At 66.3% G+C, this 113,975-nt stretch carries 98 protein-coding genes and 1 pseudogene (1 of these 99 running past the window's edge); 62 read left to right on the forward strand and 37 right to left on the reverse strand.

Going from position 1 to position 113,975, the window contains the following annotated elements:
* The first annotated feature begins 135 nt into the window (after positions 1–135).
* On the forward strand, positions 136–1,614 hold the full coding sequence (locus V9L20_RS20815; RefSeq protein WP_337298128.1) for an NAD-dependent succinate-semialdehyde dehydrogenase: 1,479 nt from the start codon (positions 136–138) through the stop codon (positions 1,612–1,614).
* A 67-nt stretch (positions 1,615–1,681) separates the two neighbouring features.
* Here the strand turns inward: V9L20_RS20815 and V9L20_RS20820 are convergent, their stop codons facing one another.
* Complete coding sequence (locus V9L20_RS20820) at positions 1,682–2,455, reverse strand: M48 family metalloprotease (RefSeq protein WP_258504248.1); 774 nt, start codon at positions 2,453–2,455, stop codon at positions 1,682–1,684.
* Between the two features lie 233 nt (positions 2,456–2,688).
* Between V9L20_RS20820 and V9L20_RS20825 the strand changes: the two genes are divergently transcribed.
* From V9L20_RS20825 to V9L20_RS20850, 6 genes are all read left to right on the forward strand, one after another.
* A complete protein-coding gene (locus V9L20_RS20825) occupies positions 2,689–3,102 on the forward strand; it encodes a hypothetical protein (protein WP_337298041.1) in 414 nt (137 codons plus the stop codon).
* Positions 3,103–3,244: 142 nt separating this feature from the next.
* Positions 3,245–3,589 (forward strand): hypothetical protein, encoded by a 345-nt coding sequence (locus tag V9L20_RS20830; protein ID WP_337298042.1) that lies wholly within the window; start codon positions 3,245–3,247, stop codon positions 3,587–3,589.
* Complete coding sequence (locus V9L20_RS20835) at positions 3,586–5,010, forward strand: TolC family protein (RefSeq protein ID WP_337298043.1); 1,425 nt, start codon at positions 3,586–3,588, stop codon at positions 5,008–5,010. Before V9L20_RS20830 ends, V9L20_RS20835 begins: the two co-directional genes overlap by 4 nt.
* Before the next feature lie 30 nt (positions 5,011–5,040).
* Positions 5,041–6,465, forward strand: coding sequence for a multicopper oxidase family protein (locus V9L20_RS20840; RefSeq protein WP_337298044.1), 1,425 nt, complete (start codon positions 5,041–5,043; stop codon positions 6,463–6,465).
* Positions 6,466–6,485: 20 nt separating this feature from the next.
* Positions 6,486–6,977 (forward strand): cupredoxin domain-containing protein, encoded by a 492-nt coding sequence (locus V9L20_RS20845; RefSeq protein WP_337298045.1) that lies wholly within the window; start codon positions 6,486–6,488, stop codon positions 6,975–6,977.
* 20 nt (positions 6,978–6,997) lie between these two features.
* Complete coding sequence (locus V9L20_RS20850) at positions 6,998–7,291, forward strand: copper-binding protein (protein WP_337298046.1); 294 nt, start codon at positions 6,998–7,000, stop codon at positions 7,289–7,291.
* An 8-nt stretch (positions 7,292–7,299) separates the two neighbouring features.
* Here the strand turns inward: V9L20_RS20850 and V9L20_RS20855 are convergent, their stop codons facing one another.
* On the reverse strand, positions 7,300–7,527 hold the full coding sequence (locus V9L20_RS20855) for a four-helix bundle copper-binding protein (RefSeq protein ID WP_443098614.1): 228 nt from the start codon (positions 7,525–7,527) through the stop codon (positions 7,300–7,302).
* 371 nt (positions 7,528–7,898) lie between these two features.
* Between V9L20_RS20855 and V9L20_RS20860 the strand changes: the two genes are divergently transcribed.
* Positions 7,899–8,765: an alpha/beta fold hydrolase gene (locus V9L20_RS20860; protein ID WP_337298048.1), complete on the forward strand. Its 867-nt coding sequence runs from the start codon at positions 7,899–7,901 to the stop codon at positions 8,763–8,765.
* A 4-nt stretch (positions 8,766–8,769) separates the two neighbouring features.
* Here the strand turns inward: V9L20_RS20860 and V9L20_RS20865 are convergent, their stop codons facing one another.
* The gene (locus V9L20_RS20865) at positions 8,770–9,327 is read right to left on the reverse strand and encodes a DUF4142 domain-containing protein (RefSeq protein ID WP_337298049.1); all 558 of its coding nucleotides are present in this window, start codon (positions 9,325–9,327) and stop codon (positions 8,770–8,772) included.
* A gap of 299 nt (positions 9,328–9,626) precedes the next feature.
* Here V9L20_RS20865 and V9L20_RS20870 point away from each other — a divergent pair, with 299 nt between their 5' ends.
* Positions 9,627–9,899: a hypothetical protein gene (locus V9L20_RS20870; RefSeq protein ID WP_337298050.1), complete on the forward strand. Its 273-nt coding sequence runs from the start codon at positions 9,627–9,629 to the stop codon at positions 9,897–9,899.
* Positions 9,896–10,621, forward strand: coding sequence for an alpha/beta hydrolase family protein (locus V9L20_RS20875; protein WP_337298051.1), 726 nt, complete (start codon positions 9,896–9,898; stop codon positions 10,619–10,621). The genes V9L20_RS20870 and V9L20_RS20875 overlap by 4 nt, the downstream gene beginning before the upstream one ends.
* A 3-nt stretch (positions 10,622–10,624) precedes the next feature.
* Here the strand turns inward: V9L20_RS20875 and V9L20_RS20880 are convergent, their stop codons facing one another.
* Positions 10,625–10,831 (reverse strand): hypothetical protein, encoded by a 207-nt coding sequence (locus tag V9L20_RS20880; RefSeq protein WP_337298052.1) that lies wholly within the window; start codon positions 10,829–10,831, stop codon positions 10,625–10,627.
* Positions 10,832–11,065: 234 nt separating this feature from the next.
* Here V9L20_RS20880 and V9L20_RS20885 point away from each other — a divergent pair, with 234 nt between their 5' ends.
* From V9L20_RS20885 to V9L20_RS20900, 4 genes are all read left to right on the forward strand, one after another.
* Positions 11,066–11,983, forward strand: a complete 918-nt coding sequence (locus tag V9L20_RS20885; protein ID WP_258504264.1) for a manganese catalase family protein — start codon at positions 11,066–11,068, stop codon at positions 11,981–11,983.
* A gap of 38 nt (positions 11,984–12,021) precedes the next feature.
* Positions 12,022–12,948, forward strand: coding sequence for an NAD(P)/FAD-dependent oxidoreductase (locus tag V9L20_RS20890; protein ID WP_337298053.1), 927 nt, complete (start codon positions 12,022–12,024; stop codon positions 12,946–12,948).
* A 99-nt stretch (positions 12,949–13,047) separates the two neighbouring features.
* Positions 13,048–14,229, forward strand: a complete 1,182-nt coding sequence (locus V9L20_RS20895) for a zinc-dependent alcohol dehydrogenase (RefSeq protein WP_337298054.1) — start codon at positions 13,048–13,050, stop codon at positions 14,227–14,229.
* Between the two features lie 17 nt (positions 14,230–14,246).
* Positions 14,247–14,768: a hypothetical protein gene (locus V9L20_RS20900; RefSeq protein ID WP_258504267.1), complete on the forward strand. Its 522-nt coding sequence runs from the start codon at positions 14,247–14,249 to the stop codon at positions 14,766–14,768.
* Between the two features lie 20 nt (positions 14,769–14,788).
* Here the strand turns inward: V9L20_RS20900 and V9L20_RS20905 are convergent, their stop codons facing one another.
* Both V9L20_RS20905 and V9L20_RS20910 read right to left on the reverse strand, forming a co-directional pair.
* Positions 14,789–16,672, reverse strand: coding sequence for an ABC transporter ATP-binding protein (locus tag V9L20_RS20905; RefSeq protein ID WP_337298055.1), 1,884 nt, complete (start codon positions 16,670–16,672; stop codon positions 14,789–14,791).
* Positions 16,561–20,436: an FAD-dependent oxidoreductase gene (locus tag V9L20_RS20910; protein ID WP_337298056.1), complete on the reverse strand. Its 3,876-nt coding sequence runs from the start codon at positions 20,434–20,436 to the stop codon at positions 16,561–16,563. The genes V9L20_RS20905 and V9L20_RS20910 overlap by 112 nt, the downstream gene beginning before the upstream one ends.
* Before the next feature lie 224 nt (positions 20,437–20,660).
* Here V9L20_RS20910 and V9L20_RS20915 point away from each other — a divergent pair, with 224 nt between their 5' ends.
* The 8 genes from V9L20_RS20915 to V9L20_RS20950 all read left to right on the forward strand — a co-directional run bounded on the left by V9L20_RS20915 (position 20,661) and on the right by V9L20_RS20950 (position 30,898).
* On the forward strand, positions 20,661–22,478 hold the full coding sequence (locus V9L20_RS20915; protein ID WP_337298057.1) for a RecQ family ATP-dependent DNA helicase: 1,818 nt from the start codon (positions 20,661–20,663) through the stop codon (positions 22,476–22,478).
* Between the two features lie 10 nt (positions 22,479–22,488).
* Positions 22,489–23,814, forward strand: a complete 1,326-nt coding sequence (locus V9L20_RS20920; RefSeq protein WP_337298058.1) for a lytic murein transglycosylase — start codon at positions 22,489–22,491, stop codon at positions 23,812–23,814.
* 130 nt (positions 23,815–23,944) lie between these two features.
* On the forward strand, positions 23,945–25,198 hold the full coding sequence (locus V9L20_RS20925; RefSeq protein ID WP_337298059.1) for a putative Na+/H+ antiporter: 1,254 nt from the start codon (positions 23,945–23,947) through the stop codon (positions 25,196–25,198).
* 75 nt (positions 25,199–25,273) lie between these two features.
* The gene (locus V9L20_RS20930; protein WP_443098615.1) at positions 25,274–26,917 is read left to right on the forward strand and encodes an alpha/beta fold hydrolase; all 1,644 of its coding nucleotides are present in this window, start codon (positions 25,274–25,276) and stop codon (positions 26,915–26,917) included.
* A 58-nt stretch (positions 26,918–26,975) separates the two neighbouring features.
* Positions 26,976–27,563 (forward strand): helix-turn-helix domain-containing protein, encoded by a 588-nt coding sequence (locus V9L20_RS20935; RefSeq protein WP_337298060.1) that lies wholly within the window; start codon positions 26,976–26,978, stop codon positions 27,561–27,563.
* A gap of 13 nt (positions 27,564–27,576) precedes the next feature.
* Positions 27,577–28,110 carry a GNAT family N-acetyltransferase gene (locus V9L20_RS20940; protein ID WP_337298061.1) on the forward strand — a complete coding sequence of 178 codons (534 nt, stop codon included), beginning with the start codon at positions 27,577–27,579 and terminating at the stop codon, positions 28,108–28,110.
* Positions 28,111–28,163: 53 nt separating this feature from the next.
* Complete coding sequence (locus V9L20_RS20945) at positions 28,164–29,834, forward strand: Mur ligase (protein WP_337298062.1); 1,671 nt, start codon at positions 28,164–28,166, stop codon at positions 29,832–29,834.
* On the forward strand, positions 29,831–30,898 hold the full coding sequence (locus V9L20_RS20950; protein ID WP_337298063.1) for an aldose epimerase family protein: 1,068 nt from the start codon (positions 29,831–29,833) through the stop codon (positions 30,896–30,898). The genes V9L20_RS20945 and V9L20_RS20950 overlap by 4 nt, the downstream gene beginning before the upstream one ends.
* A gap of 4 nt (positions 30,899–30,902) precedes the next feature.
* Here V9L20_RS20950 and V9L20_RS20955 read toward each other — a convergent pair whose 3' ends face one another.
* Complete coding sequence (locus tag V9L20_RS20955) at positions 30,903–31,853, reverse strand: SMP-30/gluconolactonase/LRE family protein (RefSeq protein ID WP_337298064.1); 951 nt, start codon at positions 31,851–31,853, stop codon at positions 30,903–30,905.
* A 107-nt stretch (positions 31,854–31,960) separates the two neighbouring features.
* Between V9L20_RS20955 and V9L20_RS20960 the strand changes: the two genes are divergently transcribed.
* On the forward strand, positions 31,961–32,767 hold the full coding sequence (locus tag V9L20_RS20960) for an SDR family NAD(P)-dependent oxidoreductase (protein ID WP_337298065.1): 807 nt from the start codon (positions 31,961–31,963) through the stop codon (positions 32,765–32,767).
* On the opposite strand, the gene V9L20_RS20965 is transcribed toward V9L20_RS20960, so the two are convergent.
* Entirely contained in the window at positions 32,768–33,727 is a 960-nt protein-coding gene (locus V9L20_RS20965; RefSeq protein WP_126745424.1) for a LysR family transcriptional regulator, read from the reverse strand.
* A 138-nt stretch (positions 33,728–33,865) separates the two neighbouring features.
* Here V9L20_RS20965 and V9L20_RS20970 point away from each other — a divergent pair, with 138 nt between their 5' ends.
* From V9L20_RS20970 to V9L20_RS21015, 10 genes are all read left to right on the forward strand, one after another.
* On the forward strand, positions 33,866–35,317 hold the full coding sequence (locus tag V9L20_RS20970; RefSeq protein ID WP_337298066.1) for an aldehyde dehydrogenase family protein: 1,452 nt from the start codon (positions 33,866–33,868) through the stop codon (positions 35,315–35,317).
* Between the two features lie 48 nt (positions 35,318–35,365).
* Complete coding sequence (locus V9L20_RS20975) at positions 35,366–36,331, forward strand: ABC transporter substrate-binding protein (RefSeq protein WP_337298067.1); 966 nt, start codon at positions 35,366–35,368, stop codon at positions 36,329–36,331.
* Positions 36,332–36,343: 12 nt separating this feature from the next.
* A complete protein-coding gene (gene chvE, locus V9L20_RS20980) occupies positions 36,344–37,414 on the forward strand; it encodes a multiple monosaccharide ABC transporter substrate-binding protein (protein WP_337298068.1) in 1,071 nt (356 codons plus the stop codon).
* An 8-nt stretch (positions 37,415–37,422) separates the two neighbouring features.
* Positions 37,423–38,979 carry a multiple monosaccharide ABC transporter ATP-binding protein gene (gene mmsA, locus V9L20_RS20985; protein WP_337298069.1) on the forward strand — a complete coding sequence of 519 codons (1,557 nt, stop codon included), beginning with the start codon at positions 37,423–37,425 and terminating at the stop codon, positions 38,977–38,979.
* A complete protein-coding gene (mmsB, locus tag V9L20_RS20990) occupies positions 38,966–40,180 on the forward strand; it encodes a multiple monosaccharide ABC transporter permease (RefSeq protein WP_337298070.1) in 1,215 nt (404 codons plus the stop codon). Before mmsA ends, mmsB begins: the two co-directional genes overlap by 14 nt.
* Positions 40,181–40,184: 4 nt before the next feature.
* Positions 40,185–41,705, forward strand: coding sequence for a sugar ABC transporter ATP-binding protein (locus V9L20_RS20995; protein ID WP_337298071.1), 1,521 nt, complete (start codon positions 40,185–40,187; stop codon positions 41,703–41,705).
* A 145-nt stretch (positions 41,706–41,850) separates the two neighbouring features.
* Positions 41,851–42,885, forward strand: a complete 1,035-nt coding sequence (locus V9L20_RS21000) for an ABC transporter permease (RefSeq protein ID WP_337298072.1) — start codon at positions 41,851–41,853, stop codon at positions 42,883–42,885.
* Positions 42,882–43,925, forward strand: a complete 1,044-nt coding sequence (gene yjfF / locus V9L20_RS21005; protein ID WP_337298073.1) for a galactofuranose ABC transporter, permease protein YjfF — start codon at positions 42,882–42,884, stop codon at positions 43,923–43,925. Before V9L20_RS21000 ends, yjfF begins: the two co-directional genes overlap by 4 nt.
* Positions 43,926–43,973: 48 nt before the next feature.
* Positions 43,974–45,725 (forward strand): IlvD/Edd family dehydratase, encoded by a 1,752-nt coding sequence (locus V9L20_RS21010; RefSeq protein ID WP_337298074.1) that lies wholly within the window; start codon positions 43,974–43,976, stop codon positions 45,723–45,725.
* A 6-nt stretch (positions 45,726–45,731) separates the two neighbouring features.
* The gene (locus V9L20_RS21015; protein ID WP_337298075.1) at positions 45,732–46,649 is read left to right on the forward strand and encodes a dihydrodipicolinate synthase family protein; all 918 of its coding nucleotides are present in this window, start codon (positions 45,732–45,734) and stop codon (positions 46,647–46,649) included.
* Positions 46,650–46,677: 28 nt separating this feature from the next.
* On the opposite strand, the gene V9L20_RS21020 is transcribed toward V9L20_RS21015, so the two are convergent.
* The 5 genes from V9L20_RS21020 to V9L20_RS21040 all read right to left on the reverse strand — a co-directional run bounded on the left by V9L20_RS21020 (position 46,678) and on the right by V9L20_RS21040 (position 53,096).
* Positions 46,678–46,935 (reverse strand): hypothetical protein, encoded by a 258-nt coding sequence (locus V9L20_RS21020; protein ID WP_337298076.1) that lies wholly within the window; start codon positions 46,933–46,935, stop codon positions 46,678–46,680.
* A 175-nt stretch (positions 46,936–47,110) separates the two neighbouring features.
* Complete coding sequence (locus tag V9L20_RS21025) at positions 47,111–47,635, reverse strand: hypothetical protein (RefSeq protein ID WP_337298077.1); 525 nt, start codon at positions 47,633–47,635, stop codon at positions 47,111–47,113.
* Between the two features lie 79 nt (positions 47,636–47,714).
* Positions 47,715–48,122: a hypothetical protein gene (locus V9L20_RS21030; protein WP_258504287.1), complete on the reverse strand. Its 408-nt coding sequence runs from the start codon at positions 48,120–48,122 to the stop codon at positions 47,715–47,717.
* A 149-nt stretch (positions 48,123–48,271) separates the two neighbouring features.
* A complete protein-coding gene (gene cphA, locus V9L20_RS21035) occupies positions 48,272–50,839 on the reverse strand; it encodes a cyanophycin synthetase (RefSeq protein ID WP_337298078.1) in 2,568 nt (855 codons plus the stop codon).
* A gap of 13 nt (positions 50,840–50,852) precedes the next feature.
* Positions 50,853–53,096: a cyanophycin synthetase gene (locus V9L20_RS21040; protein WP_337298079.1), complete on the reverse strand. Its 2,244-nt coding sequence runs from the start codon at positions 53,094–53,096 to the stop codon at positions 50,853–50,855.
* Between the two features lie 139 nt (positions 53,097–53,235).
* On the opposite strand from V9L20_RS21040, the gene V9L20_RS21045 reads away from it, so the two are divergent.
* From V9L20_RS21045 to queC, 3 genes are read left to right on the forward strand one after another with little or no spacing between them, the layout of a single operon-like run.
* On the forward strand, positions 53,236–55,515 hold the full coding sequence (locus V9L20_RS21045) for a cyanophycin metabolism-associated ABC transporter (protein WP_337298080.1): 2,280 nt from the start codon (positions 53,236–53,238) through the stop codon (positions 55,513–55,515).
* A complete protein-coding gene (locus V9L20_RS21050) occupies positions 55,515–55,991 on the forward strand; it encodes a cyanophycin metabolism-associated DUF1854 family protein (protein ID WP_337298081.1) in 477 nt (158 codons plus the stop codon). Before V9L20_RS21045 ends, V9L20_RS21050 begins: the two co-directional genes overlap by 1 nt.
* Positions 55,992–56,048: 57 nt before the next feature.
* Positions 56,049–56,753 carry a 7-cyano-7-deazaguanine synthase QueC gene (gene queC / locus V9L20_RS21055; RefSeq protein WP_337298082.1) on the forward strand — a complete coding sequence of 235 codons (705 nt, stop codon included), beginning with the start codon at positions 56,049–56,051 and terminating at the stop codon, positions 56,751–56,753.
* On the opposite strand, the gene V9L20_RS21060 is transcribed toward queC, so the two are convergent.
* Positions 56,750–58,555: an ABC transporter ATP-binding protein/permease gene (locus tag V9L20_RS21060; protein ID WP_337298083.1), complete on the reverse strand. Its 1,806-nt coding sequence runs from the start codon at positions 58,553–58,555 to the stop codon at positions 56,750–56,752. The genes queC and V9L20_RS21060 overlap by 4 nt on opposite strands.
* 105 nt (positions 58,556–58,660) lie before the next feature.
* The gene (locus tag V9L20_RS21065) at positions 58,661–59,221 is read right to left on the reverse strand and encodes a phosphonate degradation HD-domain oxygenase (protein ID WP_337298084.1); all 561 of its coding nucleotides are present in this window, start codon (positions 59,219–59,221) and stop codon (positions 58,661–58,663) included.
* A 228-nt stretch (positions 59,222–59,449) separates the two neighbouring features.
* On the opposite strand from V9L20_RS21065, the gene V9L20_RS21070 reads away from it, so the two are divergent.
* From V9L20_RS21070 to V9L20_RS21100, 7 genes are all read left to right on the forward strand, one after another.
* Entirely contained in the window at positions 59,450–60,484 is a 1,035-nt protein-coding gene (locus V9L20_RS21070; protein WP_337298085.1) for a putative 2-aminoethylphosphonate ABC transporter substrate-binding protein, read from the forward strand.
* Positions 60,485–60,527: 43 nt separating this feature from the next.
* Positions 60,528–61,601: an ABC transporter ATP-binding protein gene (locus tag V9L20_RS21075; protein WP_337298086.1), complete on the forward strand. Its 1,074-nt coding sequence runs from the start codon at positions 60,528–60,530 to the stop codon at positions 61,599–61,601.
* 326 nt (positions 61,602–61,927) lie between these two features.
* The gene (locus V9L20_RS21080; protein ID WP_337298087.1) at positions 61,928–63,643 is read left to right on the forward strand and encodes a putative 2-aminoethylphosphonate ABC transporter permease subunit; all 1,716 of its coding nucleotides are present in this window, start codon (positions 61,928–61,930) and stop codon (positions 63,641–63,643) included.
* The gene (locus tag V9L20_RS21085; RefSeq protein ID WP_337298088.1) at positions 63,643–64,794 is read left to right on the forward strand and encodes a TIGR03364 family FAD-dependent oxidoreductase; all 1,152 of its coding nucleotides are present in this window, start codon (positions 63,643–63,645) and stop codon (positions 64,792–64,794) included. Before V9L20_RS21080 ends, V9L20_RS21085 begins: the two co-directional genes overlap by 1 nt.
* Positions 64,795–64,804: 10 nt before the next feature.
* Positions 64,805–65,632, forward strand: a complete 828-nt coding sequence (gene phnX / locus V9L20_RS21090) for a phosphonoacetaldehyde hydrolase (RefSeq protein ID WP_337298089.1) — start codon at positions 64,805–64,807, stop codon at positions 65,630–65,632.
* Positions 65,633–65,706: 74 nt separating this feature from the next.
* Positions 65,707–65,841, forward strand: coding sequence for a hypothetical protein (locus V9L20_RS21095; protein WP_258504300.1), 135 nt, complete (start codon positions 65,707–65,709; stop codon positions 65,839–65,841).
* A gap of 102 nt (positions 65,842–65,943) precedes the next feature.
* On the forward strand, positions 65,944–67,197 hold the full coding sequence (locus V9L20_RS21100; RefSeq protein WP_337298090.1) for an MFS transporter: 1,254 nt from the start codon (positions 65,944–65,946) through the stop codon (positions 67,195–67,197).
* 35 nt (positions 67,198–67,232) lie between these two features.
* On the opposite strand, the gene V9L20_RS21105 is transcribed toward V9L20_RS21100, so the two are convergent.
* The 15 genes from V9L20_RS21105 to gspG all read right to left on the reverse strand — a co-directional run bounded on the left by V9L20_RS21105 (position 67,233) and on the right by gspG (position 83,725).
* Positions 67,233–69,476: a phosphocholine-specific phospholipase C gene (locus V9L20_RS21105; RefSeq protein WP_337298091.1), complete on the reverse strand. Its 2,244-nt coding sequence runs from the start codon at positions 69,474–69,476 to the stop codon at positions 67,233–67,235.
* 13 nt (positions 69,477–69,489) lie between these two features.
* Positions 69,490–71,694, reverse strand: coding sequence for a phosphocholine-specific phospholipase C (locus V9L20_RS21110; RefSeq protein WP_337298130.1), 2,205 nt, complete (start codon positions 71,692–71,694; stop codon positions 69,490–69,492).
* Positions 71,695–71,746: 52 nt separating this feature from the next.
* Positions 71,747–71,962: a hypothetical protein gene (locus V9L20_RS21115; RefSeq protein WP_337298092.1), complete on the reverse strand. Its 216-nt coding sequence runs from the start codon at positions 71,960–71,962 to the stop codon at positions 71,747–71,749.
* 197 nt (positions 71,963–72,159) lie between these two features.
* Complete coding sequence (locus V9L20_RS21120; protein ID WP_337298093.1) at positions 72,160–73,059, reverse strand: 5'-nucleotidase; 900 nt, start codon at positions 73,057–73,059, stop codon at positions 72,160–72,162.
* Positions 73,060–73,086: 27 nt separating this feature from the next.
* The gene (gspF, locus tag V9L20_RS21125; protein WP_337298094.1) at positions 73,087–74,322 is read right to left on the reverse strand and encodes a type II secretion system inner membrane protein GspF; all 1,236 of its coding nucleotides are present in this window, start codon (positions 74,320–74,322) and stop codon (positions 73,087–73,089) included.
* 23 nt (positions 74,323–74,345) lie between these two features.
* Complete coding sequence (locus tag V9L20_RS21130; protein ID WP_337298095.1) at positions 74,346–75,737, reverse strand: GspE/PulE family protein; 1,392 nt, start codon at positions 75,735–75,737, stop codon at positions 74,346–74,348.
* Positions 75,738–75,783: 46 nt separating this feature from the next.
* Positions 75,784–78,099, reverse strand: a complete 2,316-nt coding sequence (gene gspD / locus V9L20_RS21135) for a type II secretion system secretin GspD (protein ID WP_337298096.1) — start codon at positions 78,097–78,099, stop codon at positions 75,784–75,786.
* A 2-nt stretch (positions 78,100–78,101) separates the two neighbouring features.
* Entirely contained in the window at positions 78,102–78,902 is an 801-nt protein-coding gene (gene gspN / locus V9L20_RS21140) for a type II secretion system protein N (RefSeq protein WP_337298097.1), read from the reverse strand.
* A gap of 16 nt (positions 78,903–78,918) precedes the next feature.
* Positions 78,919–79,449: a type II secretion system protein GspM gene (gspM, locus tag V9L20_RS21145; protein WP_337298098.1), complete on the reverse strand. Its 531-nt coding sequence runs from the start codon at positions 79,447–79,449 to the stop codon at positions 78,919–78,921.
* Positions 79,446–80,657, reverse strand: a complete 1,212-nt coding sequence (gspL, locus tag V9L20_RS21150) for a type II secretion system protein GspL (protein WP_337298099.1) — start codon at positions 80,655–80,657, stop codon at positions 79,446–79,448. Before gspL ends, gspM begins: the two co-directional genes overlap by 4 nt.
* Before the next feature lie 136 nt (positions 80,658–80,793).
* The gene (gene gspK, locus V9L20_RS21155) at positions 80,794–81,795 is read right to left on the reverse strand and encodes a type II secretion system minor pseudopilin GspK (RefSeq protein ID WP_337298100.1); all 1,002 of its coding nucleotides are present in this window, start codon (positions 81,793–81,795) and stop codon (positions 80,794–80,796) included.
* The gene (locus V9L20_RS21160; protein ID WP_337298101.1) at positions 81,792–82,475 is read right to left on the reverse strand and encodes a PulJ/GspJ family protein; all 684 of its coding nucleotides are present in this window, start codon (positions 82,473–82,475) and stop codon (positions 81,792–81,794) included. The genes gspK and V9L20_RS21160 overlap by 4 nt, the downstream gene beginning before the upstream one ends.
* Positions 82,475–82,849 (reverse strand): type II secretion system minor pseudopilin GspI, encoded by a 375-nt coding sequence (gene gspI, locus V9L20_RS21165; protein ID WP_258504313.1) that lies wholly within the window; start codon positions 82,847–82,849, stop codon positions 82,475–82,477. The genes V9L20_RS21160 and gspI overlap by 1 nt, the downstream gene beginning before the upstream one ends.
* Positions 82,846–83,310, reverse strand: coding sequence for a GspH/FimT family pseudopilin (locus V9L20_RS21170; RefSeq protein WP_337298102.1), 465 nt, complete (start codon positions 83,308–83,310; stop codon positions 82,846–82,848). Before V9L20_RS21170 ends, gspI begins: the two co-directional genes overlap by 4 nt.
* Positions 83,285–83,725 (reverse strand): type II secretion system major pseudopilin GspG, encoded by a 441-nt coding sequence (gene gspG / locus V9L20_RS21175; protein ID WP_258504315.1) that lies wholly within the window; start codon positions 83,723–83,725, stop codon positions 83,285–83,287. The genes V9L20_RS21170 and gspG overlap by 26 nt, the downstream gene beginning before the upstream one ends.
* 49 nt (positions 83,726–83,774) lie before the next feature.
* On the opposite strand from gspG, the gene V9L20_RS21180 reads away from it, so the two are divergent.
* Positions 83,775–84,419: a type II secretion system protein N gene (locus tag V9L20_RS21180; RefSeq protein ID WP_337298103.1), complete on the forward strand. Its 645-nt coding sequence runs from the start codon at positions 83,775–83,777 to the stop codon at positions 84,417–84,419.
* Positions 84,420–84,431: 12 nt separating this feature from the next.
* Here V9L20_RS21180 and ilvA read toward each other — a convergent pair whose 3' ends face one another.
* Positions 84,432–86,045 (reverse strand): threonine ammonia-lyase, biosynthetic, encoded by a 1,614-nt coding sequence (gene ilvA, locus V9L20_RS21185; RefSeq protein WP_337298104.1) that lies wholly within the window; start codon positions 86,043–86,045, stop codon positions 84,432–84,434.
* A gap of 49 nt (positions 86,046–86,094) precedes the next feature.
* Here ilvA and V9L20_RS21190 point away from each other — a divergent pair, with 49 nt between their 5' ends.
* Entirely contained in the window at positions 86,095–87,225 is a 1,131-nt protein-coding gene (locus V9L20_RS21190) for a hypothetical protein (protein WP_337298105.1), read from the forward strand.
* Positions 87,226–87,320: 95 nt separating this feature from the next.
* Here the strand turns inward: V9L20_RS21190 and V9L20_RS21195 are convergent, their stop codons facing one another.
* On the reverse strand, positions 87,321–88,556 hold the full coding sequence (locus V9L20_RS21195; protein ID WP_337298131.1) for a porin: 1,236 nt from the start codon (positions 88,554–88,556) through the stop codon (positions 87,321–87,323).
* A gap of 266 nt (positions 88,557–88,822) precedes the next feature.
* On the opposite strand from V9L20_RS21195, the gene V9L20_RS21200 reads away from it, so the two are divergent.
* Entirely contained in the window at positions 88,823–89,272 is a 450-nt protein-coding gene (locus V9L20_RS21200) for an OsmC family protein (RefSeq protein WP_337298106.1), read from the forward strand.
* Between the two features lie 11 nt (positions 89,273–89,283).
* On the opposite strand, the gene coq7 is transcribed toward V9L20_RS21200, so the two are convergent.
* Positions 89,284–89,913 (reverse strand): 2-polyprenyl-3-methyl-6-methoxy-1,4-benzoquinone monooxygenase, encoded by a 630-nt coding sequence (gene coq7, locus V9L20_RS21205; protein ID WP_337298107.1) that lies wholly within the window; start codon positions 89,911–89,913, stop codon positions 89,284–89,286.
* A gap of 281 nt (positions 89,914–90,194) precedes the next feature.
* On the opposite strand from coq7, the gene V9L20_RS21210 reads away from it, so the two are divergent.
* The 8 genes and pseudogenes from V9L20_RS21210 to ygiD all read left to right on the forward strand — a co-directional run bounded on the left by V9L20_RS21210 (position 90,195) and on the right by ygiD (position 99,604).
* Complete coding sequence (locus tag V9L20_RS21210; RefSeq protein ID WP_337298108.1) at positions 90,195–91,457, forward strand: porin; 1,263 nt, start codon at positions 90,195–90,197, stop codon at positions 91,455–91,457.
* 189 nt (positions 91,458–91,646) lie between these two features.
* A complete protein-coding gene (locus V9L20_RS21215; protein ID WP_337298109.1) occupies positions 91,647–92,627 on the forward strand; it encodes an ABC transporter permease in 981 nt (326 codons plus the stop codon).
* A gap of 1 nt (position 92,628) precedes the next feature.
* Entirely contained in the window at positions 92,629–93,894 is a 1,266-nt protein-coding gene (locus tag V9L20_RS21220; RefSeq protein WP_337298110.1) for a M20 aminoacylase family protein, read from the forward strand.
* A gap of 34 nt (positions 93,895–93,928) precedes the next feature.
* The gene (locus V9L20_RS21225; RefSeq protein ID WP_258504322.1) at positions 93,929–95,512 is read left to right on the forward strand and encodes an ABC transporter substrate-binding protein; all 1,584 of its coding nucleotides are present in this window, start codon (positions 93,929–93,931) and stop codon (positions 95,510–95,512) included.
* A gap of 71 nt (positions 95,513–95,583) precedes the next feature.
* The gene (locus V9L20_RS21230) at positions 95,584–96,495 is read left to right on the forward strand and encodes an ABC transporter permease (RefSeq protein WP_258504323.1); all 912 of its coding nucleotides are present in this window, start codon (positions 95,584–95,586) and stop codon (positions 96,493–96,495) included.
* 22 nt (positions 96,496–96,517) lie between these two features.
* A complete protein-coding gene (locus V9L20_RS21235) occupies positions 96,518–97,588 on the forward strand; it encodes an ABC transporter ATP-binding protein (protein WP_337298111.1) in 1,071 nt (356 codons plus the stop codon).
* The gene (locus tag V9L20_RS21240; RefSeq protein ID WP_337298112.1) at positions 97,585–98,613 is read left to right on the forward strand and encodes an ABC transporter ATP-binding protein; all 1,029 of its coding nucleotides are present in this window, start codon (positions 97,585–97,587) and stop codon (positions 98,611–98,613) included. The genes V9L20_RS21235 and V9L20_RS21240 overlap by 4 nt, the downstream gene beginning before the upstream one ends.
* Positions 98,614–98,714: 101 nt before the next feature.
* Positions 98,715–99,604 (forward strand): annotated as a pseudogene (gene ygiD, locus V9L20_RS21245) (4,5-DOPA dioxygenase extradiol).
* 7 nt (positions 99,605–99,611) lie between these two features.
* Here ygiD and zwf read toward each other — a convergent pair.
* A complete protein-coding gene (zwf, locus tag V9L20_RS21250; protein WP_337298114.1) occupies positions 99,612–101,078 on the reverse strand; it encodes a glucose-6-phosphate dehydrogenase in 1,467 nt (488 codons plus the stop codon).
* 139 nt (positions 101,079–101,217) lie between these two features.
* Here zwf and V9L20_RS21255 point away from each other — a divergent pair, with 139 nt between their 5' ends.
* The 4 genes from V9L20_RS21255 to V9L20_RS21270 are packed head-to-tail and all read left to right on the forward strand — an operon-like array spanning position 101,218 to position 106,215.
* Complete coding sequence (locus tag V9L20_RS21255) at positions 101,218–102,231, forward strand: ABC transporter substrate-binding protein (RefSeq protein WP_337298115.1); 1,014 nt, start codon at positions 101,218–101,220, stop codon at positions 102,229–102,231.
* Complete coding sequence (locus tag V9L20_RS21260; RefSeq protein ID WP_337298116.1) at positions 102,232–104,493, forward strand: ABC transporter permease; 2,262 nt, start codon at positions 102,232–102,234, stop codon at positions 104,491–104,493. It begins immediately after the preceding gene.
* Between the two features lie 15 nt (positions 104,494–104,508).
* Positions 104,509–105,561, forward strand: a complete 1,053-nt coding sequence (locus V9L20_RS21265) for an ABC transporter ATP-binding protein (protein WP_337298117.1) — start codon at positions 104,509–104,511, stop codon at positions 105,559–105,561.
* Positions 105,562–105,573: 12 nt separating this feature from the next.
* Positions 105,574–106,215 carry an HAD family hydrolase gene (locus tag V9L20_RS21270; protein WP_258504329.1) on the forward strand — a complete coding sequence of 214 codons (642 nt, stop codon included), beginning with the start codon at positions 105,574–105,576 and terminating at the stop codon, positions 106,213–106,215.
* On the opposite strand, the gene V9L20_RS21275 is transcribed toward V9L20_RS21270, so the two are convergent.
* Positions 106,202–106,879: a lipocalin family protein gene (locus tag V9L20_RS21275; RefSeq protein ID WP_337298118.1), complete on the reverse strand. Its 678-nt coding sequence runs from the start codon at positions 106,877–106,879 to the stop codon at positions 106,202–106,204. The genes V9L20_RS21270 and V9L20_RS21275 overlap by 14 nt on opposite strands.
* Positions 106,880–107,120: 241 nt before the next feature.
* On the opposite strand from V9L20_RS21275, the gene tal reads away from it, so the two are divergent.
* Both tal and pgi read left to right on the forward strand, forming a co-directional pair.
* Entirely contained in the window at positions 107,121–108,080 is a 960-nt protein-coding gene (gene tal / locus V9L20_RS21280; RefSeq protein ID WP_281147336.1) for a transaldolase, read from the forward strand.
* 2 nt (positions 108,081–108,082) lie between these two features.
* Positions 108,083–109,639, forward strand: coding sequence for a glucose-6-phosphate isomerase (pgi, locus tag V9L20_RS21285; protein ID WP_337298119.1), 1,557 nt, complete (start codon positions 108,083–108,085; stop codon positions 109,637–109,639).
* A 307-nt stretch (positions 109,640–109,946) separates the two neighbouring features.
* On the opposite strand, the gene V9L20_RS21290 is transcribed toward pgi, so the two are convergent.
* Both V9L20_RS21290 and V9L20_RS21295 read right to left on the reverse strand, forming a co-directional pair.
* The gene (locus V9L20_RS21290; protein WP_337298120.1) at positions 109,947–111,008 is read right to left on the reverse strand and encodes a 4-hydroxythreonine-4-phosphate dehydrogenase PdxA; all 1,062 of its coding nucleotides are present in this window, start codon (positions 111,006–111,008) and stop codon (positions 109,947–109,949) included.
* A gap of 45 nt (positions 111,009–111,053) precedes the next feature.
* The gene (locus tag V9L20_RS21295; RefSeq protein WP_337298121.1) at positions 111,054–112,028 is read right to left on the reverse strand and encodes a Bug family tripartite tricarboxylate transporter substrate binding protein; all 975 of its coding nucleotides are present in this window, start codon (positions 112,026–112,028) and stop codon (positions 111,054–111,056) included.
* A gap of 92 nt (positions 112,029–112,120) precedes the next feature.
* Here V9L20_RS21295 and V9L20_RS21300 point away from each other — a divergent pair, with 92 nt between their 5' ends.
* Together V9L20_RS21300 and V9L20_RS21305 are read left to right on the forward strand one after the other, a co-directional pair.
* The gene (locus V9L20_RS21300) at positions 112,121–113,056 is read left to right on the forward strand and encodes a LysR family transcriptional regulator (protein WP_337298122.1); all 936 of its coding nucleotides are present in this window, start codon (positions 112,121–112,123) and stop codon (positions 113,054–113,056) included.
* 175 nt (positions 113,057–113,231) lie between these two features.
* On the forward strand, positions 113,232–113,975 hold the 5' portion of the coding sequence (locus V9L20_RS21305; protein WP_337298123.1) for an ABC transporter substrate-binding protein. 567 nt of this gene lie beyond the right edge of the window; the window shows 744 of its 1,311 coding nt (coding positions 1–744); the start codon lies at positions 113,232–113,234; its stop codon lies off the right edge, out of view.

Raw genomic sequence — 113,975 nt, forward strand, 5'->3', positions numbered from 1 at the left:
AAATAAAGGAGGAGGCCGCAGGCCGGGGGACATTCGCGGAGAAAGGTACCCCGTCGGCGGGTGCGCCGCCCTGAACAGCAGCGTCACCAAACAAGCCCCATCAACCAAACAGAATCGCAAACAAAACTCGAGACCATCGACATGAAAACATCTCCCCTTGCATTGCTGAACGACCCGACCCTCCTGAAGACAGATGCGCTGATCGCCGGCGAATGGATTCGGGGCAAGAGCCGCTTCGATGTGAACGACCCGGCCACCGGACAGAAGCTGGTCGATGTTGCCAATCTCATGCGGGCGGACGCTGCCCTGGCCATTGCCGCGGCCAACAAGGCGCTTGCTGCCTGGCGCGGCAAGACGGGCAAGGAGCGCAGCATCGTGCTGCGCAAGTGGTTCGACCTGCTGGTTGCCAATACCGAAGACCTGGGCCGCCTGATGACCGCGGAGCAAGGCAAACCCTTTGCCGAGGCCAAGGGGGAGGTGGCCTACGGCGCGAGTTTCATTGAATGGTTTGCGGAGGAGGCCAAGCGCGTCAACGGCGAGGTGCTGCCGCAGTTCGACAACAACCGGCGCTTGCTGGTCATGAAGCAGGCCATCGGCGTTTGCGCCGCCATCACGCCATGGAACTTTCCGCTGGCCATGATCACGCGCAAGGTGGCACCGGCGTTGGCCGCGGGCTGCACGGTCGTCATCAAGCCGGCGGAGCTCACGCCGCTTACTGCACTGGCCGCGGCCGAGCTGGCGGTGCGTGCGGGCATTCCGGCCGGCGTTCTCAATGTGCTTACGGCAGACAGCCAGAACAGCATTGCCATCGGCAAGGAGCTGTGCGAGAGCGATGTCGTGCGCCACCTGAGCTTCACCGGCTCCACCGAGGTCGGCCGCATCCTCATGAGCCAGTGTGCGCCCACGGTGAAGAAGCTCTCGCTCGAGCTTGGCGGCAATGCGCCCTTTTTGGTGTTCGACGATGCCGATGTCGACTCGGCGGTCGAGGGTGCCATGGCCAGCAAGTACCGCAATGCCGGCCAGACCTGCGTGTGCGCGAACCGGCTGTATGTGCAAGATGGCATCTACGACAGCTTCGTCGAGAAGTTTGCGACCAAGGTCAAGGCGCTGAAGGTGGGCAACGGCTTTGACGAGGGCGTGGTGCAGGGGCCGCTCATCGAGGATGCGGCCGTTGAAAAAGTGCAGCGACACGTCGACGACGCGATTGCCAAGGGCGGCAAGCTGCTGGCCGGCGGCCACAAGATCGAGGGGCAGTTCTTCGAGCCGACGGTCATTGCCGAGGCCACGCCGGACATGCTGTGTGCAAAGGAAGAAACCTTTGGCCCCTTTGCGCCGGTGTTTCGCTTCAAGACCGAGCAGGACGCCATCGATGCCGCCAACAACACCGAGTTCGGCTTGGCGAGCTACTTCTATACGCGCGACGTGGGCCGCATCTTCCGAGTGGCGGAGGCGCTGGAGTACGGCATGGTCGGCATCAATGCCGGCGTGATCGCCACGGAGCACGTGCCCTTCGGCGGCGTGAAGCAGTCAGGCCTTGGGCGCGAAGGTTCGCACCATGGCATGGACGACTACGTCGAGATCAAGTATCTCTGCCTGGGCGACATCCAGAAATAAGAGAGAGAAGTAGGCCCAGGCGACCGGCTACGCGCGCAGGCGGCGCGTGCCGGTCGGGAGGCCGGCCTTACTTGGCCTTGGTGTCCAGGCGCTTCTGCATTGCCGCAGCGCGCTCGCTCGACGGCGGGTGCGAGCTCAGGATCGAGCTGCCCGAACTGCCGCTGCTCAGCGCGGCGAGTTTCTGGAAGCTGCTCACCAGGCCCTTGCGCTCAAGCTTGCGTTCCGTCAGCAGGTCGAACGAGTAGTTGTCGGCCGCGCTCTCTTGCGTTTGGGAGAACTGGGCGTTGATGAACTTCTCGCCGAGGTCGCCCGCTTGCGATTGCGACAGCTGGCCCACGACACCACCGGCGGCGCTGGCAAGGCCGCGGACAGCCGAGGCTGCGTACGCGGTTTGCATGCGCGACTTGGAATGGCCCAGTGCCACGTGGCCGATTTCATGGCCGATGACGCCGCGCAGCTCGTCGTCGTTCATCAGGTCCATCAGCCCGCTGTACACGCGGATGCAGCCGTTGGCCATGGCCCAGGCGTTCACGTCCTTGGTGAGGTAGACCTTGTAGTTGGCCGTCTTGCCGTTCACGCTGGTGGGCATGGCGCGCACCACCTGGTTCAGCCGTGTGGTGTAGCGGCTGTTGGCGGGTGCGACTTCGTTCTTCTGGTCCATTGCGGCGCAAGACTGGTCGGACATCGTTGCAATGTCCGCGTCGGTCAGCGACATGGCCTTGTAGGCCGAGCCGCCGACTTGCGCGAGAGCGCCGGTGTCTGCGCCCTTCATGGCTCCACAGCCCGCGAGGGCGGCAGCCATGATGACGGAGACGGCGATCGGTAGTTTGAGATGGTGCATTGGAGCTCCCCTTCTTATGAATATTAAAAGTCAGTGCATCAAGCTGGCCGCGCTCCGGCACCCGACTTTGCATCGGTGCGCTGCGCGTCAGCGGGCGCCATCATAGGTGAGCAAAAGCGACTGGAGCCATTGCTTTTTAACTGCGTCGCTTCTTGTAATTCTTTCGTTGGACGGCTGTGGACTAATTCCCGCATCGGTCTTGTTGCTGTTCTCCCGGCCGATACAATTCCCGCATGTATCGGGTCCGCCTGTTCGTTCTTTGGGTCATGATGATCGCCGTGCCGTTCCAGGGGTACGCGGCGGTAGCCATGGCCTTTTGCACACCGGACCACGGCGGTAGCCATGCGGCTGCAACGGCCTCGGCCGAACACTCGCACGGCGGCAATGGGCATGCGGACCATCACGCCAAGGCCCAACAGCAGGACGAAGCCAAGCAATCCGCGGACGACAGCGCCGGCAACACCGCCAGCGCCGAGCCCGACGCAATGCACAAGTGCGGCACCTGCGGCGCATGCCACGGCACCGCCCTGATCAGCACGCCGCAATTCGCGGTACTCCACGGCCTGCCCCGCGCAGACCTGGTGGAGCCTCCCCTCGCGATGGCCACGCTCGAGCCTCGCGTTCTCGACAAACCTCCTCGCGCCTAACGCGTTCGTGTGGGTGCACGCGCGCCTGTGACCTGGTCACGGGCCGCAGCTGCCCTGCCGCGAACGCTCATGCATCGCTGCGCCGCGCCCATTTCCGGGCCGCATTGGCGCACTCCGTTCATGAACACGTTGCGAGGACTCCATGTTCCATCCATTGCCGGCCCGTTGGCTGGCTGTATTTCCCGCCATGGCGGCGTTGGCTGCCATGGCGCAGCCCGCGCCCGGCGCAGCGCCGGAAGCGGCGCCCGCCGCGCTGACCTACAGGTCCGCGCTCGAGGGCTACCGGCCTTTCACTGACGAAAAGCCCATTCCGTGGAAGGAGGCCAACGAGACCGTGCGCCAGCGCGGCGGTTGGCAGGCCTATGCCAAGGAGGCGGCGGGCGGCAATTCGGCAGGGGCCGAACAACCGGCCAAGGGCAAGACGGAAGACCCTGCCGCGCACCGGGGCCACACGATGCCTATGCCGCCCAAGGAGCAGCAGCCATGAAGCCCGCTCTTCGCCTGGGCGCCGCTGCATTCGCGGCCACGCTGCTGGCAGGCTGCGCCTCGGTCGGTATCGACGATGCGCTGCAGGACACGAACACCAGCGCCCGGCAGTTCACAGGCGGCAAGCTCGAACTCAGCCGCACGCAAGAGCAGCGGGACCGCCGTTTGGCGCTCACGCAGGAGCTGCTCTCCAAGCCGCTGTCGCAGACCGATGCGGTGCAGCTCGCTCTGGCCAACAGCCCCTCTGTGCAGGCCCTGGTCGCGCAGAGCTGGGGCGACATTGCCGCGGCCAACCAGTCGAGCCGGTTGCCGAATCCGGTCTTCACCTTCGAGCGCATGCGCCTGAACAGCGAACTCGAGCTTGGCCGGCTGCTGTCGTTCGGGCTGGTGGACCTCATCCTGCTGCCGCAGCGCCTGTCCATCTCGCGGAGCCAGGCCAGCCAGGCCAAGTTGCAGCTCACCGGCGCCGTGGTCGACCAGGTCACGCAGGTCAGGCAGGCCTGGGTTCGCGCCGTGGCGGCGCAGCAGACGCTGCACTATGCCGAACAGGTGAACCGCTCGGCCCAGGCCAGCGCGGAGCTTGCGCGCCGCATGCAGCAGATCGGCAACTTCAGCAAACTGCAGCGCGCGCGCCAGCAGGTCTTCTATGCCGATGCGACCACGCAGCTGGCTTCGGCGCAGCACGCCGCCACGGCCGCGCGCGAGGAACTGGTTCGCGCGCTGGGCCTCGACGATGCACAGGCCGCCAGGCTGGCCCTGCCGGAACGTTTGCCCGATTTGCCCAAGACGCCGCGCGAGGCGAAGGAAGTGGCCAGCACGGCGGCCGAGCAGCGTCTCGACGTGCAGCTCGCGCGTGCGCAGCTCGACGTGGCGGGCAAGTCGCAGGGCATCAACCTGCTGTCGACCTTCGTCGACGTGGAGGTGGGCGGCCGGCGCGACACGGTCTTCGACAACGCCGAGGGCACCCGGAGCACGCGGCGTGGCTTCGAGCTCGACATGCGGTTGCCGCTGTTCGACTGGGGCTCGGCCCGGCGCGATGCGCTGAACGCGCAGTCGCTGGCCGCGGCCAACCGCTATGACGCCACGGTGCGCGGCGCCTCGTCGCAATTGCGAGAGGGCTACTCGGCCTATCGCACGGCCTACGACATCGCGCGGCACTATCGCGACGAGATCGTTCCGCTGCGCCAGGCGATGGCCGACGAAAACGTGCTTCGCTACAACGGCATGCTGATCGGCGTGTTCGAACTGCTGGCAGAAGCGCGCGACCAGGTTGCCAGCGTGGCCAACGCCATCAACGCCCAGCAGCAGTTCTGGCTGGCCGACGCCGCCCTGGCGGCCTCGGTCATCGGAAAGCCCGTGGCCATGGGTGCCCCCGCAGCCGGTTCAGGCGGCGAGGCCGCCGCTGCAAGTGCCGCCCACTGAGCGCGCACGCTCATCAACCCATTGAACGACATGACCAACAGACGCAACTTTCTGGGTGGCGCGGGTGCCATCACCGGCGCCCTGGCCGCGGCGAGCGTGAGCAAGGTGGCAATGGCCGCCTTGCCGGAGCCCGTGACCCGCACCACGCCCGACACCATGCCGCCGCTCGCGCCTTCGAGCGGGCGGCCCTACAACCCCGTGGTCACGCTCAACGGCTGGACCCTGCCTTGGCGCATGAACAACGGCGTGAAGGAGTTCCATTTGGTGGCCGAGCCCGTGGTGCGCGAAATGGCGCCCGGCTTCAAGGCCAACCTGTGGGGCTACAACGGCCAATCGCCCGGCCCGACCATCGAGGTGGTCGAAGGCGACCGCGTGCGCATCTTCGTGACCAACAAGCTGCCCGAGCACACCAGTATGCATTGGCACGGGCAGCGCCTGCCTAACGGCATGGACGGCGTCTCCGGCCTGACGCAGCCGCCCATCCGTCCGGGCAAGACCTTTGTCTACGAGTTTGTCGCGCGGCGGCCCGGCACCTTCATGTACCACCCGCATGCGGACGAAATGACGCAGATGGCCATGGGCATGATGGGCTTCTGGGTGACGCACCCCAAGGCCGAGCATCCGCTGATCGAGAAGGTCGACCGCGACTTCGTCTTTTTGCTCAACGCCTACGACGTGGAGCCCGGCAGCGCCACGCCCAAGATCATGACGATGCTGGACTTCAACCTGTGGTCATGGAACAGCCGCATCTTTCCGGGCATCGACTCGCTCAACGTGAGGCTGAACGACAAGGTGCGCATCCGCATCGGCAACTTGACGATGACCAACCACCCGATGCACCTGCACGGGCACGAGTTTCTCGTCACCGGCACCGATGGCGGCCCCACCCCCAGGAGCACGCGCCAGTACGAGGTGACCACAGACGTGGCGGTCGGCCAGATGCGGCAGATCGAGTTCCTGGCCGACGAGGAGGGCGACTGGGCCTTTCATTGCCACAAGAGCCATCACACCATGAACGCGATGGGCCACGACGTGCCCACGATGATCGGCCTGGACCACAAGGACGTAGCCAGGCACATCACCAATCTTGTGCCCGACTACATGGTGATGGGCGAGCGCGGCATGGCCGACATGGCCGAGATGGAGATGCCGATTCCCGACAACACGGCGCCCATGATGACGGGCCAGGGCCCGTTTGGCTCCGTGGAGATGGGCGGCATGTTCAGCGTGGTGAAGGTGCGCAAGAACCAGAAGCCGGGCGACTACAGCAACCCCGGCTGGTTCAAGCACCCCAAGGGCACGGTGGCCTACGAGCTGGACGGCCCGCCGCCCGAGCCTGCGCGCCAGCGTGGCGCAGGCGCGGCCGCCATGCCCGCGCGGAACATGCCGGCCAGCAACATCGAAGTGCAGGTCCGCAAGCCGGGCAAGGCCAGTTCCGGCCATGCCGGGCATTGATTTTTATCGAAAGGAAAACCATGAAACACACGCTTCGCCATATCGTTCTCGCCGCCTTCTCCACGTTGGTGGCCGCAGGCGCCTCGGCCGCCGGCAACCACGCCGGCGGCCATGGGCACGACGCCGATGCCGCCATCGGCAAACCCGGCATTGCCGCCAAGGCCACGCGCACCGTCAACGTCGACATGACCGACTCGATGCGCTTCACGCCGGCCGACATCACTGTGAAGCAGGGCGAGACCGTGCGCTTTGTCGTCAAGAACTCCGGACAGCTGAAGCACGAGCTCGTGCTCGGAACCGAGCAGGAACTCAAGGAGCACTACGAAGCCATGAAGAAGAACCCCGAAATGGAGCATGCCGATCCGAACATGGTGACGCTGGCCGCGGGCAAGACCGGCGAGATCGTCTGGCAGTTCACCAAGGCCGGCAAGGTCGATTTCGGCTGCCTGCAGCCGGGCCACTACGACGCTGGAATGAAGGGCGCCGTGAAGGTTGCCAAGGCCGCCAGGTAAAAGAGGAAAGGAGAACCCAGATGCCGAACATTCGTATCGCACTCGCAGCCTTCGTTGCCGCGCTTTCATTCACTGGTGCAGCGGCCGCGGCGGAACTTGCCGACGGTGAGATCCGCAAGGTGGACAAGGACAACAAGAAAATCACCATCAAGCACGGCCCGCTGACGGACCTGGACATGCCCGGCATGACCATGGTTTTCGGCGTCAAGGAAGACGCCTTGCTCGACAAGGTGAAGACCGGCGAGAAGGTGCGCTTCCAGGCCGAGAAGATCGACGGCAAGTTCGTCGTGACCGCGATCGAACCCGCGCAGTGAACGGCGGTTCAACCGGCCATTGAGCGGCACGCTGCCGCGCACTCCCGGCATGCCTTGGCGCATGCCTGGCAGTGCCCGGCCTTGTGTTTGGCGCATTCTTCGCCGCAGGCCTGGCAGATGTCCGCGCACAGGGCGCAGATGGACTTGGCATGTTCGCTGCCGCGCGCCATCGCGGCGGCGGCAAACTGGCAGGCGGCCGCGCAGTCGATGTCCAGCGCGATGCACTTGGCCATCATGGCGACATCGCTTTCCTTCAGGCAAGAGGCCGCGCAGTGATTGCACGCCGTGGCGCAGCCGTTGCACGCTTCAATGCATGCGGCATAGGTTTCATGTGGCATTGCTGACTCCTTCGGGCGTTCCAGAAAATGCTCTTCCCCCGATCGGTTGCATGTGTAGGAAGACGGCCCACCGGCTCGTGAGGCGGCGGCGATGCATGCCGCCTCCGCGGCGTGCAACTGCTGGCGGCGCCGACGCTCTCACCGGCGGTTTTCCTACGCGGCGGACGCGTCCGCCGAAGAGCATCCCGCTGTGACTTCGGTTGTTTCTTTAACGCGGGAGCATTTCGCATGAGCACTCACCTACGCAGCGACGCCCCCACCATGTCGATGTGACGGGTGCCACGCAATTGATCCGCCATCAGCGCATTGCCGCGAACGGCATCGGCTTTCACCTGGCGACTTGCGGGCCGGAGGACGGGCCCGCGGTGGTCTTGCTGCACGGCTTTCCGGAGTTCTGGTACGGCTGGCGGCACCAGATGGAGCCGCTTGCCGCTGCCGGCCTGCGCGTGATCGTGCCGGACCAGCGCGGGTATGGCGAATCGGACAAGCCCGGCGGCATCCGCGCCTATGCTCTCGATACGCTGTCCGACGATGTGTGCGGCATATGCAGCCAGCTGGGGCACGAGCGCTTTGCGGTCGTGGGGCATGACTGGGGCGGCATCGTCGCATGGCATCTCGCCGCACGGGAGCCGGCGCGGCTGAGCCGCCTTGCGATCCTGAACGCGCCGCATCCGGCCACGTTGGCAAGCTATGCGCTCACCCATCCGCTGCAGGCCGTGCGCAGCGCCTACGTCGGGTTCTTCCAGATGCCGTGGCTGCCCGAGATGGCGCTGAGCGCCAACGACCATGCGCTGCTCGCACTGGCGCTCACCGGTCGAAGCCCGCCCGGTACCTTCGACGAGGCGGCGCTGGTCAGGTACCGCGAGGCGTGGTCGCGGGAGGGCGCACTCAGCGCCATGCTCAACTGGTACAGGGCAATGCCGCTCGCGCGGCCCGAGGGCCGGCGCATCGAGATTCCCGTGAAGGTTCTGTGGGGCGATGAAGATCCGGCGCTATCGAGCGGCCTGGCCGAAGCGGGCGCGGCATTCTGTGACACGTGCGAAGTGGTGCACCTGCCGCGCGCCACGCACTGGCTGCACCACGAGATGCCCGAAGAAGTGAATGCGTCGCTGGTTGCGTTCCTTGCCGAGACCTGAACGATCAGCGCATTGCTGAGCCGAGCGACAACGATTGGGCCGCGTCCAGATGCGAGCGCAGGGCTGGCAAGGTCTTGCTCGCCCAGGCCCGCAGCTCGGGGTCGCGAAGCTCGCGGCTTGCGCGCTCGAAGAGCGCAATGTCCCCCTGGTGGTCTTCGATGCCCACGATGCGGATGTACATGCGGTCGAACTCGCTGCCCGAGGCCGACGCCAGGCGGTCCAGCTTCGTGCGCTTGTCGCGCGGGAGCACGCCGGGCAACCGCATTCCACGGGCGCGCACCAGGTCCATGAGTTCGTTGTTGGCACGCGTGTGGTGGTCGACGAGCATCTGCGCATAGCTCCGCACCTGCGGGCTCGCGGCGCGGTACATGGCCAAGCGCGATGCCTGCACCTCGTAGCGTCCGTTGGCTGCCGCCGCGGTCACGAACTGGGGGTCTTGAAGGCTGCTCGCGCGGAAAGTGGCCGGTGCCGAGCCTGGGTCTGGCGGAGCCGTGCACCCGCCGGCGAGCGCGGCAAGGCAAACAAGCATCAGGGCACGCGGGTGCGTTTCGAGCGTATTCAATGGTTCTCCTTGCAGCCCGGCAATCGCGGGCCTTCGCCTCGGCGAGACGAGGCCAATCTAAGTCCTGCGCGCGGGCTGCCGTGTCGGACGCTACCTGCATCTGTAGCCTGCCAACAACTTGCGATCGCCGCATCGGTAAGTCTTTCCGGTGCCATTGCATCGAGAACCGGCGCCTCTTCATCAAGGCCGCAACTCATCAATTCCGGCGCGTGTAAAGTGACATCCCGTGAAATTTTTCACACGAAGTAAGCAGTGCCCGGAGCGGCATTGCGTTGGATCGGCAGAGCACAGGGGCAGCGATGGAGCTCATTCCGCAAGGGCGCTACTTTCACAAGGGATGGGAGATCGCCTTCTTCTCAGAAAAGGCGGCGAGCGGAGGCCAGAGCGCCGGCGTGGCCGAAGTGCGCAAGGAAGGCGAGCTTCGCTGTTCGCTGCTTTCCACAGGCATTTTCGAAAGCCGGAACAAGCTGTTCGAAAACCTCAAGGCACGCGGCATCCGGTGGATCGACGAGCACGAAGCCAGGGGAGACGTTGTCGCCTATTGGGAGGGATCGGAGGGACCCGGCTCATGAGCAAAGACCTTGGCTCGTTGCCGCCCGAAGTCTTGCAGAACCGCGTCGCGCAGAAGCCCGCGGTGCTTCTAGTGCCCGGATGGGACGACAGCAAGCACGAGCAGTACGACCGCATCAGCGCCGCGCTGGAAGAGCAGGGCTGGCTCATGCGCCGCGTCGAGTTTCCGGGGGACCGAAGCCAGGACGGCTCGCGCAATGAAATGAACCGCGACCAGCACCTGAAAGAACTCGTTGCGGCATACGACGGCCTGGTGGCGCAGCAGGTGGTCGAGGGAAGGGCCGTCGCATTCATCGGCTTCAGCTATGGCGGCTATCTTGGCGCGCTCCTGAGCGCTCAAAGGCCGCTGCAGTGGATGGCGCTGCGCTCACCCGCGCTGTACCGCGACGAGGACTGGTTCGTTCCCAAGGAAGAGCTGGACAAGGGCGAGCTCGACCACTACCGCCGCAGCGTTCGAGGCCCCGAAGACAACGCCGCGCTTGCCGCGTGCGAGGCCTTCTCCGGCGACGTCTTGCTGATCGAATCCGAAGACGACGAAACGGTGCCTCATCCGGTGGTCAAGAACTACAAGGCGTCGTTCAGGAATGCGAGGTCCTTCGACTACCGCCTTCTCGAAGGGGCGGACCATGAGCTGTCGAGCAAGGCGGCGCAGAGCCGGTTCATCGATGAGCTGTTGCGCTGGATGAACCAGGTCACCGGCGGCGCCGCCGCTGCGCTACCGTAAGCGTCAAGACTTCCGGCGCTTCAGGAAACCCGGCGCGTTCTCGCCCTTGCCGGGCTGCGCCTCGTCGTCGGCCATGTCTCTTGCCTCTTCCGGCGCGGTCGATTCATCCAGCTCGAGGTCGTTTGCGCGTACCTCGGCCTCGAGCGGCAGCTTGCCCGGCGTGAGAGGCGCGGATTCCGCCGGCGTGGCGGACGTTTGCTTCCGATTCATGACTGGTGCTCCTGCTGTTTCGGCAGCGCCCATCCTGCTGCAGTTCGCGCGGCGGCAGGTCGGACGGAAAGTGCACGTGGTGCAGGCGCCGTCCTGCGCAAGAGTGCAGCCGGAATCAACCTACAGCAGTGTGGCGCGCATGCCGAGTCCGAAGCGCATGGGAGTCTGCAACATGAAGAACGGTTCTCGTTCTTTTCCGTTCTTTCAATCCCGTTTGCCTAAGGAGCCCCACGCATGTTCTCTCACAACAAGCGACTGCAATACACCGTGCGCGTCAGCGAGACCAATCCAGGCCTTGCCAATCTCATGCTCGAACAGTTCGGCGGCCCGCAGGGCGAGCTCGCTGCCGCCTGCCGCTATTTCACGCAGGCCGTGGGCGAGGACGACCCGGGCCGCAAGGACATGCTGTTCGACATTGCCACTGAAGAGTTGAGCCACCTGGAAGTCATCGGCACCATCGTCGCCATGCTCAACAAGGGGGCCAAGGGCCGCCTCGCCGAAGGAGTGGATGCGGAGGCAGAGGCTTTCCGCAGCATCACAGGTGCGGGCAACGACAGCCACATCACACAGGTGCTCTATGGCGGCGGCCCTGCGCTGGTCAACTCGGCGGGCGTACCCTGGACAGCCGCCTACATCGACACCATTGGCGAGCCCACGGCTGACTTGCGCTCCAACATCGCGGCGGAGGCACGCGCCAAGATCGTGTACGAGCGGCTCATCAACCTGACGGACGATCCCGGCGTGAAGGAGGCGCTGGGCTTTTTGATGACGCGCGAGATCGCGCACCAGAAGTCGTTCGAGAAGGCGCTCTACGCAATCCAGCCCAACTTTCCGCCGGGCAAGCTGCCCGGCATGCCTGAGTTCACGAAGGTCTACTTCGACATGTCCAAGGGCGGCGAGGTGCGCGGGCCCTGGAACCAGGGCGAAAAATGGGAGTTCGTCAGCAAGCCCGAAGAGCAGATGGCGGTGGACGGCGGCTCCGGCGAACCGACCGTGCAGCTCACCGCCGAAGACCAGGCAGCGGTGGAAGCCATGGCCACTCGCACGGCTTCAGACCCGACCAGCAACCCGCCCACGGGCGCGGAGCTGGGCATGTCGGACGACGCCATCCTCGACGAGCTGGCAACCGAACTGGGCAAGCCGAAGGTCTGACCGCAAGGCCGCAGCCAGCGCGCAACGCGAGCTTCATCGTGCAGGCTCGGTCCGAACCCATCGCCGATACGGTCGTTGTCGGCGGTGGTCCGGCCGGGCTCATGGCGGCGATCTACCTGGCCCGCTTCCGCCGCTCGGTGGTGCTCGTCGATGCGGGCCAAAGCCGGGTCGAGAAGATTCCGCGCTCGCACAACTATCCCGGCTTTGCCGACGGAATCTCGGGTGCGAAGGTGCGCGACATGCTGCGTGCGCAGTTGCGCGGCTACCCGGTCCGCATCGTCGAAACCTTTGTCGAGCGGGCAGAGCGCACGCCGGACGGCTTTCGCCTGGCAACCCAGGAGGGACCCATCGCGGGCAGGCGGCTGCTGCTTGCCACCGGCGTGACGGACATTCCACCCGCCATGCCGCACGTGCGCGCCGCACTGGACGCCGGCGTGCTGCGCTATTGCCCGGTATGCGATGCCTACGAGGTGATCGGCAAGACCGTCGGCGTGTATGCCAACGGCCCGGCCGGCGTGGCGGAAGCGATCTACCTGCGTCACTTCAGCGCCGACATCACGCTGTTCATGGCGCAGGGCGGACCCGGCCTTGCTGCGGAAGAGCGGCGCCGCCTGGCTGATGCCGGCATCCGCTGGAACGATGCACCGGTCGAATCCATACGAAGGAACGGCGAACGCGTCGAGCTGACGCATGCAGGCACCCACACGCTGTGCGACACGCTCTACTGCGCGCTGGGCCTGACCGTGCACTCGCAGATTGCAGTGGCGCTTGGCGCATCGGTCGACGACACGGGGTACGTCCAGGTCGATGCCCACCATGCGACGACCGTGCCCGGCTTGTATGCGGCGGGCGATGTGTCCACCGGCCTCAACCAGATTGCTGTGGCCATGGGCGGCGCGGCCATTGCGGCTTCGGCCATTCACCGCGAACTCGGACCCGACTGGCCGGCGCGTGCCGGCACTTGACGCAATGTGGGCGCTGTCCGACGAGTCCTGTGGGTCTCAGCTTGCGCGGCGTACTCACTCGGCGCAGATGCTGGCGCCGTATTCAAGAAGGAGCAACCGATGCTGGCAATGAACTACCGCGGCCCCTACCGGATTCGCGCGGTGCACAAGCCCGAGCCCGAGATCGAACACCCCGGCGACGCCATCGTGCGGGTGACGCGCTCATGCATTTGCGGGTCCGATCTGCACCTGTACCACGGCCTGGTGCCCGACACGCGCATCGGCTCCACCTTCGGGCATGAGTTCACGGGCGTGGTCGAGGAGGTGGGCTCGGCGGTGCAGCACCTGAAGCCGGGCGACCACGTGCTGGTGCCTTTCAACATCTTCTGCGGCAGCTGCTACTTCTGCCAGAAGGAGCTCTACAGCAACTGCCATTCGACCAACCCGGAGGCCACAGCGGTGGGCGGCATCTTCGGCTACTCGCACACGGCGGGCGGCTACGACGGAGGGCAGGCCGAATACGTGCGCGTGCCCATGGCAGACGTGGGGCCCACGGTGATTCCGGCCGACATGGACCTGGACGATGCCGTGCTGCTGACCGACGCACTGCCCACCGGCTACCAGGCCGCCGAAATGGGCGACATTCGCGACGGCGACACGGTCGTGATCTTCGGCGCGGGGCCGGTCGGCATCTTCGCGGCCAAGTCGGCCTGGCTGCTGGGCGCGGGCCGCGTGATCGTGGTTGACCATGTCGACTACAGGCTGGAGTTCGTGCGCTCGTATGCGCAGTGCGAGGTGATCGACTTCAAGCAGGTGGGCGACATGGCAATCCACATCAAGAAGATGACCGACGGCCTTGGTGCCGATGTGTGCATCGACTGCGTGGGCTGCGAGGCGGCGGGCAACTTTGCGCAGACGCTGCTGGGCGTCAAGCTCAAGCTGCAGGGCGGTGCGGCCACGGTGCTGCACTGGTGCATCAATTCGGTTCGCAAGGGCGGAACCGTATCGATCGTCGGCGTCTACGGGCCCACCTTCAACGCGGTGCCCATCGGCAATGCGGTGAACAAGGGGCTCACGCTGCGCATGAACCAGGCCAGCGTGAAGCGGCATCTGCCGCGCCTTATCGAACACATCCAGGCTGGCCGGCTGGAGCCGCGCCGCGTGATCTCGCACCGCATCGACCTGCGCGACGTGGCCGACGCGTATCACATCTTCTCGAGCAAGCTCGACAACTGCATCAAGACCGTGCTGGTGCCGCCAGGCATGGTGCGGGAAACGACCACCGCCGCCGCGAGCCTTTGATTGACGGGAGCGCACCAATGAACATGCCAGATCCTTCGAACACCCGTTCGCCGTCGCCCAGCCATGCGCACATCATCGGCTGGGGTGCCGACCTCGACCCCGCCATGCGCCCGGCCTACCCCAAGGAGCGCACGCCGCCGCGGCTGCCACACCCGGTGGAGCCGCCGGAGCAGCAGCACTCGCATGCCGAGGTGCTTCACTCGACCGAGCGCCCCGGCATCACGCCCATCTTCGGGAGCACCTTGCCGCCTTCGGGCCTGAGCGGCCGCTTGCGGCGCGTGGCGTTCCGGCATTCGGAAAACGACCTCCGGCACTGGCTCATGCTGCTGCTGGCCGACCGGGTGCAGATGGGCGAGGGCCTGATCGAGGACATCTCGCGCGGGCACGTACCGAACGTGTATGCCGAGATGGGCGGCCGCGCCGAGCTCAGGCACAACCCGATGGGCGCCGCGCGCAAGGCCGCCATCGGCGTGGCGGTGCTGGCGCTCGTAGCCATGGCGTTCAAGGGGCGCAGGCGGACTCGCCGGCTGCGGGGCTAGGCGGCTGCTTCAGGAGGCAATCAGGGCGTTTCCTGCCCCTCGGCCTGCAGCCTCCAGAGTTCGGCGTACACGCCGCCGAGCGCGATGAGTTCGTCCGGCGTGCCGTCTTCGACGACGCTGCCATTGACCAGCACGATGATCCGGTCGAAGTTGGCCACGGTCGAGAGCCTGTGCGCCACGGCCACCACCGTGCGGCCGTGCATCAGCCGCCCCAGCGCCGCCTGTATTTCCGCTTCGGAGCGGCTGTCGAGCGCCGAGGTGGCCTCGTCCAGCAGCAGCACTGGCGCATTCTTCAGCATGGCCCGCGCAATGCTGATGCGCTGCCGCTGGCCGCCCGAAAGGCGCGCGCCGCGTTCACCCACGATGGTGTCGTAGCCGTGCGGCAGGGCGCGTATGAAGTCGTCGCACAAGGCATGGCGCGCGGCGGCCACCACCTGCGCATTGGTTGCATCGGGGTTTCCGTAGCGCAGGTTTTCCATCACGCTGCGGTGAAAGAGCGACACATCCTGCGGAACCACGCCGATCGCGTCGCGCAGGCTGTCTTGCCGCACCTGTGAAATGTCGACGCCGTCGACCATGATGCGGCCATAGGTCGGGTCCATGATGCGTCCGATCAGCCGGATGAAGGTCGACTTGCCTGCGCCCGAAGGCCCCACAACGCCGAGCCGCTGCCCCGCCGGAATGACCAGGTCCAGATGCTCGAAGACCGGCCGCTCGTCGTTGTAGGCAAAGCCCACGTCGTCGAAGACGATGGTGCCGGCGCGGGGCAGGAAGGGCGGCGCATGCGGCTTGTCCGAAACCTCGTGCGGCACCGTCACCACGTGCAGCATTTCGGCAATCACGCCGAAGTGCTGCGAAGCATCGACCAGCGACAGCGCAAGCTCCCGCGAGCCGTGCAGGATGCGAAAGGTCAGCGCACTGATCAGCACCACGTCGCCCGCCATGTTCTCGCCCGCGCGCCAGGCCTCCACGGCCCAGATCAGCATCGAGCCCGCCATGAGCCACATGCACACGTCGTGGAAGGCGCGAGCCTTCTCCAGAAAAAGCCAGCTGCGGCGCTGGGCCTGCGCCTCCAGGCCAAAGGCTTCGCGCAGCCGCCGGTACTCGCGCTGGCGCGCCGAAAACGCCATGACGGTGAAGATGTTGGAGACCACGTCCACCAACTCGCCGCCGACCTGCGACGCCTTTTCGGCAAAGGCCTGCTGCAGGGGCCGCACGCGGAGCCCGAAGAAATACATGAAGCCCGCCACCACCGCCACAAAGGCGATCAGCGTGAGCGCCATTCGGATGTCGATGGTGCACAGCACCACCACCGCGCCCAGAAAGTCGACGCAGGGGGGCAGGATCTTCCAGATGAGCGTGCCAAAAATGGCGCCGGTGGCGCCGGCCGTTACCGTGATGCGGTTGCCCAGCGAACCCGCGAGGTGGCGCGAGAAATATTCGAGTGAATGGCCCGAGAGATGGCGGAACAGGTCGAGCCGCACGTCCACGCCCGTGCGCACCACGGTCAGGCAGCCGAGCCAGCCGCTCAGCCGCCAGAAGGCGCTTTCGGCGCCGATCAGCACGATGAACAGGCCGAGCCATTGCCACACCGAGCGTGAGGTGCGGTCTTCGCTGGCCATCGTGTCGACGATCAGCTTCATGCCGTACTGCACGCCCACCGAGCATGCGGCGGCGGCAACGATCAGCGCGAGCAGCGCGCCGAAGGCCCCCCGCCGGCGCTGAACGTAGTGCCACAGGAAAGCAATGGGCCGGCCCGGCAGCGGGGAGGCGCCGGTTGTGGCCGCGGCGTTCAGGCTGCCACCGCCACGGCCGGTGGCGCCGGGTTGGCATTCAGGCCGAGCGCCGCTTCCGCCGCCTTGCGCCCGGCCACGAAGGCGTGGTCGGAGTTGTAGTACTCCCATTCGCTGTAGCGGCCCGCCAGCAGGATGTCGGCTTCGGCCAGCCAGTTGCGAATGGCTTGCACATGCGCCGCGCGCGCATGGTCGTACACCACGTAGGCACAAGGCATGTCGACTTCGTTCGCGGCAAGAAGCTGGTCGTCGGGCCGCAGCAGCCCCACGCGCACGCAGTCGTCGAAGCAGCGGCGCACCAGCGCGTCGCCCTCGGCCGGCAGCGGCTTCAGCGGCGAATAGGTGATCTCGCAGGTCAGGCCGAAACCGCCCGGCGCGTTGCAATGCGGGCTGGCGTTGCCCTGCACGAAGATGCGGTGGAACACCGTGTCCTCGGGGTAGTAGATCCAGTGCTTGTCGGTGATGTTCTCGCGCGCCACGCCCAGGTTGACGCAGCGCACCGACACATGGCGCAGGTGGCGGGCGGCCTCGCGCACGAACGCCGGCGCCTCCGCGCCGATGGCCTCCACCAGCCGGGGCAGCGGCATGGTGCTGATCAGCGTGTTGAACGACACGGTACGGCCGTTGTCGAAAGTCACCGTCTTGCGCGAGGGCGACACGGCGGTCACCCGTGTGCCAAGCGCCAACTCTCCTTCGAGCAGCGGCAGGAAGCCGTTCATCAGCGCCTGGAAGCCGCCGCGCAGCGGGTAGCCGAAGCGCGCGTTGGGGCCGACGGGCTTGCGCACGGGTTGCAACGCGCCCTCGATCATTTCTTCCAGGTCGGGCAGCGGCACGCGTCCGCCGAGCCAGGAGGTTTCCATCTCGCTGAGCGGCACGGCCCATAGCTTGCGGTTGTACGGAATGGCAAAGTGCTTGGCCACGCCTTCGCCCCAGACCTTGTAGATGAACTCCTCGAAGTTGCGAGGCGGTGTGGCGGGCGTTGCCGCATGCGGCATGGCTGGCGCAGGGCTCTCCAGCGCGGCGGGTGGCGCCGCCGCGCGCGAAGGGCCGGTGGGCGAAACGCGCAGCTCCGGCTTGCCGATGCTGCCGAAGCGTGCCTCGATGGCGCCGATCAGGCATTCCTTGAGCACCGGCGGCGGCAGGCCGTGCAGCGCCGACTGGAAGGGGTAGCGCGTATAGACCGACTTGCTGTAGATCCAGGCTTCGCGGTCTTGCCAGTGCACGTTGTCGCCGAGCAGGCGCTTGTACAAATCGAGAACGTACGGATCGTTGGAGAACATGATGTGCCCGGCGTAGTCGAAGGTGAAGCCCTTGTCTTCGACCGAGCGGCACCATCCGCCGACGGTTGCGTTCTGTTCGACCAGCAGGCTGCCGCGGCCCGCGTGCAGCGCGGCGGCCAGGCCCGTGGGGCCGGCGCCCAGGATCACGGTGGCATACGCATCGGCCATTCCGTCGGCCTGCTCGTTTGCGGCCGGCGCCAGCGTGATGGGCGCGATCGTGCTGCTGGTGCCGTGCTCCTGCGGGGGCGCTTGCCTCGTGCGCTTCTTTTCGTCTTCCTTCTCGATCAGCGACGCCATCTCGTCGGCGGTGCGGTCCCATGACGTAGACCGCACGATCGCCTCGCACGCGCTGGCCTGCCGTGCCTGCTCTTCAGGGCCGCGCGTGAGCACGGCTTCGCATGCTTCGACGAAGGCTGTGCTGCCATGGGCAATGGACACCACGCCTGCATAGGGGCCGACCACGTCGTGGATCGGCGTGCTGACCACCGGGCGGCCGGCCGCCATGTACTCGAGCGTCTTGGTGGGGCTGATGTAGCGCGTGGCCTCGTTCAGCGCAAAGGGCATCAGGCACACGTCCCAGCCGCCGATCAGCGCCGGCAGTTCGTCATACCCGCGCTGGCCCAGCCAGTGGATGTTGGGCCGCTGCGGCAGCGTGGCGGGGTCTATCTTCACCACCGGGCCGACGGCCACGATCTGCCAGTCGGCATGCGCGTCGGCCAGCGCGGCAAGAATGTCCAGGTCGATGCGCTCGTCGATCACGCCGCAATAGCCCAGCCGCGGGCGGCCGATGCCGGCCTGGGCCTCATGCCCCCGGTGGTCGCCAGGCGCGCGTGCGAAGTGGGCCGCGTCCACGCTGCTCGGAAAGCAATGCACGCGGGGGTGCCGCTCGCGCTTCGACTCGTACAGGCTCTGGCCTCCGGTAAACACCAAGTCGGCTGCCTGCAGCAGGGCGCTCTCGCGCTGCAAAAGCTGGCGCGGCGCGTGGCGAAATGCGGAGAGCTCGTCCATGCAGTCGTACACCACGCCGGCGGGGGACAGCCCAGCGGCCAGCGGCATGGCCATGGGCGTGTAGAACCACAGCCAGTAGTCATCGATGGCCGCTTCGCCCAGGTATTCGGCAAGCAGCTTCTGCAGCTGCGGAATGTGGTCGTCGTGAAAGCCCGGCGCACCGGCGGTGAGGTGCGGGCGCAGCACCACCACGCCTTCGCAGGGCGAGAGCATCTCGAGCACCGGCTGGGCTGCGCCCGGCATCGGCTCTTCGACGAACACCACGGGGAAGCGGTGCGCCAGCCGCGAGAGCAGCTGCTGCGGGCGCTGGTAGACGAAGTTCCAGCGCAGGTGGGAGAAGACGATCAGGTGGGTCATGGGCTTTCCTGGAGTTGAAGGCGATGAAGAAGGAGGTGCTTCGGTGCCGGCCAGCAGGGCCTGCCAGTGCTCCAGGCGGCGAGCCGACGGGCGGTGAAGGGTTCGCGCGCCCGTGCGTTCGTCCACGTCCCACAGGCCGCTACGGTGCCAGGCGCGGGCGTCTTCCCAGTCGGGGCGGTCGATGAGCGGGTACAGGCAGATGCCTTGCAGCGGTACTCCGGCCGTCTTGCAGCGCATGGCCAGCGAGCCCACTTCGTCGATCCACTGCGCGCGCCCATCGCCGACATGGCCGGTCTCGGCGATGAACACGGGGCGGCCGTAGCGCTCGCACACCTCGGCCACCATGGCCACGGGATCGCGGCGGCGCGCATCGCGCAGGTGCCAGTGGAGGCGCTCGTTGGTCGGGTGCTCCCACTGGTTGTTGTGGTAGTAGTTGAGGCCAAGAACATCCAGGTAGCGGGGTGCGCCGCCAAGGCCCGGTTCGAGCCGGCCGCAGAGCATGTCCCAGGCCTGGTATTGCGCGGCGGAAAGCGCGCGCACCTCCTCGGCCCATTCGGGCTGGTCGCCCGTGGGCACGATGTGGATGATGGGATCGGTGTGCACGATGCGCGCATCCGGGCAGGTGGCCCATAGCGCATCGCAGGCCTGCAGCGCGGCGCGCGCAAGATTGCACTTGAGCTCGTAGCCGCGTTCGGGCGAGTCGGCCTGGAACGGATGGATCAGCGGCGTGCTGCTGGCGGCCCAGCTCAGGAAGGAGATCTCGTTGACGGGCTGGAAGAAAAGCGGCTCGCCATCGCTGCTGTCTTTCAAGGCACGCGCAACCTGGTCGCAGAAGCCGGCAAGGCGCGCGGGAAAGTCGCGCGAAAACATGTCCACGCCGTCCGGCACTCCGTAGTGGTGAATCGTCCAGATGACCTGCAAGCCGAACTTGCGGGCGGCCTCTGCGGTGCGTGCGAGGCGTGCCATTTCAGCGCCGGGCCCTGCCGCGGCGCTTGCGCGCCAGCCGATGCTCTCGCGGATGGTGCGAATGCCGAAGCGCGCAAGCTGGGCGTAATCCTCTTCGAGCCGCTCCCAATGACCATTGCTGCGGTTCATCAGCACCTGCTCGCCGCGGCTGTTCACATGGTCGGCACCTTCGAAGCCTCCCATCCAGAACGAGCGGAACAGTGGCTTGGCGGAGGGCGGCTGCGGCTCGCTGCGTTCTTGCGAAGGCGGTACGGCTGTGTTCAAGGTGGCTCTCTTCGTGTCGAGTGAACGCCGAGCTGGCGCGGCTCCTGTGCAGGGCAACGGCCATGCCCGCGTGCGCGCGCATCGGCCCGGCCAGAGGACCAGCGCACGTCCGCAGCATTTGCGGCAATTTGTGCCGCCATGCAGTCAGCGCGCCGCGCCGACACGCCGCGTGGGCGCGCTCTCACAAGGAGGCTGCCGCGCGGCAGGCAGATTGGCGGCGGGCCATGCAACAGAGGAGAAGCAAACTGGAGAAGACCACGCAGCAAGAAAAATCTGAACGGCCCCGCGTCCGCAAGAAGCGGGCTGCGCCGACGACAGACGCCGGCGTAGACCGGGTGCTTCACGAAGTGTTCGGCCACGAGCGCCTGCGCCCCGGGCAGCGCAGCGTGATCGACAGGGTGGTCGCGGGCGAATCGACGCTCGCCGTCATGCCCACGGGCGCCGGCAAATCGCTCTGCTACCAGGTGCCCGCGGTTCTCGCGTCCGGGCAGACGGTGGTGGTCTCTCCCTTGATCGCGCTCATGAAAGACCAGTGCGAAAAGCTCAACGCCAAGGGCGTGCGCGCCGTGCAGCTGAACAGCCTGTGCGCCGCCGACGAGATCGATGCGGCGGAAGCAGCCATTGCCGACGGCTCCGCGCGCGTGATCTTCAGCACGCCGGAACGATTGGTGGACGCTGCCTTTCTGAAGCTGCTGCAGCAGCGGGCAACATCGTTGCTGGTCGTCGACGAGGCACATTGCATCTCGCAGTGGGGGCACGACTTTCGGCCCGCCTTCCTGGAGATAGGCGCGGCGGTGCGCGCCCTGCGCAAGCCGGTGGTGCTGGCGCTCACGGCCACCGCCAACGACGAGGTGGCCGAAGAGATCATGGAGAAGCTCGGCATCCCGCACGCGGGCCTGATCGACACCGGTGCCTACAGGCCCAACCTGCACTACACCGTCGAGCCGATGATGCGGGAGGAAGACAAGCTGCAGCGTGCGCTGGCGCTGGTTGCGGGCCTCGAAGGAAGCGGCATCGTCTACACCGCCACGGTGAAGGCGGCCGAGTCGCTTGCCGCCAGTCTTGCGGATGCGGGCGAGTCGGTGGGCCTGTACCACGGCAAGCAGCGCTCGGGCGAGCGGCACGCGGCGCAAGACGCGTTCATGGCCGGCAAGCTCCGCGTGATGGTGGCCACCAATGCATTCGGCATGGGCATCGACAAGCCCGACATCCGCTTTGTGCTGCACTACCAGATGCCGTCGAGCCTGGATGCCTACTACCAGGAGTCGGGTCGCGCCGGCCGCGATGGCGAGCGCGCGGATTGCGTGCTGCTCTATCTGCGGCGCGACAAGGCCGTGCAGCAGTTCTTTCTGGCCGGCTGGTTGCCCGAGGTGCCCGAACTGCGCGCGCTGCAGCAGGCCTTGTCGAGCCCGCCTCCCGCGGCCGAAGGTTGGACGGCGGCAGAGCTCCAGCAGCGCGCGCGCCTGCCGCGCGGCAAGCTTCGCGTGTTGCTGAGCCTGCTGCGGCAAGAGGGCCTGCTGAAGCGCAACAGCGAGGGCCTGCTGCGCTGGGCAAGAAAGCAGCCGCTCGAAGACGCCGAGCTCGACGCGCTGCTGAACGGCCACCGCGAAAAGCGCGAGCAGGAGCGCGAGGCGCTGGAGCGCATGACCTTCTATGCGACCACCGGCATGTGCCGATGGCAGGTGCTTCTTTCGGGATTGGGGAGCGACGAGCTCGCGCAGCGCTGTGGTGCCTGCGACAACTGCGTGCGCCTGGCCAGGCACGAGCGGGCGCAGGCCGCGCGAGATGCGCAGGCGGAACCAGTGGCCGAAGAAGAAGCCGGCGCCACTTCGCCGCGTGTCGCCTTTGCAAAAGGCGATTCGGTGCGCGTTCCGCGCTATGGCGTCGGGTCCGTGGCAAGTGCCGATGCGGTCTCCGTCACCATCGAATTTGCGGATGGCAGCCAGCGCTGCTTCCAGCCCCAGTTCGTGCGTCCGGTGCTTGCGCGGCGGGCGAGCCGGGCGGCGCAGCGTCTGGTAACAGGCCGTGCGAGCCAGCGGTGAGAATCGATGAATGCATCAAGCAAGCAATCTTTCCATTTCGCGCTTCAACAGGTTCGCACTCCTGGCCGCATCGGCGGCCGTTGCCGCATTGCTGGCCAGCTGCGCATCCGCTCCACCACCCGCTGCCGCAAAGCCGCCCGCATCGGCAACCGATGCCCGGCCCGCAACAGCACTTGCGACATCAGGAGCGGCTGGTGCGGAAGACCAAGCAGCCGAACAGCGGTTCGCAAAGTGGGTGGATGATTTCCGAGCCACCGCCCGCGCGGAAGGCATCAGCGACGCCACGCTGAAGAGCGCGTTCGATCAGGTCCAGTACTTGCCGCGCGTGATCGAACTCGATCGCGCCCAGCCCGAATTCACGCGCACCGTCTGGGAGTATCTGGACAACGCCGTTACGCCGCAACGCGTGGCAACGGGGCAGGACAAGCTCCTGCAGGTTCGCGCCGAGGCCGATGCAGCCGCTGCGCGCTACGGCGTGCCGCCCGCGGTGATCGTCGCCATCTGGGGCATGGAAAGCAACTACGGCGGCAACTACGGCAATACCCCGGTTGTCGACGCGTTGGCCACGCTCGGCTTCGAAGGGCGCCGCGAAGATTGGGCCAAACGCGAGTTGCTGGCGGCATTGAAGATTCTCGACAGCGGCGACATCGCGCGCGAGCGGATGATCGGTTCCTGGGCCGGCGCCATGGGCCAGACGCAGTTCCTGCCCTCCAACTTTCTGGCCTATGCGGTGGATGCCGACGGGGACGGGCGGCGCGACATCTGGGGCAGCATGCCCGATGTGGTGGCTTCCACGGCCAACTTTCTTTCGCGCTCCGGCTGGCAGGCCGGCGTGCCGTGGGGTGTTGAAGTGCGGCTGCCGCCAGGCTTCGACTACGGCCGCGCCGATACGTCGGTGCGCCAGTCGTCCGCGCAATGGGCGGGCGAGGGGCTGCGCGCGATCGACGACCAGCCGCTGCCGGAGTTTGCCGAGGCGACGGTGCTGCTGCCCGCGGGAGCACGCGGGCCGGCCTTCTTGATCGGGCCGAACTTTCGTGCCGTTCTGCGCTACAACAACTCGACCAACTACGCACTCGCGGTCGGCCTTCTTGCACAGCGCCTGGGCGGTGGGCCGGGCGTGCAGGCGCCATGGCCGCGTGATCTGCCGGCGCTCTCGCGCAGCCAGATGGTCGAGCTGCAAACTGCGCTCAACCAGCGCGGCTTTGCAACCGGCGCCGCGGACGGTGTGATGGGCCCCGCCACGCGCGAGGGGCTGCGCCGCTACCAGCGCAGCGTCGGCCTGCCGGCAGACGGCTATCCGAGCGCGGAGCTGCTGCAGCGCTTGCAACAGCGGTAGCCTGATCCGACGCGATTGACGGGCCGCGGAACATGCCCGTTAAACTGGCATCGGGTGCGAGGCTGCTTTCCATGGCGTCGCAGGTTCATGCGCAGGTCGGGCCGCCGCGCGGATCAGTCACGCCAGCTTCATGCAAGAACCCACCATCCAGTACATCGCCGCAGGCCTCTTTGCCGTCGCGCTCATCCATACCTTTGCCGCCAAGCAGTTCGAACGGCTGTCGCACCGCTTTCCCCGCCATGCGGGCCTGTTCCACCTGCTGGGCGAGGTGGAAGTCGTCTTCGGCTTCTGGGCCATCGTGCTCGTCATTGCCATGGCCCTGGTGGTGGGCGGTGGCCCGGCGCTCGGCTATGCGGAATCGCGCAACTACACCGAGCCGCTCTTCGTCTTCGTGGTGATGGTGGTGGCCGCTTCACGGCCCGTGCTGCGCACGGTGATGTCGGGTGTGAGCCTTGTCGCACGGGTGCTGCCGGTGCCCACGCCCATGGCATCGGCCTGGCTCGGCCTGGCGGCCGTGCCGCTGCTGGGCTCGCTCGTCACCGAGCCGGCGGCCATGACCATTGCGGCGTTGATGCTCGCACCGCAGATCTTCCGGCCGCAAGTGCCTGAGCCGGTGAAGTACCTGGCGCTGGGCGTGCTGTTCGTCAACATATCGATCGGCGGCACCCTCACGTCGTACGCCGCGCCGCCGGTGCTGATGGTCGCTTCGACATGGCAGTGGGACAGCGCGTTCATGCTCGCCACCTTCGGGTGGAAGGCCGCCGTTGCCGTGCTCGTCAACGCAACCGTGGCCACCTTCGTGCTGCGCAAGCACCTGAATGCTGCGCCGTCGGCGGCCGATGCCGAAACGCCCGTGCCGCCCGCTGTGGCCCTGGTGCATCTGGTGCTGCTCGCCGGCATTGTGCTGTTCGCCCATCATCCGGTGGCGTTTCTCGGGCTCTTCCTGATGTTCCTCGGGTACACGCAAGCGTACGAACGCCACCAGAGCCCGTTGATCATCAAGGAGGCGCTGCTCGTCGGTTTCTTTTTGGCCGGGCTGGTGGTGCTGGGCGGCATGCAGCAGTGGTGGCTGGAGCCGGTGGTTTCGAGCCTGCAGCCGCTGGCGCTGTTCTTCGGTGCGCTGGGACTCACGGCCATCACCGACAACGCGGCGCTCACCTACCTGGGCTCGCTGATTGCGAACATCTCGGACGAATCCAAGTACATGCTGGTCGCCGGTGCGGTGGCCGGCGGCGGCTTGACGGTGATTGCCAACGCGCCCAACCCGGCGGGCGTGGCGTTGCTCAAGCGTGGCTTCTCGGACGAAACTATCGGCGCCGGTGGCTTGCTGCTGGGTGCGCTCGGGCCGACGGTGGTAGCCGCTGCGGCGTTCATGCTGCTTTAGCGCAACGGCCGCCCGGCGCGTGAAGATCGGCAGCGGTGTGATCGCGCCGCGCACGCAGATGAAGGAGACAAGAGCATGTTCATGCGTTGTCGCACGGGCCTGGCCGCAGGCGCGGCGTTCATGGCCTTGGCAACTGCGGGCTGCGCCCACCAGGGCGGCGCCGCTTTCACGCACGCTCGCCCGGAGCCGCCGCCAACCGATTGCCGCGCCTGGGTGGGAGTCGACCGCAATCACGAGCTGCCCGGCTACCTGCTGCCGCAGCCCGGCGGCCATACTGTTTGCGTGCCGCTCGGCGTCAACGCGCATCAGCCTCCCGCGGGGTATGCAGGCGACTACTACGTCGACGAGTTCACCGACGCACGCCTGAAGGAGCGCTGGCGTGCTTGCAAGGCTGATGCCGCCTGCTTTGCGCGCATTGACGCACAGGTGCAGCGTTGGCTGCCACCGAACAAGGCGCGTTCGACCCGCTCGACCGGCACCGTCGATCCCTCGGGAAAGATCGATCCCGATGGCGCGGTGGACCTGCGGCAGATCCGCCGCCCGGCCTTCTTTGCGAAGGCGCCTTATGCGGAGGCCATTGCGCGGGCCGATGCCAGCACCTACATCGTCGAGTTCACCGTGCCGCGCGACACCTTCGAGCGCATCGACCTGAAGATGACCGACCCCGTCAAGCTGCGCGGCTGGTACATCGAAGGCCGCGGCGTCGATGACGGCAAGGGCGGCATCACGCGCGCGCTGGTGGTCATGGCGCCGGGCGGCGGCGGGCAGCTCACGGCGATTCAGCATCCCGACGAGAAGCCCTACCGCATCGATCCGGCCACGGGCAGGGCAGTGGACATCCGCTTTCCGAATGCCACCACCGAAACGATGGGGCAGCGCTGGTGGCGCGAGAACCTCGATGCGCTGAACCGCGCGGGCTTCGACGTGCTGGCTTACGACCGGCGCGGCGAGGGCATCTCGGGCGGGTTCAGCGACACGAACACGCTGGAGCAGGGCGAAGACGTCTTTCGCGTGCTGGCGCAGTTCGACACCGGCAATGGCCTGCGGCTTCTCACGCCGGACGGGCGCACGCTTGCGGGTGATGAGGCAGCAGGCAAGCTGCTGGGCGGCATGAGGTCGACCCGCATCCCCATTCTGCTGGGCGGTTATTCGCGCGGCTCCATGTCGACGGCCTGGGCGATGGCCAAGAACTTTTCAGGCGCATGCAGCTACGACCTGCCGGTGCCCGAATGCGCCCCGCCCAAGGGGCTCGCAAACATCAAGGGTGCGATTCTGCTGGCGTCTTTTGCGAGCGGCGCGGGGTATCTGCCGTCTTCGCCCGACCTGGCCGACCGCAACCTCTTTCTCGGCGCCATGGCGGCCGAGCATCACATCCTGTTCTATCCCAACTCGGCGCCGCTCGCGGGCATGCACAAGTGGCCGGCGGCCTTCTTCGGCAAGGGCTTGTGGGACCGTGCGGAAACGCTGGAGGGCACTGTTGCCGCGTATAACCGCATTCGCGGTGCGCGCGAAATCGTGGTGGCCCGCGCACCTCATTCGATCGAGACCTGGCCGGAGAGCGACAGGCAGTATCTGCGCGAGCGGATGGTCGCCTTTGCCAAGGTGGCGATTGCCGGCGGCACCGTGGTGCCGGGCGCCAAGCCGTGGTCGAACCTGAAAGAGCTGGTCGCGACCACGCCCGATTCGTGGGAGCCTTCGTCCAAGCCCAGGGGCCGCTGAGGCAACTCTCATCGCGTCTTGACTTTGTTTCCATCATGTTGGATATTCCTCCGACATCATGGAAATCGAATCATCCAGCCTGAATGAACGCATCGCGCAGCGCGTGCGAGACCTGCGCGCCGCGCGCGGCCTTTCGCTCGACGCGCTGGCTGTGCACTGCGGCGTGAGCCGCTCGATGATCTCGCTCATCGAGCGCGGCGAAAGCAGCCCGACGGCGGTGCTGCTCGAAAAATTGGCCACCGGCCTCGGTGTTCCGCTGGCCTCGTTGTTCGAGGCGCCCCAGCCCGAGGCCGGGCCGGTGTCGCGGCTGGACGACCAGCCGCAGTGGCGCGATCCGCATTCCGGCTATGTGCGCCGCAACGTGTCGCCCGCCGGCACCTCATCGCCCATCCACATCGTCGAGGTGCTGTTTCCGCCCAAGGCCCGCGTGGCCTACGAAACCGCCGCTCGGGAACCGCAGGTGCATCAGCAGGTGTGGATGCTCGAAGGAACCATCGAAGTCACGCTCGGCGACGAACGCCACCGGCTCGACGCGGGCGACTGCCTGGCGCTGGTGCTCGACCGCCCCATGAGCTACTACAACCCGACCCGCAAGATCGCGCGCTACGCCGTCGTGATCGCGACCCCGCCCTTTGCTTCAAGATGATCGTGGAGATGAGATGACAGATACGGCAACACTCGCGCCGAGCATTCGCGCTCTTACCAGCGTCAACGACGCGCACATCTGGCAGCTTGCCGATGTGCTTATCGACTGCGTGGAGGGCGGTGCATCCGTGAGCTTCATACTGCCGCTCTCGCGCGATCGCGCACTCGCCTTCTGGCAACGCGTGGGCGAAGGCGTGGCCCGCGGCGAGCGCGCGCTGCTGGTGGCCGAAGATGCGCAAGGCATCGTCGGAACCGTGCAGCTCGTGCTCGATCAACCTGAGAACCAGCCGCATCGCGCCGAGGTGTCGAAGATGCTCGTGCATCGGCGGGCCAGGCGCCAGGGCATCGGCGCGCTGCTGATGCAGGCCGCCGAGCAGCTTGCGCGCGAACACCGAAAGACCTTGCTCGTGCTCGACACCTCGAGCCCCGAGGCCGAGCGCCTTTATGCCCGCATGGGCTGGACGCGCGTCGGCGTGATTCCGGGCTATGCACTGCTGCCGGGCGGCGAGCCCTGCGACACCACTTATTTCTACCGGGCGTTGGGCTAGCGCGACTGGCTCGTTGCGCGGGGCACGAGCGGCCTGTCATCATTCGCGGCTGCATGACCCAAGAAACGACTCTCCCCACGGATCTGTTGAACCGCGCCAGGCAGGTCCTGGCGGCACCCGATGGCACCTTGCCGGGCGCCGCCGCCACGCCCGAGGCCGGTTGTGTCGTGTTCATCGCGATGGGCGACGGTGCGAGCCGCGCGCGCGTGACGGTGGGGCGCGGCGCCACCGCCGAAGAAGCCTGGCAAAGGGCCTGCGATGCGGCGCTTGCACTCATCGAGCGCATCGGCTTGCAGCCACGCCGCATGCGCGTGGAGCTTGCCGACCGGGTCGAGCCCCTGACCTGGGGTGAGCTGAAGGCCCGCCTGTCGCGCACCAAGCGCAACTACTTCAACCAGGGCGTGTCCTTCGATGCGGAATTCGAAGTGGCGCTGCTCGCACCGGAGATCAACGGCAGCGCCATCTTCTACAGCGGCACCGTGGAGCATGCGGAGCCCAACCCGGGCAACCTGCGCCTGCACGGACAGCGGCGCTTCGGAACCGACATCGGGTTTCCATCGGACGATGCTGCGCCGGTGTGGTGCTTCACCACCCGGGGCGCCTATGTGGATGCCGAGGGCGCATGGCCCCTCACGGCCAAAGGACAGGCGGCGGGCTATCGAACGCTGCCCGAGTGGAACGCCAGCCAGGTGCGCCGGCTCGTGGACAACGCGAGCGACTATCTCGCGGGGCAGGTCAAGCCGACGGGCGAGTTCCACTACGGCTGGTTCCCGTGCTTCGATCGCGCGATTCCGACCTACAACACCCTGCGCCATGCCAGCTCGACCTATGCACTGCTCGAGGCCTGGGAGCTGACCCGCAGCGATATGCAGAAGGCGGCCATCGACCGTTCGATGGCCTTCTTGAAGAACCGCCTCATCCGCCAGGTCGACCTGCCCGACGGCACCCGTGCCGCCTACCTGCTGGACGTCGGCGACGAGATCAAGCTCGGCGGCAACGCGGTGTGCCTGCTGGCCTTCGTCAAGTACACCGAACTCACCGGCGATGCGCAGTACCAGCCGCTGATGGAGCAGCTCGCGCTCGGCATCCAGGCCATGCAAGACCCGGCCAGCGGGCGTTTTGTTCACGTGCTCAACTACCCCGGGCTCGACGTGAAGGATGCGTTCCGAATCATCTACTACGACGGGGAGGCCGCCTTCGGCCTGATGCGGCTCTATGGACTCACGCGCGATCCGCGCTGGCTCGCCGTCGTCGAGAAAGCCTTCGAGCATTTCATTGCCGCGGAGCATTGGCGTGCGCACGACCACTGGCTGAGCTACTGCGTCAACGAGCTCACGCGCTACAGGCCCGAAACGCGCTACTACCAGTTCGGCCTGCAGAACGTGGCCGACTACCTGGACTTCGTTCTGCAGCGCATCACCACCTTTCCCACGCTGCTCGAACTGATGATGGCCGCGCGCGAAATGGTGGCGCGGCTCGATGCCGACCCCGCGCTGCGTCCGCTGCTCGAAGGGCTCGACCGCGACAAGTTCGACCGCGCGCTCGAGCATCGTGCGCGCTACCTGGCCAATGGCTATTTCTGGCCCGAGCTCGCCATGTTTTTCCGGAACCCCGACCGCGTGGCGGGTTCGTTCTTTATCAAGCACCACAGCTACCGCGTTCGCATCGACGACGTGGAGCACTATCTTTCGGGCCTTGTCGCCTACTGGAAGCACCGCCGATGAACAGCAGCATCACCTCGCGCGAGTTCGGCCGCATGCCCGACGGCCGTGCCGTGACCGAATACACCCTCGACAACGGCCGGGGCCTCAGCCTCAGCGCCATCAATCTCGGCGGCATCGTCACGGCGCTGCATGTGCCCGATCGCGAAGGGCAGAGCGGCAACATCGTGCTCGGCCTGCCCACGCTCGAGGACTACCTGAAGCCGCATCCGCACTTCGGCACCATCGTCGGCCGCTATGCCAACCGCATCGCGCGCGGTCGCTTCACGCTCGACGGCGTTGCGCATCAAGTCGCGGTGAACAACGGCGCCAACTCGCTGCATGGCGGGCACAAGGGCTTCGGCACGCGCTTCTGGCAAATTGAAGAAGTGCCTGCCGATGCCGCATTGGATGAAGTGGCCATCGAACTGCGCTACACCAGTGCGGATGGAGAAGAGGGCTTTCCGGGCGAGGTGCAGGTGAACGTGCGCTACGTGCTCGGCACCACCGACAACACATGGCGCATCGACTACCGCGCCTTGGCCGACCGGGCCACGGTGTTGAACCTGAGCCACCACGACTACTTCAACCTGGCGGGCGGCGGCGCCGTGCGGGACCACCGGCTGACCATTCCGGCGAGCCGCTTCTGCCCTGTGGATGCGGGCCTGATTCCGCTCGGCCTTGCGCCGGTCGACGGAACGCCCTTCGACTTTCGCATGCCCACACAGATCGGTGCGCGCATGGGCGAGCCGCACGAGCAGTTGCGCGTGGCGGGCGGCTACGACCACAACTGGGTGCTCGACCGCGAGCCGGCCGGCTCGGCGCTGGCGGCACGCCTCGAGCACGAGCCTTCAGGCCGTGTGATGGAGGTGCTGACGACCGAGCCGGCAGTGCAGTTCTATTCGGGCAACTTCCTCGACGGCAGCATTCGCGGCCGCGACGGGGAAAGCTTCAACCAGGGCGCGGGCCTGTGCCTGGAAACGCAGCACTACCCCGATTCGCCGAACCAGCCAAGCTTTCCTTCGACAGTGCTCCGGCCCGGAGAAACGTTCAGCAGCAGCACGCTGCACCGCTTCGGCGTTGCTTGAATAGCTAGCCGTTGACCGCAGCGGCGCCGAACTCCGCGGCCGGCAGGCCGGGGCTCCCGATGCGAACCGAGAACAGCGCGCCGGCCAGCGGCTCCGCTTCGAGCTGCTCGGCCGTGAGCCCGCTGCGCGCGGTGGTGATGTAGAGCGTGCACATGTCGTCGCCGCCAAAGGCGCAGTCCGTCACGTTGCTTGCGGGCAGCGCGATGCGGCACAGTTCGGCGCCGCTCACCGGGTCATGGCAACTCACGCAGTGCCCGCCCCAGCGCGCAATCCACAACCGGCCGGCCGCGTCGGTCGTCATGCCGTCGGGCAGGCCGTCGCCCTCGGCAAAGCGCAGCCACACCCGCTTGTTGCTCACCGTGCCGGCTTCGCTGTCGAAGTCATACGCATAGACGCAGCCTTCGACGGTGGCGTTGAAATACATCGTGCGTTCGTCGAGCGACCAGGTCGGCCCGTTGGTGACCGCAAAGCCGTCGTCGTGGCGCGTGCAGCGGCTGTCGGCGTCGAAGCGATAGAGCGCACCCGTCGGCGCCACGCAATCGAAGTCCATCGTGCCGCCCCAGAAGCGGCCCTTGCTGTCGCACTTGCCGTCGTTGAAGCGGTTGCCGGGCCGGTCGGTTTCGGGCTGGTGCAGGTAGCGCGGCGGCACATCGACTGCCGGGTCGAAGAAGGCGAAGCCGCGGCGCATGGTGACGATCAGCCCCGGCGCGCCCGCGCGCTCGGCCAGTGCGGTGATCTCTTCGTCGAACTGCCAGCTGTGGCGCGCGCCGATTTGCGGGTCGTAGCGGTACAGGCGGCATCCGAGGATGTCGATCCAGTAGAGCGCCCGTTCGCGCGGCGACCACAGCGTGCCCTCGCCGAGCGTGGCCTCCGCCGGCCACAGGCATTCGGGCTGGCCGAGGATGGTTGGCGCGCCGAGGGGTGCGGGCGTGGATGTGCTGCCGTTCTGGGTCATTTGTTTTTGTGCCTTCGTTGTCTCGGGTCCTTGACGCGGCGGATCGTATCAAGGCATATTGATAATAGAAATCAAAGTTTATGGCATTAACTGATATTGATTTTGCAATGTCACAGCCAAGCCCGGAGACACACACCTTGACGGATTCCCAGAAGTTATCGATTCACCCCAGCCTGAAGGGGCGCGCCGTGTTTGTCACGGGCGGCGGCAGCGGTATTGGCGCGGCCATTGTTGCCGCCTTTGCCGCGCAGGGCGCGCGCGTGGCGTTCATCGACATTGCCGAAGGCGCCAGTGCGGCGCTGGCGCAACGGATCGCCGACGAAGGCCATGCGGCGCCGTGGTGGCGCGCCTGCGACGTGCGCGACATCGGCGCCATGCAGAAGGCCATTGCCGATGCGGCCGCCGAACTGGGCGACTTTGCCGTGCTGGTCAACAACGTGGCAAGCGATGACCGCCACACGCTGGAATCGGTCACGCCCGACTACTACGACAACCGCATGGCCATCAACGAGCGGCCCGCGCTGTTCGCCATTCAGTCGGTGGTGCCGGGCATGCGGCGGCTGGGCTTCGGCTCGGTGGTCAACCTGGGCTCGACGGGCTGGCAGACCAAGGGCTCGGGCTACCCCTGCTATGCCATTGCCAAGTCGTCGGTCAACGGCCTCACGCGCGGCCTGGCGGTGGATCTGGGCAAGGACCGCATCCGCATCAACACCGTGTCGCCGGGCTGGGTGATGACGGAGCGGCAGGTTCAGCTGTGGCTGGACGACGAGGGCGAGCAGGCGCTCAAGCGCAACCAGTGCCTGCCCGACAAGCTCATGCCCGAGGACATCGCGCGCATGGTGCTGTTCCTCGCGTCGGACGACGCGAAGATGTGCACCGCGCAGGAGTTCACGGTGGACGCGGGCTGGACCTGATCAGTCCATTTCGAGCTTGCGGCCGTAGACGCTGAAGCTCGCGGTCTTCAGCGCCTTCATCATCACCTTGGCCGCGGGCGAGAGCAGCCGGTCGGTGCGCGTGATGATGCCGAAGGCGTCCATGTGGCAGGGCATGTCCAGCGGCAGCAGCGAAACGATGCCGTGCGCCGCGTAGTAGCGCGCCACGTCGCTGGCGAGCACGGCGACCATGTCGCTTTGCTGCAGCATGCGCGTGATGAAGAGCAGGGCCGAGCTCTCGATGATGTTGCCCGGCGGTGAAAGGCCTTCCTCCTGGAACATCAGCTCGAAGCGGTGGCGCAGCACGCTGCCCGCGGGCGGCACGATCCAGCCGGCGCCCACCACGTCGCGCAGCGTGAGGCTGCTCATGCCCAGCAGCGGATGGCCGGGGCGCACCAGTGCGCACACCGGCTCCTCGGCCAGCGCCTCGTAGCGCAGTTGCGACTTGTCGTGCTCGGCGAACAGCCGTGCCACCAGGATGTCGAGCTTGCCTTGCTCGAGCCGGTCGATCAGCACCGCGCTGGTCTCGATCTCGAGCGACACGCGCAGGTCGGGCTGTTCGCGCTTCACCATGGCCACCGCGGGCGGCATCAGCGTGAGGCCCGGCGCGGTGATGGCGCCCACGCCCACCTGGCCGAAGCGGCCCGCCTTGAGCGCGGTGAGCTCGTCGTGCGCCTGGTTCAGGCTGGCCAGCGCCACGCGGGCGTGGCGGATCATGGTTTCGCCGTACCAGGTGGGGCGCATGCCGCGCGGCAGCCGGTCGAACAGCGGCACCTCCAGCACGTCTTCCAGGTCTTTCAGCAGCTTGGAGGCCGCGGGCTGGGTCATGTTGAGCACCTGCGCCGCGCGGTGGATGTTGCCTTCCTCCGCCAGCGCCACCAGCAAAAGCAGCTGCCGCGTCTTGAGGCGGGCGCGGATGAACCAGTGGTTGTAGTTGGTCATTTGTTATTGAAACTTTGGGCTGCCGGGTTTTCCAGAATCCAGCGATTGATATGCATTTTGTCGAAAAAATGATTGGATTGATATCAATTCTGTTTCTAGACTCGCGGCACTTCAAGAAAACGAGAGGCAAGAAGCGCGGTGATCCACGGCGAGCTTCATCAGAGCGTGCGGCAGTACATCAATGGCCGCTGGGAAACCAGCGCGACCACGGGTGTGAGCGCCAATCCTTCGGACACCAGCGAAGTGGTGGCCGAATACGCGCGCGCCGATCGCCGGCAGGTCGAGTTCGCGATTCGCGCGGCTGCCGACGCCTTTCCGCACTGGAGCCACAGCACCCCGCAACGCAGGGCCGACGTGCTCGACCGCATCGGCACCGAACTCTTGGCGCGCCGGGACGAACTCGGTCTGCTGCTGGCGCGCGAGGTCGGCAAGACCTTGCCCGAAGCGGTGGCCGAAGCCACGCGCGCCGGCCAGACCTTCAAGTTCTTCGCGGGCGAGGCGATGCGCGGCGGCGGCGAAAACATGGCCTCGCTGCGCGCCGGCGTGCAGGTCGACGTCACGCGTGAGCCGGTGGGCGTGGCCGGGCTCATCACGCCGTGGAACTCGCCGCTGGCGGTGCCCGCCACCAAGATTGCGCCTGCGCTGGCGCATGGCAACAGCGTGGTGTTCAAGCCGGCCGAGCTGGTACCGGCCTGCGGCTGGACGCTGGCCGAAATCATCAGCCGCGCCGCATTGCCGGCGGGCGTTTTCAACCTGGTGATGGGCAGCGGTCGCGAGGCCGGGCAGGCGCTGGTCGACAGCCCGCTGGTCGATGCGGTGAGCTTCACCGGCTCGGCGCGCAACGGCGAGCGCATTCTCCAGGCCGCTGCCGCGCGGCGCGCCAAGGTGCAGCTCGAGATGGGCGGCAAGAACGCGCTCGTGGTGCTGGCCGATGCCGACATCGATCACGCGGTCGATTGCGCGGTGCAGGGCGCCTACTTCTCCAACGGACAGCGCTGCACGGCGTCGAGCCGGCTCATCGTCGAGGCCGCCGTGCACGACGTCTTCGTTGCGCGGCTGCACCAGCGGCTCAAGACGCTGAAGATCGGCCATGCGCTGGAGCGCGGCGTGGACATCGGGCCCCTGGTCGACGAAGAGCGGCTCGCGCGCAGCCTGGCCTGGGTCGAGATTGCTAAAGAAGAGGGCGCCGAGCATGTGTGGGGCGGCGCGCCGCTCAAGCGCGCCACGGCCGGCCACTACATGAGCCCGGCGCTCTTTCTGGCCAGGCCCGAGCACCGCATTGCGCGCGAGGAAATCTTCGGCCCGGTGGCCTGCGTGCTGCGCGCCGCCGACTACGACGAGGCGCTGGCGCTGTGCAACGACACGCCCTCGGGCCTCAGCGCGGGTATTTGCACCAACTCGCTCAAGCACGCGATGCATTTCAGGCGCCATGCCGAAGTGGGCATGACGATGGTCAATCTGCCGACCGCGGGGGTGGACTTCCACGTGCCCTTCGGCGGCCGCAAGGGGTCGGGCTACGGGCCGCGCGAACAAGGGCGCCACGCCGCGGAGTTCTACACGACGGTCAAGACCGGCTTCATGCGGGCCTGACCACCACGGACGGTTTTCAACAAGCACTTAGAAAGAAGGAGACAAGCCATGAAACTCAATCGCCGCACCCTCAATATCGCGCTCGCCGCAGCTTCGCTCGGCGGGCTTCTGCCTGCCACGGCACTGGCGCAGAAAAAAATCGTGCTGGGCTTCAGCCAGGTTGGTGCCGAGAGCGAATGGCGCACCGCCAATACCGAGTCGATCAAGTCTTCCGCCAAGGAAGCGGGCATCGAGCTCAAGTTCTCCGACGCGCAGCAGAAGCAGGAAAACCAGATCAAGGCGATCCGCTCGTTCATTGCCCAGAAGGTGGACGTCATCGCCTTCTCGCCGGTGGTCGAATCGGGCTGGGAAACGGTGCTGCGCGAAGCCAAGGCCGCGAAGATTCCGGTGGTGCTGACCGACCGCGCCGTGAACACCAAGGACGACTCGCTCTACGTCACCTTCATGGGCTCCGATTTCGTCGAGGAAGGCCGCAAGGCCGGCCGCTGGCTGGTCGAGAAAATGAAGGACCAGAAGGGCGAGGTGAACATCGTCGAGCTGCAGGGCACCGTGGGCTCGGCACCGGCCATCGACCGCAAGAAGGGTTTTGAAGAAATCATCAAGGCCGACCCGAAGTTCAAGATCGTGCGTTCGCAGACCGGCGACTTCACGCGCGCCAAGGGCAAGGAAGTGATGGAAGCCTTCCTGAAGGCCGAGGGCAAGAAGATCAACGTGCTGTACGCACACAACGACGACATGGCCATCGGCGCCATCCAGGCCATCGAGGAAGCAGGCCTGAAGCCGGCCAAGGACATCACGATCATCTCCATCGATGCCGTCAAGGGCGCCTTCGAAGCCATGATCGCCGGCAAGCTCAATGTGTCGGTCGAATGCAGCCCGCTGCTCGGCCCCCAGCTGATGAGCGCCGTGAAAGACATCAAGGCCGGCAAGGCGCTGCCCAAGCGCATCGTGACCGAAGAAGGCATCTTCCCCATGGAAGTGGCCGCGAAAGAGTTTCCCAATCGCAAGTACTGAGAGCCTATTCCCATGAAACGCAACTTCCTCAAGGCCTCGCTCGCAGGCATCGCGCTGGCCATGGCCGGCATCGCACCGCTCGCGCATGCGCAGGACAAGGGCCCGATCGCCATCTCGATGCCCACGAAGTCGTCAGCCCGCTGGATCGCCGACGGCGCCAACATGGTCAAGTACTTCAAGGAAAAGGGCTACAAGACCGACCTACAGTACGCCGACGACGACATTCCGAACCAGCTCGCGCAGATCGAGAACATGGTCACCAAGGGCTCGAAGGTGCTGGTGATTGCGGCCATCGACGGCTCCACGCTGTCCGACGTGCTGCAGAAAGCGGCCGACAAGGGCGTGAAGGTCATTGCGTACGACCGGCTCATCAAGGGCTCGAAGAACGTCGACTACTACGCCACCTTCGACAACTTCCAGGTCGGCGTACTGCAGGCGCAGTCGATCGAGGCGGCGCTCGGGCTGAAGAGCGGCAAGGGCCCGTTCAACATCGAGCTGTTCGGCGGCTCGCCGGACGACAACAACGCCTTCTTCTTCTACAACGGCGCCATGTCGGTGCTGGACCCGTACATCAAGAGCGGCAAGCTGGTGGTGCGCAGCAAGCAGATGGGCATGGAAAAGGTCGGCACGCTGCGCTGGGACGGCGCGGTGGCGCAGGCGCGCATGGACAACCTGCTGTCGGCCTATTACACCAAGGACCGTGTCGATGCGGTGCTGTCGCCGTACGACGGCTTGTCGATCGGCATTCTGTCGTCGCTCAAGGGCGTGGGCTACGGCTCGGCTTCGCAGCCGATGCCCGTCGTCTCCGGCCAGGACGCGGAGATTCCTTCGGTCAAGTCGATCCTGCGCAAGGAGCAGACCTCGACCGTGTTCAAGGACACGCGCGAACTGGCGAAGGTGACGGTGGCCATGGTCGACGCGATGCTCTCGGGCAAGACGCCTGAAGTGAACGACACCAAGACCTACAACAACGGCGTGAAGGTGGTGCCTTCTTACCTGCTCAAGCCCGTGAGCGTGGACGGGGGCAACTGGAAGCAGGTGCTGGTCGACAGCGGCTACTACAAGGAAAGCCAGGTCAAGTGAGAAGCGGCATGGAAGCAGACTCGCGCAGCATCCTCGAGATGCGCGGCATCACCAAGACGTTTCCCGGCGTGAAGGCGCTGAGCAATGTCAACCTGGCGGTGCGCGCGGGCGAGATCCATGCGGTGGTCGGCGAGAACGGCGCGGGCAAGTCGACGCTCATGAAGGTGCTGAGCGGCGTCTACCCGTGCGACTCGTACACCGGGGAGATCCACTTCGAGGGCGAGCTGCGCCGCTTCAAGAGCATTGCAGACAGCGAGAAGCTCGGCATCATCATCATTCACCAGGAGCTCGCGCTGGTGCCGCTGCTGTCCATTGCCGAGAACATCTTTCTCGGCAACGAAATTACGCGCGGCGGCGTGATCGACTGGTTTGCCGCCTACGGAAAGACGCGCGAGCTGCTTGCCAAGGTGGGCCTGAAAGAGCCGCCCACCACGCTGGTGACCGACCTGGGCGTGGGCAAGCAGCAGCTGGTCGAGATTGCCAAGGCCCTGGCCAAGGAAGTGAAGCTGCTGATTCTGGACGAGCCCACCGCCAGCCTCAACGAGAACGACAGCGAAGCCTTGCTGATGCTGCTGCTCGAGTTGAAGCGGCAGGGCATCGCGTCGATTCTCATCTCGCACAAGCTCAACGAGATTGCCAAGGTGGCCGACTCGATCACCGTGCTGCGCGACGGCGCCACGGTGGAAACAATGGATTGCCGCAACCAGCCGATCAGCGAGGACCGCATCATTCGCGGCATGGTCGGCCGCGACATGGCGCACCGCTATCCGCAGCGCCATCCGAAGATCGGCAACACCGTGTTCGAAGTGCGCGACTGGCGCGTGCACCACGCGCTGCATGCCGACCGCGAGCAGATCAAAGGTGTGAACCTGCATGTGCGCCAAGGCGAGATCGTCGGCATTGCGGGCCTCATGGGCGCGGGGCGCACAGAGCTCGCAATGAGCGTGTTCGGCAAGTCCTACGGCCAACGCATCAGCGGCACGGTGCTGATGCACGGCCAGCCGGTCGATGTGGGCACGGTGCGCAAGGCCATCGACCAGGGCATTGCCTATGTCACCGAAGACCGCAAGGGCCTGGGGCTGGTGCTGGAAGAAAACATCCAGAAGAACGTGAGCCTGGCCAACCTGGAAGCGGTGTCGAGTTCGATGGTGATCGACGACGCGCGCGAATTCAAGGTGGCCAGCGACTACCGCAAGGCCCTCAACATCCGCTCTTCGGGTGTGGAGCAGCTGGTGGTCAACCTGTCGGGCGGCAACCAGCAGAAGGTGGTGCTCAGCAAGTGGCTCTTTACCAAACCCGAACTTTTGATCCTCGACGAGCCCACGCGCGGCATCGACGTGGGCGCCAAATATGAGATCTACACCATCATCGACCAGCTCGCGAGCGAGGGCAAAGGCATTCTCATGATTTCTTCCGAACTGCCGGAGCTGCTAGGCATGTGCGACCGCATCTATGTGATGAACGAGGGCCGCTTCGTGGCCGAATTTACGGCGGCAGAGGCTTCGCAGGAACGCATCATGCACGCCATCGTGAGCGCCGGGAGTTCCGTCCATGTCGCAGCCTGAAGCCAACGCGGTGAACGCCGCCATCCCCGCGGCAGAGGCTGCCCCGAAGCTGCACGCCGGCTTCCTGAAGAACAACCTGCGCGAATACGGCATGCTGATCTCGCTGGTCGCGATCATGGTGCTGTTCCAGGTGCTGACCGACGGCACGCTGCTGCGGCCGCTGAACCTGACCAACCTGCTGCTGCAGAACAGCTACGTCGTGATCATGGCGCTGGGCATGCTGCTGGTGATCGTGGCGGGGCACATCGACTTGTCGGTGGGCTCGGTCTGCGGCTTCATCGGCGCGCTGGCGGCGGTGCTGATGGTCGAGTACGAATGGCACTTCGTCCCCACGGCCCTCATCAGCATTGCGGCGGGCGCGGTCATTGGCGCGGCGCAGGGCTGGTTCGTCGCATTCCGAAAGATCCCGTCGTTCATCGTCACGCTCGCGGGCATGCTGGTGTTCAAGGGGCTCACGCTGGCGTTGCTGGCGGGGCAGTCGGTCGGGCCGTTTCCGGTCGAGTTCCAGCGGCTGAGTTCGGGCTTCATTCCCGATCCGCTGGGTGGCGACACATTGCGCACCACCTCGCTGGTGGTCGGCGCGCTGACCGCCGCGGCGCTGGTGTTCTTCAAGCTGCGTGGGCGCGCCAAGCTCGCGGCGCACGGCATGGAAACGGAGCCGTACGTGTTCTTCCTTGTGAAGAACCTGTTTTTCGCGGCCATCATCCTGTTCTTCAGCTACCTGTTGTCGACCTACAAGGGCCTGCCCAATGTGCTGATCGTGATGGCGGTGCTGATCGTGGTGTACGACTTCGTCACCAACCGCACCACCATCGGCCGGCGCATCTACGCTCTGGGCGGCAACGAAAAGGCGGCGCGGCTGTCGGGCGTGAAGACGCAGCGCCTCGCGTTCCTGACCTTCGTGAACATGGGCGCGCTGGCCGCACTCGCGGGCCTGGTGTTCGCGGCGCGGCTCAACACGGCCACGCCCAAGGCCGGCCTGGGCTTCGAGCTCGACGTGATCGCGGCCTGCTTCATCGGTGGGGCCTCGGCCTCGGGCGGCGTGGGCCGCGTGATGGGCGCGGTGATCGGCGCGTTCATCATGGGCGTGATGAACAACGGCATGTCGATCCTGGGCATCGGCATCGACTACCAGCAGGTGATCAAGGGCCTGGTGCTGCTGGCCGCGGTGTTCATCGACGTCTACAACAAGAACAAGTAAGCGCATGACCGGCGGCGGCATTTCACCCGTGCTCGAACTGCGGGGCATCCACAAGCAGTTCGGGGACATTCCGGTGCTGCGCGACGTACAGCTGCGGCTCTATCCGGGCGAGATCCATGCGCTGATGGGGCAGAACGGCGCGGGCAAGTCGACGCTGATCAAGGTGCTGACAGGCGTGCTGCCTTCAAGCGCCGGGGAAATACGGCTGGACGGGCAAGCCATTCATCCCGCATCGCCGCTCGAAGCGCAGAAGCTGGGCATCAGCACGGTTTACCAGGAGGTCAACCTGTGCCCGAACCTCTCGGTGGCCGAGAACGTGTTTGCGGGCCGCTATCCGCGCTGCGGCGCGGCGCAGGGCTTTCGAATCGACTGGGCGGCCGTCAACCGGCGTGCCGCTGAACTGCTGGCGCGCATCGGGCTCGACATCGACGTGACCCGGCTGCTGTCGAGCTACTCGGTGGCGGTGCAGCAGCTGGTGGCCATTGCGCGTGCGCTGGGCGTGTCGTCGAAGGTGCTGATCCTCGACGAGCCGACTTCGAGCCTTGACGACGACGAGGTCGAAAAGCTGTTCGAGGTGCTGCGGCGCCTGCGCGGGGAAGGGTTGGCCATCGTCTTCGTGACGCACTTTCTGAACCAGATGTATGCAGTGTCAGACCGCATCACGGTGCTGCGCAACGGCAACTGGGTGGGTGAGTGGCGTGCCGCGGATCTGGGGCCGCAAGCGCTGATTGCCGCCATGCTGGGGCGGGAACTCGCGGCCCAGTCAGCCCGGCCCGCTGCGCTGCCGGCTTTCGACGAAGCGGCGCCGGCCTTGCTTCAGGCAGAAGGCCTGGGACAAACAGGGCAGCTGCAGGCAACCGATTTGCGCGTGCGCGCCGGTGAGGTGGTCGGCATTGCGGGCCTGCTGGGCGCCGGCCGCACCGAGCTCGCGCGCCTGCTGTTCGGGCTCGAGACGCCCGACCGCGGCGTGCTGAAGATCGACGGACGGACGGTCAGCTTTTCGAACCCGGCGGACGCGGTTCGCGAAGGGCTGGCGCTGTGCCCCGAAGAGCGCAAGACCGACGGCATCGTGGCGGAATTGTCGGTGCGCGAGAACATTGCGCTCGCGTTGCAGGCGCGGCTCGGCACGCGGCGCTTTCTGCCGCACGCCGAACAGACCGCGATGGCCGAGCGCTTCGTCGCGTCGCTGGGCATCAAGACCGCGAGCGTGGAAACACCCATTGGCCTGCTTTCGGGCGGCAACCAGCAGAAGGCGATGATTGCGCGCTGGCTCGCAACCGAGCCGCGCCTGCTGATCCTCGATGAGCCGACGCGCGGCATCGACGTGGCGGCCAAGCAGGAAATCATGGAAGAGATCCTTCGGCTTGCGCGGGCGGGAATGGCGGTGGTCTTCATTTCGTCCGAAATCAGCGAAGTGGTGCGCGTGGCGCATCGCATCGTGGTGCTGCGCGATCGCAAGAAGGTGGGCGAGCTGCCGGGCGGTTCGACCGAGGACGAGGTCTACGAAATGATTGCAGCAGCATGAGCACCCTTTTGTCTTTCTCCCTCCCCTTCCGGGGGAGGGCAGGGGTGGGGGCACAGCGGCCTTCGATTGAATGCTGCTGGCTCGCGAGCGCCGTCTGCCCCCATCCCAGCCTTCCCCCGGAAGGGGAAGGAGCAAGGCAGAACACATGACGCGCCTCTCTACCTTCATGCGCCACCGCCTGGCCTGGCCCATCGTCACGCTGCTGCTCCTGCTCGCAGTCAACACAGCCTTCAACGCCAGCTTCCTGCACCTCGAGTGGCGCGACGGCCATCTCTACGGCAGCCTGATCGACATCGTGAATCGCGCGGCACCGCTGGTGCTGGTGTCGCTGGGAATGACATTGGTCATTGCCACGCGCGGCATCGACATTTCGGTAGGCGCGGTGGTGGCCATTGCGGCGGCCGTGGCGGCCTGGATGATCGGCGGCTCGGTCGCCAGCGACGTGAGCCGCTTTCCGATGTGGCTGGCCATCCTGGCCGCCCTTGGCGTGGCGCTGCTGTGCGGCCTGTGGAACGGCCTGTTGGTGGCCAAGGTCGGCATGCAGCCGATCATCGCGACGCTGATCCTCATGGTGGCGGGGCGCGGCATTGCGCAGCTGATTGCCGACGGGCAGATCATCACGATCTACTACAAGCCCTTCTTCTTCCTGGGCAGCGGCTATCTGCTGGGCCTGCCGTTCTCGCTGTTCATCGTGGCGGCGGTGTTCGTGCTGCTGTACCTGGCCATCACGCGCACGGCGCTCGGCCTGTTCATCCAGGCGGTGGGCATCAACCCGACGGCGGCGCGCGTGGCTGGTGTGCAGGCGCGGCGGCTCATCGTTGGAGCGTATGCGTTCTGTGGCGTGTGCGCGGGCATTGCGGGCCTCTTGATCAGCTCCAACGTCAAGAGCGCAGACGGCAACAACGCGGGCCAGCTGCTGGAACTCGACGCCATCCTGGCCGTGACGCTAGGCGGCACCGCGCTCACCGGCGGGCGCTTCAGCCTCATGGGTAGCGTGATCGGCGCATTGATCATCCAGACGCTGACCTATGCCATCTACTCGCTGGGTGTGCCGCCGGAGATCAATTTGGTCGTCAAGGCGGTCGTGGTGTTTGCGGTGATGCTGTTGCAGTCGCCGGAGTTCAGAGCAGAAGTGCGGTCGCTGGTGCAGCGGCCGGCGCATGAAGGGGGACGGGCATGAGCGCGGTGATCGAGGCGGCTGCACCCTCACCCCAACCCTCTCCCGCCAGTGGGAGAGGAGGAGGGAGAGGGGGCAGGGCAGGGCTCAATCCGAAGTACTTGCCGCTCACGGCGACCATCTCGCTGTTCATGCTGATGGCCACGCTCGGTTCGGTGTTCTACGACGGCTTCTTTTCGGCGCAGGTGTTCCTCAACCTGCTGATCGACAACGCCTTCCTGATCGTCGTGGCCGTGGGCATGACCTTCGTGATTCTTTCGGGCGGCATCGATCTTTCGGTGGGCTCGGTGATTGCGCTGACCACGATGGTGTCGGCCTCGCTGGTCGAGAAGCACGGCTGGAGCCCTATGGTGGTGATTCCGCTGGTACTGGCCATGGGCACGGCCTTCGGCGCGTTCATGGGCCTGCTCATCGAGCGCTTCAGGCTGCAGCCCTTCATCGTCACGCTCGCGGGCATGTTCCTGGCACGCGGCCTTTGCTACCTGATCAGCATCGATTCGATCAGCATCACCAACGAGTTCTATTCGGAGGTCTCGCAGATCCGCATTCCCATCTGGGGCGAGGCTTCGCTGTCGATCAGCGCGGTGATCGCCGTCGTGGTGCTGCTGGCCGCGGTGTTCATTGCGCACTGCACACCTTTCGGCCGCGCGGTGTACGCCATTGGCGGCAGCGAGCAGTCGGCCATGCTGATGGGCCTGCCGGTGCGCTCCACGCTCATCGGCGTCTACACGCTGTCTGGCTTCTGCTCGGCGCTGGCGGGCGTGATCTTCACCTTCTACATGCTCTCGGGCTACGGCCTGCACGCGCTGGGGCTGGAGCTCGATGCGATTGCGGCAGTGGTCATCGGCGGCACGCTGCTCACGGGCGGCGTGGGCTATGTGGCGGGCACGCTCTTCGGCGTGCTCATGCTCGGAATCATCCAAACGCTGATTTCATTCGACGGCACGTTGAGCTCATGGTGGACGCGCATCGTGGTGGGTGCGCTGCTCTTCGTGTTCTGCCTGCTGCAGCGCTTCTTCACTTCGCGTGCGCCCCGGCGCTGACGCGTTCGTTGTTTTTTCTCTTTTCTTTCGCTTTCAGGAAACTTCCGCATGCCGGACCAAACTCCCAAGAAGAAGCTTCGCTCGACCGAATGGTTCGGCTCGGCCGACAAGAACGGCTTCATGTACCGCAGCTGGATGAAGAACCAGGGCATACCGGACCACGAGTTCGACGGCCGGCCGATCATCGGCATCTGCAACACGTGGTCGGAGCTCACGCCGTGCAACGCGCACTTTCGCAAGATCGCCGAGCACGTGAAGCGCGGCATCTCGGAAGCGGGCGGCTTTCCGGTCGAGTTTCCGGTGTTCTCGAACGGTGAGTCGAACCTGCGGCCCACCGCCATGCTCACGCGCAACCTTGCGAGCATGGACGTGGAAGAAGCCATTCGCGGCAACCCGGTCGATGCGGTGGTGCTGCTCACGGGCTGCGACAAGACCACGCCCGCACTGCTGATGGGTGCGGCAAGCTGCGACATTCCCGCCATCGTCGTCACGGGCGGGCCGATGCTCAATGGCAAGCTCGAAGGCAAGAACATCGGCTCGGGCACGGCCGTGTGGCAGTTGCACGAGTCGCTGAAGGCCGGTGAGATCAACCTGCACCAGTTCCTTTCGGCCGAAGGCGGCATGTCGCGCTCGGCGGGCACCTGCAACACCATGGGCACGGCCTCGACCATGGCCTGCATGGCCGAAGCTCTGGGCACTTCGCTGCCGCACAACGCGGCCATTCCGGCGGTCGATGCGCGGCGCTATGTGCTTGCGCAGATGTCGGGCATGCGCGCGGTCGAGATGGCGAAAGAAGGGCTCACGCTCTCGAAGATTCTCACGCGCGAGGCTTTCGAGAATGCGATTCGCGTCAATGCGGCCATCGGCGGTTCGACCAACGCGGTGATTCACCTGAAGGCCATTGCGGGGCGCATCGGCGTCGACCTCGAGCTGGAGGACTGGACGCGCATCGGCAGCAACACGCCGACCATCGTCGACCTGATGCCCTCGGGCCGCTTCCTGATGGAAGAGTTCTATTACGCCGGCGGCCTGCCTGCGGTGCTGCGGCGCCTTGGCGAAGCCGGCCTGCTGCCGCACCCCGGCGCGCTCACCGTCAACGGCCAGTCGATCTGGGACAACGTGCGCGAGGCGCCGAGCCTCGACGACGAGGTGATCCGGCCGCTGGACAAGCCGTTGATCGCCGACGGCGGCATTCGCATCCTGCGCGGCAATCTCTCGCCGCGCGGCGCGGTGCTCAAGCCGTCCGCAGCGTCGCCAGAGTTGCTGAAGCATCGCGGCCGGGCCGTGGTGTTCGAGAACCTCGAGCACTACAAGGAGCGCATCGTCGATGAAAGCCTGGAGATCGACGCCAGCTCCGTAATGGTGATGAAGAACTGCGGCCCCAAGGGCTACCCCGGCATGGCCGAGGTCGGCAACATGGGCCTGCCGCCCAAGCTGTTGCGCCAGGGCGTGAAGGACATGGTGCGCATTTCGGATGCGCGCATGAGCGGCACGGCCTACGGCACGGTGGTGCTGCACGTCGCGCCCGAAGCGGCCGATGGCGGGCCGCTTGCGGCGGTGCGCGACGGCGACTGGATCGAGCTCGATTGCGATGCAGGCCGGCTGCACCTGGACATCAGCGACGAAGAGCTGGCGGCGCGCCTGGCATCGCTTTCGAGCAAGGACGCACAGCCCATGAGCACGCGCGGCGGCGGCTACCAGAAGCTCTACGTCAACCACGTGCTGCAGGCCGATGAAGGCTGCGACTTCGACTTTCTGGTGGGCTGCAGAGGCTCCGCCGTTCCCCGTCACTCACACTGATCCATCATGACTCCCAGATACCGCGGCATCTTCCCGGTGGTGCCCACCACCTTCACCGAACAGGGCGCGCTCGACCTCGAAAGCCAGAAGCGCTGCGTCGATTTCATGATCGATGCCGGCTCCGACGGCCTGTGCATCCTGGCCAATTTTTCCGAACAGTTCGTGTTGTCGGACGAAGAGCGCGAGGTGCTTACGCGCACGATGCTGGAGCACGTGAATGGCCGCGTGCCGGTGATCGTGACCACCACGCACTACAGCACCAAGGTGTGCGCCGAGCGCAGCCGGCGCGCGCAGGACATGGGCGCGGCCATGCTGATGGTGATGCCTCCCTATCACGGCGCCACGTTCCGCGTGCCCGAGCCGCAGATCTTCGAGTTCTACGCCGGCCTGTCGGATGCGGTGAGTATTCCGATCATGATCCAGGACGCACCGGCGAGCGGCACGGTGCTGTCGGCGCCGTTCCTCGCGCGCATGGCCAAGGAGATCGAGCAGGTCGCGTACTTCAAGATCGAGACGCCCGGCGCGGCCTCGAAGCTGCGCGAGCTGATCCGCCTTGGCGGCGACGCCATCGAAGGCCCGTGGGATGGCGAGGAGGCCATCACGCTGATGCCCGACCTGGATGCCGGCGCCACGGGCTCAATGACCGGCGGGGGCTACCCGGACGGCATTCGCCCGATCATCGAGGCGCACCGCGCCGGCGACCGCGACAAGGCCTTTGCGCTTTACCAGCAGTGGCTGCCGCTCATCAACTACGAGAACCGGCAAGCCGGCCTCCTGGCCTGCAAGTCGCTCATGAAGGAAGGCGGCGTGATTGCCTGCGAGGCACCGCGGCATCCTTTGCCGGCAATGCACCCGGACACGCGCGCAGGGCTGATCGAAACCGCGAAACGGCTCGATCCGCTGGTGCTGCGCTGGGCGCGCTGAAGAGAAAAGACGTGAAAGAGAAGGGCGCTCAGCTGCTCTTCTCGAGTTCGCTGACCTGCAGCGAGAGGTCGAACAGCTTCGACTTGCTCGCGTAGTAGCGGTCGAGCCGCCATTCCTTCAGGATATCCATGGCGAGCTCGAAGCTCTTGTAGTCAAGGCTGTAGAGCGTGACCAGCTCGAAACTGCGTTCGGATTCGAGCGCCAACACGAGTTGGGCCAGGATCTTGGCCGATTCGTTGGCCGGGTCCGTTTCTATGAATCGGCGAGCGACCTTGATGGCATTCATGGGAAAGGTTTCCTCGGTAGGCAGAGACCGAGAACTATAGCTAGCAGCCCGCCGTGCTTTATGACAGTCGTGTGACAAGCGGGGTCATCGCAGCGTGCGCGGGCCTGGTGTATGCAGCCCGTCGCCGCATCGAAAGGCGGCGACGGGTGCCGCAGCTGCCGACCTCAGCGCTGCATCAGCGTGCGGGCAGCGGCGCCGGCTGCATGGGCGCGATCGGCGTCATGGGAGCCATCGGGGCAATCGCCGGAGCCGGTACGCGTGAAGGCGCGGGCACTGGAGCCGGCATCACGGCAGGAGCCGGCATCACGGCGGGGGCGGGCATTACCACGGTGGTGACCGATTCGCGGATCACGCCGCCGCCCATCACGCTGCCATCGACGGCACCGCGGGTGTTGCCGCTGCCGCCAAGCACGCGTGCTTCGCAGTCGGCGCGATCGGCGGGCGGCTGCAGTCCGCAGCGCGCGAGCGCGTTGCGCTGGTAGTCGGGCGCGCTGGTCAGGCCGCCCCGGGCGGCTTCCTGGCGTGCGGCGCCGGCTTCGCGAATGCAGGCGGCCCGGTCTTGCTGGTTGTGCCCGCAGACCGCGATCTCCTGCTGGTAGGTGGAATCGCCGCGACGCGGCTGCGCCGAGGCCGATGTGGCCGCGGCAATACCGCCCACGGCAATCAGGGCGGCAATCATCGAACGTGCTGTGCTGTTCATGGTGTGCTCCTCTAAGTGGCGTGAAACGAAAACTGTTCGACAGGCTGCTTCAAGCCAGGTTCCACGCGTGGATGGCTGCTCAGCGCGAAGGCGCGGCAGGTTGCGGGGGCAGGGGTGTCACGGTTTCGCGGATGACGCCGCCGCCCATCACGCTGCCTTCGGTGGTGGTGCGTGCGCCGCCCTGCAGGCGGGCTTCGCAATCGGCGCGGTCGGCAACCGGCTGCTCGCGGCAACGCGCCATGGCATTGGCGTCTGCGCGGCCCGGGCCTACGTTGGTCAGGCCATTGCGCTGCGCTTCCTGCCGCGCGGCACCGGCCTCGCGAAGACATGCAGCGCGGTCCTGCTGGACGCCGTCGCACACGGCGCGCTCCTGCTGGGCGCGTTCCGCGGAACCGGGCGCCTGGGCCAGCGCCGGGGCAGTTATGAAGAAGCTGCTTGCTGCAAAAAGCGCGGCAGCAGAAAGGGTGGAACGAACTGTTGTTGTCATCGGGTGCTCCTGGTTGAGGCGCGCCCTCCGAAAGCGCGACCGGAGCAACAGTGTGGTCCGGCCGCCCCCTAAGGGGTGTGGGACTGCAGAGACAGCAGCCCCGGCCAGACTCGCCGATGCGTGTGGGACGTGTCCGGCACCCGCCCGGATCAGCCCGCTGCGATGCGCTGTGCCAGGTGTGCGAGCGCTTCTTCGACCTGGTCGACCAGGATCAGCGACAGGTCGCCGGGTTGCAGCCGCGCGAGCGCGGTGTCGATGGCAACGAACTCCCCGCGGATCTCGTCGATGTAGCGCGTGCGTGCCGCGCCTTGCAGGCCCTGGCGCAGCAGCGCCATCACCTCGCCGTCGGCACGGCCGCGCTGGGCTGCGTCCTGGTAGAGGATCACGTCGTCGAAAGCCTGGCCCAGGATGGCGGTCTGGTCGCGAATGTCGGAATCGCGCCGGTCGCCCGCGCCGCTGATCACCACCGAGCGCTTGTTGGCCGGCATGGTGTCCACGGCCGACACCAGCGCGCGCATGGCGTCGGTGTTGTGGCCGTAGTCGGCAATCACCGTGGCGCCGCGGTAATCCATGACGTTGAAGCGCCCCGGCACGCCGGCCGCGTCGTTCATGAAGCTTGCGAGGCCGCTGCGGATGGTGTCCCAGTCAAGGCCCACGGCCCACGCCGCGGCCACCGAAGCCATCACGTTGTCGACCTGGAAACCGATAGTGCCGTTGCGCGTGATCGGCACGTCGCGCAGCGCAATGCGCTCGCGCCACGAGCCCTCGGCCGCCACCAATGCGTCTTGGTCGACGTACACGGTGCGCTTGCCTTGCGCGCGGTGCGTGGCCATGACCGGATGCTGGCGGTCGGCGGTGAAGAAGATCACGTGGCCGGGGCAGCCGGCGGCCATGGCGGCCACGTTGGGGTCCGCGGCGTTGAGCACCGCATAGCCGTCGGTCGCCACGTTGCGGACGATCACGCGCTTGAGCACCGCCAGGTCTTCGACCGTGGTGATGTAGTTCAGGCCCAGGTGGTCGCCGCTGCCGATGTTGGTGACCACGGCCACCTGGCAGCGGTCGAAGCCGAGGCCTTCACGCAGCACGCCGCCGCGCGCCACTTCGAACACGGCCGCATCCACGTCGGGGTGCATGAGCACGTTGCGCGCGCTCTTGGGGCCGCTGCAGTCGCCGCTGTCGGTCTGGCGGCCGTCGACGTACACGCCGTCGGTGTTGGTCATGCCGGTGCGCAGGCCGCTCGATGCGAGCAGGTGGTTGATGAGGCGCGCCGTGGTGGTCTTGCCGTTGGTGCCTGTGACGGCCACCACGGGAATGCGGCCGTCGTCGCCGGGGGCGAAGAGCGTGTCCACGATGGCCTCGCCGACCGCGCGGCCGCGGCCGAAGGAGGGCGAGATGTGCATGCGCAGGCCGGGCGCGGCATTCACTTCGACCACGCCGCCGTGCTGCTCTTCGAGCGGACGCAGCACGTTCTCGCACACCATGTCGACGCCGCAGATGTGCAGGCCCACCATCTGCGCCGCATCGACGGCGCGCGCGGCCACTTCGGGGTGCACGGTGTCGGTGACGTCGGTGGCGGTGCCGCCGGTGGAAAGATTGGCGTTGTTGCGCAGCACCACGCGTTCTCCGCGCGCGGGCACGCTCTCGGGCGTGAGGCCCTGGGCTTCGAGCCGTCCGATGGCGATGTCGTCCAGGCGAATCTTGGTGAGCGAGGTGGCATGGCCTTCGCCGCGGCGCGGGTCGAGGTTCACTGCGTCGACCAGCTGGCGCACGGTGGAGCTGCCATCGCCGATCACGTTCGGCGGATCGCGCCGCGCGGCGGCCACGAGGCGGTCGCCCACCACCAGCAGGCGGAAGTCGAAGCCCGGCAGAAATTTCTCGACCATGACTTCGCCGTACGCTGCGGCCGATTCGTGGGCGGCCGTGAGCTGCTCGCGCGTCGTGATGTTGACCGTGACGCCCTTGCCCTGGTTGCCGTCCTGCGGCTTCACCACCACCGGCAGGCCGATTTCCATGGCCGCGGCCCAGCCGTCGTCGGCGTCGGCCACCGGCCGGCCCAGCGGCACGGGCACGCCGGCGGCATTGAGCAGCTGCTTGGTGAGTTCCTTGTCCTGCGCAATCGATTCGGCCACGCCGCTGGTGCTGTCGATTTCGGCCGCCTGGATGCGGCGCTGCTTGGAGCCCCAGCCGAACTGCACCAGGCTGCCGCTGGTGAGGCGGCGGTACGGAATGCCGCGCGCCACGGCGGCGTCGACGATGGAGCCGGTGCTCGGGCCGAGCCGCTCCGATTCGTCGAGGTCGCGCAATTCAGTGATGGCGGCGGAGGCGTCGAAGGCCGTGTCGGCCAGTGCGGCGGCAATCAGCTCTTCGGCCAGCGCGAGCGCGCGGCGCCCGACGGCTTCTTCGGTGTATTGGAAGGTGACCTGGTACACACCTTCTTCCACCGTAGGCGAGGTGTGGCCGAAGTTGACGGCGCAGCCGGCCTGCGCCTGCAGCGCCACGGCGGCGTTCTCGAGCACGTGCGCGAGCGCCAGCGGCTGGCCCAGCACCATCGGGTGCAGTTCGCCGATGGTGGGAAAGCGCGCACGCAGGCGGGCTTCGAAGCCCGGCAGCCGGCTGATGGCGTTTTCATTGCCTTCGCAGGCAACGACCGCTTCGATGGCGGTGTGGCGGCTCCAGAGATTGGGACCGCGCAAGGCGCGGATACGGGTAACTTTCATGGGGCGGCGCGCATCAGGCAAATTGGGGTTGGGACGAAAGCGGCTGCGTCTGCGAGAGCTGCAGCGAGGCCAGCGCCGCCTGCAGGTCGGCTTCGAAAGCCTCGACACCCGCACCGATGAGGTTCAGCGGAATGCCCAGCGCCCAGGCTGCGGCCACCGCGGCCAGCAGGCTCTCGAGGCTGACGCCCGCATGCGTGGCGCGCCAGACGGTCAGGCGGCCGAGGCCGGGCAGGAACGATTCGCTGCTGCCGGTGGCCAGCACCACGCGGTCTTGCCGCACCAGCACGGCCTTGCCGCCCGCGGCCTGGTGTGCGGTGAGGGCAGGCGCCTGCGGATCGGCGGCATACAGGATGACGGAGCCGTCGCACAGCGGCGCCAGGCCCGCCACGCGCGGATCGCCCGCGTTGAGCACGGCCGTGCCTTCGGCCAGAACCACATCGACCTGCGTGCGCAGCACCTTGACCATCTGGTCGCTTTCGGTGATGTCGTAGTCGGCCAGCGCCTCCACGCCTTCCAGGTCGGTGACGATGCCCACTTCGCAGCGGTCGTACGCAAGGCCGTCGCGCAGGATCGTTTCGGCGCCGTTCTCGATGACGACGGCTTCCACCGCGCGGTTCACGAGCAGGCGGTGGCCGGCGTCCCAGTTGGCGCTGTCGCGCGCATCGACGCGGCGGCGCTCGAGAAAGAGGCCGTCACGGCAGGCAAGGCCGGTGTGGCGCCCGCCCAGGTTGATGACCCAGGCGACCAGCCGCGCAAGCACGGCGGTGCCTTGGGAGCCTGCAACGCCCACCACCGGAATACGGCCCGGTGCGTCGTTGGGGAACAGGTGGTCGCAAATCGCGCGGCCGACCGGGCGCGGCGAACCGACGGCCGGCTTCAGGTGCATCAAGAGGCCGGGGCCGGCATTCACTTCGACGATGGCGCCGCGCTGCGGGCCGAGCGGCTTGCCGATGTCCTGCGCCACGAGGTCGATGCCCGCAATGTCGAGGCCCACCACGCGCGCGGCCAGCACGGCCGCATGCGCCACTTCAGGATGGACCTGGTCGGTGCAGTCGTTGGCCATGTTGCCGTTGCGCTGGATGGTGACCACGCGGCCCGCGGCCGGCACGGAAGCACCGTCGAGCTCCTGGCGCTTGAGCTCGAGTTGCAGCTTGGCATCGGTGGCCAGCACGATCAGGTCGAGCGGGTACTCTTCTTCAGCGCCGCGGCGCGGGTCGCTGTTGAGCTGCTTTTCGATGAGTTCGGCCACGGTGCTCTTGCCGTCGCCCGTCACGGTAATGATCTCGCCGCGCGCGGCCGCCACCACTTCGCCGCCCACCACCAGCAGGCGGTGTTCGTGGCCGCGAATGAAGCGCTCGACCATCACATCGCTGCCTTCGGGCTCGGCCACCGCGAAAGCGGCCATGACTTCTTCGCGCGTGGTGAGTTCGAGCGACACGCCGCGGCCGTGGTTCGCGTCCGATGGCTTCACGACCACCGGCAGACCGATGTCTTCGGCGGCTTCCCAGGCTTCTTCGGCGCTGGCCACCACCTGGCCTTCGGGCACCGGCACGCCGCAGCTGGCGAGCAGCGACTTGGTCAGCTCCTTGTCGCTGGCAATCGATTCGCCGATGGCACTGGTGTAGTCGGTCTCGGCGGTCCAGATGCGCTGCTGGTTGGCGCCGTAGCCCAGCTGCACCAGGTTGCCGCTGTTCAGCCGCATGTGCGGAATGCCGCGGTCCGTGGCTGCGGACACGATGGCCGCGGTGCTCGGGCCCAGGTAGCAGTCTTCGACCTTGGCCTTGACCGCATCGACCGCCTTTTGCACGTCGGCGGCGGTGAACGGGTCGTTGTTGATGGCGGCCATCAGCAGGCGGTGGCCTTTGGCCAGCGCCACCCGGGCCACCTGCTCGTCGCGCGCGCGGAACACCATGCGGTAGACGCCATGCTCCGAGGTGCTGCGGGTTTGCCCGAATCCGGTCGGCATGCCGGCCAGGTTCAGCAGTTCGATCACCACGTGTTCGAGCACGTGGCCCGACCAGGTACCTTCGGTCAGCCGCTGGATGAAGCCGCCGCGCTCGCCCACGCCGCAGTGGTGCTCGATGAGCGCCGGCAGCAGGGTCGTCAGGCGGTCGGTAAACCCCTCGATCTTGTTGGAGGGGTAGTCTTCCAGCTGGCCCAGGTCGAGCCACACTTCGAGCACCGGACGGTAGGTCCAGAGGTTGGGGCCGCGCAAATAGTTGATGCGCAGCAGGCGGATGTCGTCGAAACGGGTCATGCAAACGTTCGATGTGCTTTGGCCGAGCACCACGGCGCCTTCAAGCGCGCCCATGGCAATCGGTCAGAATCGGCGCCCGACAAAGGACGCCATGACGCGGTCCCTGAGGCCCGCGACGGGCAAGAGTCAAAGAAACACAATGCAACATCACGATCCAGTCGGCACCCGGGAGGGCGAAACAGAGGCGGCATCAGACGCGCTGAAAAGCCGGCTCGCTGCCGCGGAAAACGTTCTGGTCACATTCCCGGTTGACCTCGACGAAGAACTTCTGTTTACGTTTGGCCTCGTGGCCCTGACCGACCGGCGGCTGATGGCGCTGCAACCGGGCGGGCAATGGTGTGAGTGGTCACTAGCCGATGAGTCACTGGAACTGTATCTCAACGACCATTCAGGCGTTGGAACCCTCGATCTGATCGGGGCCAAGGGCCGGCTGGCGCGCTGGCGCTACACCTTGGCCAACCAGCCCGCGGCGCTGCGGCTGCTCAAGCTGTTCGGCCAGCGAGCGAACGGCGTTGTCGCCGAGGCGACAGCGGAGCCCGATGGCGACGACCCGGCCGCCGCCGACGCCGAGCTGCAAACGCCCCCTTCGACCTGGGTGCTGCTGCGCCTGGGCCGCTTTGCCAAGCCTTATCGCAAGCAGCTGATCGCGGGTTTCTTCCTGACCCTGATTTCGACCGCCGCGACGCTGGTGCCGCCGTACCTGACCATCCCGCTGATGGACGACATCCTGATTCCGTTCCAGAACGGGCAGAAGATCGATCCCTCGCGCGTGGCGCTGTACCTGAGCGGCCTGCTCGGGGCGGCGCTGGTGGGCTGGGGCCTGGGCTGGGCGCGCACCTATCTGCTGGCGCTGGTGTCGGAGCGCATCGGCGCCGACCTGCGCACCACCACCTACGAGCACTTGCTGACGCTGCCGCTCGACTATTTCGGCGGCAAGCGCACAGGCGACCTGATGGCGCGCATCGGCTCTGAAACCGACCGCATCAATGTGTTTCTCTCATTGCACGCGCTCGACTTTGCGAACGACGTGCTGATGATCGTGATGACCGCGGTCATCCTGGTGTCCATCAACCCGCTACTGGCAGTGGTCACGCTGGTGCCGCTGCCCTTCATCGCCTGGATGATCCACGTGGTGCGCGACCGGCTGCGCACGGGCTTCGAGAAGATCGACCGCGTGTGGTCGGAGGTCACCAACGTACTGGCCGACACCATTCCCGGCATTCGCGTGGTCAAGGCCTTCGCGCAAGAGCGCCGCGAAGCCGAGCGCTTTCGCATTGCGAACGTCTACAACCTGCAGGTCAACGACAAGCTCAACCGCACCTGGTCGCTGTTCACGCCCACCGTGTCGCTGCTGACCGAAATCGGCCTGCTGGTGGTGTGGGGCTTCGGCATCTGGCAGGTGGCGCGCGGCAGCATTACCGTGGGTGTGCTCACCGCCTTCATTGCGTACATCGGCCGCTTCTACACGCGGCTCGATTCCATGAGCCGCATCGTCTCGGTCACGCAAAAGGCCGCCGCGGGCGCCAAGCGCATCTTCGACATCCTGGACCATGTGAGCAACGTGCCGGAGCCCGCCAACCCGGTGAAGATCGAACGCGTGCAGGGCCGCATCGAGATGAGCGGGCTGGGCTTTCGCTACGGTTCGCGCGCGGTGATCCGCGACCTCGACCTGACCATCGAGCCCGGCGAGATGATCGGCCTGGTGGGCCACAGCGGTTCGGGCAAGAGCACGCTGGTCAACCTGATCTGCCGCTTCTACGACGTGACCGACGGCGCCATCAAGGTCGACGGCACCGACATCCGCCGTTTTGCCGTGGCCGACTACCGCCGCCACGTCGGCCTGGTGCTGCAGGAGCCGTTCCTGTTCTTCGGCACCATTGCGCAGAACATCGCCTACGGCAAGCCCGACGCCACGCGCGAAGAAATCGTGGCCGCCGCGCGCGCCGCGCATGCGCATGACTTCATTCTTCGCCTGCCGCATGGCTACGACTCGCTCGTCGGCGAGCGCGGCCAAGGCCTTTCGGGCGGCGAGCGCCAGCGCATCAGCATTGCGCGCGCGCTGCTCATCGACCCGCGCATCCTCATCCTCGACGAGGCCACGTCGGCCGTGGACACCGAGACCGAGAAAGAAATCCAGAAGGCGCTCGACAACCTCGTGCAGGGCCGCACGACCATTGCGATCGCGCACCGCCTGTCGACGCTGCGCAAGGCCGACCGGCTGGTGGTGATGGACCGCGGCGAGGTGGTCGAGGTCGGTCCGCACGACGAATTGATGGCGAAGCAGGGCGCCTACTGGCGGCTCTACCAGGCGCAACTGCGCCAGGCGGACGACGATGCGAGCGAAGGCGCTGTGGACGAACGCGCGGGCGCCCAGCTGCCGTTGGTGAGCCATGCAGCGCATCCGGCGGGAGAGGCGTGATGAACGGCAACATTCCCGTCTTCAAGCTCGAGCGCGATTCCTTCGGCCGCCTGGTGCTGACCGATGCCGAGGGCGAGCGCCACGTGGGCGTGACGCCTGTGCGGGCCTTTCCGCTCAGCGCGCCCGGCGAGGGCGTGTCGCTGGTCGGCGGCGAGGGCCGCGAGCTGGTCTGGATCGACCGCGTCGAGGTCTTGCCGGCGGAAACGCGCGCATTGCTCGAGCAAGAGCTGGCAGTGCGCGACTTTGCGCCCACGCTGCTGAAGCTGCATGGCGTGTCGAGCTTCGGCGTGCCCAGCACCTGGACCGTGAGAACCGACCGCGGTGAAACCACCTTCGTACTCAAGGCCGAAGAAGACATTCGCCGGCTCGAAGGCGGCGCGCTGCTGATTGCCAGCGCGCACGGCGTGCAGTTCCGCATTCCCGACGTGAAGGCGCTCGACCGCCCCTCGCGCAAGCTGCTCGAGCGCTTTCTCTAGCAGGCTGCGAAAATCGGGGCTTTTGTACCCGCGATGGCCCACCGCCGTCGAAGAGAAATGCCCCTGCACACCACCGCCCTCGTCCTGTTCTCCGGTGGCCAGGACTCGACCACCTGCCTCGCGGACGCGCTCTCCAAATACCAGCGTGTTGAAACGCTCGGCTTCGACTACGGCCAGCGGCACCGCGTGGAGCTCGACGTGCGCGGCACCATCCTTTCGAAGATGCGCGAGCGCTTTCCAGACTGGGCGCCGCGCCTGGGCGAAGACCACGTGCTCACGCTCGCCGCACTGGCGCAGCTCGGCGGCTCGTCGCTGACGGAAGAGGTGGCGTTCGAAATGCAGGCCGACGGCCTGCCCAACACCTTCGTGCCCGGCCGCAACCTGCTGTTTCTTACCCTTGCCGGTGCGCTGGCCTATCGCCGCGGGCTGCAGGTGATCGTCACCGGCGTCTGCGAGACCGACTTTTCGGGCTACCCCGACTGCCGCGACGACACCATGAAGGCGATGCAGCTTGCGCTCTCGCTCGGGCTGGAGCGCCGCCTGGTCATCGAAACGCCGCTGATGTGGATCGACAAGGCCGAAACCTGGCAGATGGCGCACCGCCTGGGCGGCGCGCCGCTGGTCGACCTGATCGTGGAAGAAACCCACACCTGCTACCTTGGCGACCGCGAACATCGGCAGGCCTGGGGCTACGGCTGCGGCGAATGCCCCGCTTGCGATTTGCGCAAGAAGGGGTGGGAGCGCTACGCCTCTCGCGCCTAGGCGGCAGCGGAGGCCGAGGTCTCCAGCCGATAGCGCGCGCCGCCGGCCGGTGCGCCTTCGGGCTGGGACACCAGCGTCCAGCGCTGGTTGTGGAAGTCGCCGACCGCTGCCCGGTGCGCAATCGACACCATGGCGCCACCCGCGGCCTTCACCCTGTCGGAGAGACGCTTGTAGAGCACGCCTTCGGCCTCGGCATCGAGGGCGCTGGTGATCTCGTCGGCAAAAAGCCATGACGGCTTTTTCAGCAGCACGCGGGCAATGGAAAGGCGCTGCTGCTCGCCGCCCGAAAGCTTCTGGCTCCAGGCGTCGCTGTCGTCGAGGCGGTTGACCAGGTCGGGCAGAAGCGCATCGACCAGGGCCTGCCGCAGCTCGGCATCGCTGTAGTTCTCGGCCGGGTTGGGATAGGCCAGTGCGTCGCGCAAGGTGCCGTCGGGCACGTAAGGCCGCTGCGGCATGAACACCGCGCCATCGGGCACTTTCACATGGCCATTTGCAAACGGCCAGATGCCGGCGAACGTGCGAAAGAGAGTCGATTTGCCGCTGCCCGAGGGGCCTTGCAGCAGCACGCTGTCGCCCGGTTGCACCGCCAGCGCCGCACCCGCCAGGAGCGACGTGCCGTTGGGCAGTCCGATGGACAGGTCTTCGGTGCCCAGGCTGACCGCGCTGTCGCGTTCGAGTTGCTCGTTGGGCGTTTCCTGCGCACGCATGGCTTCGTCGAAGCTGGTGAGCCGGTCGGCGGTGGCGCGCCAGATTGCAACCCGGTCATAGTTTTCGACAAACCAGGAGAGCGAGTCCTGTACCGTGTTGAAGGCACGGGCGATCTGCATCATTTCTCCGAACTGGATTGCGCCGCTGAAGAAGCGGGGCGCCGCAAGGAAGTACGGAAACACGATGGCCAGCTGCGCGAACGAGGCGGTGAAAGTGACCAGGTTCTTCTGCTGCTTGATGAGCGCAAGATAGTTGCGCAGCACGCTCGAAAAGCGCATGTCGAGTTGGCCGCGCTCCACGCGCTCGCCATGATCAAGGGCGATGGCCTCGCTGTACTCGCGCACACGCACCAGGTGGTGCCGAAAATCTGCTTCGAGGCGCTGTTGCTGGAAGTTGAGCCCGATCAGCGGCCGGCCGATGAAGTGGGTGATGACCGTGCCCACCGTGCAGTAGATCACCGCGACCCACACCATCAGCCCCGGCACGGTGAATTCATGCCCCCCCAGGGTGAACGCAAACTGCCCTGACAGGCTCCAGAGAATGCCGACGAAGGTCACCAGCGTCACGACCGAGTTCAGGATGCCCATCGACAAAGTCACCGTGTAGTCGGTGAACATTTGCATGTCTTCCTGGATGCGCTGGTCCGGGTTGTCGGTATTGGCGGGCTGGTCGTCCGCTGTGCCGGGCTTCTGAGCGTAGCGGGCGAGTTCCAGCCGGTAGAAGGTGCGGTTGGCCATCCACCGGCTGAGATAGTTGCGCGTCATCCATGCGCGCCAGCGCACCTGGAGCAGCTGCGTCAGATAAAACTTGAGCACCGCAACGCCGATGCCAGCCATTGCGATGTAGGTGAAGCGCAGCAGCTGGGTCCAGAAGACTGGCTCGTTCTTGTTCTGCAGGGCATCGAAGAAAACCCGGCTCCAGTCGTTCAGCAGCACCGCAACATAGACGGTGCCCAGGTTCAGCGCGATCACGGCCGCGAACATTCCGCGGGCGCGCCACTTCTCCTCAGACTTGAAATAGGGTGCGGACAGGGCCAGGACGCGGCGCAAGACCTGGGCGAACGTGGCGGCACGCGCCTTGACGGATAAAGACATGCAGTTTCCTCACTAGGGCGCAGGCGCGCCCGACATCGTGAGGAACATAGTAGTCAAATGTTCCTTAAACGGGCCTGAAGCCGAGCCCGAAGCCTGGAAAAGTGCTCAATGCAGCATGACCCGCGCCGCAGTCTGCAAAAAGTGCTTGAGCGGCGGCGTCTGCAGTCCGGCCACCTTGGCCTCTTCATCCCAGAGCCGCAGCCGGATCGCATCACCCGACCAGGGGTGGTCGGCGAAGCGCCGGACGGCTTCGGTGTTCATCGGCCCGCCCTGCAGCGCCAGGCTGCGCACGGAATCGGGCGAAAGCCGCGCGAAGTAGTCGGGGCGCGTCGCGCAAAGATAGCGTTTGGCGTCCACATGCAGGCGAATCGGCTCGCGTACCTCCAGTCCGAAGGCGCCGCGCAGCACCGGCATTGCAATGTACTGGTGGCGGTCGTCGATGCCCAGCTCGGTGGGTGAGCGCGAGAGTGTCTGGTGCTCCGCGATCAGCAGGTGGCCGAGGTCATGCAGCAGCGAGGCCGTGACCAGCGCGTCGTCCGCGCCGGCCTGCTCGGCCAGCCACGCGCATTGCAGCGCATGTTCGAGCTGCGACACCGGCTCGCCCGCATAGGCAACCCCGCCCCGTTCGGCGAACAGGCGGGCGATCTCGGCGAGGTCGAGTGTCATGGCTCTGAAACAAAAGGCGGAAAGCGCAGGCGGCAGGGCGCCAGCTTCGTGCATTGCGGTGACAAGGGCATGACGAAGCCCAGCAAGCACCATGCCGGCGCGTGCCTTCTGACAAATGCCTGTCACACGCCGCTGCCAGCATCGCCGCGTTCATGGCGCTAGCCGTGCGTACTTTTTTCTTCCGCATTCCTTTCCGCTTCGTCTTCTTTTCCTTCCGAGGTATTCCCCATGCTGCGTCGTTCTATCCGCTGGGCCGCCGTGCCGGCCGCTCTGCTCTCGCTGGCCTTTGCCGCTTCGGCCCAGGGCCGCACCGAGCTGCTGGTGTACACCGCGCTCGAGGCCGACCAGGTGCAGGCCTACAAGGCCGCCTTCGAAAAGGAGAACCCGGCCGTCGAGCTGAAGTTCGTGCGCGACTCCACCGGCATCGTCACCGCCAAGCTGCTGGCCGAAAAGGCCAACCCGCAGGCCGACGTGGTGTGGGGCCTGGCCGCCACCTCGCTGATGCTGCTCGACAAGGAAGGCATGCTGCAGCCCTATGCGCCCAAGGGCCTCGACGCCATCAAGCCCACCATGCGCGACCCGGCCAATCCGCCCAAGTGGGTGGGCATGGACGTGTGGTCGTCGGCCATCTGCTTCAACACCGCCGAAGCCACGAAGAAGAGCCTGCCCAAGCCCACCAGCTGGGCCGACCTGACCAACCCGGTCTACAAGGGCCAGATCACCATGCCCAACCCTGCGGCTTCGGGCACCGGCTACCTGATGGTCTCGGGTTGGATCCAGATGATGGGCGAAGAAAAAGCGTGGAAGTACATGGACGCGCTGCACCAGAACATCGGCATCTACAGCCAGTCGGGCAGCAAGCCCTGCCGCCAGGCCGGCGCCGGCGAGTTCGCGCTCGGCATGTCGTTCGAATACCGCGCCAACAAGACCAAGCGGGACGGCGCTCCCATCGACATCGTGCTGCCCAAGGAAGGCCTGGGCTGGGACATGGAAGCCACCGGCATCCTGAAGACCAGCAAGAAGCAGGAAGCCGCCAAGGCGCTGGCCGACTGGGCCGTGACCAAGCAGGCCAACGAGCTGTACGCAAAGAACTTTGCGGTGCTCGCGCTCCCGGGCATCCAGGAAAAGCTGGAGTTCGTGCCGGGCGACGTGGAGAAGCTGCTCGCCAAGAACGACTTCAACTGGGCCGCCGCCAACCGCGACCGCATCCTGACGGAATGGTCGAAGCGCTACGAATCCAAGTCGGAAAAGAAGCCGATGTGATCGTGCTTGAGAACAGCACCAGCACCAGTCCGAGCCCCAGCAGATGACCAGCTTTCTTTCTCTTCGCGGCATCGGCAAGTCCTTTGGCGCCACGCGGGTGCTCGACGGCATCGACCTCGACATCGAGCCGGGCGAGTTCGTCTGCCTGCTCGGACCCTCGGGCTGCGGCAAGACGACGCTGCTGCGCATCGTGTGCGGCATCGAGCGCGCCGACAGCGGGCAGATCCTGCTCGGCGGGCAGGACATCGCGGGCCTGCCGCCCGCGGCGCGCGGCTTTGGCGTGGTGTTCCAGTCGTATGCGCTGTTCCCCAACCTCACGGCCGCGCAGAACATTGCCTACGGCCTGCACCCCACAGGCGCACTGGCCCGCGAGATGGCAAAGCGCTCGCGCGAAATGCTCGACCTGGTCGGCCTGGCGGCGCATGCCGACAAGTACCCGGTGCAGCTCTCGGGCGGCCAGCAGCAGCGCGTGGCATTGGCCCGCGCACTGGCACCCAACCCGCGCCTTCTGCTCTTGGACGAACCGTTGTCGGCACTCGACGCGCAGGTGCGCGCAAGCTTGCGCAGTGAAATACGCTCATTGCAGAAGCGCCTGGGCATCGTCACCATCATGGTCACGCACGACCAGGAAGAAGCCCTCTCCATGGCCGACCGCGTGGTGCTGATGCACAACGGCCGGATCGAGCAGGCCGGCACGCCCGACGAGCTCTACCGGCAACCGCGCACGCGATTCGTGGCGGGCTTTGTCGGCCGCATGAACATGCTGCCCGCCACGGTGCTGGCCGATGGCAAAGTGCGTGTGCGCGACAGCGAGTTGTTCTGTGCGCCAGGCAGCCTGAGCGTCGGTGCGCAGGCCACAGTGGGCATCCGGCCCGAGCATGTGGTGGTCAAGCGCTTCGGTTCCGAACTCGGCGCCAACAGCTTTGCGGCGCGACTGTTGGACACGGAATTCTTCGGCAACCGCACCTCGGCCCGGCTGGCTTGCGAGCCGTTGGGCATCGAGATCGAAGCCGAACTGCCGGCGGATGCACGCGGCGATGGCGGGGAGCCGCTGGTGCCCAGCAGCATGGTGCATATCCAGTTGCCTTTGAATGCGCTGTCTGTTTTGGCGCATTGAATGAGTGCTCGCTTTCTGATTGCGGCGGGTCGTTCGGGGGGCGCACCCGCCGACGGGGTACCTTTCTCCGCGAATGTCCCCCGGCCTGCGGCCTCCTCCTTTATTTCGCTGCGCAAGGCACCCCGCCAGCGGGTGCGATGCACAGAGCAGTCGTTGATCAGCTGTACACCAGCAGCGTGCCCCAGTGCACAGGGCATCGGGTGCTCCGCGCAGCGAAATAAAGGAGGAGCCGAAGGCGGGGGACATTCGCGGAGGGGAGTACCCGGTGGCCTTTGCACCCGCCCTGAACTCAACCACCGCCAATTCGCGAGCGGGGTCCTGCTGACATGAGCAGCTCTCCCGAAGCCATCGCCACCATTCCAACGGTGACGCCACGCAGCAGCGCATTCGACCGCGAACGCTGGCTGACAGGCGCCGCTGTGTGGCTCGTCGTATTGCTGCTGGTGGTGATCGTCGCGCTGCCCGTTGGCGCACTGGTCGGACAGAGCTTTTTCGACCGCACCGGCGTGTTCGTCGGCCTCGCCAATTTTGCGCGTTACCTCGAGAACCCCGCACTGGTGCAGTCGGCTTTCAACAGCCTGGGGCTTGCGGCGATCAGCGCGGTGATCTGCACGGCCGTTGCCTATGTGTACGCCTACGGCCTCACGCTCTCTTGCATGCCGGCCAAGGGTGTTCTGCGCGCCGTGGCACTCATTCCGCTGCTTGCGCCTTCGCTGTTGCCGGCCATCAGCCTGGTCTATCTGTTCGGCAACCAGGGGATCTTCAAGGGGATGCTGGGCGATGTGTCGATCTATGGCCCGCTGGGCATTGTGCTGGGGTCGGTGTTCTGGACGCTGCCGCATGCGCTGCTGATTCTCACCACCGCGATGGCCACTTCAGACGGCCGGCTCTACGAAGCGGCGCAGACGCTTGGTGCTTCCCGCTGGCGCATCTTTCGCACGGTGACGCTGCCGTCCTCCCGCTACGGTCTCATCGTGGCCTCGATGGTGGTGTTTGTGCTGGTCATCACCGACTTCGGCGTGCCGAAGGTCGTGGGCGGGCAGACCAGCGTGCTCGCCACCGACATCTACAAGCAGGTGGTCGGGCAGCAGAATTTTCAGATGGGCGCGGTGGTCGGCCTGGTGTTGTTGATTCCGGCGGTGCTGTCGTTCTTGGTCGAGCGGCACGTGCGCAGCAAACAGGCTGCAGCGCTCTCGGCGCGCGCTACGCCCTATCGGCCCGAGCCTGTCAAAACGCGCGACCGCGCGCTGCTGGTGTTCTGCACGATCACGGCCTGCGCCATCCTCGTGATGATCGGCATGGCGGTGTTCGCATCGCTTGCTACCTACTGGCCCTACAAGCTCGCGCCGTCGCTCAAGAACTACGACTTCGGCAACATGGACGGCGGCGGCTGGGGCAGCTACTTCAATTCGCTGCGGCTTGCGGTATGTGCAGCGGTGGTTGGGGCGTTCATTACCATCATCTCGGCCTACCTGGTCGAGAAGCCGCGCCACTTCGGCCTGCTGCGCGAACTGCTCAACCTGCTGGCCAACCTGCCCCTTGCCGTGCCGGGGCTGGTGCTGGGCGTGGGCTACATCTTCTTCTTCATCTCGCCCTCGAACCCGCTGCGCGCCATCTACGGCAGCATGACCATCCTCGTGGTGTGCACGGTGGCGCATTTCTTCTCGGTGGCGCACCTCACTTCGCTCACTGCGCTGCGCCAGCTCGACCGTGAATACGAGTTGGTGTCCGAGTCGATGGGTGTTCCCTTCTGGCGCACGCTCTGGCGCGTGCACCTGCCGGTGGCGCTGCCCACCGTGCTCAATGTCGGCGGCTATTTCTTCGTCAACGCGATGACGACCGTATCGGCCGTCGTGTTTCTCTACTCGCCGCAGACCACGCTGGCCGCCATTGCGGTGCTCAACATGGACGATGCCGGCGACGTGGCGCCCGCGGCCGCCATGGCCTCGCTGATCATGCTCACGGCCGCTGTCGGCCGTGGCGTGTTCGCGCTGGCAGGGCACTGGGCGCTTGCGCGCACCCAAACCTGGAGAAACCGGTAATGCCCGGACCTCGAATCGACAGCAGCAACAAGAGCAAAGACAGCTTCGACGTGATCGTCGTCGGTGCCGGCATCGTGGGCATGGCTCATGCGTATACGGCGGCGCAGCGCGGCCTCAAGGTGTGCGTGGTCGAGCGCGATGCGGCCTGCATCGGCGCATCAATACGCAACTTCGGCTTCATCACCATCACCGGCCAGGCGCCGGGCGACACCTGGCGCCGCGCGATGCACGCCCGCGAGATTTGGCAGCACATCGCGCCGCAGGCCGGCATCGACATCGTGCATCGCAACCTCTGGCTCGCGACCTATCGGCCCGAGGCGCACGACGTGCTCGAAGCCTTCATGCGAACGCCCATGGGCCAAGGCTGCGAACTGCTCGATGCGGCCGATGCGCAGGCCAAGGCGCCGGCACTGAGCCTGGCCGATGCACGCTCGGTGCTGTTCAGTCCGCACGAGCTGCGCGTGGAATCGCGCACCGCTATCGGCTTGCTTGCGAGATGGTTGGCCGAAGCGCACGGCGTGGTGTTCCGCTTCGGTGAAACCGTGCACGAGGTTGAAACGCCACGTGTGCGCACATCGCGCGGCACCTTGCGCGGCGAGCGCGTGGTGGTGTGCACCAACACCGACCTGCACGGCCTGTTTGCCGATCGCATTGCGGCGCACGAACTCACGCTGTGCCGCCTGCAGATGCTGCGCGTAAAGCCGGAGGCCGGCTTTCGCCTGCCGGGCTCGGTGATGATGGACCTGAGCCTGGTGCGCTACGAGGGCTACAGCACCTTGCCCGAAGCCGCCGCCTTGCGCGCGCGGCTGCAGGAGGAAGAGGCCGCTTCGCTCGCTCACGGCATTCACCTCATCGTGGTGCAGAGTGCCGACGGTTCCTTGGTGGTCGGCGACTCGCACCACTACGGCGATGCGCCCGAGCCGTTTGCGATGGAAGAAGTCGACCAGCTCATCCTTCGCCACCTGCGCAGCACGCTCAATCTCGAAACCGCGCATGTCACCGAGCGGTGGACCGGCGTCTATCCCTCGTCGAAGGCCGCACCCTGCGTGATCGATGCGCCTGACGACGCGACGCGCGTGGTGCTGGTCACCAGCGGCACCGGCGCGAGCACCGGCTTCGGTATTGCGCACGACGTATTCAAGACATGGTGAACACCCCTTTATGAACGCCCACAACCACTCCAAGCTTCAGGCCGTCGTCTTCGACTGGGCTGGCACCATCATCGACTTCGGTTCCTGCGCGCCCATGGGCGCTTTCGTGAAGCTGTTCGAACAGTTCGGAGTGGACATCACCATTGCCGAGGCACGCGGGCCCATGGGCATGGCGAAGTGGGACCACATCAAGGCGCTGGGCACGCTGCCGCGCATCGCGTCGCAATGGGAGGCCAGTCAGGGGCATGCCTTCGACGATGCCGATGTCGACCGCCTCTATGAAGTGTTCACGCCGATGAACGCGGCCAGCGTGCGCGACCATGCCGAGTTCATTCCCGGCGCGCTGGAGGCCGTCAACGCCGCGCGAGAACGCGGGCTCAAGATCGGTTCGACCACGGGCTACAACCGCCCGATCATGGAGGTGGTCGTGCCGATCGCCGCGGCCGGCGGCTATGCGCCCGACAACCTTGTGTGCGCCGGCGACCTTGCCGAGGGCCGCCCGTCGCCGCTCATGATGTACCGCTGCTTTGCCGACTTGGGCGTGTGGCCGCCGCACACGGTGGTCAAGGTCGACGACACCGGCGTGGGCCTGCAGGAAGGCCTCAACGCCGGTACCTGGGCCGTGGGCCTTGCGGTGAGCGGCAACGCGACCGGACTCACGCTCGCCGAATGGCAGACGCTCGATGCTGCACAGCAGCAGGAACATCGCGAGCGCGCCACCGCGCAACTGCAGGCCGCGGGCGCGCACTATGTGATCGACAGCGTGGCCGACCTGCCCAATGTGCTCGAAGACATCGAGCGCCGGCTGCATGGCGGCGAGCGGCCGGCGGCCGCCTGACGGTTCGATGATGCCGCGCGGCACGGCGCGGCGTCCGACTTGACTTGCCTTGCAGCGGGCATAGCATCCGCCGCATGAGAAGCACAGCCTTCGTTCTTCTGTTCTGCATCGGCCTGTTGACGGCCGGCTGCAACGACAAGCCCAAGCCGGGTGGGCCGATGCCCAAGGCTTCGGCGATTGTCGTGGTGCCGGCACTGTCCGCAGGCTGATTCGCCGCAACGGGCGCCAGGTGGCCGCGTGCCGCCGGGGATTGCGCGCTCGCGTCCATGCGTCTTCGCATCCGGGGGTATTCTCGGTGCGGAGAAAAAGCAATGAGAACACCAGAGACAACCATCCACCAGGCCGATTCGCGCTATGCCATGCTGCGGCTCGGCATCACCCTGCTGGTCATGACGGTCGGCAGCAGCGGCATGTACGTGGTGTCGGTGATGCTGCCTGCCGTGCAGGCCGAGTTCGGCGTTGCGCGCGCCGATGCTTCGCTGCCATACACCCTGCTGATGCTCGGCTTCGGCGTGGGTGGGGTACTGATGGGGCGGTTGGCCGATCGCTTCGGTGTGATGTGGCCCTTGCTGATCGGCGCATTGAGCCTCGGTGTCGGCTATGTGGCATGCGGCATGGCCAACAGCATCTTCGCCTTCATCGCGGCGCAGGCGGTGCTGGTCGGGCTGCTGGGCAGCGCCGCGGCTTTTGCGCCGCTGGTGGCGGACACGTCGCTGTGGTTCGTCAAGCGGCGCGGCATTGCGGTGGCGGTGTGCGCAAGCGGCAACTACGTGGCCGGCGCCATCTGGCCGCCCATTGCGCAGCATTTCATCGAGACGGTCGGTTGGCGTCAGACCTATATCGGCATGGGCATTTTCTGCGGCCTGGCGATGGCGGCGCTCGCGCTTTTCTTTCGTGCACGGCCGCCGGCATTGGCCGCCGCGCCGATCGGCGCAACATCCGGCGCGGCGCCGGTGCGCAACATGATGCGGCCCTTCGGCCTCAGCACGGGCACGGCCCAGGGCCTGCTGTGCGTGGCAGGCGTGGCCTGTTGCGTGGCCATGGCCATGCCGCAGGTCCACATCGTCGCCTATTGCGGCGACCTCGGCTACGGCGCCGCGCGGGGTGCGCAGATGCTGTCGCTGATGCTGGGCTTCGGCGTGGTGAGCCGGCTGGTGTCGGGCGCCATCTGCGACCGCATCGGCGGGCTGCGAACGCTGCTGCTGGGCGGCGTGCTGCAGTGCGTGGCGCTGCTGCTGTTCCTGCCGTTCGACGGGCTGGTGCCGCTGTATGTGATCTCGGCGCTGTTCGGCCTGTTCCAGGGCGGCCTCGTGCCGTCTTACGCCATCATCGTGCGCGAGCACTTTCCGCCCGCGGAAGCAGGCGCGCGCGTGGGCACGGTGCTGATGTTCACGCTCTTCGGCATGGCGCTGGGCGGCTGGATGTCGGGCAAGATCTTCGACCTGACGGGCAGCTACCACGCGGCGTTCCTGAACGGCATTGGGTGGAACCTGCTGAACGTCAGCATCGCGGCGCTGCTGACGTTCAGGGTTCGCAAGCTGTGGCTTCGCACCGCGGCGGCGTAGCGCGCAACGCCCGCGCCGCCGCGATGCAAGGCTCGTCAGAGATCTGACAGGCCCATCGCCGGATCGCTCACCGTGTGCTTGCCGGTTTCCACACGGCCTGCAAAGCGGCGCAGGTAGCCGGGGTCGGCATCGCAGGTGACCGCGAAGTCGTACCACTGGCCGCTGGTGGCAAGCTCCCAGTGCTGTTCGGCCGTGGCGCCGCCGTCGACGGTCGAAATCCACGGGCCGTCATTGCGGTAAGCCTTGGCGCTCACAGTGAACTTGCAGCTCTTTGTTCCGCCGTTGCGCATGTCGAGATAGACGTTGCCGTTGGCAATGTCGTAGCACACACGCACTTCAGGGATCGCGCCACTGGTGCGCAGCGCGTCCAGGTTGCCCTTGAAGTGGCGGTGAAAGCCGTTGGGGCCGAGCACCCACAGGTCGTAGAAGCCGCTGTTGTCGACGGCCGCACTCCAGGTGTCGTCGAGCGTCTTGCCGGCTTCCACCGTGTAGCGCCGCGGCAGGCGACCGAGGTTGAGCTTGTCGTACACGTGGAACACCCCGCCGGCCTTGCCCGTGTTCGAGAACAGCAATTGCACCGTGCCGGCCGCCGCGTCTGCGCGCGCGCTGGCATGCAGCTCGTATGGCAGCGCGCGCGAGGGGCGCGTGCCAGTCGATTGGCGCGGCAGCTGGGGGTCGATAGGCAGCGGCACCTGACCCAGCGCCTCCTGGCTCAGGCGCAACTGGTCGGCCTGGTCGCGGGTGCTGCGGCCCGCCAGCGTGGGCAGAGGCTCGTCGTTCGGGTTGGCAAAGTTGAAGGCGCTGGTGAGGTCGCCGCACACCGTGCGCCGGAACGCGCCGATGTGGGGCTCCTTCACGCCGAAGCGCGCTTCGATGAAGCGGATCACCGACGTGTGGTCGAAGGCCTGCGAGTTGACCCAGCCGCCGCGGCTCCATGGCGAGATCACGTACATCGGCACGCGCGGGCCGGGGCCGTAGACGCGTCCGTCGGGCGCAGGCTGCTTGGTGCTACCGGGCGGCGCCGCCTGGTTGAAGTACTCAGGAGCCAGGTCCGCAGCGGGCAGCGTGGTCTTGCCGGCAAAGGTGCCGTCGCCGACCGGAGATGGCGCCGAAGGAGAGGGCACGTGGTCGAAGTAGCCATCGTTCTCGTCGAAGTTGACGAGCAGCACGGTCTTGCTCCAGACCTCGGGCACGGCGGTGAGTGCGTCCAGCACCTCTTGCAGGAACCATGCGCCTTGCACCGGGCTCGACGGGCCCGGGTGCTCGCAGTAGATCGACGGCGCATTCATCCAGCACACCTGGGGCAGCTTGCCTTCGCGGATGTCGCGCCTGAACGCGTCGAGGTAGTCCTCGGGCCGGGTGCCCGGCAGCGTGTTGGCCACGCCCTTGTAGAGCGGGCTCTTCGCGTCGTCGGTGACGCGGTCGTAGGCGCGGTAGGGCAGTGGCTGGCCGGTGTCGGCATAGGGCGTGTTCGGCTTGCCGCCGCTGGACACCGGAAAGCCCGAGTCGAGGTTGGCCTGGCGGAACTGGCGAAACGCACCCAGCATGTTGTCGCCCCATTCGTCGGGCATGTTCTGGTAGCTGATCCAGCGCACGCCCGCTTCTTCGAGGCGCTCGGCATAGGTCTTCCATGTGTAGCCGGTGTTCACCGACTCGGGGCGCCCGTCGATCCAGTCCCACTCGTTGGTGACGAAGGCGGTGCCGCTAGCGGTTGCACCGTTGGTGCCGGTGAGGTGGAAGGCCCGGTTCGCATCGGTGCCGGTGTGCATGCTGCAGTGGTACGCATCGCAAAGCGTGAAGGCGTTGGCCAGGGCAAACTGGAACGGGATCTCCGCCTCCTTGTGGTAACCCATGGCCTTGGTGGTCTTGTAGCGCGGCCACTGGTACATGCGGCCGGCGTCCCAGGCGTTCTGGCTGTCGGCCCAGTCGTGGGGCGTTCCGCCGTCGCGTTGGGCGTTGCCCTTGCGGCTGTCCAGGTGATAGGGCAGCACCAGCTTTCCGCTGCCGTCGGTCTGCTGCCACACGTTCAGGCCCTTGGGCAGCGGAATGGTGAACCGGTCGCCAAAGCCGCGCACGCCCATGAGCGTGCCGAAGTAGTGATCGAACGAACGGTTCTCCTGCATCAGGACGACGATGTGCTCGACGTCCTGGATGGTGCCGGTCTTGTTGTTGGCGGGAATGGCCAGCGCGCGCCGGATGCTCGGCGGAAAGGCCGAGACCGCGAGCGCCGCGGCGCCCGTGGTGGCGGCGCCTGTGAGAAATCTGCGGCGTGAGTTCATTGCGCGTGCAGCCTCACAGGTCGGCCAAGCCCATGGCGGGGTCGCTCACCGAGTGCTTGCCGGTTTCGACGCGGCCTGCAAAGCGGCGCACGAGGCTCGTGTCGGCATCGCAGGTCACGGCAAAGTCGTACCACGCGCCGCTGCTTGCCAGGTCCCAGTGCAGTTCGGCCTTGGCGCCACCCGCTACCGTTGCGGTCCACGGACCGTCGGTGCGATAGGCCTTGGCGCGCACGGTGAACTTGCAGGCATTCTTGCCGCCGTTGAGCATTTCCAGGTACACGTTGCCGTTGGCAATGTCGTAGCACACGCGCACTTCAGGCGCGGCCGCGTCGCCGCTGCGAAGCGCGTTCAGGTCGCCCTTGAAGTGGCGATGAAAGCCATTCGGCCCGAGCACCCACAGGTCGTAGAAGCCGCTGTTGTCGCTCAGCGAGTTCCAGGCGTCGTCCAGCGTCTTGCCGGGCTCGACCATGTAGCGGCGCGGCAGGCGGTCGAGGTTGAGCTTGTCGTACACATGGAACACCGCGGCGGCCGTGCCGGTGTTGGCAAACAGCAGCTGGGCTTTTCCGCCGGTGGCGTCGATGCGGGCGCTCGTGTGCAGTTCGTACGGCAACGCGCGCGAAGGGCGCGTGCCTTTGGCTTGAAGCGGCAGTTGCGGCATCGCCGGAAACGGCACCTGCGAAAGTGCCTCTTGATCCGTGCGCAGCTGGTCGGCCTGCGCCTTGGTCTTGCGGCCTGCGAGCGTGGGCAGCGCTTCGTTGTTGGGCGACACGAAGTTGAAGGCGCTGGTGAGATCGCCGCACACCGCGCGGCGGAAACCGCTGATGTTGGTTTCCTTCACGCCGAAGCGGGCCTCGATGAAGCGGATCACCGAGGTGTGGTCGAAGGCCTGCGAGTTGACCCAGCCGCCACGGCTCCAGGGCGACACCACATACATCGGCACGCGCACGCCGGGGCCGTAGACGCGGCCGTCGGGTGCAGGCTGTTTGGCGGTGCCGGGCGGGCTCGGATGGTTGAAGTACTCGGGCGAGAGCGCTTCGAGTGGCAGCGTGGTTTTTCCGGCGGGCGTTCCGTCGGGGTTGATCGAGGGCGCGGCCGGCGAAGGCACGTGGTCGAAGTAGCCGTCGTTCTCGTCGAAGTTGATGAAGAGCACCGTCTTGCTCCACACCTCGGGCACCGCGGTGAGCGCGTCCAGCACTTCCTGGGTGTACCAGCCACCCTGCACCGGGCTCGAAGGACCGGGGTGCTCGGAATAGGCCGCCGGCGCGACGATCCACGACACCTGGGGCAGCTTGCCGTTCTTGATGTCCTGGCGGAACTGTTCGAGAAAGCCGCCGTCGGGCATGGTGTTGGCAATGCCCTTGTAGAGCGGATTGCCGGCGTCGTCGCTGGCCGGGTCATAGGCAGGCGAGATCGCGCTGTTGCTCACGGGCTTGCCGGAGGCTTCGTTGGCCAGCCGATACTGCTTGAAGCCGGCCAGCGAGTTGTCGGTGAAGTTGTCGGGCATGTACTGGTAGACGATCCAGCTGACCTTGGCTTCCTGCAGGCGCTCGGGGTAGGTCTTCCAGCTGTAGCCCTCGGCGGAGCTGCCGATGTCGTCCCACTCGTTGTTGACCGTGGCCACGTTCGCGCCCGTGGGGCCGTTGGTGCCGGTCCAGAGGAACATGCGATTCGAATTGGTGCCGGTGTGCATGCTGCAGTGGTACGCGTCGCAGAGCGTGAACGCGTTGGCGAGCGCGAACTGAAATGGCAGTTCCGCCTCTTGCAGGTAGCCCATCGACTGGGTGAAAGGCGCCTCGTCGGTTTTCTTGTATTTCACCCATTCATGCATGCGCCCTCCAGCCCATGCATCCTGCCCGTCGCTCCAGCTGTGCGGCGTGCCGGTCATGCGTTGCGCATTGCCCTTCGAGCCGTCGAGGTGGTAGGGCAGCACTTCCTTGCCGGTGTCGTCCAGTTGCTGCCACACGCTGCGGCCGTTGGGCAGCGGAATGGTGCAGCGGTCGCCGAACCCTCGCACGCCCATGAGCGTGCCGAAGTACTGGTCGAACGAACGGTTCTCCTGCATCAGGATGACGATGTGCTCGACGTCTTGAATGGTGCCGGTCTTGTTGTTGGCAGGAATGGCGAGCGCGCGGCGGATGCTGGGCGGAAAGGCGGCGAGTGCAAGCGCGGCGGCACCGGTGGTGGCCGTGCCCTGCAGGAATTTGCGGCGTGAGTTCATGGTCTTCTTGTGTTTGGTCATGAGGAGGTGCGGTGGCGTTGCGTGGGTGCGCTCAAGGCGCGCAGCGCATCTCGGGTTTCACGCCCGTGTCGGGTGCGGGCGGGTTCGGATTGGCGGGCACTTCGGGGTTGGTGGGCGTGGTGGGTGCGCCGGTGCCGGGCGGGAAACCGGAGAAGCCGCCGCCTCCATCGCCGCCGCCGCAGGCGGAAAGGGCGCAGGCCAGGGCCAGTGCGGAAAAGAGCCGCACGGAGGGGAATGGGAGTCGCATGGTGGGTTCCTTGGTGTTGTCGTGTACGGACGGTTCGGATGCGACAAAAAAAAGGCGCCATGAAGGCACCGCGCACCGGACAGACCGCAAGACTAGGGAAAACCCGTTACACCGCCATGAAGAAGCGATGACAACGCTCAAGCGCTGGGCGCGCCAGGGGAGCGGAGCGCCGCGAAAGCGCCCGCCCAGCGAGAGGCTCAGCCCTCGTTGCTGATGCCGCTGGAGACGTGGCCGGCGGGCACGTGGCGTGCCGCGGCGTCGACGTGGCCGGTCTGGTCGTCGAAGAAGAAGTCGGGCTCGAACTCGCGCAGGAATTCACCCTTGGGCAGGCCGCCGAGGAACATCGCCTCGTCGACGCGGATGTTCCACTTCATCAGCGTGCGGATCGCGCGTTCGTGCGCGGGCGCGCTGCGTGCGGTGACCAGTGCGGTGCGGATGCGCATCTGCGCATTGCCGGCCAGCTGCAGCCGATGCAGCGCGGACAGCAGCGGCTTGAACGGGCCTTCGGGCAGCGGCAGGTCGGCCTTGCTGAGCTCGTGCGCCTGGAAGGCGTCCAGGCCCTCGGCCTGGAACACGCGCTCGGCCTCGTCGGAGAACAGCACCGCGTCGCCGTCGAAGGCAATGCGCACTTCGTTGGGCCAGGCATCGCTGGCCTTGACCGATTCGACCAGCACCCGCGCGGCCGGAAAGCCGGCGTTGAGCGCCTCGCGCACGTCTTGCGCATTGACCGACAGGAACAGATGCGCGCGCAGCGGCCGCAGGTAGCCGAAGGGCGGGCGGCCCTGGGTGAACACGCCGCGCTGCAGCTTGATGTCGGCGGCCGCGCTGGAGCGGAAGATGCGCATGCCAGAGACGGGATCGTTGCGCGAAAGAATGACCACCTCGACACGCTGCACGCCGTCGTCGTTGAAGCGCAGCAGCTTGCGGATCAGCGAATACGCGATGCCGGGCGCGGCCGGCACGTCGATGCGGTCGAGCTGCAGCTTCATGTAGCCCTCGTTGTCGCCGGCCTCGAAGATCTTGTTTTCTTCTTCGAGGTTGAACAGCGCGCGCGACGATATCGCGACCACGAGCTTGTCTTCGAGCGTGACGGGCATGAGGTTTTTCGGGTTCCCTGGCGGGCGTTACTTGACGAACTGGTTCAGCTGGATGATAGGCAGCATCACCGCCAGCACAATGAGCATCACCACGCCGCCCATGGCCACGATCAGCAGCGGCTCTAGGATGGTGGCCAGGTGCATCGCGCGGCGCTGCACTTCGGCGCCGAGTTGGTTGGCCGCACGCTGCAGCATCAGCGGCAGCGTGCCGGTCTGTTCGCCCAGGCGGGCGAACATCGACACCAGCCCCGGAAAGCGCTTTTTCTGCGCCAGCGCCGAGGCGAGCGGCGCGCCTTCGCGCACCAGCACCAGCGCATCGAGCGCATCCGCGCGCATTGCGCGGTTGCCGAGCGTTTCGGAAGCGGCCTGCAGCGCGCGCAGGATGGGTACGCCGGCGGTCGCGAGCATGGCCAGCGTGCTTGCGAAGCGCGCCGCGTTGTAGCCGCGCGCGAGCTTGCCGACCAGCGGCAGCTTGAGCCAGGCGGCATCGAACTTCAGGCGAAACGCTTCTTGCGCCAACGCCAGGCGGGCGGCAATGGCGGCGAACACCACGCCGCCCAGCATCCACCAGCCGTAGTTGCGCACCGCCGCACTCAGCGACAGCATCACCGTGGTGAGAAAAGGCAGCGAGCGCTTGGTGCCCGCGAACACCTGCGCCACCTGCGGCACCACATAGCTCACGAGAAAGATCACGATCACGATGGCAACCAGCGTGACGATGGCCGGGTACAGCGCCGCGCCGACGAGCTTCTGCTGCAGCGCCTGCCGCTCTTCGAGGTCATCGGCGAGCCGGTCGAGCACGAGGCCGAGGTTGCCGCTCTGCTCGCCCGCTCCGATCACGGCCGTATAGATGGCCGAGAACTCGCGCGGATGGGCCGCGAGCGCACGCGCGAAGGGCGAGCCTGCATTGACTTCGGCGCGCAGCGACGCGACAAGGTTGCGCTGCGGCTCGGTCTCGGCTTCGTCGGTGAGCGCGGTCAGCGCGCGCTCGAGCGGCAGGCCGGAAGACACCAGGCCCGCGAGCTGCCGCGTCCAGACCGCGAGCCCGGTCGAGCTGAAGATTCTTGCGCCGCCGCCCAGCCACCGCCGCAGGCCGCCGCTGCCCGTGCCGTTGATGTGGCTGCTGCCGACCGGCGTGACCGACAGCGGAATGAGCGCCTGCGCGCGCAGCAGGCTGCGGGCGCTGCGGGCTGTGTCGGCCTCGAGCACGCCTTCGCGGGACTGGCCGCTGGCATCGATGGCTTCGAAGGAATAGGCAGGCATGGCAGACCGAAAAGGCTATTTTTTTATTCGCGCGTGACCCGCACCAGCTCGGCGCGCGACGTGATGCCGGCCTGCACCAGCCGTTCGCCGTCCTCGCGCATGGAGCGCAGCCCGCCGCGCGAGCCGGCTTCGAAGAGCTGGCTCTCGGCAGCCTTGCCGTGGATGAGCGCCTGCACTTCGTCGTTGGCCACCAGCAGCTCGAAGATGCCGGTGCGGCCCTGGTAGCCGGTCTGGCCGCAGACCTCGCAGCCGGCGCCGCCGCATGCCGTGCAGACCTTGCGCACCAGGCGTTGGGCGAGCACGCCCAGCAGCGACGAACTCAGCAGGAAAGGCTCCACGCCCATGTCGGTCAGGCGCGTGACGGCGCTGACCGAGTCGTTGGTGTGCAGCGTCGCAAGCACGAGGTGGCCGGTGAGCGAGGCCTGAATGGCGATTTGCGCGGTTTCGAAATCGCGGATTTCGCCGATCATGATCACGTCCGGGTCCTGCCGCAGGATGGCACGCAGGGCCTTCGCAAACGTGAGCTCGATCTTGGCGTTGATCTGCGTCTGGCCCACGCCCGGCAGCTCGTACTCGATGGGGTCTTCCACCGTCATGATGTTGCTGCGGCTCGCGTCGAGCCGGGCCAGTGCGGCGTACAGTGTGGTGGTCTTGCCCGAGCCGGTAGGCCCGGTCACCAGGATGATGCCGTGCGGCTGTGCGATGAGGCGCTCGAAGCGCTCCAGCGTGTCGCCCTGCATGCCGACCGATTCGAGCGTGAGCTTCGATTCGGTCTTGTCCAGGAGGCGCAGCACCGCGCGCTCGCCGTGGGCGCTTGGCAGCGTGGAAACGCGCACGTCGACCGCGCGGGTGCCGATGCGAAGGCTGATGCGCCCGTCCTGCGGCAACCGCTTCTCGGAGATGTCGAGGTCGGCCATGATCTTCAGGCGCGAAATCAGCGCGGCGTGCAGCGCACGGTTCGGTTGCACCACCTCGCGCAGCGTGCCGTCGATGCGAAAGCGCACGGACGAAGTGCGCTCGTAGGGCTCGATGTGGATGTCGCTCGCACCGTCGCGCGCGGCCTGCGTGAGCAGCGCGTTCAGCATGCGGATGATGGGCGCATCGCCTGCGCTTTCCAGCAGGTCATCGACCGCCGGCAGCTCCTGCATCATGCGCGAGAGGTCGGCATCGCTCTGCACCTCGCTCACCACCGCGGCGGCGCTCGATTCGCCTTGCGCATAGGCCGCGCTGATGCGCTGCGCGAGCGGGCCATCGGCCAACACTTCGAAAGCCTGCACGCCGTATTTGCGCGTGACTTCGCCGAGCGCGCTGCGCGAGGGATGGCTCGACATCCACAGCGTGTAGCGGCCGTCGTCGGCCTCTTCGAGCAGCAGCTGCTGGCTGCGTGCGAACGCGTAGGGCAGGGGGTGGCGCATGGGCAGGATCAGCGGTGCGTTTTCGTAAAGGCGGCGGGCCGGGGCTTCAGGGCAGTTCGCGCGAACTGGTCGGGTCGGCCGTGGGCGGCAAGGCACCGCGCAGTGGGCTCGGGCGCAGGCTGCGCGTGTCGGCCGGCGGACGCGGCGGCGGAATGAGCTGCGTGCCCTGGATGCGCTCGCTGCTGTTGCTGCTGCTTGTGCGGTCGGGGCGCGGCGCGGGTGCTTCGGGCAGCACGGGCGCGGAATCGACGCCGCGCAGCATGATGTTGTCGGTGTTCGGCTGCGCGCGCTGCTGCATGCCGCGGATCTCGTCGTAGCGGTCGTACGAAAACGCCTCGGTCGAGGCGCCGTCGCGCATGACTGCGGGGCGCAGGAACATCATCAGGTTGCTCTTGGTGCGCGAGCGGATCTCGTTCTTGAACAGGTTGCCGAACACGGGAATGTCGCCGGCCAGGGGCACCTTCTCGATCGTGTTGTTGTAGTCGTCCGAGAGCAGGCCGCCAAGCATGACGAGACCGCCGTCTTCCACCAGCACGCTGGACTCGATGGAGCGCTTGTTGGTGGTCGGGCCGTTCGGGTTGCTGACCGTGTTCTGGTCGACCGTCGAGGTCTCCTGGAAGATGGTCATCTTCACGGTACCGTTCTCGTTGATGGTCGGGCGCACGCGCAGCGTGAGGCCCACGTCCTTGCGCTCCACCGTGGTGAACGGGTTGATGCCCACCGAGCCCGAGGTGCTCGCGTACTGGCCGGTGACGAAGGGCACGTTCTGGCCGATGACGATCTTGGCCTCTTCGTTGTCCAGCGTCAGCAGGTTGGGCGTCGAGAGCACATTGGCGTCGCCGTCGCTGGTGAAGAAGTTCGCAATCGCGCCCAGGATGTACTGCCCGCCGATCTTGCCGGCGATGGCGAGGTTCAGCCCCGACGACGGCCGCACGTTGGCCACGTCGCGCGTGGCCAGGGCCTGCGTCAGCGCCAGGATGTTGGCGCTCGCAAGGCTCGAATTGGTGCCGATGACCGCGTTGTTGCCCAGCGCGCTCTGCCACTGCACGCCGAAGTTGGCGGCCTTCTTGGCGCTGACCTCGACGATCAGGGCCTCGATCATCACTTGGGCGCGCCGGCCGTCGAGCTTGTCGATCACCGCGCGCATCTGGCGATACTGAGGCTCGGGCGCGGTGATGATCAGCGAGTTGGTCGAGGGGTCGGCCTGGATCTGCCCGCCGGTCGAGGGCTGGTTGGCGTTGTTCAGCGGCGCATTGGCGGCCGCCGAGCCGCCCTGACCGCTGAGGCTCGTCTGCTGCATGGCCTGCGGAATGTTGGCTTGCGGCTGCGGCTGGCCGCCACCGCCCGCGGCGCCGGGCGAGCCTGGCGTGCCGGGCAGCTGGTTGGCGGCCATGGCGGCGCGCAGCGTGGCCGCAAGGCGCACGGCATCGGCGTTCTTGAGGTACACCACGTAGATGTTGCCGGCCGCGCCGTTGCTGCTTTCAGCGGGCGCGCGGTCGAGCTTTTCGACCAGCGTACGCACCAGCGCCGCGCGCGCCGGATTGGCCGCGCGCAGGATCAGCGCATTGCTGCGCGGGTCGGCCAGCAGGGTGGTGCGGAACGAAGCGTCGGCCGTGCCCGATGCGGCGGCGCCCGGTGCGCCCGAGCCGCTGCCGTCGACCAGCCGCGTGATCAGCGGCAGCATGTCGGTGGCGATGGAGTGCTTGAGCGGGATCACCTCGATGTCCGACGCGTTGGGCACGTCGAGCGCCGCGATGATGCGGCTGAGGCGGCGCATGTTGTCCGCGTAGTCGGTGATCACGAGCGAGTTGTTGCCCGGGTTCACGTTGATGGTGTTGTTCGGCGGAATGAGCGGGCGCAGCACCGGCAGCAGGCTGTTGGCGGACTCGTAGTTGAGCCTGAAGATCTGCGTGACGATCTGGTTGCCGGCCACCGCGCCGGCGCGGGGCGTGGCAGTGTTGACGGTCTGGGTCTGCAGCTTGGCGTCGGCCTCGGGCACGACCTTGTAGAGCCCTTCGGACTCGACCACTGCGAAGCCCTGCAGGCGCAGCGCGGAAGCAAACTGGTTGAACGCGGCGGCCGGCGCAATGGCACGGTCCGTCACCAGATTCATCGTGCCCTTGACGCGCGGGTCGACCACCACGTCGCGGCCGGTCACCACCGCCATGGTGCGTGCCACGGCCTCGATGTCGGCATTGGCGAAGTTGAGCGTGATGGGTTTGCCCCGGCGCGGCGCATCGGGGCTCGCGGCTTGCGCGAAGGCGGGCGGCACGGCCTGCAGGAAGGTGGCGGCGATCAGCATCTGCGCTGCGAGTGCAACGATGCCGAGGCGGCTGCCGTGCGAAGTCAATGGCTTCATCATGATCAACCCAGGGTGATGATCGAACGCGTGTTGTCACGCCGTCCGATGATGTTCAACAAATTGGAAAGTGCGTCTTCGCGGCCGGGTGCGGCACTGGCTTCGCCGTTGAAGCGAAAGGCCGTGCCGTTCCAGCTGCCGCTGCCGTTCAGCTGCAGGCTGCCTTCGCGCGTGCTCAGCAGCAGGCTCGGCCGGCTGCCGCCTTCGAGCGTGAGGCGGTAGCTGCCCATCGGCTTCAGGGTCGAGAGGCTCGACGACACATCGGTGGCGTCGAGCGTGGCCTGGCCCGCGATGCGCAGTACGGGGCCGTCCCACTGCATCGACAGGGCCTTGGTGGAAAGATCGAGCGTGCCCTCGAGCTTGAGCGTATTCCAGGGCGCGCCCAGGCCCGTCAGCAAGGTGGCGGGCCAGCGGGAACTGCCGTCGCCCCACTGCAGCTGCATGCCGTCCGCGCGAGGGCTGGCCTTGAGCTGCAGCGGCCGGGCCGCGCAGCAGGGCAGGTCGAGCACGGCGAACATGCCGCTCCAGGTCGGCCGCATGCGCCAGTTGAGAGAGCCGGGCAGCGACACCGCCTCGGCGCCGCCCGCACCGCTTGCAAGCACCACAGCCGCCGCACCGTTCCAGACCGTGCCGCGCGGGTTGACAAGCAGCAGCCGGCCCTGGCTCCAGTTGGAAAGTGCCGAGGCCAGCCACCGGGCCGGTGCGAACAGAACGAGCGCGAGCAGTGCGCCGATCACGATGCCCAACAAGGCCCAGCGCCAGCCGCGGCGCGGCGTGGGTTCGGAAAGGGAAGAGCGCGTCACCATGCGGCGGTGCTCGTGCTCAACGGGCCGCGGGCAGCGCCATCACCAGCGTGCCCTCCCAGCGCACCTTCGGGGGTTGCGGGTCTTTGCTGCCCGCCGCCGGCGGCGTCGCGGCGGCCCGGGCCAGGTGGGCTTCGCGCGGCACGGCGTGGGCGTTGCCGCGTGCCTGCGAGAGCCACTGGGCCAGTTCGTCCGGCGTGGCGCGCAGCGTGACGGTGGCGGCACCGTCGCCGCTGGTCGTGATGAGCTGGGCATTGGTGCCCAGGCTCTGGCGCACGGAAGTTTCGAGGGCGCGCAGCGCATCGTCCCGGGTCAGGCGGGGCTGGGCCTGCAGCGCCTTTGCGCGATTCTGCAAGGTGGCCATCTGCTGCAGTTGCGCGTCGAGCCGCGCGTGTTCGGCCGGCGCCGCAGCGAGCGTGCGCAACGCGGGGGCGAGCGCAATCCACCACAGCAGGGCGAGCACCACGAGCGTGAGCGCAATGGCCACCATGCGCCGTTCGCGCATCTCGAGCGCAGCCCAGCGGGTACGGAGTTGTTCGCTGAGGTTCATCGCGAAGCCTCGGCTTGCACCAGCAGCAGATCGCCTTCGGAGCGCACGCTGTAGCCGCGCGGGCCCATGGCACCGGAGAGCCGCGTGAGCTCGGAAGGCTGCAGGCCCAATCCGCGCAGGCGCAGCTGGCCAGCGCTGTAATCGACGGCGGTGGGTACGCGGCCCGGCGGGAGATTGGCGGCGAGCGCGCCGATCATCGGTTCGAAGTCGCTGCCGGCCACGTCGCCCACGGCCTGCTGCAGCGCCGCGACTTCGCGGGCCATTTGCACGGGCGCATCGACCACCAGCTTCACGGAGGGAAAGGTCTCGGTCAGCATGGTCTTGACGGCCTGGCGTTTGGCGTCGAGGGCATTGCGTTCCTTCCAGGCCCAGGCGTTGAGGCCGACCAGTTGGGTGAGCAGCAGGGCGATGACGCCCCAGCGCGCGGCGCGCCATTCGGGCGCGAAGCGAAGTGTCTGGACCACCGATGCAAATTTCTTGCCGGCGCGCGCGCGGCCCGTGACGGCGAGGTCGAACTGCGCAAGCTCCCAGGGCGAGCGCGTGGCCTGCAGCCAGCGCTGGGGCGCCTGCACGATGGGCAGGCGGCGCTCGAGCAGTTGCTCGGCAGCTTCGGCGACGGCGGGTTCGGCGGTGATGACCGCGGTGTCGAGCGGCAGGCTGCCGGACAGCGCCAGCCCGGCACCCGCGAGCGGCAGCGAGACCACGCCGTCGGCATCGCACACCGTGAGCTGCGGCGCCTCGGCTTCGCCGGTGATCTGCAAGAGCGGCGGACCGTCGGCCGGCTGGGGTGCGAATTCAGGAACGATGCGCACCACGCGCCGCCCCGCCGACTCGAGCCCCTGCACCACGCTGCGCAGCCAGATGCGGTTGCAGGCCGCCACCCACACCGGCGCGCCGGCCTTGGCATCGGGCTCGAGCGCAAAGTGCAATGCCTCGGGTTCGTCGAGCAGGTGCTCCTCGAGCAGGCCGTCGAGCACGGCGCGCAGCTTGGAAGTGCTGCCCATGCTGCCCTTGGGCAGGGTGACGCGGTGCCATGAGAGCGCGGCGGCGGGAATGCCGAGGGTGACTTCCGCGCTGGCCGGCAGCAGCGCGAGCAGCGCGCGGCCATAGTTGCGCAAAGCGATGCCGTCGTCGCCTGCCTGGGCCCAGTCGTACTCGCCCGCGGCGTCCGCCGGAGGGAGGGGGGCAATGAGCAACAGCGGTGTCATTTCGATTTCGGAAGGGCGGGTGATTGTAGGGGCGCGGTTATTGCGCGGGCGCTACTTTATTTGTAGCGTGTGACGTAGATGCGACGGGCACTGGGCGATGCTTTTGGGGTAAAAAAACTGGTGGAAGAAGCCGCACTCAGGGTTTAGCCGGAGGGGCCGTCATGCCGGCCCCGCGATTGCGCCAGATCGTCTTCACGGTGACTCCGTCGCGCTGCAGCAGCGAGCGCTCTTCGACCCAGGTGCGGTCGAGCCGCAGCCGGCCGTAGACCTCGAAGAACTGGGTGCTCACGCTGTGCTGGGCTGCGTTGAACGGCGCGCCGCCGTTCGGAAGGGCTGTGTTGGCGTCGGCAATCTGCTTGAAGAACGAGCGGGTGCGCTTCTCGACCAGCTGGCGCGCATCGCTGATGGTGAGGGAAGGCAAGCTGGCGCTGATGGCCTCGGCGCTTGCGGTGTTGATGTTCAGGGGGGTGCGAATCGGCAGGATCGTCACGTAGGGCTCGAGGGCGGCCGCGGTCGAGGGCGAAAGGCCGAGCCACACCAGCTGCGACACCTCTTGCGGCATGAGCGGCGCGGTGCCGGCATCGCCGCCGCCGGCCGGGTCGGTACTTGTTGCCAGGGCGCGCACGAGCGAGCTTGTCATCACGCTGAGCTCCGAGGCCGGCAGGCCCAGGATGTTGAACAGCTTGGTGAAGGTGGCAACGCTCGCCGGCACCGGCTTGTTGCCGTCCACCAGCGACAGCACGTTGAGCTTCGATTGCGCATCGACGACGCGGCCCGACAGGAACGCGTCCGGCAGCCCTTCGAGGTTGTCGCTCGCCACGTTTTTCTCGGCCGACAGAAAGCTGGTGAGCCGCGCCTCCGCGAGCGGCACGGCCCAAGGCTCGGCCAGGTGGTCGGGCCCGCCGGTGAGGGCGTCTTCGCGCAGGATGAGGCGCGACCAGTCGAGCGCGCCGATCAGCACCCATGCCGCCTGCACGCGCCCGCGCTCGGCGGCTTCGACTTCGGACGCACGCCATTGCTGCCAAAGCGCCGCTGCGGAGAAGGTTGCGACCAGCATTACGGTGAGCATCGCGGCGAGCAATGCGGCGCCGCGTTGGCGATGCGAGCATCGGCGGCTTGTAAAGAAGGGCGCGGTCATGATCGCGGAGCCCCCACCGTGGGCTTGACCCAGTCGCGCGTGAGCGTGCCCGCCAGCCCTTCGCCGGGAGCGAGGCTCAGCACCAGGCGAATGCCGTCGGGCATGTTCACGATGGCGCCTGTCGGGTTGGACGGGTTCGCCGGATTGGGCGCGCCGGTCGGCAACTCGCCTGCAGGCGTCCAGGTGTTTTCGCGAAAGTAGTAGAGCTGCCAGCTGTCGACCGGCATCAGCGCGACGTCTCCGGCGCCGCCTTCCTGCGCCCAAGAGGCGGCCATGTTCCAGGCCTGCTGCCATTCACCGCGCGTGGTGAAGGGCGGCGATTGCCAGCGCCGCCAGCGGGTGCCGTCGGCGCCGGAGCGCAGCGTCCATGCCACCACGTGCATGGCCGGGGCTGCCGCATCGCTGCCGCGGCGCGTGAGCCGAAGCACGCGGCCGTTCCAGTCGATGGGGCGGGTTTGCGCGAGCGCGGTCACGGCGTCGAGATCGGCGCTCCATTGCGCCAGCGTGGTCTGTAGCGTCAGCACCGCGTCGGCGCGTTGCTGGTTCTGGGTGGTGGCGCGCGACATGCCGTCGAGCCCACGCCAGCTCACGAGCGCCAGCAGCGCCATCACGGCGATGGCCACCAGCAACTCGATGAGAGTGAAGCCCTGGCGGCTTCGCTGGCCTGCGATGCGGCGCATCAGAAGCGGCCCACCACGGTCGAGATGCGCAGCACCGGCGCGTTGGTTTCATCGCGCACCTGCACGTCCACCCGTCGGAAGTTCGGGTTCAGCGTGGCGATGGTGGAGGTGGTCACGTTGAACGAGACGCCGGCCTGCACGCAGATCGAACCCGAATCGCCCACGGCCGGCATTTGCCGCGCGAGCCGCGCCTTGGCGAGTTCGTTTTCCGCGCACAGGTCGGCCAGCAGCAGGTCCGACTGGCGCTGCGCATTTCGCGTGAGCGACATGGTGGCCTGCGAGCCCGCCGCGAGCGCCAGCGCGACGATGCCGAGCGCAATCAGCACTTCGATCAGCGTGAATCCGCCGCATGCCGAACGCTGCCGGATGCTCATGGCGTGGTGACGGCGAAGGGCCGCAAGCCGTCGGTCGCGATGCGCAGCGAACGCGCGGGCGGGCCTTCGGAATACAGCACGATCTGCTGCGCGGCAATGATCGGATCGGGGCCCAGCTGCACGGCGGCGACCGGTGCACCGTTGGCCAGCGTAGCCTGGGCGCTGATGCCGCTCGCGGCCCATCCGCTGGGCAGTGCGTCGGGAGGCAATCCGTCGAAGACGAAGCTGCCGCCTTCCACGAGGCGCCAACGCACCGCCACGCCGCTTGCGCGCGACTGGGCGCGGGCCGATTCGAGCAGCGCGGCCAGCCGGTCGGCCTCGCGGTCGAGCGTGGCGGCGCTGCTGTCGCGCAACGCAAAGCTCACGCCGGCAGTGGCCATCGCGATGATCGCGATCACCACGATCAGCTCGAGCAGCGTGAAGCCGCGGGTGCGGCTACTGCCAGCTGCCGATGTCGGCATTCTTGCCCTCGCCGCCGGCTTGGCCATCGGCGCCGAGCGAGAGCACGTCGATTTCGCCCTTGATACCCGGATTCATGTATTGGTACGGATGGCCCCACGGATCGTTCGGCAGCTTCTCGACATAGGGCTTCCAGTTGGGGGCGGCCGGGCCGGCGGTCGGACGCGTGAGCAGCGCCTGCAGGCCTTGCTCGGCGGTGGGGTAGCGCTGGTTGTCCAGGCGGTAGAGCTTGAGCGCCTGCATCAGGTTGTTGATGTCGGTCTTGGCGGCGGTCACGCGGGCGTCGTCGGCGCGCTCGATCACGTTCGGCACGATCAGCGCGGCGAGCACGCCGATGATGACCAGCACCACCATCAATTCGATCAGCGTGAAGCCGCGCTGGGCGGTGCGGGCTGCGTCGCGAAGGATTTTTTTCATAGCTTGGATGACATGTTTCGGAAAGCGCGCTGCATGATAATCCGCGGCCATGACAAGTCCCTATTCCGCCGCCCGCTGGCACGCCCCCGTTGCAACCACGGGGCTCTGGGCGCTGGCGGCCGGCGCTGCGGTGTTCTGGGGACTGCGACTCGCGAGCCCGGCCGAGCCGGTAGCCGCGGCGGCAACAATGCCGCGAGCGGCGGTTTCGGCCGATGCGGAGGCGGTCGCGCGGCTGCTCGGCGCGGTTTCGGCATCGGACGCGGCACCCGCGGCGCCCGAGGCGGCCAGCCGCTTTGCGCTCTCGGGCGTGGTGGCGGACCCTTTCAACCAGGGCGCTGCGCTGATTTCCATCGACGGCAAGCCTCCACGGCCGTTTCGAGTCGGCTCGCGCGTTGGCGACAACTACGTGCTTCAGTCGGTGGGGGTGCGTGCGGCGACGCTCGGCACCAGCGCGCAGGGGCCGGCGGCATTCACGCTGCAGTTGCCGGTGCGGGCGCCGATCAGCGTCGGCAGCCCGGGCTTGCCGACGATGCCGGCTGCGCCTTCCCCGGCGGCCCGGCCCAGCGGACTTTTTCCGGCCACGGTTCCTCCGGTGATGGCGCCGCCGCCCGCCGATCCGGCTGCGCAGCAAATGCAGCAACCGCAGCAATCGCAACAGATGCCACCGCCGGCACCTGCGCAACTCGCGCAATAAGCGAGGGCTCGGTCAGGCCTGCAGGAACAGGCGATACGCCGGATTCGCGGTTTCCTCGACGTAGGGATAGCCCAGCGTTTCGAGGAAAGCGTCGAAGGCGGCCGCATCGCTGGCCGGCACCTGCAAGCCCACCAGGATGCGGCCATAGTCGGCGCCCTGGTTGCGATAGTGGAAAAGGCTGATGTTCCAGTTCGGCCGCATCAGGTTCAGGAACTTGAGCAGCGCGCCCGGGCGCTCGGGGAAAACGAATCGCAGCAGCCGCTCGTCATGTGCCAGGCCCGTGCGGCCGCCCACCAGATGCCGCAGATGCTCCTTGGCGAGCTCGTCATGCGTGAGGTCGAGCGCATCGAAGCCGTGGGCGTTGAAGGTCTGTGCGATCAGGGTCGATTCGCCGCGCGTCGACGTGGTCAGGCCCACGAACACGTGCGCCTTGGCCGCGTCGCTGATGCGGTAGTTGAACTCCGTCACGTTGCGCAGCGCACCGCCGGTGGAGCCCGCCTCTTGCGATTCGCTGGCCGGCATTTCGCCGACCAGTTCGCAAAAACGGCGGAAGCTGCCGCGCTCTTCGGGAATGGTCACAGCGAACAGCGCCTCGCGCTCTTCACCGACCTCGGCGCGCTCGGCCACGAAGCGCAGCCGGTCGAAGTTCATGTTGGCGCCGCACAAGATGGCTGCGTAGGTTTCGCCATGGCGGCCGTGCCCGGCCACGTATTGCTTGATGGCGGCCACCGCGAGTGCGCCCGCCGGCTCGACGATGCTGCGGGTGTCGACGAAGACGTCCTTGATGGCCGCGCACACGGCGTCGGTGTCGACCGCGATGTATTCATCGACCAGGTTGCTGGCAATGCGAAATGTCTCTTCGCCCACAAGCTTGACGGCGGTGCCGTCTGAAAACAGTCCGACGTCGGACAGGCTCACGCGCTGGCGCGCCGCCACCGATTGCATCATTGCGTCGGAATCGTTCATCTGCACGCCGATCACCTTGATCTCCGGACGCACCGCCTTGATGTAGTTGGCCACGCCCGAGATGAGTCCACCGCCGCCGATGGCAACGAAGACTGCATCGAGCCGGCCTTGATGCTGGCGCAGGATTTCCATCGCGATGGTGCCCTGGCCCGCAATCACATCGGGGTCGTCGAACGGATGCACGAAGGTCAGGCCTTGCTGCGCCTGCAACTCGAGTGCATGCAGATAGGCATCGGAATAGCTGTCGCCATGCAGCACGACTTCGCCGCCGAAACCGCGCACCGCATCGATCTTGAGCCGGGGCGTCGTCACCGGCATGACCACCACCGCGCGTGTACCCAGCTTTCGTGCGCCCAGCGCCACGCCCTGCGCATGATTGCCGGCCGATGCGCAGATGACCCCACTCGCCAGCTGCTCGGGCGTGAGGTGCGCCATCTTGTTGTACGCGCCGCGCAGCTTGAAGCTGAAGACCGGTTGCTGATCTTCGCGCTTGAGCAGCACCGTGTTGCCGAGCCGATGGCTGAGCGCATTTGCTTTCTCAAGTGCGGATTCGACCGCCACGTCGTACACGCGGGCGTTCAGAATTTTTCTGAGATAGTCGGCAGGCGTCAGCGCCGGAACAGGGGCATCGCGCACGATTTTTTCCAAGGGAGTTTTCATTTGATAACTGACGATGATAAGAGGCATCGGGATTGCTTGCGGATATGACATGGACACAAATGTCATAAACCTCAGTCAAAGAGCCCTAGCTGCGAACGATTCGGGATTTTTTGCGCGTGCTTATCCCGCGATTCATGCGCCCGCAAATCAGTTAACAAATGAGCAAAATTTGTTATCAGTTTCTGTCAGCGACCTTTCCAAAGGATTGATGCAGGCAGAGGCTGCGCGGGTGCAACGCGGCGAGATTGGACGGCCCACCTGGCAGGTGATGGGCAACCGGTTGCGGGCCCACATCGTTCCGCTGCTGGGTGCCGTGCAGGCGCAGGCATTTGCTACGCCTGACGCGCAACGCCTGATCGACCATCTGGGAGAACAGGGCTTCACCAGCACGACCATTGCGCAGTACCTGGTGCTGCTGCGCAAGGTGATCACGCATGGCGTGAACATCGGTGTGCTTCGCAGCGCGCCGGCGTTTCCGAAGGTCAAGGTGCGCAGTCAGCCGCGCGGCAGCTTCAGCGTTGCGGAGTACCGTGCCGTTGTGGCGGCTGCACGCAGGTTGCGCGGGCAACCGCATCCGGTGCTCGATGAGCTCAACTCTGGCGAGCGCTTCTGGATTGCGCGCGAGTTGCTCGTCATGCCGGAGGAGCTTCCCTGGTTGATTCGCTGGATGGTGAACACCTTCGTTCGTCCGAGCGACATCAAGCTCATGAAGCACAAGCACATAGAGACCGTGCGCGGAAAGCACGTCTATTTGCGAATGAATTTGCCCGAAACCAAGCGGCACAGCCAGCCCATCGTGAGCTTGCGTCCGGCTGTGCGGGTTTATGAATGCCTGCTTGCTCATCGTCGCGAGCAAGGCTGTGGCGGTGCGGAAGACTACATCTTCATGCCGCAATTGAAGAATCGTGAACACGCGCTCGCGGTGCTCAACTTTCTTTTCCATTGGGCGCTCGAGGTGACGGCGCTGGAGAAAGGTCCGCTCGGCCAATCGAGAACGCTCTATTGCCTGCGCCACACCGCGATCACGTTGCGGCTGTTGTACGGGCAGGGCATCGACATGCTGACCTTGGCGCGCAATGCGCGCACGAGCGTGAACATGGTCGAACGGTTCTACGCTTCGGTGCTGAACGGAGAAATGAATGTGGGGCTGCTGCAAAGCAGGCGCGGCCGCGTGAGCTGAGCAACGACAACGCCAAAAAGCCGCCCGGCTTGCGCTGGGCGGCTTGACACTGAATCGACTCGAACTGGCTGGAGCCAGCATCGGATCAGACGGGATCAGAAAGCGTGGCGGATGCCGAAGTCGTAGCCGGTCGAGTTCTTCGGGGTGAAGACACTGTTGCTGATGTAAGGCTGGTTGCCCACCGACAGCGACGCGCCGTTCTTGTTGCTCACGCGAGCCACCGTTGCGTACAGGGCCGTGCGCTTCGACAGGTTGTGAACATAACCGAGGGCCAGCTTGTTGGCCTTCGGATTGCCGCGTTGGTCGTTGAAGAACAAGTCATCGCTGTGGCCCGTCTTGTACTTCACGGCCGAGTAGGACGCCCGAATCAAGCCAGCACCCACGGGAACCGTCACGCCCAGCAACCAGCCGTTGAGCTTGGTCGAAGGCACGGAGCCCGGCTGGACGATGAAGTTGCCGTCGATGTCGGTCTTCAGCTTGGCTTGCGACAGTTCACCGAAGAGCTTGGCGGGACCGAAGTCGTACGAAGCGCCGAGGTTCAGCGTGTTGACCTTGTTGGTCACGCCAGCGTAGAAGTCGTCACCGACGGTGCTGCTGCCGTAGGCGAGCGCAACGTCCAGCGGACCATTGGCGTAGCCGAAGCGGCCACCGACATAGCGGCCGGCGCGCGAGTTGTCCGCGACATCGGGCGTGGCCAGGCCAGGGCTGTACTTGGTCTTCTCGTGGAAGGCGTACATCACCTGACCGTAGAAGCCACCGAGGTTCGGCGGCAGGAAGTAGCCGATCGAATTGCTGGCGCGGGTGGAAGTGAGGTTGCCGCCGAAATCGCCTGCACCGCCTGCGGTGTTGAAACCGTTGGCCGTCGAGATCAGGTTGGTGCCAACGCCGTTGGTGCCGAACGGATCGAACACGGTGTCGTTCCAGAAGGTAGGGGTGTAGTCGCGGCCGAGGCGGACTTCACCGAAACCACCCGACAGGCTCACGGTCGAGCGACGAGCGAACGTCGAAACACCGGTTGCGCCGTCGTCGTTGGTGGTGGGGGCTTCGAGCCAGAAGCTGGCAGCCAGGCCGCCGCCGAGGTCTTCGGTGCCACGGAAGCCGAGGCGGCTGGAGTTGTAGCCCGAATTGGCCATGCCGGTCTTGCTGGTCTTGACGCGGCCCTGGTTGACGTAGAACGGGTTGTACATGGGAACGCCGAAAGCGTTGTACGAGACGCCGTTGTACATGTCACGCGAGGTGGACGAGTAGCCGCTGATCGACGCGTCGACCACACCGAACAGCGTGACGGACGACTGAGCCGAGGCAACACCGGCAACAGCCAGGGCAGCCAGAGCAACTGCCCTTTCGGCACCAAAACTAGAGTGGGTGTCGACGCGCGAAGTAACCGCAAAGAAAAAAGCCCCGAGCTTTGCAGCTCGGGGCTAAATCCACCAATTGGAAGGGTGGAGGAGACAACCGGTGCGCACGGCTTCGTGCGCGATGAAATAAAGTATATCGGTTGTTTGCTGCGTTGCAACAAGCGAGTGACGCTTTTCCCACACACAAATTGATGTCTCAGCGAACTTTTTTCACTGGACGGCTGATTGGAACTGACAAGATGGAATGCACAGTAAGTTGGACCGGCGATGCCGGCACCCGCTCCGCCATGGGATTCGTGGCCGAGACAGGCAGCGGCCATGTATTGACGATGGATGGCGCGCCGGATGCATCAAAGCCCGAAAACGGTGGGCAAAACCTCGCCCCCAGGCCCATGGAGACCGTGCTCGCGGGCACAGGCGGCTGCACGGCCTACGACGTGGTGCTGATCCTGAAGCGGGGCCGCCACCGCGTGGAGCGCTGCAGCGTCAAGCTGACGAGCGAACGGGCGGAAAAAGATCCGAAGGTCTTCACGAAGATCCACATGCACTTCACAGTCGCGGGCAAGGGCATTCCCGCCGCTGCCGTCGAGCGCGCCATTGCAATGAGCCACGACACCTACTGCTCGGCAAGCATCATGCTTGCAAAGACAGCCGAGATCACCACCAGCTTCGATCTGATCGAAACCTGAGGCGGCAAGCTTCAGATTCGATGTGCCACCGTGGTCATGACGCGGGAGGCGAACCGCATCAGGGTCTTGGCCGGCGCTGGCAGTTCCGCGGCTCCGGCGTCAATGGCTTGAGCGGCGTGGCGGGCTTCATCGACTTTCATCTGCTCGACCACAGCCCGTGAGGCGCTGTCGGCGGGCGGAAGGCGCCCCAGATGGCTCTCCAGATGGGCTTCAACCTGGCGTTCGGTTTCCGCAACGAACCCCAGGCTCAGCGGATCCCCCAGGCGACCGGCCAATAGTCCCAAGCCGAATGCGCCCGCATACCAAAGCGGGTTCAGAACCGAAGGCCGGGCGCCGAGCTCGTCAAGGCGCTGCCGCGTCCACGCCAGATGATCGGTTTCTTCATGGGAGGCTTCAAGCAATCGGGTGCGGAGGACGGGATCGAGTGCCACCGCGGCCTGGGCGGTGTAAAGCGCCTGTGCGCACACTTCTCCCACGTGGTTCACTCGCATCAGCGCGCCGGCTTCGCGGCGTTCCGAATCAGTCAGTTCACCTGGCACTTGAGCGGGCTGGGGCATGGCCCGGGTGGAGTGAGGCCGGGCAAAAAGAGTACGTAAGGCCGCATCCGCTGCGGCCAGGGCGGGATCGAGCGAAAAGATCATGCGTCTATTTGAACCCAAGCAAAAATGGGCTGGGCGGAACCTTGTTTCATTTCACATTGTGGTTCGGGAGGGCGCTCAAGCCCTTTGTTGCACTACTGCAACGAAACGCATGGGCCACCTGAGTTTTCGGGCGAATTGTTTTGCCCTGCCGCAGCGGCTCTGGTGCAATAGCATCAACTTCCCAAAAGGAGGTTGGCCCGGGGTCCGGTGGGAGCACAAAGTGCCAGTCACGGTGAGCCCTTCGCACCGGAGCCCTATGTTTAACCTTGGAGAAACTTGCAATGAAAAAATCTCTAGTTGCTCTGGCTGCCCTGGCTGTTGCCGGTGTTGCCTCGGCTCAGTCGTCCGTCACGCTGTTCGGTGTGGTCGACGCGTCGATCAGCGGCTACTCGTCCACCTCGCGTGACCAGAACCCGACGGTTTTCCCCAATGCTTTCGGCATTCCGACCTACCTGAACCAAGGCAGCGTCAAGGTCAGCCGTCGCGAACTGGCTAACTCGGGCTACAACTCCAGCCGTATCGGCTTCCGTGGTACGGAAGACCTCGGCGGTGGCCTGGCTGCCAGCTTCTGGCTCGAAGCCCCGATCTCCAACGATGACGGCCAGCAAGGTATCGCGACGTTCAACCGTCGTTCGACCGTGAGCCTGTCGGGTGGTTTCGGTGAAGTCCGCCTCGGCCGCGACTACACCCCGACCTTCTGGAACGACACCGTGTTCGATCCGTTCGGCACCAACGGCGTTGGCACCAACATCATCTCGACGGCTGGCGCCCAATTCGGTGCTTTCGGTACCCCCGCAGCGTCGACGGCTCCGTTCGCCAACGTGGGTCAGAACAACTACACCCGCGCCAGCAACACGATCGGCTACTTCCTGCCGCCGAACCTGGGTGGTTTCTACGGTCAACTGCAATACGGCTTCAGCGAGAAGACCAAGTACAGCCCTGGCCTGGCTACGCCTGATGTCGCGAACAACTCGCGTCAAGGCCGTTACGTTGGTGGCCGCTTCGGCTACGCCAACGGCCCGCTGGACGTCGCAATTGCTTACGGCAGCAGCACGGTTGGCGATCAGTTCTACATCGGCACGACCACCAAGGTCAACACGCTGAACCTCGGCGCTTCGTATGACTTCGGTCCCGTGAAGCTCTTCGGTGAACTGTCGCGTGCCAAGAACAAGATCGACTACGAAGTGACTCCGCTGTTCACCGGCGGCCGTCCTGACGTGGACCTGACCGGCTACCTGCTCGGCGTGACCGTGCCGGTTGGCGCTGGCCTGATCCGCGCTTCGTACTCGCGCGTCAAGTACGACTTCAACGAAGTCCAAAGCCCGTTCGAACCCGCGATCGCTGACCCGAAGGCAAGCAAGCTGGCTCTCGGCTACGTGCACAACCTGTCGAAGCGCACGGCTCTGTACGCTACCGTTGCTCGCATCAGCAACAAGAACGGTGCAAGCCTGACCGTTGGCGGCCCGTCGTTCGTGACCGGTGGCGGTGTCTTCACCCCCCGCAACTCGACCGGCTACGACTTCGGTATCCGTCACGCTTTCTAATTTGAGGCTGGCTTAGGCCAGCTTTGAATTGAAAGACAAAGCCACTCGACGAAAGTCGAGTGGCTTTTTTTATTGGATTTTGCTGGTGCGTTTCCTCACGTAAACGCACCATCGACGTGCACCCCCGGGGAATCACCGTGCGGGCACGCACCTTGCACTGCTAGCATGCCTGCTCACTCTGTTTGCTGAATGATTGCCTTCGTCTTGCGCCGCCTGATCCAGGCCGTGATCGTCATGATCGCGGTTGCGTTCATTGCCTTTCTTCTCTTTCAATACGTGGGCGACCCGGTCGTCTTTCTGCTGGGCCAGGATGCGAAGCCCGAGCAGATTCGCGAGCTGCGCGCCGCATTGGGGCTCGACCAACCCTTCTTCGTGCAGTTCTGGCACTTTCTCGTCAATGCCGCGCAGGGCGAGTTCGGCCTGAGCCTGCGCCAGGGCGCAAAAGTGTCGCGCCTCATCGGCGAGCGCTTTCCCGCCACGCTCGAGCTTGCGCTTGTTGCCGCCGTCCTGGCGTTGTTCATCGGAATTCCGATGGGCGTGTACACGGCGCTGCGCCGCGGCACCTTCCTGAGCCAGGTCTTCATGACCGTGTCGCTGCTCGGCGTGTCGCTGCCTACCTTCCTGATCGGGATCTTGCTGATCCTCGTCTTTGCCGTCACGCTGGGTTGGTTCCCAAGCTTCGGGCGCGGCGAAACCGTGCAGTTCGGCTGGTGGAGCACCGGCCTCCTGCGTGCCGACGGCTGGCATCACATCGTGCTGCCCGCAGTAACGCTCGCCATCTTCCAGCTCACGCTGATCATGCGGCTGGTCCGCGCCGAAATGCTCGAGGTCTTGCGCACGGACTACATCAAGTTTGCGCGGGCTCGCGGCCTCTCGAACCGCGCCATTCACTTCGGCCATGCGCTCAAGAACACGCTGGTGCCGGTCATGACCATCACCGGCCTGCAGCTCGGCGGGCTGATCGCCTTCGCCATCATCACCGAGTCGGTGTTCCAGTGGCCCGGCATGGGGCTGCTGTTCATCCAGGCCGTCACCTTTGCCGACGTTCCCGTGATGGCGGCGTACCTGTGCCTCATTGCCCTCATCTTCGTGGTGATCAACCTGGTGGTCGACCTGCTGTATTTCGTGGTCGATCCGCGGCTGCGCGTTGGCAAGGCGGGAGGACATTGAGATGACGGCTGTCGCAGCACCGCGACTGCAGGCCTCCGGACGGGCGTTTGCGCACATCGCGAGCTTCTATCCGGAGATCACGGCCTTTCGCCGCGACCTGCATGCGCACCCTGAACTCGGCTTCGAAGAGGTCTACACGGCCGGCCGCGTGCGCGAGGCGCTGCGTGCCTGCGGCGTGGACGAGATCCACGAGGGCATCGGCAAGACCGGCGTGGTGGGCGTCATCCGCGGCAAGTCCACGGCCAGCAGGCGAATGATCGGCCTGCGCGCCGACATGGACGCGCTTCCCATGCGCGAAGACAACGACTTCGGCTGGCGCTCGGCCAACGACGGCCTGATGCACGGCTGCGGGCATGACGGGCACACGGCCATGCTGGTCGGCGCAGCGCGCTACCTGGCCGAAACCCGCAATTTCGACGGTACCGCGGTGCTGATCTTCCAGCCCGGCGAAGAAGGCTTTGCCGGCGCGCGCGTGATGATCGAAGACGGCCTGTTCGACCGCTTTCCGGTGCAGTCGGTCTACGCAATGCACAACTGGCCCGGCATGCCGGCCGGCACCGTGGGCATCAACCGCGGCGCCATGATGGCCGCGGCCGATCGCATCACCATCGAGATCAAGGGCAAGGGCGGGCACGGTGCCCATGCGTACCAGACCATCGATCCGGTGGTGGTTGCCGCGCACATCATCACGGCCGCGCAAACCATCGTCTCGCGCAACGTGCGTCCCATCGATGCGGCGGTCGTCAGCATCTGCGCCGTGCAGGCGGGCGACCTGGGCGCGATGAGCGTCATTCCGGGCGAGGCCACGCTCGTCGGCACTGTGCGCACCTTCAGCGCGCGTGTGCAGGCGCAGGTCGAGCAGCGGCTGACCGAGCTCTGCACGGCAGTGGCCGCGGGCTTTGGCGCCACCGCCACCATCAAGTACGAGCGCATCTATCCGGCCACCATCAACACCGCGCCCGAGGCGATGTTTGCCGCCGACGTGGCCGAGTCGCTGGTGGGGGCCTCCAATGTCGACCGCAGCATGGAGCCCAGCATGGGCGCCGAAGACTTCTCTTTCATGCTGCAGAAAAAAGCAGGCGCCTATTTGCGCATTGGCCAGGACGCGAAGAACGGCGCCTTCCTGCACAACAGCCGCTATGACTTCAACGACGAGATTCTGCCGCTCGGCGCCGCATTGCATGCGGGGTTGATCGAGCAGGGCATGCCGCTGGCTGCTACCCGCAGCGGGCAGCCCGTGAAAGACGCCGCTACCGCGACGCCTTGATGTATTTCCGATTCCAACCCGAGGAGTGTTCCCAATGAGTTTCAAGAAGAAAGTGGCCGCGGCCACCGTTCTGTGCGCCCTGGGCGCCATCAGCCTGGTCGCGAGCGCGCAGACCATCCGCATCGCCAATCAGGGCGACGCCCTGTCGCTCGACCCGCACTCGCTCAACGAGTCGTTGCAGTTGAGCGTGACCGCCAACGTCTATGAAACCCTGGTGGGGCGCAACAAGGACCTGAGCCTCGCGCCGCTCCTCGCTACCAGCTGGAAGCAGACCTCGCCGAACATCTGGCGCTTCGAACTGCGCAAGGGTGTGGTGTTCCACGACGGCACGCCGTTCACCGCCGATGACGTGGTGTTCAGCTTTGCGCGTGCGCAGGGCGACGGCTCCGACCTTCGCGCCACGCTGAGCGACATCAAGGCCGTGCGCAAGGTCGGTGATCTCGCGGTCGAAATCGAAACCAACGGCCCGTTCCCCATCTTGCCCGACGTGATCTCGCTCACCATGATCATGAGCAAGAAGTGGTGCGAGGAAAACCAGGCCACCAAGCCTGTCGACCGCCGCAAGGGCATCGAGAACACCGCCTCGTTCAAGGCCAACGGCACCGGCCCGTTCCGCGTGCGCGAGCGCCAGCCCAACGTGCGCACCGTGTTCTCGCGCAACGGCACCTACTGGGGCAAGATCGACGGCAACGCGCAAGAAATCGTCTTCACGCCCATCGCCAACCCCGCCACCCGCGTGGCTGCACTGGTCTCGGGCGAAGTCGACGTCATGGAGCCGGTGCCTGTGCAAGACATTGCGCGCATCAATGCGGCGCCCAACGCACGCGTCATTACCGGCCCTGAACTGCGCACCATCTTCCTGGGCATGGACCAGAAGCGCGACGAGCTGCTGTATTCCAACATCAAGGGCAAGAATCCGTTCAAGGACAAGCGCGTGCGACAGGCCGTCTACCAGGCCATCGACATTGCCGGCATCCAGCGCACCGTGATGCGCGGCGCTTCCCGTCCGACCGGCCTCCTGGTGGGCCCCGGCATCAACGGCTGGACCGCCGAGCAGGACAAACGCCTGCCCTTCGACGTCGAGGCCGCCAAGAAGCTCATGACCGAAGCCGGCTACCCGAACGGCTTTGAAGTGACGATGAACTGCCCGAACGACCGCTACGTGAACGACGGCCAGATCTGCCAGAGCGTGGCCGCCAACCTCGCGAAGATCAACGTCAAGATCAACCTGGCTGCCGAGACCAAGGGCACCTACTTCCCCAAGATCCTGCGCCGCGACACCAGCTTCTACATGCTGGGCTGGACCCCGACCACCTACGACTCGCACAACGCGCTGAGCTCGCTCACCGCCTGTCCGGACGACAAGGGCACGGGCCAGTTCAACCTGGGTGCGTACTGCAATCCCAAGCTCGACGAGCTGACGAAGAAGATCCAGTCCGAAAGCGACAAGACCAAGCGCAACGAGCTGATCAAGGAAGCCTTCAAGATCCATGCGGACGATATCGGCACCCTGCCGCTGCACCAGCAGTCGCTGGCGTGGGGCGTGAGCAAGAAGGTCGAGCTGGTGCAGCTGGCCGACAACTTCATGTACTTCAAGTGGATGAGCATCAAGCCGTGATTCCACCGGCCGCCCACTGGGCGGCCTGACCATGGGCCCGCTTCTTGCGGGCCCATTCCTTTTGCTTCACGATGAAAAAAACACTTGCCCGCTGGCTCGACAGCGACGTCGGCTACAGCTTTCGCACTTCGCCCGTGGCAATCGGTGCGGCACTCATCGCGCTGGCCTGCGTGTTCTGTGCGGTCTTTGCCGGATGGGTCTCTCCGCACAATCCTTTCGACCTTGCAACGCTCGAACTCGGCGATGCGCGCCTGCCGCCCGCATGGAGCGCCGAAGGCTCTTCCAAGTACCTGCTAGGCACCGATGACCAGGGCCGCGACATCCTCTCGGCCGTGATCTACGGCGCGCGCATTTCGCTGATCGTCGGCGTCGTCTCGGTGCTGCTGTCGATCACCGTCGGCGTCGTGTTCGGCCTGCTCGCGGGCTTTCTCGGCGGCTGGCTCGACTCCTTCCTGATGCGCGTGTGCGACGTGATGCTGTCGTTTCCGCCCATCTTGGTGGCGCTGCTCATTGCAGGCGTAGGCCGTGCGCTGTTTCCGGGCGCCCATGAGTCGCTGGCTTTTGGCGTGCTCATCATTTCCATCTCTTTAACCGGCTGGGTGCAATACGCGCGCACGGTGCGCGGCTCCACGCTGGTGGAGCGCAACAAGGAATACGTGCAGGCCGCCCGTGTGACCGGCGTGGCGCCGCTGCGCATCATGCTGCGCCACGTGCTGCCCAACGTGATGGGGCCGGTGATGGTGCTGGCCACCATTCAGGTGGCCACCGCCATCATCACCGAGGCGACGCTTTCGTTTCTTGGCGTGGGCGTGCCGCCGACATCTCCTTCCCTCGGAACGCTGATCAGCATCGGCAACCAGTACCTGTTCTCGGGCGAGTGGTGGATCACCGTGTTCCCCGGCCTGATGCTGGTGCTGATTGCGCTCAGCGTGAACCTGCTCGGCGACTGGCTGCGGGACGCGCTCAACCCGCGCCTGCGCTGAAACCAAAAAGGACAACGCCATCATGACGCTGCTCCAGGTCAAAAACCTCGTCGTCGAGTTTCCGCATCGCCGCGGTACGCTGCGTGCGCTCGACGGCATTTCTTTCGATATTGCGCCCGGTGAAATCCTGGGCGTGGTGGGTGAGTCGGGTGCCGGCAAGTCGCTCACGGGCGCTGCCATCATCGGGCTGATCGAGCCGCCGGGCCGCGTGGCCAGCGGAGAAATCGTGCTCGAAGGCCAGCGCATCGACAACCTGGCTTTCGATGCGATGCGCCCCATTCGCGGCCGCAAGATCGGCGCGATCTTCCAAGACCCGCTCACATCGCTCAACCCGCTCTACACCGTGGGCCGCCAGCTGGTGGAAACCATCCGCGCCCATCTGCCGGTGACCGAAGCCGAAGCGCGGCGCCGCGCCATCGGCCTGCTGCAGGACACCGGCATTCCGGCCGCCGAGCAACGCATCGATCATTTTCCGCACCAGTTCTCGGGCGGCATGCGCCAGCGCGTGGTGATTGCACTCGCGCTTGCGGCCGAGCCCAAGCTCATCGTGGCCGACGAGCCGACCACCGCGCTCGACGTGTCGATCCAGGCGCAGATCATCCAGTTGCTCAAGCGCGTCTGCAAGGAACGCGGCGCCGCCGTGATGCTGATCACGCACGACATGGGCGTGATCGCCGAAACCTGCGACCGCGTGGCCGTGATGTACGCGGGCCGCGTCGCCGAGATCGGCCCGGTGCACGAAGTGATCCACCAGCCGGCGCACCCCTACACCTCCGGCCTGATGGCCTCGATTCCCGACATGGCCAGCGACCGCGAGCGGTTGAACCAGATCGACGGCGCCATGCCCCGGCTCAACGCCATTCCGAAGGGCTGCGCCTACAACCCGCGGTGCCCGCGCACATTTGCACGCTGCCTGACGGAGCGGCCCGAGCTCATGCACGCAGGCGCCACGCGCGCCGCCTGCTGGCTGCACGATGCCGCCGATCCACACAAGGGCCGGGCCGAACTCGCGGCACGGCACCAAGAAGCGCAGCTTGCCGGCGAACGCGCCGTGCCCGATGCGGCCGCGCCGATTGAAGAGGTCACCCGATGAGCGCAGTACTCGAACCCCGCAGCACGGAAGGCGGCGAGCCGCTGGTCGTCGCCCATGACCTGGCCCGCACTTTCGACGTGTCGCCGCCCTGGCTCAACCGCGTGCTCGAACGCAAGCCGCGCGTGCTGCTGCATGCGGTCGACGGCGTGAGCTTTTCCATCGAGCGCGGCAAGACGCTGGCGCTGGTCGGCGAATCGGGCTGCGGCAAGAGCACCGTCGCCCGCCTGCTGGTCGGCTTGTATGCACCGACCCGCGGCGGCTTGCAGTTCGACGGCCAGGATGCGCACGCCGCGTTCAAGACGCCCGAAGGCCGCAAGCTGCGCCGCCGCATCCAGATGATCTTCCAGGACCCGTACGCGAGCCTGAACCCGCGCTGGATCGTCGAAGACATCATCGGCGAGCCGCTGCGCGAGCACGGCATCCTGAGCGGCAAGGCCGAGCTGCGCGAACGCGTGGGCGAGCTGCTCAAGTCCGTCGGCCTCTCGCCGCTGGACATGAGCAAGTACCCGCATCAATTCTCCGGCGGCCAGCGCCAGCGCATTTCGATTGCGCGCGCGCTCGCCACGCAGCCCGAGTTCCTGGTGTGCGACGAGCCCACCTCGGCGCTCGACGTGAGCGTGCAGGCTCAGATGCTCAACATCATGAAGGACCTGCAGCGCCAGCAGGGGCTCACCTATCTCTTCATCTCGCACAACCTTGCGGTGGTGCGGCACGTGGCCGACCAGGTCGGCGTGATGTACCTGGGCCGGCTGGTCGAGGTGGCCGACAAGCAGAAGCTCTTTGCCGAGCCGCAGCATCCGTACACGCGCATGCTGCTCGATGCGATTCCGCAGATGAAGCACACCGGCCGCGCACGCACGCCGGTCAGGGGCGAAGTACCGAATCCGCTGAATCCGCCTGCTGGCTGTGCGTTTCATCCGCGCTGCCCGCATGCGAATGAGCGTTGCTCGGCCGAGCGGCCGAAGCTCTTGAGCATCAAGGGCGTGCAGGTGGCTTGCCATGCGGCGGAAGAGGGGCGCATCTAGGCAAGGGTGTGCGTAAACGCACTGACCTGTCCGGCAATCCGGCGCAGAGTGCGGCCATGACAATGATGAAGAAGCACCCGAGCGAAGACAGCCGCCCAGCGATGCAAACGGAGCTCGGCCGCCGCGGTTTTCTCATGAGCTCCGCGCTCGGTGCGACAGCGACGCTCGCATCCCTTTGTTCGCTGTCACATGCCGCAGCAGGTGCGCCCGGGCGCCGCCTGCCGGTCATCTTCATCGGCCACGGTTCGCCCATGAACGCGCTGGCGGACAACGCCTTTACGCGCCGCCTGGTCGCGTGGGGCAAGGAGCTCCCGCGGCCTTCGGCCATTCTGAGCGTGTCCGCCCACTGGCTGAGCCGCGGCGCCACCGGCGTCGGTATGCAGGAGCGGCCGAAGACGATTCACGACTTCGGCGGCTTTCCCCAAGCGCTGTTCGACATCGACTATCCGGCGCCGGGCCATCCCGCGCTGGCACGCGAAGCCATCGGCGCCGTCAAGCAAACCCCGGTGGTGGGCACCCAGCAATGGGGTCTGGACCACGGAACGTGGACGGTGCTGAAGCACCTGTACCCCAAGGCCGACATTCCTGTGTTCCAGCTCAGCATCGACTACGACAAGCCGGCGGCGTTTCACTACGCCGTCGGCCGCGACCTTGCGGCCCTTCGCGACAAGGGCGTGCTCGTGATGGGAAGCGGCAACGTGGTGCACAACCTGCGCGCCACCGACCGCGGCACGCCCGACGGTCCCGTGGCCAGCCGGCCGTGGGCGCAAGGCTTCGACGACGCGGTGAAGGCCGCGCTGCAGGGCGGGACGACCGCGCATTGGTCGCCTACGAAAAGCTGGAGGGCGCCGCGACCGCTGTCGCAACGCCGGACCACTACTTTCCTTTTCTCTACGCCCTCGGCGCCGCAGGCTCTAACGAGCGCGCGAAGACGATCTACGAAGGGTTCCAGTCAGGCACGCTGAGCATGCGCTGCATCCAGTTCGGCTGACTGCGGTCTACTGTTCCTCGCCCCACGAGAAGCCGTCGCGCGCAATCATCGCGCTCGAGGCGCTCGGGCCCCAGGTGCCAGCCGCGTACGGGCGAGGTCCGCCGTCCGATGCCCAACTGTCGATGAGCGGCTCGACCCAGCGCCATGCTTCTTCCTGCTCGTCGCTGCGCACGAACAGGTTCAGGCGCCCGTCGATCACGTCGAGCAGCAGCCGTTCGTAGGCACCCACCCGCTCGGCGCCAAAACGCTTGTCGAAGTCCAGGTCGAGCTGCACCGGTGCCAGCTGCGCGGCGCTCTGGTGGCCGTTGCTGCGGCGGTTGTCCTGCGCCTGCGCAAGCATGTGCAGCTCCAGGCCGTCCTTCGGCTGCAGGTTGATCACCAGCTTGTTGACCGCGCCCGAAGGCGCGCGGTAGATCGCGTGTGGCGTCGGCCTGAAGTTGACCTCGATGCGCGCGTCGCGCGAGGCCAGCCGCTTGCCGGTGCGAATGTAGAGCGGCACGCCGGCCCAGCGCCAGTTGGCGATTTCGGTGCGCAGCGCCACGAAGGTCTCGGTGCGGCTGTCGGGGTCCACGCCGGGTTCTTCCCGGTAGCCCGGCACGCGCTCGCCGTAGGCCGTGCCGGCGGTGTACTGGCCCCGAACGGCATGCAGGCCCAGCGTTTCGGGGGTCCAGGGCTTGAGCGCGCGCAGCACCTTGAGCTTTTCGTCGCGAATGGCATCGGCATGCGAGTTGATCGGCGGCTCCATGCCAATGGCGCAAACCAGCTGCAGCGCGTGGTTCTGCACCATGTCGCGCAAGGCGCCGGTCTGGTCGTAGAAGGCGCCGCGCTTTTCGACGCCCAGGTCTTCGGCAATGGTGATCTGGATGTTGGCAATGTGCTCGCGACGCCAGATCGGCTCGAACAGCGCATTGCCGAAGCGCATGGCAAACAGGTTCTGCACCGAAGGCTTGCCCAGGTAGTGGTCGATGCGGAAGACCTGCTTCTCCTCGAATACCTTGCACACCGCGGCATTGATCGCGCGATTCGATGCCAGGTCATGGCCCAGCGGTTTTTCGAGCACGATGCGCGTCGCCGGCCCGTTCAGGCCCGCCGCGGCAACCTGTTCCACCACCTGCGTGAAGAGCGCCGGTGCCGTCGCCACGTACATCACCACGGTGTCGGCATTGCGCTGCTTCAGCAGCTCGGCAAGCCGCGCGTAGTCGGCCGGCTTCGACAAGTCCATGCGCAGGTAGTGCAGCAGCGAGGCGAACTTCTCGAACTCTTCGGCCGAGGGGCGCTTGGCGCCTTCGACGGCATTGAAGCGCGACTGGATCAGCTCGCGGTACTGGTCGTCCGAGAGGTCGTCCCGCGCTACGCCGACGATGCGTCCGTCTTTCGGCAGGCTGCCGTGCCTGAAGGCCTGGAACAGCGCGGGCATCAGCTTGCGCCATGCAAGATCGCCAGTACCGCCGAACAGAACGAGATCGAAGCTCATGTGTCGAATTTCCTTTTGTCTTGGTGCCGAGTGGCCTGTTTCAACCGAATGGTACTTGTACCAATTCATGAAACCTGTACGAAAGCTACGCTCAACCCCGGCCGGGAGGCCTATTTTTGTTTCGAGGCGGGGTTTTCACATGAAGAAGCTTTTTACTGCAGCGGCCTTGGTGGGTTTGTCGGCCGCCGCGTCGGCGCAGGGCACGGTCAACGTGATCTGCTCGGTCCAGGCCGAATGGTGCAACGTGATTGCCACCGTGTACGCACGCACCACCGGTACCCGCATCAACATGTCGCTCAAGGGCTCGGGCGAGGCGCTGGCCCAGCTCATCGCCGAGAAGGACAACCCCAAGACCGACGTATGGTTCGGCGGCACCGGTGACCCGCACCTGCAGGCGGCCGAACAGGGCCTCACGCTCGAATACAAGTCGCCCACGCTGGCGCAGCTTCACCCCTGGGCACAGCAGCAGGCCAAACAGTCGGGCTACAAGACGGTCGGCATCTATTCGGGCCCGCTGGGCTTCGGCTACAACCCCGAGCTGCTGGCCAAGAAGAAGCTGCCCGTGCCCAAGACCTGGGCCGACCTGCTCAAGCCCGAGTACAAGGGCGACATACAGGTGGCCAACCCGGCCTCGAGCGGCACGGCCTACACCATGATCGCCACGCTGGTGCAGCTCATGGGCGAAGACAAGGCCTTCGATTACCTCAAGGCGCTGCACAAGAACGTGGGCCAGTACACCCGTTCCGGCACCGGCCCCATCAAGGCCGTGGCGCGCGGCGAAACGGCGGTGTCCATCAGCTTCGTGCATGACGGTCCGGGCGAGAAGATGCAGGGCTTTCCAGTCGAGACCATCACGCCCAGCGACGGCACGGGTGCCGAAATCGGCTCCATGAGCATCATCAAGGGCGCGCGCAACCTCGAGGCCGCGAAAAAGTTCTACGAATGGGCGCTGACGCCCAGTGCGCAGGAGCTCGGCGCCGCCAACAAGCAGTTCCAGCTGCCGAGCAACAGCACCGCAAAGCTCGATCCGCGCATTCCGGACTTCAAGAAGATCAAGTTCATCAACTACGACTACGCCAAGTACGGCGCCAGCGCCGAGCGCCGGCGGCTGATTGCGCGCTGGGAAAAAGACGTCAACTCGCTGCCGCGCTAAGTGGGCACCGTTGCCGCCGGCGCCGCGCCGGCCAATCCGGCGGCCGCCGCTTCGGCCCGGCGCTCGCAGCGCTGGATCTGGGCCTGGGTGGCACTGGGCTTTGCGGCCTACCTCGTGCTGCCCTGGTATGCGATTCAGGACTCGACCTGGTACGAGGCCGTTCCGCAGGTGTTCGGCCAGGCCGAGGGTGCCAATGGCCTGATGCAGGCGGCCACGCAAGGCCGCAGCTGGCTTTTCATCGGGCTCGTCGGCCTGGCGATGTGCGCCATCGGTGCCTGGTTGCCGGCCGGCCGGGCGCAAGGGCGCTGGCTGCTGGCGGGTGGCGCCATTGGCGCCCTGGGCCTTGCCATTGCAGGCTTCACCATCGGCGCGCGCGGCTGGAGCTTCGCGGCACTCAACACGCAGTTCGGCGAACTGGCCATCAACCAGTTCGGCATCGGCGCGGGCGGCTTCGTGGCGCTCACCGCGCTCACGCTGCTGGCCGCCTTCGGCATTGCGCGGCTGGGGCTGTTCAAGGGCGACCTGTTCGTGGCCGCAGCGGTCCTCGGCTGCGGCGTGCTGATGGCGCTGTTCATCGCCTACCCCGTGAGCAAGGCGCTGGCTGGCGCCTTCTTCAATGAAGACGGGCAGTGGTCAATCACGGCCTTTGTCGCGCGCGTGTTCACCGAGCGTATCTGGGGCTTGGGCTGCATTGCGGGCGGCGTGCGCTGTGGCGTCGCCTGGAACACGCTGGTGCTGGCCCTGCTCACGGCCGCCGGCACAACCTTTCTAGGCACATTGATGGCGCTGATGGCCGAGCGCGGCAGCAAGCGCGGGCAGGGTGCGCTGCGGGTGCTGGCGCTGCTGCCGATCATCACGCCGCCTTTCGTGGTGGGCCTCGGGCTCATCCTGTTGTTCGGCCGCGCGGGCATCGTCAACCAGCTGCTCGAAAACGTCTTCGGCATCGAGCCGACGCGCTGGTTCTACGGCATGCCGGGCGTTCTGGTGGCGCAGCTCTTCGCCTTCACGCCCATCGCCTTCATGATCATGCGCGGTGTGGTGCAAGGCATTGCGCCCAGCCTCGAAGAAGCCGCGCAGATGCTGCGTGCCGACCGGCGCCGCACTTTCTTCACCATCACGCTGCCGCTGTTGAAGCCCGGGTTGGCCAACGCCTTCCTGGTCGGCTTCATCGAGAGCATTGCGGACTTCGGCAACCCTGTAGTGGTGGGCGGGCAGTTCTCGGTGCTGTCGACCGACATCTTCTTTGCCATTGTCGGCGCGCAGTACGACCAGGGCCGCGCGGCGTCGCTGGCATGGGTGCTCACGATTTTCGCGCTCGGCGTGTTCGCGCTGCAGCGAGGCGTGCTCGGCAAGCAGAACTACACGACTGTGAGCGGCAAAGGCGATGCAGGCATTGCCATGGCGTTGCCCGACGGCGTTCGTCGCACCATCTACTGCATCGCGCTGCCGTGGATCGCGTTTACGGCCGTGGTCTACCTGTTCGCCTTTGCGGGCGGCTTCGTGCAGACCTGGGGCCGTGACTACAGCTTCACGCTCAATCACTTCAGGAGTGCGTTCGCGCTCGAATGGGGCCAATTTGGCTTGGTCTGGGCCGGCACGGCATGGAACTCGCTGATCACCACGCTCAAGCTCGCGGGCATCTCGGCACCCATTACTGCGGCACTGGGTTTGCTGATTGCGTGGCTGCTCGCGCGCAACGAGTTCAAGGGGCAGGGCGTGTTCGAGTTCGGCGCGCTGCTGGCCTTCGCCATTCCGGGCACGGTGCTCGGCGTGAGCTACATCCTGGCCTTCAACGTGCCGCCGTTCGAGCTCACGGGTACCGGGCTCATCATCGTGCTGTGCTTCATGTTCCGCAACCTGCCGGTGGGCGTGCGCGCCGGCACCGCCGCCTTCAAGCAACTGGACCGCTCGCTCGACGAAGCCTCGCTGATGCTGCGCGCCTCCACGTCGCAGACGCTCTTCAAGGTGGTGCTGCCGCTGCTCAAGCCTGCGCTGGTGGCCGCGCTGGTGTACAGCTTCGTGCGCGCCATGACGACCGTGAGCGCGGTGATCTTCCTGGTCACGGCCGAGAACGAGCTTGCCACCACCTACATCATCGGCCGCGTGGGCAACGGCGACTACGGCATTGCGCTGGCCTACTGCACGGTGCTCATGGTGCTGATGTCTCTGGCCATTGCACTGGTGCAGTGGGTTGTCGGGGAGCGCAAGCTGGGGCGCCGCAAGGCAGGCGTGCCGATAGTGGCCGCCCCCGTGGTGCATTGACCGGGAGAAGAACACATGAGCAACGGCATCGAATTCCGCAACGTCACCAAGCGCTACGGCACTGACAAAGACGGTCCGCTCGCGGTCAAGGGCATCAGCTTCGAGGTGCCGGTCGGCACGCTCACCACCATCCTCGGCCCTTCCGGCTGCGGCAAGACGACCACGCTGCGCATGATCGCGGGACTCGAATCGCCGACTTCGGGCTCGATCCTGATGGGCGGGCGCGATGTCACCACGCTCGGCCCGGCCGAGCGCAACGTGAGCATGATGTTCCAGAGCTACGCGCTCTTTCCGCACATGAACGTGATCGAGAACGTGGGCTATGGCCTGCGCATGAGCGGCGTGAAGAAGGACGAAGCGGTCGTCCGCGCGCGCGATGCGCTCAAGGGGGTGGGCTTGGTCGGCTTCGACGAGCGCCTGCCCAGCGAACTCTCGGGCGGCCAGCAGCAGCGCGTGGCGTTGGCACGCGCCTTGGTGCTGGAGCCCGCGGTGCTGCTGTTCGATGAACCGTTGTCCAACCTCGACGCCCGCCTGCGGCGCGAAATGCGCGAGGAGATCCGCGCACTGCAGCAGCGCCTCAAGCTCACGGTGGCCTATGTGACGCACGACCAGAGCGAGGCGCTGGCCGTGAGCGACCAGATCATCGTGATGGACCACGGCCTCATCGCCCAGCGCGGCACGCCCGAGCAGCTCTACGGCCGGCCCGAAAGCGAATTTGTCGCGGGCTTCATGGGCGAGGCGATGGTTTTTCCGGCCATGGCGCAAGCCGACGGCAGCGTCACCTTCGGCCCGCTGCGCCTGCAGCCGCGCCATGCGGTGGCGCCCGGCGCCGTGAAGGTCGCGGTGCGCCCCGAGGCCTGGAACATCGGCGGCGCCGAGGCGGGCCAGGGCCTGCCCGCCACATTGCGAAAGGCGGCCTACCTGGGCAGCTTCTACGAATACGGCTTCGACACCCCGATCGGGCCCGTCTTCGTGGTGTCGACCGATCTTTCGCACCCCCTGGCCGCAGGCGCGCAGGCCACGCTGTCGCTGGCGGCGCACGGCGTCAGCGTGGTGCCCGGCGCATGAAACAATGGCGCCATGAACGTGGTTTTCGATCTTGGCGCCGTGCTGCTGGCATGGGAGCCCACCCGGCTGGTGCAGACCCATCTTCCCGAACACGCCTCCACTGAGCTTGCCGCCGCGGCGCTCGGGCGGGCGCTGTTCCACCATGACGACTGGCTGTGCTTCGACTGCGGCACGCGCTCGCTCGAAGATGCCATTGCGCGCATGGCCCAGCGGCTGTCGCTTCCCGCCGCACGGCTCGACGAGATGCTCGGCACGCTGGGCGAACGCCTGGAGCCGATCCCGGTCACGGTCGAGCTGCTCGAAGGGCTGTTTGCGCGCCGGGATGCGGGCGAGGCGCTGCGCCTTTACTACCTCTCGAACATGCCAGCGCCTTATGCGCGTGCCATCGAGCGCCGCCACGGCTTCATCCGGCGGTTCGACGGCGGGGTCTTCTCCGGCGACGTGAAGTTCATCAAGCCGAATCGCGAAATCTACGAGCTGCTGGCGGTGCGCCATGCGCTCGATCCGCAGCAAACGGTTTTCATCGACGATTCGGCGGCCAACGTGGAAGCGGCGCGCGCCTTCGGATGGCACGCCATTCACTGCACCCACCCCGCCGCGCTGGCGACGCAGCTCGGGCGCTATCTGCCGTCCGTCTCGACTACCGGGCGGTAAGCACCACCTTGGCGGTGTCGAAGCCCAGGCTGGCGGCGTAGTCCAGCTCGGCCTGCAACGCGTCGTCTTCCAGCCGGGGAGCGCGCGAAAGCACCCAGAGGTACTGGCGATCAGGTGTGCCGACCAGCGCCACCTGGTAGTCGCGGTCGAGCTTCAGGATCCAGTAGTCGCCCCACACCATCGGCAGCCAGCTCAGCCAGGAAGGCGCAAAGCGCACTTCGAGCCGGCCCGCGCCGGGCTGGCCCGCCACGGGCACCACGCGCGCCGTGCCCACCGCCTCGTCGAAATTGCCGTCGGGCCGTACGCAGCGGTTGATGACCTGCAGCGTGCCGTCGGGCTGAGGCGTGTACTCGGCGGTCACAGGGCCCGCGCACTGTTTCTGGAAGCGGTTCGGCAGGCGGGCCTGTTCGTGCCAGACGCCGGCATAGCGCTGGATATCGACCGGCGCCACCACCTGCAGCGGCGCGCGCATGAGCGGTGCGCCGTCGGCGGGGCCGGGCAGTTGCGCCCGCGCGGTGCGGCCGGCGCCCAGGGCGAGCCAGGTAGCCACGCCGCCCACCACGAAGGCAGTGGCCAGGGTGCCGATGGACGAACTGGTGCGGCGGTCGTCGAAAGGAGCGCGGTTCGCTGCTGCGGAAGCTGCGGAGCGATGACGGAAGGACATGGGGGGCACTCCTGTAGTGGGAAAGCATCAAGGCGGGAAGCCGCAGGCTAGCCCCTGAACGCACCCGCTGCCGTCAGCGGCGGACCACAGCCCATGTAGGGCAGGGCAGCCGGCGTACAACCCTGTCGGCCGAAGGCCGATGCAGCGCCGTGAAAAGCCGTGCTACGGTGCGCATGAAAACATCGGCCCCAGCGCAATAGCGTGCAGGACTTGTCATCACCCGCACAGGATAATCTTCGACATGAATCAACTCGATGCTCTCCGTCAATGGACCACCGTGGTCGCCGACACCGGCGACTTCAAGCAACTCAGCATTTCCAAGCCGCAGGACGCGACCACCAATCCGTCGCTCATCCTCAAGGCGGTGCAAAAGCCCGAGTACCGGCCGCTGCTCGACGAAGCCGTCAAGAGCCATGCGGGCAAGCCGCTCGACGAAGTGATCGACCGCCTGCTGGTGCGCTTCGGCGCCGAGATTCTCTCGATCATTCCCGGACGCGTGTCGACCGAAGTCGACGCCCGCCTTTCGTTCGACACCGCCGCCACCATTGCACGCGGCGAGCGCATCGTGGCGCTCTACAAGGCCGAAGGCATCGACACCGAGAAGCGCCTGCTGATCAAGGTGGCCTCCACGTGGGAGGGCATCCAGGCGGCGCGCGCGCTCGAGCAGAAGGGCATTCGCACCAACCTCACGCTGCTGTTCTCGTTTGCGCAGGCGGTGGCCTGCGCCGAGGCCGGCGTGCAGCTCATTTCGCCCTTTGTGGGCCGCATCTACGACTGGTACAAGAAGTCGGCCGGCGCCAAGTGGGACGAGGCGGCGAGCGCGGGCGCCAACGATCCGGGCGTCAAGTCGGTGCGCGAAATCTACAACTACTACAAGCAGCACGGCATCAAGACCGAGGTGATGGGTGCGAGCTTCCGCAACGTGGGGCAGATCCAGGCCCTGGCCGGCTGCGACCTGCTGACCATCAGCCCCGAGCTGCTGGCCGAGCTGGCCGCCAGCAACGAGCCGCTAGCACACGCACTCGACGCCAAGAAGGCCGCCGCAACGGCCAGCGTGGAGAAGCTGAGCTACGACGAGCCGAGCTTCCGCTTTGCGCTGAACGAAGACGCCATGGCCACCGAGAAGCTCGCAGAGGGCATCCGCGCCTTTGCAGCCGACGCCGTGAAGCTGGAAAAACTCATGCAGGAAAGCGGCAAGTAAACATGGCCATGACCCTTCGCTGCGACCGCGCGTCCGCCTGGGCGCAACTGCAAAGCTACTTCGAAACCGCGGGCCGCCAGTTCGACGTGCGCCATGCCTTCGTCGACGATGCCGGGCGCTTCGAGCGCTTCAGCCAGGAAGCACCTTACGTCTTTGCCGACCTGTCGAAGAACCTGATCGATGCGCGCACCGAGGAAATGCTGCTTTCGCTGGCCCGCGAATGCGGCCTCGAGGCGCATCGCGATGCGATGTTTGCCGGCGAGCACATCAACAACACCGAAGACCGCGCCGTGCTGCACACGCTGTTGCGCGCGCCGGCCGATGCCGCCGTGGGCAAGACCGCCGGCGAGCTGCGCCAAGTGCACGCGACGCTCGACGCGATGCTGGCCTATGCCGAAAAGGTGCGCAGCGACCACACCATTACCGACGTGGTCAACATCGGCATCGGCGGCTCCGACCTCGGCCCGCAGATGGCGGTGCTGGCGCTCGCCGAATTCGCCGCTCCGGGCAAGCGCTTTCATTTCGTTTCGAACGTCGACGGCCACGAGCTCGACGGCGTGCTGCGCGACCTGGCCCCCGAACACACGCTGTTCCTGATTGCGTCCAAGACCTTCACCACGACCGAGACGATGACCAACGCGCTCTCGGCCAAGCGCTGGTACGAGCAGTCGGGCGGTACGGACATCGCCGGCCACTTTGCCGCGCTCACCACCAACGTGGAGGCCGCGAAGCAATTCGGCATCGACATCACCTTCGGCTTCTGGGACTGGGTCGGCGGCCGCTATTCGCTGTGGTCGGCCATCGGGCTTCCGATTGCCCTGGCGATTGGCGCCGACGGATTCCGCCGGCTGCTGGCGGGCGCGCATGCAATGGACGAGCACTTCCGCACCACGCCGCTCGAAAAGAACCTGCCGGTGCGCCTGGGCCTGCTCGACGTCTGGTACCGCAACTTCCACAAGTTCACGAGCCGCGGCATCGCGCCGTATCACAGCGCGTTGAAGCGCCTGCCGGCCTACCTGCAGCAGCTCGAGATGGAAAGCAACGGCAAGCAGGTCGATGCAAGCGGCGAGCCGCTGCCCGCCGGACTGGGCACTTCGCCCGTGCTCTGGGGCGAGCCCGGCACCAATGGCCAGCATGCCTATTTCCAGATGCTGCACCAGGGCACGGATGTGATTCCACTCGAATTCGTGGCGGTGCGCGACGCAGCGCACACGCTCGAAGGCCACCACGCCAAGTTGCTGGCCAATGCGCTCGCGCAGGCGCAGGCATTGATGGTCGGCAAGCTCGACGCCGGTGGCCACAAGAACTTTCCAGGCAACCGGCCGAGCACCTTCTTTGTTTTCGAGAAACTCACGCCCGAGGCGCTCGGCGCTTTTCTCGCAATGTACGAACACCGCGTGTTCACCAGCGGCGCGCTGTGGGGCATCAACAGCTTCGACCAGTGGGGTGTGGAACTCGGCAAGGTGCTCGCAAAGGACATCGAACCGCGTCTTGCTTCGGGCGACATCATGGGGCTTGATGCCTCGACGGCCGGGCTGCTGAGGCGGCTGGGGTCTTGAGCTGCTTCGGTTTCTAGGGCCGCAGGAGATATTCAGGGCGGCGCACCCGCCGACGGGGTACCTTTCTCCGCGAATGTCCCCCGGCCTGCGGCCTCCTCCTTTATTTCGCTGCGCAAGGCACCCCGCCAGCGGGTGCGTGATTCAGAGCGTTCGTTGATCGGCGGTGCACCCAGAGCGTGCCCAAGTGCACAGGGCATCGGGTGCTCCGCGCAGCGAAATAAAGGAGGAGGGGCGCAGCCCCGGGGGACATTCGCGGAGGGGAGTACCCGGTGGCCTGTGCACGCGCCCTGAACAGCGGCGCCATCCCTCAAGCAGTAGCCGCTTCTGCAACCGTCCGCACAGGCGAACCACTCGCCATCCGCACGCACAAGTCGAAGGCCTGCTGCAGCCCTTCGATCTGCGCAACACCCTTGCCTGCGATGTCAAAAGCGCTGCCGCTGGCCGAGGTGGCCACCGGCACCGGCAGGCCGCCGTGCAGCGTCACACCGTGTTCGAAGCCCATGAGCTTCATCGCGATCTGGCCCTGGTCGTGATACATCGACACCACCGCATCCACATCGCCACGGCGTGCGCCGATGAACACCGTGTCAGGCGAGAACGGACCGCGGGCGTCGAAGCCCTCGGCGCGCAGCTGTTCGATGGCCGGTGCGATGATCTCGATTTCTTCCATGCCGATGGAGCCGCCGTCCCCCGCGTGCGGGTTGAGCCCCGTCACCGCAATACGAGGTTGCGCCACACCTGCGCGGCGCAGGGCCGATGCAATGATCTTCACCGCATCGCTCACGCCTTCCATCGTGATGTGGCTTGCCACGTCCTTCAGCGGAATGTGCGAGGTCACACGCGAGGTCCATAGAGAGCCCGTGAGGTTGAACTCGCAGACGAAGCCCTTCACGGCAAAGCGCTCCTGCATGTAGCGCAACTCGTCTTCATGCACCAGGCCACCCAAACGAAGCGAATGCTTGTTGAGCGGCGCAAAGAGAATGCCATCCGCTTGCCCGCGCCGCACCGCCGCGGTGGCGAGTTCCAGTGCTTCGAAGGATGCGCGGCCCGAGGCCTCGTTCGATTCGCCGAGCACCGGCTCCCGGCCCTCCATCCAGTCGCGCAGCAGCAGGGTGGGGCGGCCGTCCTCGAAGCGCAAGTCGTCCAACCGGTCGATCTGCAGTGGGTCGAGCTTCACGCCCGCCACGCGCTCGCCCGCGGCCAGCACCACGGGGTCGGCAATCAGCAGCACGCGCGCGGCGTCCAGGTTGCGTTGGCGCGCGAGCAGCTTCACCGCCATCTCGGGGCCGATGCCGCTCGGGTCGCCGAGCAGCACGGCGATGCGGGGCTTCGCGGAAATGACGGTCGGGGTCTTCGATGGGGTGGACATGGAATCAGGAATGAAATGGAGAAGAGGAAGGAAAGAAGGAAGGCCTCATTCGGCCTTGATGTTGGCGTCCCGCACGAGTTGGCCGTAGTGGTCGAACTCCTGCTTGTTCATAGCCGCGAAAGCTTCGCCGGTGATCACGCCGGGTTCACCTCCGAGCCCCTTGATGCGCGCCTGCACATCGGTCAGCCTCAGCGTGCGCGTGAGCTCCGTGCCCAGCCGCTCCACCACGGGCCGCGGTGTGCCAGCCGTCACATAGAGTCCGTACCAGGTGGACACGTCCGCGCCCTTGATGCCCTGCTCGGTCAGCGTGGGCACATCGGGCAGCTCGGGCGAGCGCTGCGGTGCGCTCACGGCCAGCGCGCGGAACTTGCCGGCCTTGATCTGGCCCATGGCGGAAGAGGTGCTGTCGAACATCATGTCGACCTCGCCGCCGATGATGTCGATGTGCGCCTGCGAGCTGCCCTTGTAGGGCACATGGATCGACTTCATGCCCGTGGCCAGGTTGAAGGCCTCGCCGCCCACGTGCTGCGTGCTGCCGATGCCGGACGAGGCGTATTTCAGACCGCCCGGCTTGGCCGTCATGGCTGCCACCAAGTCTTTCACCGACTTGTAGGGCGAGGTGGCCGAGACCACCAGCACGTTGGGCATCACGGCCACCAGGCCGATCGGCTGCAGGTCTTTCAGCGGGTCGTACTTGAGCTTGAGGATGTGCGGCGCCACCGCCTGCGCGGTGTTGGTGGCCAGCAGCAGCGTGGTGCCGTCGGCCGCGGCGCGCGCGGTGAGTTCGCCGGCGATGGTGTTCGAGGCGCCGGGCCGGTTCTCCACCGTCACGGGCTGCTTGAGCACCGGCGCGAACTTGTCGGCCAGCACGCGCGCGAGGATGTCGGTGCCGCCGCCGGGCGAGGCGCCGACCATGATGCGCAGCGGCTTGTCGGGGTAGGCGGGCTGCGCACCGGCCATGGCGGTTGCCAGTGCCAGCGTTGCCGCGCTCGCCGTGCGGGCAAGAAAAGAAAGCTTCATCGGGTGTGTCTCCTGCTTGTTTGGTGCCAGCTTAGGGAGCTTCGTGTTGCCAATCCAATCGAAAAAGCCCGAAGCTCCATATACTTTTGTGCATGACTTCCGGTTCAGGCCTGACCGACGCATCGCTGATGCTCCATGTGCGGCCGCGCCAACTGCTCCTGTTGGCACGGCTCGATGCCCACCGCCATCTGGGCCGCGCAGCCGAGGCCATGAACATCAGCCAGCCGGCTGCCACCAAGCTGCTGCAGCAGCTGGAAGATTCGCTGGGCGAAAAGCTCTTCGAGCGCCTTGCGCGCGGCATGGAGCCCACGCCATACGGCGAGATCCTGATCCGCTATGCCCGCCGCGTGCTCAGCGACTTCGGCAGCGCCCGCGAGGAAATGCTCGCGCTGCGCTCGGGCCTGAGCGGTTCGCTGCGCGTGGGCAGCGTGCCGGGCGCGGTGCCCGAGCTGCTGGCGTCGGCGCTGGTCGAGTACCACCGGCGTCATCCGCAGGTGGCGGTGTCGGTAATCGTCGAGACCAGCGATGTGATGCAGGCGCAGCTCGAGCAGGGCGACGTCGACCTGGTGCTGGGCCGGCTCACGGACAGCCACGACGAGGCCAAGTACGCGAGCGTGCCGCTGCTGGGCGAGTCGCAGGTGGTCGTGGTGCGCGCCGCGCACCCTGTCTTCGAGCAGCCCACCGTCACGCTGGCCGAAATGGCGAACTGGTCATGGGTGTTGCAGCCCCCGGGCTCGCCGCAGCGCGGGCGCTTCGAGGCGGCGATGCGGGAGGCGGGTATCCAGGCGCGGCTCGACATCATCGAAACGGCATCGCCCATTGCCATTACCGCCTTGCTCGAGAACTCCGACATGGCCGCCGTGATGCCGGCTTCGCAGGCCGGCCACTACGCGCGGCTGGGCGTGCTGCGCACCGTGCCGGTGGAGCTGCCGGTGCGCGTGCCGCCGATCTGCCTCATCACCCGGCAGGACCGCCCGCTTTCACCGGCCGCGGCGCAGTTCCGGCGCCAACTGCTGGGCGGTGCCTGAGGTCTTTGGATTGAGCTTTTCCATGCTGTATTGCGTTGACTAGGGAATCTCCTAGCTGATTGGTGCATGAAAGTACCAGCAAGGACGGATGAAGTACCAAACCCGCAAGCGCGTTTCTCCAGAATCCCGCCACGGCGACCCGAACACAGGGCGTCGCTCACCTCTAGGAGACAACATGAAGCGTTTTCTGAAAGCGGGCCTCGTCCTCGCACTCGCCGGCACGGGGCTCGCCTCCCAAGCCGCCACCGAACTCGTGATTGCCACCGTGAACAACGGCCACATGATCGAGATGCAGAAGCTGACGCCCTTCTTCGAAAAGGCCAATCCGGACATCAAGCTCAAGTGGGTGACGCTCGAGGAAGGCACGCTGCGCCAGCGCGTGACCACCGACATTGCCACCAAGGGCGGCCAGTTCGACGTGATGACCATCGGTTTGTACGAAGCGCCGATCTGGTCGAAGAAGGGCTGGCTCCAGCCCATTGCCACCGACGCCGCCTACGACGCCGACGACCTGCTGCCGGCCATTCGCGCCGGCCTGTCGTACGAAGGCAAGCTCTACGCCGCGCCCTTCTACGGCGAGAGCTCGATGCTCATGTACCGCAAGGACCTGGCCGACAAGGTCGGCTTCAAGATGCCCGAGCAGCCCACCTGGGCGCAGGTGAAGGAGCTGGCCGGCAAGATCCACGACCCCAAGGCCGGCGTATACGGCATGTGCCTGCGCGGCAAGCCGGGCTGGGGCGACAACATGGCCTTTTTGACGACGCTGGTCAACACCAACGGCGGCCAGTGGTTCGACATGCAGTGGAAGCCGCAGATCGACACCAAGCCATGGAAGGACGCGATCAACTTCTACGTCGACATGATGAAGTCGTATGGCCCGCCGGGCGCCTCGGCCAACAGCTTCAACGAGAACCTTGCG

Source organism: Variovorax sp. CCNWLW225 (genome assembly GCF_037204045.1).
In the GTDB taxonomy this organism is placed as follows: Bacteria; Pseudomonadota; Gammaproteobacteria; order Burkholderiales; family Burkholderiaceae_C; genus Variovorax.

Bases quoted from the DNA above. Each gene is read 5' to 3' on its own strand.
- gspK (WP_337298100.1), bottom strand. From the start codon at position 81,795: ATGACCGCGCCCTTCTTTACAAGCCGCCGATGCTCGCATCGCCAACGC.
- zwf (WP_337298114.1), bottom strand. From the start codon at position 101,078: ATGAGCTTCGATCTCGTTCTGTTCGGCGGTACTGGCGATCTTGCATGG.
- V9L20_RS21180 (WP_337298103.1), top strand. From the start codon at position 83,775: ATGACAAGTCCCTATTCCGCCGCCCGCTGGCACGCCCCCGTTGCAACC.
- V9L20_RS20845 (WP_337298045.1), top strand. From the start codon at position 6,486: ATGAAACACACGCTTCGCCATATCGTTCTCGCCGCCTTCTCCACGTTG.
- V9L20_RS20830 (WP_337298042.1), top strand. From the start codon at position 3,245: ATGTTCCATCCATTGCCGGCCCGTTGGCTGGCTGTATTTCCCGCCATG.
- V9L20_RS20850 (WP_337298046.1), top strand. From the start codon at position 6,998: ATGCCGAACATTCGTATCGCACTCGCAGCCTTCGTTGCCGCGCTTTCA.
- V9L20_RS20925 (WP_337298059.1), top strand. From the start codon at position 23,945: ATGCAAGAACCCACCATCCAGTACATCGCCGCAGGCCTCTTTGCCGTC.
- V9L20_RS20870 (WP_337298050.1), top strand. From the start codon at position 9,627: ATGGAGCTCATTCCGCAAGGGCGCTACTTTCACAAGGGATGGGAGATC.
- V9L20_RS21160 (WP_337298101.1), bottom strand. From the start codon at position 82,475: ATGCGCCGCATCGCAGGCCAGCGAAGCCGCCAGGGCTTCACTCTCATC.
- V9L20_RS21050 (WP_337298081.1), top strand. From the start codon at position 55,515: ATGAACGGCAACATTCCCGTCTTCAAGCTCGAGCGCGATTCCTTCGGC.
- V9L20_RS21300 (WP_337298122.1), top strand. From the start codon at position 112,121: ATGACTTCCGGTTCAGGCCTGACCGACGCATCGCTGATGCTCCATGTG.
- V9L20_RS21235 (WP_337298111.1), top strand. From the start codon at position 96,518: ATGACGCTGCTCCAGGTCAAAAACCTCGTCGTCGAGTTTCCGCATCGC.
- V9L20_RS20945 (WP_337298062.1), top strand. From the start codon at position 28,164: ATGACCCAAGAAACGACTCTCCCCACGGATCTGTTGAACCGCGCCAGG.
- V9L20_RS21010 (WP_337298074.1), top strand. From the start codon at position 43,974: ATGCCGGACCAAACTCCCAAGAAGAAGCTTCGCTCGACCGAATGGTTC.
- V9L20_RS20895 (WP_337298054.1), top strand. From the start codon at position 13,048: ATGCTGGCAATGAACTACCGCGGCCCCTACCGGATTCGCGCGGTGCAC.
- V9L20_RS20955 (WP_337298064.1), bottom strand. From the start codon at position 31,853: ATGACCCAGAACGGCAGCACATCCACGCCCGCACCCCTCGGCGCGCCA.
- V9L20_RS21275 (WP_337298118.1), bottom strand. From the start codon at position 106,879: ATGTCCTTCCGTCATCGCTCCGCAGCTTCCGCAGCAGCGAACCGCGCT.
- V9L20_RS21270 (WP_258504329.1), top strand. From the start codon at position 105,574: ATGAACGTGGTTTTCGATCTTGGCGCCGTGCTGCTGGCATGGGAGCCC.
- V9L20_RS21220 (WP_337298110.1), top strand. From the start codon at position 92,629: ATGACGGCTGTCGCAGCACCGCGACTGCAGGCCTCCGGACGGGCGTTT.
- V9L20_RS20840 (WP_337298044.1), top strand. From the start codon at position 5,041: ATGACCAACAGACGCAACTTTCTGGGTGGCGCGGGTGCCATCACCGGC.
- V9L20_RS21075 (WP_337298086.1), top strand. From the start codon at position 60,528: ATGACCAGCTTTCTTTCTCTTCGCGGCATCGGCAAGTCCTTTGGCGCC.
- gspL (WP_337298099.1), bottom strand. From the start codon at position 80,657: ATGACACCGCTGTTGCTCATTGCCCCCCTCCCTCCGGCGGACGCCGCG.
- V9L20_RS21295 (WP_337298121.1), bottom strand. From the start codon at position 112,028: ATGAAGCTTTCTTTTCTTGCCCGCACGGCGAGCGCGGCAACGCTGGCA.
- V9L20_RS21110 (WP_337298130.1), bottom strand. From the start codon at position 71,694: ATGAACTCACGCCGCAAATTCCTGCAGGGCACGGCCACCACCGGTGCC.
- V9L20_RS21100 (WP_337298090.1), top strand. From the start codon at position 65,944: ATGAGAACACCAGAGACAACCATCCACCAGGCCGATTCGCGCTATGCC.
- V9L20_RS20835 (WP_337298043.1), top strand. From the start codon at position 3,586: ATGAAGCCCGCTCTTCGCCTGGGCGCCGCTGCATTCGCGGCCACGCTG.
- V9L20_RS21115 (WP_337298092.1), bottom strand. From the start codon at position 71,962: ATGCGACTCCCATTCCCCTCCGTGCGGCTCTTTTCCGCACTGGCCCTG.
- yjfF (WP_337298073.1), top strand. From the start codon at position 42,882: ATGAGCGCGGTGATCGAGGCGGCTGCACCCTCACCCCAACCCTCTCCC.
- V9L20_RS20885 (WP_258504264.1), top strand. From the start codon at position 11,066: ATGTTCTCTCACAACAAGCGACTGCAATACACCGTGCGCGTCAGCGAG.
- V9L20_RS21065 (WP_337298084.1), bottom strand. From the start codon at position 59,221: ATGACACTCGACCTCGCCGAGATCGCCCGCCTGTTCGCCGAACGGGGC.
- V9L20_RS20880 (WP_337298052.1), bottom strand. From the start codon at position 10,831: ATGAATCGGAAGCAAACGTCCGCCACGCCGGCGGAATCCGCGCCTCTC.
- V9L20_RS21225 (WP_258504322.1), top strand. From the start codon at position 93,929: ATGAGTTTCAAGAAGAAAGTGGCCGCGGCCACCGTTCTGTGCGCCCTG.
- V9L20_RS21170 (WP_337298102.1), bottom strand. From the start codon at position 83,310: ATGCCGACATCGGCAGCTGGCAGTAGCCGCACCCGCGGCTTCACGCTG.
- V9L20_RS21105 (WP_337298091.1), bottom strand. From the start codon at position 69,476: ATGAACTCACGCCGCAGATTTCTCACAGGCGCCGCCACCACGGGCGCC.
- gspG (WP_258504315.1), bottom strand. From the start codon at position 83,725: ATGAAAAAAATCCTTCGCGACGCAGCCCGCACCGCCCAGCGCGGCTTC.
- V9L20_RS21230 (WP_258504323.1), top strand. From the start codon at position 95,584: ATGAAAAAAACACTTGCCCGCTGGCTCGACAGCGACGTCGGCTACAGC.
- cphA (WP_337298078.1), bottom strand. From the start codon at position 50,839: ATGAAAGTTACCCGTATCCGCGCCTTGCGCGGTCCCAATCTCTGGAGC.
- V9L20_RS20820 (WP_258504248.1), bottom strand. From the start codon at position 2,455: ATGCACCATCTCAAACTACCGATCGCCGTCTCCGTCATCATGGCTGCC.
- V9L20_RS20950 (WP_337298063.1), top strand. From the start codon at position 29,831: ATGAACAGCAGCATCACCTCGCGCGAGTTCGGCCGCATGCCCGACGGC.
- V9L20_RS20935 (WP_337298060.1), top strand. From the start codon at position 26,976: ATGGAAATCGAATCATCCAGCCTGAATGAACGCATCGCGCAGCGCGTG.
- V9L20_RS21040 (WP_337298079.1), bottom strand. From the start codon at position 53,096: ATGACCCGTTTCGACGACATCCGCCTGCTGCGCATCAACTATTTGCGC.
- phnX (WP_337298089.1), top strand. From the start codon at position 64,805: ATGAACGCCCACAACCACTCCAAGCTTCAGGCCGTCGTCTTCGACTGG.
- V9L20_RS21045 (WP_337298080.1), top strand. From the start codon at position 53,236: ATGCAACATCACGATCCAGTCGGCACCCGGGAGGGCGAAACAGAGGCG.
- V9L20_RS20930 (WP_443098615.1), top strand. From the start codon at position 25,274: ATGTTCATGCGTTGTCGCACGGGCCTGGCCGCAGGCGCGGCGTTCATG.
- V9L20_RS20965 (WP_126745424.1), bottom strand. From the start codon at position 33,727: ATGACCAACTACAACCACTGGTTCATCCGCGCCCGCCTCAAGACGCGG.
- V9L20_RS21255 (WP_337298115.1), top strand. From the start codon at position 101,218: ATGAAGAAGCTTTTTACTGCAGCGGCCTTGGTGGGTTTGTCGGCCGCC.
- mmsB (WP_337298070.1), top strand. From the start codon at position 38,966: ATGTCGCAGCCTGAAGCCAACGCGGTGAACGCCGCCATCCCCGCGGCA.
- V9L20_RS21265 (WP_337298117.1), top strand. From the start codon at position 104,509: ATGAGCAACGGCATCGAATTCCGCAACGTCACCAAGCGCTACGGCACT.
- mmsA (WP_337298069.1), top strand. From the start codon at position 37,423: ATGGAAGCAGACTCGCGCAGCATCCTCGAGATGCGCGGCATCACCAAG.
- V9L20_RS21130 (WP_337298095.1), bottom strand. From the start codon at position 75,737: ATGCGCCACCCCCTGCCCTACGCGTTCGCACGCAGCCAGCAGCTGCTG.
- V9L20_RS21060 (WP_337298083.1), bottom strand. From the start codon at position 58,555: ATGTCTTTATCCGTCAAGGCGCGTGCCGCCACGTTCGCCCAGGTCTTG.
- pgi (WP_337298119.1), top strand. From the start codon at position 108,083: ATGGCCATGACCCTTCGCTGCGACCGCGCGTCCGCCTGGGCGCAACTG.
- V9L20_RS21210 (WP_337298108.1), top strand. From the start codon at position 90,195: ATGAAAAAATCTCTAGTTGCTCTGGCTGCCCTGGCTGTTGCCGGTGTT.
- gspF (WP_337298094.1), bottom strand. From the start codon at position 74,322: ATGCCTGCCTATTCCTTCGAAGCCATCGATGCCAGCGGCCAGTCCCGC.
- queC (WP_337298082.1), top strand. From the start codon at position 56,049: ATGCCCCTGCACACCACCGCCCTCGTCCTGTTCTCCGGTGGCCAGGAC.
- chvE (WP_337298068.1), top strand. From the start codon at position 36,344: ATGAAACGCAACTTCCTCAAGGCCTCGCTCGCAGGCATCGCGCTGGCC.
- V9L20_RS21025 (WP_337298077.1), bottom strand. From the start codon at position 47,635: ATGAACAGCACAGCACGTTCGATGATTGCCGCCCTGATTGCCGTGGGC.
- V9L20_RS20875 (WP_337298051.1), top strand. From the start codon at position 9,896: ATGAGCAAAGACCTTGGCTCGTTGCCGCCCGAAGTCTTGCAGAACCGC.
- V9L20_RS21120 (WP_337298093.1), bottom strand. From the start codon at position 73,059: ATGCCCGTCACGCTCGAAGACAAGCTCGTGGTCGCGATATCGTCGCGC.
- V9L20_RS20995 (WP_337298071.1), top strand. From the start codon at position 40,185: ATGACCGGCGGCGGCATTTCACCCGTGCTCGAACTGCGGGGCATCCAC.
- V9L20_RS21070 (WP_337298085.1), top strand. From the start codon at position 59,450: ATGCTGCGTCGTTCTATCCGCTGGGCCGCCGTGCCGGCCGCTCTGCTC.
- V9L20_RS21290 (WP_337298120.1), bottom strand. From the start codon at position 111,008: ATGTCCACCCCATCGAAGACCCCGACCGTCATTTCCGCGAAGCCCCGC.
- V9L20_RS21030 (WP_258504287.1), bottom strand. From the start codon at position 48,122: ATGACAACAACAGTTCGTTCCACCCTTTCTGCTGCCGCGCTTTTTGCA.
- tal (WP_281147336.1), top strand. From the start codon at position 107,121: ATGAATCAACTCGATGCTCTCCGTCAATGGACCACCGTGGTCGCCGAC.
- V9L20_RS20855 (WP_443098614.1), bottom strand. From the start codon at position 7,527: ATGATGGCCAAGTGCATCGCGCTGGACATCGACTGCGCGGCCGCCTGC.
- V9L20_RS21240 (WP_337298112.1), top strand. From the start codon at position 97,585: ATGAGCGCAGTACTCGAACCCCGCAGCACGGAAGGCGGCGAGCCGCTG.
- V9L20_RS21085 (WP_337298088.1), top strand. From the start codon at position 63,643: ATGCCCGGACCTCGAATCGACAGCAGCAACAAGAGCAAAGACAGCTTC.
- V9L20_RS21000 (WP_337298072.1), top strand. From the start codon at position 41,851: ATGACGCGCCTCTCTACCTTCATGCGCCACCGCCTGGCCTGGCCCATC.
- V9L20_RS20915 (WP_337298057.1), top strand. From the start codon at position 20,661: ATGCAACAGAGGAGAAGCAAACTGGAGAAGACCACGCAGCAAGAAAAA.
- gspI (WP_258504313.1), bottom strand. From the start codon at position 82,849: ATGAGCATCCGGCAGCGTTCGGCATGCGGCGGATTCACGCTGATCGAA.
- V9L20_RS20825 (WP_337298041.1), top strand. From the start codon at position 2,689: ATGTATCGGGTCCGCCTGTTCGTTCTTTGGGTCATGATGATCGCCGTG.
- gspD (WP_337298096.1), bottom strand. From the start codon at position 78,099: ATGATGAAGCCATTGACTTCGCACGGCAGCCGCCTCGGCATCGTTGCA.
- ilvA (WP_337298104.1), bottom strand. From the start codon at position 86,045: ATGAAAACTCCCTTGGAAAAAATCGTGCGCGATGCCCCTGTTCCGGCG.
- V9L20_RS20940 (WP_337298061.1), top strand. From the start codon at position 27,577: ATGACAGATACGGCAACACTCGCGCCGAGCATTCGCGCTCTTACCAGC.
- V9L20_RS21215 (WP_337298109.1), top strand. From the start codon at position 91,647: ATGATTGCCTTCGTCTTGCGCCGCCTGATCCAGGCCGTGATCGTCATG.
- V9L20_RS21095 (WP_258504300.1), top strand. From the start codon at position 65,707: ATGAGAAGCACAGCCTTCGTTCTTCTGTTCTGCATCGGCCTGTTGACG.
- coq7 (WP_337298107.1), bottom strand. From the start codon at position 89,913: ATGATCTTTTCGCTCGATCCCGCCCTGGCCGCAGCGGATGCGGCCTTA.
- V9L20_RS20975 (WP_337298067.1), top strand. From the start codon at position 35,366: ATGAAACTCAATCGCCGCACCCTCAATATCGCGCTCGCCGCAGCTTCG.
- V9L20_RS21020 (WP_337298076.1), bottom strand. From the start codon at position 46,935: ATGAATGCCATCAAGGTCGCTCGCCGATTCATAGAAACGGACCCGGCC.
- V9L20_RS20920 (WP_337298058.1), top strand. From the start codon at position 22,489: ATGCATCAAGCAAGCAATCTTTCCATTTCGCGCTTCAACAGGTTCGCA.
- V9L20_RS21200 (WP_337298106.1), top strand. From the start codon at position 88,823: ATGGAATGCACAGTAAGTTGGACCGGCGATGCCGGCACCCGCTCCGCC.
- gspM (WP_337298098.1), bottom strand. From the start codon at position 79,449: ATGAACCTCAGCGAACAACTCCGTACCCGCTGGGCTGCGCTCGAGATG.
- V9L20_RS20900 (WP_258504267.1), top strand. From the start codon at position 14,247: ATGAACATGCCAGATCCTTCGAACACCCGTTCGCCGTCGCCCAGCCAT.
- V9L20_RS21080 (WP_337298087.1), top strand. From the start codon at position 61,928: ATGAGCAGCTCTCCCGAAGCCATCGCCACCATTCCAACGGTGACGCCA.
- V9L20_RS20905 (WP_337298055.1), bottom strand. From the start codon at position 16,672: ATGGGAGTACTACAACTCCGACCACGCCTTCGTGGCCGGGCGCAAGGC.
- gspN (WP_337298097.1), bottom strand. From the start codon at position 78,902: ATGGTGACGCGCTCTTCCCTTTCCGAACCCACGCCGCGCCGCGGCTGG.
- V9L20_RS21015 (WP_337298075.1), top strand. From the start codon at position 45,732: ATGACTCCCAGATACCGCGGCATCTTCCCGGTGGTGCCCACCACCTTC.
- V9L20_RS21190 (WP_337298105.1), top strand. From the start codon at position 86,095: ATGGACACAAATGTCATAAACCTCAGTCAAAGAGCCCTAGCTGCGAAC.
- V9L20_RS20960 (WP_337298065.1), top strand. From the start codon at position 31,961: ATGTCACAGCCAAGCCCGGAGACACACACCTTGACGGATTCCCAGAAG.